At 42.7% G+C, this 115,343-nt stretch carries 89 protein-coding genes (2 of these 89 only partly in view); 51 read left to right on the top strand and 38 right to left on the bottom strand.

Going from position 1 to position 115,343, the window contains the following annotated elements; all coding sequences use genetic code 11:
- The 3 genes from A2W93_03045 to A2W93_03055 form a co-directional block, all read right to left on the bottom strand.
- A protein-coding gene (locus A2W93_03045) for a hydrogenase accessory protein HypB (GenBank protein OFY53640.1) crosses the window boundary here: on the bottom strand, positions 1 to 14 show its 5' end (the start). It extends 892 nt beyond the left edge of the window; only the first 14 of its 906 coding nucleotides appear in the window; the start codon lies at positions 12 to 14; its stop codon lies beyond the left edge, outside the window.
- A 200-nt stretch (positions 15 to 214) separates the two neighbouring features.
- Positions 215 to 562, bottom strand: a complete 348-nt coding sequence (locus A2W93_03050; GenBank protein OFY53641.1) for a four helix bundle protein — start codon at positions 560 to 562, stop codon at positions 215 to 217.
- A gap of 95 nt (positions 563 to 657) precedes the next feature.
- A complete protein-coding gene (locus tag A2W93_03055) occupies positions 658 to 999 on the bottom strand; it encodes a hydrogenase maturation nickel metallochaperone HypA (GenBank protein OFY53642.1) in 342 nt (113 codons plus the stop codon).
- Positions 1,000 to 1,389: 390 nt separating this feature from the next.
- Here A2W93_03055 and A2W93_03060 point away from each other — a divergent pair, with 390 nt between their 5' ends.
- The 7 genes from A2W93_03060 to A2W93_03090 all read left to right on the top strand — a co-directional run bounded on the left by A2W93_03060 (position 1,390) and on the right by A2W93_03090 (position 7,181).
- Positions 1,390 to 2,688 carry a hypothetical protein gene (locus A2W93_03060; GenBank protein OFY53643.1) on the top strand — a complete coding sequence of 433 codons (1,299 nt, stop codon included), beginning with the start codon at positions 1,390 to 1,392 and terminating at the stop codon, positions 2,686 to 2,688.
- 5 nt (positions 2,689 to 2,693) lie between these two features.
- On the top strand, positions 2,694 to 3,332 hold the full coding sequence (locus A2W93_03065; protein ID OFY53644.1) for a hypothetical protein: 639 nt from the start codon (positions 2,694 to 2,696) through the stop codon (positions 3,330 to 3,332).
- Positions 3,333 to 3,366: 34 nt separating this feature from the next.
- Positions 3,367 to 4,392, top strand: coding sequence for a hypothetical protein (locus tag A2W93_03070; protein ID OFY53645.1), 1,026 nt, complete (start codon positions 3,367 to 3,369; stop codon positions 4,390 to 4,392).
- Between the two features lie 15 nt (positions 4,393 to 4,407).
- Positions 4,408 to 4,893: a hypothetical protein gene (locus A2W93_03075; protein OFY53646.1), complete on the top strand. Its 486-nt coding sequence runs from the start codon at positions 4,408 to 4,410 to the stop codon at positions 4,891 to 4,893.
- 18 nt (positions 4,894 to 4,911) lie between these two features.
- Positions 4,912 to 5,334 (top strand): hypothetical protein, encoded by a 423-nt coding sequence (locus A2W93_03080; protein OFY53647.1) that lies wholly within the window; start codon positions 4,912 to 4,914, stop codon positions 5,332 to 5,334.
- A gap of 333 nt (positions 5,335 to 5,667) precedes the next feature.
- On the top strand, positions 5,668 to 6,636 hold the full coding sequence (locus A2W93_03085) for a hypothetical protein (GenBank protein ID OFY53648.1): 969 nt from the start codon (positions 5,668 to 5,670) through the stop codon (positions 6,634 to 6,636).
- On the top strand, positions 6,633 to 7,181 hold the full coding sequence (locus tag A2W93_03090) for a hypothetical protein (protein OFY53649.1): 549 nt from the start codon (positions 6,633 to 6,635) through the stop codon (positions 7,179 to 7,181). The genes A2W93_03085 and A2W93_03090 overlap by 4 nt, the downstream gene beginning before the upstream one ends.
- A gap of 70 nt (positions 7,182 to 7,251) precedes the next feature.
- Here A2W93_03090 and A2W93_03095 read toward each other — a convergent pair whose 3' ends face one another.
- A complete protein-coding gene (locus A2W93_03095; GenBank protein OFY53650.1) occupies positions 7,252 to 7,464 on the bottom strand; it encodes a hypothetical protein in 213 nt (70 codons plus the stop codon).
- A gap of 40 nt (positions 7,465 to 7,504) precedes the next feature.
- Between A2W93_03095 and A2W93_03100 the strand changes: the two genes are divergently transcribed.
- Together A2W93_03100 and A2W93_03105 are read left to right on the top strand one after the other, a co-directional pair.
- Positions 7,505 to 7,777 (top strand): hypothetical protein, encoded by a 273-nt coding sequence (locus A2W93_03100; protein ID OFY53651.1) that lies wholly within the window; start codon positions 7,505 to 7,507, stop codon positions 7,775 to 7,777.
- Positions 7,778 to 7,779: 2 nt separating this feature from the next.
- The gene (locus tag A2W93_03105) at positions 7,780 to 8,733 is read left to right on the top strand and encodes a death-on-curing protein (GenBank protein ID OFY53652.1); all 954 of its coding nucleotides are present in this window, start codon (positions 7,780 to 7,782) and stop codon (positions 8,731 to 8,733) included.
- On the opposite strand, the gene A2W93_03110 is transcribed toward A2W93_03105, so the two are convergent.
- Positions 8,708 to 8,953, bottom strand: a complete 246-nt coding sequence (locus A2W93_03110; GenBank protein OFY53653.1) for a hypothetical protein — start codon at positions 8,951 to 8,953, stop codon at positions 8,708 to 8,710. The two genes, A2W93_03105 and A2W93_03110, sit on opposite strands and share 26 nt — an antisense overlap.
- Before the next feature lie 408 nt (positions 8,954 to 9,361).
- Here A2W93_03110 and A2W93_03115 point away from each other — a divergent pair, with 408 nt between their 5' ends.
- The 11 genes from A2W93_03115 to A2W93_03165 all read left to right on the top strand — a co-directional run bounded on the left by A2W93_03115 (position 9,362) and on the right by A2W93_03165 (position 21,763).
- The gene (locus tag A2W93_03115) at positions 9,362 to 9,754 is read left to right on the top strand and encodes a hypothetical protein (protein ID OFY53654.1); all 393 of its coding nucleotides are present in this window, start codon (positions 9,362 to 9,364) and stop codon (positions 9,752 to 9,754) included.
- 21 nt (positions 9,755 to 9,775) lie between these two features.
- Entirely contained in the window at positions 9,776 to 10,270 is a 495-nt protein-coding gene (locus A2W93_03120) for a hypothetical protein (protein OFY53655.1), read from the top strand.
- Between the two features lie 36 nt (positions 10,271 to 10,306).
- On the top strand, positions 10,307 to 10,768 hold the full coding sequence (locus tag A2W93_03125) for an NADH dehydrogenase (GenBank protein ID OFY53656.1): 462 nt from the start codon (positions 10,307 to 10,309) through the stop codon (positions 10,766 to 10,768).
- Positions 10,769 to 10,836: 68 nt separating this feature from the next.
- Positions 10,837 to 12,693 carry an NADH dehydrogenase gene (locus A2W93_03130; protein ID OFY53736.1) on the top strand — a complete coding sequence of 619 codons (1,857 nt, stop codon included), beginning with the start codon at positions 10,837 to 10,839 and terminating at the stop codon, positions 12,691 to 12,693.
- A gap of 12 nt (positions 12,694 to 12,705) precedes the next feature.
- On the top strand, positions 12,706 to 14,430 hold the full coding sequence (locus tag A2W93_03135) for a ferredoxin (GenBank protein OFY53657.1): 1,725 nt from the start codon (positions 12,706 to 12,708) through the stop codon (positions 14,428 to 14,430).
- Positions 14,431 to 14,466: 36 nt separating this feature from the next.
- A complete protein-coding gene (locus A2W93_03140; protein OFY53737.1) occupies positions 14,467 to 16,455 on the top strand; it encodes a hypothetical protein in 1,989 nt (662 codons plus the stop codon).
- Positions 16,456 to 16,468: 13 nt separating this feature from the next.
- Positions 16,469 to 16,864 (top strand): hypothetical protein, encoded by a 396-nt coding sequence (locus A2W93_03145; GenBank protein OFY53658.1) that lies wholly within the window; start codon positions 16,469 to 16,471, stop codon positions 16,862 to 16,864.
- An 11-nt stretch (positions 16,865 to 16,875) separates the two neighbouring features.
- The gene (locus A2W93_03150) at positions 16,876 to 18,006 is read left to right on the top strand and encodes a hypothetical protein (GenBank protein ID OFY53659.1); all 1,131 of its coding nucleotides are present in this window, start codon (positions 16,876 to 16,878) and stop codon (positions 18,004 to 18,006) included.
- A 21-nt stretch (positions 18,007 to 18,027) separates the two neighbouring features.
- Complete coding sequence (locus tag A2W93_03155) at positions 18,028 to 19,446, top strand: [FeFe] hydrogenase H-cluster radical SAM maturase HydG (protein ID OFY53660.1); 1,419 nt, start codon at positions 18,028 to 18,030, stop codon at positions 19,444 to 19,446.
- Positions 19,447 to 19,463: 17 nt separating this feature from the next.
- Positions 19,464 to 20,684 carry a [FeFe] hydrogenase H-cluster maturation GTPase HydF gene (locus tag A2W93_03160; GenBank protein ID OFY53738.1) on the top strand — a complete coding sequence of 407 codons (1,221 nt, stop codon included), beginning with the start codon at positions 19,464 to 19,466 and terminating at the stop codon, positions 20,682 to 20,684.
- 11 nt (positions 20,685 to 20,695) lie between these two features.
- Positions 20,696 to 21,763, top strand: a complete 1,068-nt coding sequence (locus A2W93_03165; GenBank protein OFY53661.1) for a [FeFe] hydrogenase H-cluster radical SAM maturase HydE — start codon at positions 20,696 to 20,698, stop codon at positions 21,761 to 21,763.
- An 81-nt stretch (positions 21,764 to 21,844) separates the two neighbouring features.
- Here the strand turns inward: A2W93_03165 and A2W93_03170 are convergent, their stop codons facing one another.
- From A2W93_03170 to A2W93_03195, 6 genes are all read right to left on the bottom strand, one after another.
- Positions 21,845 to 22,858, bottom strand: a complete 1,014-nt coding sequence (locus A2W93_03170) for a hydrogenase expression/formation protein HypE (GenBank protein OFY53662.1) — start codon at positions 22,856 to 22,858, stop codon at positions 21,845 to 21,847.
- Positions 22,858 to 23,937, bottom strand: coding sequence for a hydrogenase formation protein HypD (locus tag A2W93_03175; GenBank protein ID OFY53663.1), 1,080 nt, complete (start codon positions 23,935 to 23,937; stop codon positions 22,858 to 22,860). Before A2W93_03175 ends, A2W93_03170 begins: the two co-directional genes overlap by 1 nt.
- Positions 23,938 to 24,074: 137 nt before the next feature.
- Complete coding sequence (locus tag A2W93_03180) at positions 24,075 to 24,320, bottom strand: hypothetical protein (protein OFY53664.1); 246 nt, start codon at positions 24,318 to 24,320, stop codon at positions 24,075 to 24,077.
- A gap of 258 nt (positions 24,321 to 24,578) precedes the next feature.
- Positions 24,579 to 25,163: a hypothetical protein gene (locus A2W93_03185; protein ID OFY53665.1), complete on the bottom strand. Its 585-nt coding sequence runs from the start codon at positions 25,161 to 25,163 to the stop codon at positions 24,579 to 24,581.
- Positions 25,164 to 27,410: a carbamoyltransferase HypF gene (locus A2W93_03190; protein ID OFY53666.1), complete on the bottom strand. Its 2,247-nt coding sequence runs from the start codon at positions 27,408 to 27,410 to the stop codon at positions 25,164 to 25,166.
- Between the two features lie 55 nt (positions 27,411 to 27,465).
- Entirely contained in the window at positions 27,466 to 29,013 is a 1,548-nt protein-coding gene (locus A2W93_03195) for a hypothetical protein (GenBank protein OFY53667.1), read from the bottom strand.
- 110 nt (positions 29,014 to 29,123) lie between these two features.
- Here A2W93_03195 and A2W93_03200 point away from each other — a divergent pair, with 110 nt between their 5' ends.
- Positions 29,124 to 29,837, top strand: coding sequence for a hypothetical protein (locus tag A2W93_03200; protein ID OFY53739.1), 714 nt, complete (start codon positions 29,124 to 29,126; stop codon positions 29,835 to 29,837).
- A gap of 20 nt (positions 29,838 to 29,857) precedes the next feature.
- Here the strand turns inward: A2W93_03200 and A2W93_03205 are convergent, their stop codons facing one another.
- Positions 29,858 to 30,670, bottom strand: coding sequence for a hypothetical protein (locus A2W93_03205; GenBank protein ID OFY53668.1), 813 nt, complete (start codon positions 30,668 to 30,670; stop codon positions 29,858 to 29,860).
- A gap of 93 nt (positions 30,671 to 30,763) precedes the next feature.
- Positions 30,764 to 34,093: a hypothetical protein gene (locus A2W93_03210; GenBank protein ID OFY53669.1), complete on the bottom strand. Its 3,330-nt coding sequence runs from the start codon at positions 34,091 to 34,093 to the stop codon at positions 30,764 to 30,766.
- 149 nt (positions 34,094 to 34,242) lie between these two features.
- Here A2W93_03210 and A2W93_03215 point away from each other — a divergent pair, with 149 nt between their 5' ends.
- The 4 genes from A2W93_03215 (at position 34,243) to A2W93_03230 (ending at position 38,891) form a co-directional block, all read left to right on the top strand.
- Positions 34,243 to 35,106, top strand: a complete 864-nt coding sequence (locus A2W93_03215; GenBank protein OFY53670.1) for a hypothetical protein — start codon at positions 34,243 to 34,245, stop codon at positions 35,104 to 35,106.
- Positions 35,107 to 35,155: 49 nt separating this feature from the next.
- Entirely contained in the window at positions 35,156 to 35,500 is a 345-nt protein-coding gene (locus A2W93_03220; GenBank protein ID OFY53671.1) for a hypothetical protein, read from the top strand.
- A gap of 170 nt (positions 35,501 to 35,670) precedes the next feature.
- Positions 35,671 to 37,053 carry a fumarate hydratase, class II gene (locus A2W93_03225; GenBank protein ID OFY53672.1) on the top strand — a complete coding sequence of 461 codons (1,383 nt, stop codon included), beginning with the start codon at positions 35,671 to 35,673 and terminating at the stop codon, positions 37,051 to 37,053.
- 11 nt (positions 37,054 to 37,064) lie between these two features.
- Positions 37,065 to 38,891: a hypothetical protein gene (locus A2W93_03230; protein OFY53673.1), complete on the top strand. Its 1,827-nt coding sequence runs from the start codon at positions 37,065 to 37,067 to the stop codon at positions 38,889 to 38,891.
- Positions 38,892 to 39,019: 128 nt separating this feature from the next.
- Here the strand turns inward: A2W93_03230 and A2W93_03235 are convergent, their stop codons facing one another.
- From A2W93_03235 to A2W93_03265, 7 genes are all read right to left on the bottom strand, one after another.
- Positions 39,020 to 40,111, bottom strand: coding sequence for a hypothetical protein (locus tag A2W93_03235; GenBank protein OFY53674.1), 1,092 nt, complete (start codon positions 40,109 to 40,111; stop codon positions 39,020 to 39,022).
- 59 nt (positions 40,112 to 40,170) lie between these two features.
- Positions 40,171 to 42,069, bottom strand: coding sequence for a hypothetical protein (locus tag A2W93_03240; protein OFY53675.1), 1,899 nt, complete (start codon positions 42,067 to 42,069; stop codon positions 40,171 to 40,173).
- A 95-nt stretch (positions 42,070 to 42,164) separates the two neighbouring features.
- Positions 42,165 to 42,803 carry a hypothetical protein gene (locus A2W93_03245; GenBank protein ID OFY53676.1) on the bottom strand — a complete coding sequence of 213 codons (639 nt, stop codon included), beginning with the start codon at positions 42,801 to 42,803 and terminating at the stop codon, positions 42,165 to 42,167.
- Between the two features lie 24 nt (positions 42,804 to 42,827).
- On the bottom strand, positions 42,828 to 45,341 hold the full coding sequence (locus A2W93_03250) for a hypothetical protein (GenBank protein ID OFY53740.1): 2,514 nt from the start codon (positions 45,339 to 45,341) through the stop codon (positions 42,828 to 42,830).
- A 175-nt stretch (positions 45,342 to 45,516) separates the two neighbouring features.
- Positions 45,517 to 46,305: a hypothetical protein gene (locus tag A2W93_03255; protein OFY53677.1), complete on the bottom strand. Its 789-nt coding sequence runs from the start codon at positions 46,303 to 46,305 to the stop codon at positions 45,517 to 45,519.
- Positions 46,306 to 46,761: 456 nt separating this feature from the next.
- Positions 46,762 to 48,156 carry an arginine decarboxylase gene (locus A2W93_03260; GenBank protein OFY53678.1) on the bottom strand — a complete coding sequence of 465 codons (1,395 nt, stop codon included), beginning with the start codon at positions 48,154 to 48,156 and terminating at the stop codon, positions 46,762 to 46,764.
- A 120-nt stretch (positions 48,157 to 48,276) separates the two neighbouring features.
- Positions 48,277 to 48,801: a hypothetical protein gene (locus A2W93_03265; protein OFY53679.1), complete on the bottom strand. Its 525-nt coding sequence runs from the start codon at positions 48,799 to 48,801 to the stop codon at positions 48,277 to 48,279.
- A 201-nt stretch (positions 48,802 to 49,002) separates the two neighbouring features.
- Here A2W93_03265 and A2W93_03270 point away from each other — a divergent pair, with 201 nt between their 5' ends.
- Positions 49,003 to 52,068, top strand: coding sequence for a hypothetical protein (locus tag A2W93_03270; protein OFY53680.1), 3,066 nt, complete (start codon positions 49,003 to 49,005; stop codon positions 52,066 to 52,068).
- Between the two features lie 4 nt (positions 52,069 to 52,072).
- Positions 52,073 to 53,806: a hypothetical protein gene (locus A2W93_03275; protein OFY53681.1), complete on the top strand. Its 1,734-nt coding sequence runs from the start codon at positions 52,073 to 52,075 to the stop codon at positions 53,804 to 53,806.
- 458 nt (positions 53,807 to 54,264) lie between these two features.
- Here the strand turns inward: A2W93_03275 and A2W93_03280 are convergent, their stop codons facing one another.
- Complete coding sequence (locus A2W93_03280; GenBank protein OFY53682.1) at positions 54,265 to 65,400, bottom strand: hypothetical protein; 11,136 nt, start codon at positions 65,398 to 65,400, stop codon at positions 54,265 to 54,267.
- 474 nt (positions 65,401 to 65,874) lie between these two features.
- On the opposite strand from A2W93_03280, the gene A2W93_03285 reads away from it, so the two are divergent.
- The gene (locus A2W93_03285; GenBank protein ID OFY53683.1) at positions 65,875 to 67,761 is read left to right on the top strand and encodes a hypothetical protein; all 1,887 of its coding nucleotides are present in this window, start codon (positions 65,875 to 65,877) and stop codon (positions 67,759 to 67,761) included.
- Positions 67,762 to 67,806: 45 nt separating this feature from the next.
- Here the strand turns inward: A2W93_03285 and A2W93_03290 are convergent, their stop codons facing one another.
- Together A2W93_03290 and A2W93_03295 are read right to left on the bottom strand one after the other, a co-directional pair.
- Positions 67,807 to 69,891, bottom strand: coding sequence for a hypothetical protein (locus A2W93_03290; GenBank protein OFY53684.1), 2,085 nt, complete (start codon positions 69,889 to 69,891; stop codon positions 67,807 to 67,809).
- Positions 69,881 to 70,357, bottom strand: a complete 477-nt coding sequence (locus A2W93_03295) for a hypothetical protein (protein OFY53685.1) — start codon at positions 70,355 to 70,357, stop codon at positions 69,881 to 69,883. The genes A2W93_03290 and A2W93_03295 overlap by 11 nt, the downstream gene beginning before the upstream one ends.
- 649 nt (positions 70,358 to 71,006) lie before the next feature.
- Between A2W93_03295 and A2W93_03300 the strand changes: the two genes are divergently transcribed.
- Both A2W93_03300 and A2W93_03305 read left to right on the top strand, forming a co-directional pair.
- Complete coding sequence (locus A2W93_03300) at positions 71,007 to 74,057, top strand: hypothetical protein (protein ID OFY53686.1); 3,051 nt, start codon at positions 71,007 to 71,009, stop codon at positions 74,055 to 74,057.
- 5 nt (positions 74,058 to 74,062) lie between these two features.
- Positions 74,063 to 74,476 (top strand): hypothetical protein, encoded by a 414-nt coding sequence (locus tag A2W93_03305; GenBank protein ID OFY53687.1) that lies wholly within the window; start codon positions 74,063 to 74,065, stop codon positions 74,474 to 74,476.
- A 173-nt stretch (positions 74,477 to 74,649) separates the two neighbouring features.
- Here the strand turns inward: A2W93_03305 and A2W93_03310 are convergent, their stop codons facing one another.
- The 8 genes from A2W93_03310 to A2W93_03345 form a co-directional block, all read right to left on the bottom strand.
- Positions 74,650 to 77,073, bottom strand: a complete 2,424-nt coding sequence (locus A2W93_03310; protein ID OFY53688.1) for an endopeptidase La — start codon at positions 77,071 to 77,073, stop codon at positions 74,650 to 74,652.
- Between the two features lie 80 nt (positions 77,074 to 77,153).
- Positions 77,154 to 78,362 carry a glucose-1-phosphate thymidylyltransferase gene (locus tag A2W93_03315; protein OFY53689.1) on the bottom strand — a complete coding sequence of 403 codons (1,209 nt, stop codon included), beginning with the start codon at positions 78,360 to 78,362 and terminating at the stop codon, positions 77,154 to 77,156.
- A gap of 63 nt (positions 78,363 to 78,425) precedes the next feature.
- Positions 78,426 to 78,698, bottom strand: a complete 273-nt coding sequence (locus A2W93_03320; GenBank protein ID OFY53690.1) for a 50S ribosomal protein L31 — start codon at positions 78,696 to 78,698, stop codon at positions 78,426 to 78,428.
- A 217-nt stretch (positions 78,699 to 78,915) separates the two neighbouring features.
- Positions 78,916 to 80,064 carry an AAA family ATPase gene (locus A2W93_03325; protein ID OFY53691.1) on the bottom strand — a complete coding sequence of 383 codons (1,149 nt, stop codon included), beginning with the start codon at positions 80,062 to 80,064 and terminating at the stop codon, positions 78,916 to 78,918.
- Between the two features lie 387 nt (positions 80,065 to 80,451).
- Entirely contained in the window at positions 80,452 to 81,180 is a 729-nt protein-coding gene (locus A2W93_03330; protein ID OFY53692.1) for a hypothetical protein, read from the bottom strand.
- A 46-nt stretch (positions 81,181 to 81,226) separates the two neighbouring features.
- On the bottom strand, positions 81,227 to 82,153 hold the full coding sequence (locus A2W93_03335) for a hypothetical protein (protein ID OFY53693.1): 927 nt from the start codon (positions 82,151 to 82,153) through the stop codon (positions 81,227 to 81,229).
- Between the two features lies 1 nt (position 82,154).
- Positions 82,155 to 82,445, bottom strand: coding sequence for a hypothetical protein (locus A2W93_03340; protein ID OFY53741.1), 291 nt, complete (start codon positions 82,443 to 82,445; stop codon positions 82,155 to 82,157).
- Between the two features lie 100 nt (positions 82,446 to 82,545).
- On the bottom strand, positions 82,546 to 82,827 hold the full coding sequence (locus A2W93_03345; protein OFY53694.1) for a hypothetical protein: 282 nt from the start codon (positions 82,825 to 82,827) through the stop codon (positions 82,546 to 82,548).
- A 770-nt stretch (positions 82,828 to 83,597) separates the two neighbouring features.
- On the opposite strand from A2W93_03345, the gene A2W93_03350 reads away from it, so the two are divergent.
- Complete coding sequence (locus A2W93_03350) at positions 83,598 to 84,434, top strand: hypothetical protein (GenBank protein OFY53695.1); 837 nt, start codon at positions 83,598 to 83,600, stop codon at positions 84,432 to 84,434.
- A gap of 422 nt (positions 84,435 to 84,856) precedes the next feature.
- On the top strand, positions 84,857 to 88,546 hold the full coding sequence (locus A2W93_03355) for a hypothetical protein (protein ID OFY53696.1): 3,690 nt from the start codon (positions 84,857 to 84,859) through the stop codon (positions 88,544 to 88,546).
- Between the two features lie 440 nt (positions 88,547 to 88,986).
- Here the strand turns inward: A2W93_03355 and A2W93_03360 are convergent, their stop codons facing one another.
- On the bottom strand, positions 88,987 to 90,276 hold the full coding sequence (locus A2W93_03360; GenBank protein OFY53697.1) for a hypothetical protein: 1,290 nt from the start codon (positions 90,274 to 90,276) through the stop codon (positions 88,987 to 88,989).
- Positions 90,277 to 90,382: 106 nt separating this feature from the next.
- On the opposite strand from A2W93_03360, the gene A2W93_03365 reads away from it, so the two are divergent.
- Complete coding sequence (locus A2W93_03365) at positions 90,383 to 90,580, top strand: hypothetical protein (protein OFY53742.1); 198 nt, start codon at positions 90,383 to 90,385, stop codon at positions 90,578 to 90,580.
- A gap of 569 nt (positions 90,581 to 91,149) precedes the next feature.
- On the opposite strand, the gene A2W93_03370 is transcribed toward A2W93_03365, so the two are convergent.
- The 5 genes from A2W93_03370 to A2W93_03390 all read right to left on the bottom strand — a co-directional run bounded on the left by A2W93_03370 (position 91,150) and on the right by A2W93_03390 (position 95,160).
- Complete coding sequence (locus A2W93_03370; GenBank protein OFY53698.1) at positions 91,150 to 92,118, bottom strand: hypothetical protein; 969 nt, start codon at positions 92,116 to 92,118, stop codon at positions 91,150 to 91,152.
- Entirely contained in the window at positions 92,111 to 93,028 is a 918-nt protein-coding gene (locus A2W93_03375; protein OFY53699.1) for a hypothetical protein, read from the bottom strand. The genes A2W93_03370 and A2W93_03375 overlap by 8 nt, the downstream gene beginning before the upstream one ends.
- A gap of 54 nt (positions 93,029 to 93,082) precedes the next feature.
- Positions 93,083 to 93,793, bottom strand: coding sequence for a bifunctional demethylmenaquinone methyltransferase/2-methoxy-6-polyprenyl-1,4-benzoquinol methylase (locus tag A2W93_03380; GenBank protein ID OFY53700.1), 711 nt, complete (start codon positions 93,791 to 93,793; stop codon positions 93,083 to 93,085).
- Between the two features lie 4 nt (positions 93,794 to 93,797).
- Positions 93,798 to 94,787: a hypothetical protein gene (locus A2W93_03385; GenBank protein ID OFY53743.1), complete on the bottom strand. Its 990-nt coding sequence runs from the start codon at positions 94,785 to 94,787 to the stop codon at positions 93,798 to 93,800.
- A gap of 118 nt (positions 94,788 to 94,905) precedes the next feature.
- Complete coding sequence (locus A2W93_03390) at positions 94,906 to 95,160, bottom strand: hypothetical protein (GenBank protein ID OFY53701.1); 255 nt, start codon at positions 95,158 to 95,160, stop codon at positions 94,906 to 94,908.
- A 158-nt stretch (positions 95,161 to 95,318) separates the two neighbouring features.
- Here A2W93_03390 and A2W93_03395 point away from each other — a divergent pair, with 158 nt between their 5' ends.
- The 13 genes from A2W93_03395 to A2W93_03455 all read left to right on the top strand — a co-directional run bounded on the left by A2W93_03395 (position 95,319) and on the right by A2W93_03455 (position 109,867).
- Complete coding sequence (locus A2W93_03395) at positions 95,319 to 96,773, top strand: hypothetical protein (GenBank protein OFY53702.1); 1,455 nt, start codon at positions 95,319 to 95,321, stop codon at positions 96,771 to 96,773.
- Positions 96,770 to 97,957 (top strand): hypothetical protein, encoded by a 1,188-nt coding sequence (locus A2W93_03400; GenBank protein ID OFY53703.1) that lies wholly within the window; start codon positions 96,770 to 96,772, stop codon positions 97,955 to 97,957. Before A2W93_03395 ends, A2W93_03400 begins: the two co-directional genes overlap by 4 nt.
- On the top strand, positions 97,954 to 99,120 hold the full coding sequence (locus A2W93_03405; protein ID OFY53704.1) for a hypothetical protein: 1,167 nt from the start codon (positions 97,954 to 97,956) through the stop codon (positions 99,118 to 99,120). The genes A2W93_03400 and A2W93_03405 overlap by 4 nt, the downstream gene beginning before the upstream one ends.
- Complete coding sequence (locus A2W93_03410) at positions 99,117 to 99,851, top strand: hypothetical protein (GenBank protein OFY53705.1); 735 nt, start codon at positions 99,117 to 99,119, stop codon at positions 99,849 to 99,851. The genes A2W93_03405 and A2W93_03410 overlap by 4 nt, the downstream gene beginning before the upstream one ends.
- 15 nt (positions 99,852 to 99,866) lie before the next feature.
- The gene (locus A2W93_03415) at positions 99,867 to 102,212 is read left to right on the top strand and encodes a TonB-dependent receptor (protein ID OFY53706.1); all 2,346 of its coding nucleotides are present in this window, start codon (positions 99,867 to 99,869) and stop codon (positions 102,210 to 102,212) included.
- Between the two features lie 2 nt (positions 102,213 to 102,214).
- On the top strand, positions 102,215 to 103,054 hold the full coding sequence (locus A2W93_03420; protein ID OFY53707.1) for a hypothetical protein: 840 nt from the start codon (positions 102,215 to 102,217) through the stop codon (positions 103,052 to 103,054).
- A 108-nt stretch (positions 103,055 to 103,162) separates the two neighbouring features.
- The gene (locus tag A2W93_03425; protein ID OFY53708.1) at positions 103,163 to 104,518 is read left to right on the top strand and encodes a hypothetical protein; all 1,356 of its coding nucleotides are present in this window, start codon (positions 103,163 to 103,165) and stop codon (positions 104,516 to 104,518) included.
- 45 nt (positions 104,519 to 104,563) lie between these two features.
- Entirely contained in the window at positions 104,564 to 105,121 is a 558-nt protein-coding gene (locus A2W93_03430) for a hypothetical protein (GenBank protein ID OFY53709.1), read from the top strand.
- A 174-nt stretch (positions 105,122 to 105,295) separates the two neighbouring features.
- Entirely contained in the window at positions 105,296 to 106,429 is a 1,134-nt protein-coding gene (locus A2W93_03435) for a hypothetical protein (GenBank protein OFY53710.1), read from the top strand.
- A gap of 85 nt (positions 106,430 to 106,514) precedes the next feature.
- Positions 106,515 to 106,697, top strand: coding sequence for a hypothetical protein (locus A2W93_03440; GenBank protein ID OFY53711.1), 183 nt, complete (start codon positions 106,515 to 106,517; stop codon positions 106,695 to 106,697).
- 157 nt (positions 106,698 to 106,854) lie between these two features.
- On the top strand, positions 106,855 to 108,072 hold the full coding sequence (locus tag A2W93_03445; GenBank protein ID OFY53712.1) for a hypothetical protein: 1,218 nt from the start codon (positions 106,855 to 106,857) through the stop codon (positions 108,070 to 108,072).
- On the top strand, positions 108,056 to 108,856 hold the full coding sequence (locus tag A2W93_03450; GenBank protein ID OFY53744.1) for a radical SAM protein: 801 nt from the start codon (positions 108,056 to 108,058) through the stop codon (positions 108,854 to 108,856). Before A2W93_03445 ends, A2W93_03450 begins: the two co-directional genes overlap by 17 nt.
- A gap of 282 nt (positions 108,857 to 109,138) precedes the next feature.
- Positions 109,139 to 109,867: a hypothetical protein gene (locus A2W93_03455; GenBank protein OFY53713.1), complete on the top strand. Its 729-nt coding sequence runs from the start codon at positions 109,139 to 109,141 to the stop codon at positions 109,865 to 109,867.
- Between the two features lie 15 nt (positions 109,868 to 109,882).
- On the opposite strand, the gene A2W93_03460 is transcribed toward A2W93_03455, so the two are convergent.
- Entirely contained in the window at positions 109,883 to 110,116 is a 234-nt protein-coding gene (locus A2W93_03460) for a hypothetical protein (protein ID OFY53714.1), read from the bottom strand.
- Between A2W93_03460 and A2W93_03465 the strand changes: the two genes are divergently transcribed.
- From A2W93_03465 to A2W93_03485, 5 genes are all read left to right on the top strand, one after another.
- Positions 110,115 to 110,375: a hypothetical protein gene (locus A2W93_03465; protein ID OFY53715.1), complete on the top strand. Its 261-nt coding sequence runs from the start codon at positions 110,115 to 110,117 to the stop codon at positions 110,373 to 110,375. The genes A2W93_03460 and A2W93_03465 overlap by 2 nt on opposite strands.
- Before the next feature lie 17 nt (positions 110,376 to 110,392).
- Complete coding sequence (locus tag A2W93_03470) at positions 110,393 to 111,280, top strand: hypothetical protein (GenBank protein ID OFY53716.1); 888 nt, start codon at positions 110,393 to 110,395, stop codon at positions 111,278 to 111,280.
- Positions 111,280 to 113,562, top strand: a complete 2,283-nt coding sequence (locus tag A2W93_03475) for a hypothetical protein (protein ID OFY53717.1) — start codon at positions 111,280 to 111,282, stop codon at positions 113,560 to 113,562. Before A2W93_03470 ends, A2W93_03475 begins: the two co-directional genes overlap by 1 nt.
- A gap of 84 nt (positions 113,563 to 113,646) precedes the next feature.
- Positions 113,647 to 114,543: a hypothetical protein gene (locus tag A2W93_03480; protein ID OFY53718.1), complete on the top strand. Its 897-nt coding sequence runs from the start codon at positions 113,647 to 113,649 to the stop codon at positions 114,541 to 114,543.
- 14 nt (positions 114,544 to 114,557) lie between these two features.
- Positions 114,558 to 115,343: the 5' portion of a hypothetical protein gene (locus A2W93_03485; protein ID OFY53719.1), read on the top strand. The gene runs 72 nt beyond the window's last position; 786 of the gene's 858 nt are visible here — the first part of the coding sequence; it begins with the start codon at positions 114,558 to 114,560; its stop codon lies beyond the right edge, outside the window.

A 115,343-nucleotide genomic window follows, 5' to 3' on the forward strand; every position in this document is an offset into this window, starting at 1 on the left:
CATGTATCACACATATCGTTTCGTTTTAATTCGGGTACAAAAATACAAAAAACTGAGGGAAGACAAAAGATAAAAGGACAAAGACAAAAGTTGGATACAAAGACAAAAGATAAAAACACTTAAGAGACAAGTCTCTTAAGTGTTTTAAGGTTATAAGTATAAAAACTCACATTTAAAGAGATAAGTGCACTTATATAATCTGAGAACAAAGTAGTTATTTGCGGGTTTTTTGAACGATGCTACCCAGAATAAGTTTTAATTCGAGTGATTCCTGTATAAGTTGTTTTATTTCGTTAGTTTTCAAATCAGTTTCAGAAACAGCAATAATCAATCTGAGCCAATAGTTTGATTCACGCATCTCGCGCAGAGAAATTCTTGTTTTGTTATTAAAATCAGCTTTTGAAGAGCCTGCCTGAGCTTCTTCATAATTTGCTCCACTTGAAGTTGCGCTTTTAACAAGTTGACCACACATTACTTTGTATTCAATTGTCTGTGGTAAAGTTCTGACAAGTTTTATCGTTCGAACTGCAAATTCGAAAAGTCTTTTTTCTAAATCATTCATGTTATTTAGGTTTAACTGTGTACTGATTCAGCTTTTTATCTTTGAACCTTCGCCCTTTTTTATCTTTTGCCTTTTATCTTTTGTCTTTTATCTTTTCACCCAATAACAACGGATCGAATCAACAACTCTTTTCCTCCAATTATTTCGGAATCTATGGCCTGGCAATTGGGGCAGGGCGTGTACCAGTCTGAATTGTCGAATTGGGTGTGGCACTGTTTACATTCGGAGCGGCCGGCAATTTCGATGATTACAACTTCAGCTTTTTCAAGCACAGAGCCCTTGACGGCTTCTTCCATCGCAAATTCAAGACTATCGGTGATGACTCCGGACAATTGACCTACTTCGAGTTCAATGCGGGAAATGCTTTCTGCCTGATGTTCGCGGGCGAAATCGGTGGCATAATCAACAATACTGGCGGCAATGGATAGTTCATGCATAATGGGTGCAAAATTAGAGCATTATATTGAATCACAAAAACATCAGGAACCTTAGTTCACAAAGTTCCTCAAAGTTTTCACAAAGTTCCACAAAGTAATTGGTAAACAAAAGCCGTTTCACAAAACACAACGTAGTTGTGTCCATCAATTACAGCATATTGAATTCTGAAAGCGAGATTTCAGATTCACATTGCTGTAATTGATAACGGCTTTTGCCTTAGAAAATCCACTTCGTGATACTTAGTGTGTACGTCGGGTAACTTTGTGCTACTGAAGATTAAATGCAAAAACTTTGTGCAATTGAAGATTGCACAGAATGCAGAAATATGAAATATTTACGGGCATTTTATCATTTTCCGGATATCACTATCTTTGCGTCAGAAGAATGCCATGATTTATCAACTTTTCATCATTGCCACTGCACTTGTTTTTATTCTGAATATCATATTCATTTTAAACATGTTGTCGGTTACACGCAGCCGCAGATCGTGGGTGCTTATTGGCATTGCTATGTTGTTTCTGATTGCCCTGCAGATGATTGAACTGTATGGTCAGTACTTTCAAACAGAAAATTCATTTATTCAGACAATTTATTACATTTTGGATTTCCTGGTGGCGATACTTATTGCCGTTGGCGTGCTTCAAATCGGTAAATTACTGAAGAGTTTAAAAAATGCCGAGGTTGAGCGCAGGGTATCGGATCGCCGCTTTCAGATTTTGTTTGACAATTCAGGCGATGAAATATTTCTGGCCGATTTCGAAGGGAAATTTCTGGAAGTGAACGAAGAAGCGCTGAAAAAGCTGGGCTATACGCGCGAGGAGTTGATGGAGAAAAACTTCAAGGACATTAAAACCGAGAAGTATGTGTCAAATGTGGATAAGAATATCGCCATTATTCTCAAAAACGGCCATCATGTCTATGAAACCGAGCATCAATCAAAAGACGGCTCGGTGATTTTTCTCGAAATGAGCGATCGAGTGATCGATTATATGGGGCGCAAAGCCATTCTGAGCATGGCCCGCGACATTACCGAGCGCAAAGAAATTGAACGCAAAATCGCCGCCGCCATTATCGAAACCGAAGAACGAGAGCGCAAGCGCTTTGCTGCAGACCTGCATGATGGGCTGGCTCCGCTGCTTTCGACCATTAAACTATATACCGATTTATTGAAAAAAGGAAATTTCAATAAAATCAGCCCGGCCGAAACACTGCAATCGGTGGATGAGCTTATTGATAAAGCCATTGTGTCGGCTCGCGAGATATCGAACAACATCATGCCGAGCATTCTTCAGGACTTTGGATTGCCAGCTGCCGCCAGGGATTTCTGTAATTATATCAACAACACCAATTCCGTAAAAATTCAGCTCGACACCTCGCAGTATAAACTCTCCGGAACGCGTATTGAAGAAACTGTTTTGTTTCAGGCCATCAAAGAGCTGGTGAATAATTCGCTCAAACATTCACAGGCGTCAAATATTGAAATATTTCTCGAAAGTCACGACAATCAGGTGAATCTGTTTTTCAAAGACGATGGTGTTGGATTTGATGTTGACGAAAAGCTGAAACAGCCAACAGGACTTGGCTTGAACAACATCATCAATAAGGTGAAAACAATAAACGGCCTGTGTCTGATAAAGAGCGCTCCCGACGAGGGAATGAATGTTCTGATTACGGTAAATGTAAAATAGCCACCATGGATATTATCCGCTTAATTATCGCCGACGACCATGAAATTTTCCGTAAGGGATTGCGGATAATTCTCAACGAGCTTGACGAAGTAAAAGTTATTGCTGAAGCGCAAAATGGCAACGAAGTTTTCGAAATACTGAAACATCAGAAAGCCGATCTGATTCTGATGGACATTCGTATGCCTGTGATGGATGGAATTGAAGCTACGCGAAAAATGACGGAGAAATATCCGGAAATAAAAGTGATTGCGTTGACTATGTTCGAAGAAATCAGCTATTTCAATCAGATGATCGAGGCCGGCGCGCAGGGATTTCTGCTCAAGAAAACCAACAAGGATGAGCTGCAGCGCGCCATCAATCAGGTTATAGAAGGCGAAAATTATTTTTCGGAAGAATTCATCAGCAATGTGAACCGCACACAGCGCCCCGCTTCAAGAATAGCCGGCATAGAACTTACCGATCGCGAACAGGAAGTGCTGGAGCTCATTTGCAAAGGCATGTCGAATGCCGAAATCTCCAAATTTCTGGGCGTGAGTGCCCGCACGGTAGATGGACATCGTGCGCACCTGCTCGAAAAAACCGGTGCCAAAAATTCGCCGCATCTGGTGATGTTTGCCATTAAGAATGGGTTGATTAAGGCGTAGGAAGCAGAATTTTTAAAGTAACAGCATACTTTCAATGACCTCTAATAGCAGTCAAACCAGCGCCCAGGACTATTATCCGTTTGGTTCACTGGAACCGGGTAGAACTTATTCTTCGGAGAACTACCGTTTCGGATTCAATGGTCAGGAGATGGATAACGAGATTTCGGGCTTAACCGGAACGCATACAACGGCTGAATTCTGGGAGTATGATAGCAGGTTGGGAAGACGGTGGAATCGTGACCCGATAACCTATACAAATCACTCAAGTTATTTGTGTTTTAATGGGAATCCGATTAAGTTTGCTGATCCTTTAGGCCTGGAAGGTGACCCGCCATCTGGTGGCTCATCAGCTGGCAGTGCTGCAGCTGCGAAGTTGAAAACTTTAAAAACGTTACCAACTGTCGACATTTATGGTGACAGGATTTATTTGCCCCAAAAACAAAAATGGTACGAAAAAGCATGGAGTGCGGTTACTCAAATTGCAGAAATTTCAAGGGTTTTTGGCGAAGGATTTTTAAATGCTTTATCCTCGGATAACACTTTAGGCTTCAACCGGCAAAATCCATATGAAAGAAACGATTTAACATATACCAAACAAGACATCTATGCAACTGGCCAAAAAGTTGGGGATGCGGTGGCGCTTTTGGGTGGACTTGTCGAAATGGTGGGGGGCTGTACCGGTGAACTTGTAGGAATTGTGACGACTCCTATTGGTGTAGGTGTACCTGTACAGGCTGTCTCAATAACCGTAATTACTCACTCAGCTTCAGTTATTGTAGTCTCTGCCAAAAACCTTTTCAGCAAAGTTGAACGAACCAGTGATAATGCGCATGGGAATCCGGATGCAGAATCTCAATCATTGAATAACAATGCTGGTAAAAAATTTAAAGGGGGGACCAAAAAAGAGAGAGACGGAAATTATTTGTATACAAAAGAGAGAGATTTTGTCAAATGGTTCCATCGATACTATGAAGATCCTTCTGCCCCAAATGTTTCAAACAAGGAAATAGATGAGGCTTATAAAGAATGGATTAGAAGAGGAAAACCTAATGTTAAATAACAAAATTTGTTAATAATGAACATTGTTGAGCAAAATAAAATTGACACCTTGCTAAAAGAAAAAGCTGCAATTGTCGAAAAGCTTATTTCTGTATTAAACAAAACTTCTGATACAGAAATAAGAAACAGAACAGCATTACTATTAGTCGATAACTTCAAGGATGAAAGAATTGTTCCGGCACTAAAAAATCTCATCCAGATGCCTGAGCTGAAAAACACTAATGCAAAATTAGTTTTTGCACTGGGCGAGTATTATGACTGTAAAGATCAGCTTGATTTTTTGACAGATTTGATTCTTGAGTTTGATTTTCATGTTGCTTGGGTTGCAACCAGCATCATTATAGACATGCAACCACCTTTTGAAAAAGTTGTTGTAGAAAATAATTTGAAAAAAGTTTTAGCTAAAAAAAATATATCTGATGAGAAAATGGAATTTGTCAACACCCTGATTGATTACTTTGAAAACATTATTGAAAGACAATCCGAGTCAAGAATTGATTAGCTCTTCAAAACATGCATTATGGCAAATGTAACTATTCGGTTTTCTGTTTATTCAAAAACTGAGAAAACAGACAAACTTTTATCAAAAATGGCGAAAACTCCCGACGAAATTACAATATTGGGTTATCCAATTTTGTTAACTAATGGGTTACATTCCGGTAAAAAATTTCAGGAGACCGCATATACTTATGTTTATGAGTTAAAGAATATTTTTGATATTGAGCAATGTAATAAAAACTGGATGGATGAATGGAAAAAGGAGATAGAACAAATCAAAAAGTTGCATATCGATTTCGGGTTTATTCTTGATCTGAACTATGAAGTAACAGTATTTGACAATGACTATCCGGCTCTTTATTTTCAGCCAGATTTCCTTTATGTGTTAGGAATGATGGGAGTACAATTCAGCATGTATTTTTATAATGATGAGAAACAACAATAAGTAAGATTTAGAGTGATATTCAAAACTTAAAGGAATTACAAAACTTTAATAAATGAGCACTGCAGCATCCACGATAATTCCTTTAGAAACATCATGAAATTGCAAAAGCCGCTCAACTGAGTGGCTTTTTTGCATCGGTTCGGTGCTTCGCCCGCCGTGCACGCAATTACAAGTAATTATGCAAACTCGCGCTCAACAATAATTTCAACAAATCTGGGTCATAAATGGGACGCCACGATCCGCACCCACACTACCCAAACCCCCTGGCGACCCATTTTTAACATTATGCACACATTCGAATAATTTTCTATCTTTACTCAACGTTAATTTTTCATGGGCGAAATATCTTTCCATACAACATATTCAGACAATCAGTATTTGTTTTCGCGAGCGAAGAATGGCTCCCAGAGCGGTCTGCAGAGGCGCGGGCGTCACCGTTTCGGATTCAATGGCAAAGAGAATGACAATGAGGTGAAAGGGACTGGAAACCAGCAGGATTATGGGATGAGAATTTATGACCCGAGGCTTGGGAGGTTTTTGAGTGCTGACCCGTTGATTGTACAACAACAGAAATATCCTGAATTATCGCCATATCAGTTTGCTTCAAATATGCCGATAATAGCTATAGACTTGGATGGGTTAGAGGCGAAAATAACAATCTCTGGCAAGGGACAAACTGATCATTCTACTGAATATACAAAGTCTCATATAAATGCTTTTCAAGCTAGAGCAATGAGGTATGAAAAATATGGATTCACCTATTCTCAAGTAAGTAGTGGGAAAGAGTTAGTTCAAACCCTTATTGATGCTACAGCTTTAGAGGGATCAATTAAAAGTGTTATAATTTTTGCGCATGGAGGGCCAAATCAGATTTATTTAAATTGGAATTCCGGCTTATATAAGACTGCTTCTGATATTGATGCGCCTGAACCTGATGCTAGAACGCTAACGCAAGCCTTAACACAAGGAAACATTGTTTTTGAAAAAAATGCTCGAATTATTTTTGGCTCATGTAATGCGGGAAGAGAAGATGGATTGGCTGAAAATATAACAATGGCTACGGGTGTAACAACAATAGGTGCTTCAGGGGCTGTTGCTCCAGAAATCGTAAATGGAAAAGAAACGGGACGGCTTGTGACGTTCAAACATGATGAAAATGACCCAGCGGCAAGATTTTACAAAATTGAAAAAAAAGAAGTAGAGAAGTCTTTTAATTTTTTTGGCAAAGAGATAAAGTACAAAACTCAAAAAATTGTAAGAACCGATTTGGGGACAACAATAGATCCAAAAGATTATCGATGATGAAATATTTTGCAATTGCAATAGCTCTTTTTGTTTTTTTTGGATGTAATAACACATCCAAAAACCAGAATTCTCAAAACGAGAGATTTAATACTAATGGATGCATTAGCGATTATTCTTATAACTTATTAGATTCTGTAGCTTTAGAAATAGCTGTTAATAATCCGTCTTTTTTTTATCGACTATCTCCACCGGATGCAAACATGGAAATTGTAAACAAAGTAAAAGATATTGGAGAATTGATTAGCCATCAGCTTGTCTATAACGAAAAACATGAACTTTTTTCTGTCGTGTTTATTCTTAATTGCTATTTAATTGATTTACAGTGCTGTCATCAGAGCTATGATTTACTTACAGAACCGATTCCTTATAGAAATTTCATTTATTATGTAATGTTAGTGAACAATATAATTAAAAATGAAGCATTTTTTAGTGATAGTATTTTTGAGACAGAATCATATCAAAAGTTCAAGAATGAAAGGATCGTTGAATTACTTGTTTCGAAAATAGAAAATGAAGTGTTAATAATAAGTAAGAGTATTTAATAATACTATCATATTTCTTACACCTTCCAAAACAAATACTTGATAAACACCCCAATATTAAAAAAGCCGCTCAACCGAGTGGCTTTTTTGCTTGGGTGGTTTTCGGTGCTATGAGCGCAGCGCCCTGCACCAATTTCAACAATTTTGGTACACCAAATGGGACGCCACATCCCGCTCCCACACAACTCAAACCCTCTGGCGTCCCATTTTTAACATTTTGCACATTTTCGGAAAATATTCTATCTTTACTTGACGTTGGATTTTCATGGCCGACATGTTCCAAAATGGAACAGCTTCGGATTTTATTAAAAAATTTGTGACGTATGGATTCTAAAATTGAAATATTTAAAACAACTAATGGAGCTGAAGTTGCAGTGCAGTTGGAAAAAGATACGGTGTGGCTTAATCGTCAACAGTTGACAGTCTTGTTTAATCGCGATGTAAAGACCATTGGGAAGCACATAAATAATATTTTTAACGAAGAAGAGTTGGATCCGATTTCAACTGTCGCAAAATTTGCGACAGTTCAAAAAGAAGGTTGTTTTATTACTGAAGAGCAATTGAAAAAGTGCGGTGTTTACGTCTCTAAAAATTGAGCATGAGTAACGAAATAGAAATATTCAAAAGCAGTGACAATAAAATCGAATTGAAAGTTAAGTTTGATTCCGACACAGTTTGGCTTTCTCAGGAACAGCTTATAGTGTTGTTTGAAAGAGATCAATCCGTGATTTCCCGCCACATCAATAATATTTTCAAAGAAAAAGAACTCGACAAAGAAAGCAATATGCAAAGAATGCATATTGCTTTTTCAGATAAGCCGGTTTCTTTTTATAATCTTGATGTTGTCATTTCGGTTGGTTACCGTGTGAAATCGCTTAGAGGCACGCAGTTCCGCCAGTGGGCTACTGCCCGGTTAAAGGATTATCTGGTGCAGGGCTATGCCATAAACGAAAAACGACTGCAACAGAAGCAACAGGAAGTGGAATATCTGAAAACCGGTTTGCGCATTGTGAGCCGCGCCATTGAACATGCCGCCGATGAGCAGGAACAGGAGGTTTTCCGCCAATTTGCCAGAGGGCTGGCCCTGCTCGACGACTATGATCACGAAGCGCTGGATAAAAAAGGTCATACCCTGAAAGAAACTGTTTATCCCGGATTTGAGGATTATATGAAACTCATCCGGCTCATGTACTCCGATTTTGAATCTTCAGTATTTGCAAAGCCCAAAGATGAAAGTTTTCATAGTTCAATCAATCAGATAAAGCAAAGTTTCAGCGGAACGGATTTATACCCAAGCATCGAGGAAAAAGCAGCAAACCTGCTATACCTGATTACAAAAAACCACTCATTTGTTGACGGCAACAAACGCATTGCCGCCGCATGTTTTCTGCATTTTCTGAAACGAAATCAGGCATTGTTCAATAGTAAAGGTGAACCAATAATTTCCAACGAAACGCTGGCAACACTCACTCTTTATATTGCCAACAGCCGGTCTGAAGAAGACGACGTAGTAAAACGGTTAATCATTAGTGTCCTGAACAGAAATCAATAAGCAAAACAAATTTTGTTGCCATTTGTGACTTGAATTCAGCAATTTTATACTTTAGCAGGACGTTAATTTTCCATGCCCGAAACATCTTTCCATACAACATATTCAGACAGGAAGTATTTGTTCGCGCGCGCGGAGATGCACGATCCGGATATCTTGTTTGAGGAGCGAAGCGACGAGTTATATCCGGTTGAAGCTGACCGTTTATTTTCCCGGAAACCATATCTGGCGACTAGCTTTTCTGGAGTTTATGCCGCTGAAAAGCGGTAGTACTTTTCTTGGAGTTTATCCTGAGCGGAGTCGAAGGACAATAAAAAAGAAAAGTACGTTCATGGGCGCCAAATCTCCGCAAATCAGTCGTTTTCTCACCCCGTAAAAATACCTGTACCGAAAAAATAATTCAGTTTATTTCTCCGAAATATGGCCGTTTGTGGCTCTTTTTTCAATCATTATTGAATCAGCCTGATTTCTTATTGAGTTGATAAATTATTTAATTTGTCGAAGAAGTTTATCATTTAAGATGCATCGATTGCTTCGGGTCAGGTGTTTTTACCTGATTGTACCGATGCGGGTTTTACTCTTTTTCAACCCATGCACTCGCCTTACTTTTGTTTCGTCAATACAAACAAAAATGACACGAGTAATAATAGTCGATAACGAAGCAACATTCCGCAAAGGGTTGAAAACAATCCTTCAGAATATCGGAGATGTGGATGTTGTGGCCGAAGCTTCAAACGGAGAAGAGTTCCTGAAGCTCATCGACGAAATTACCGCCGATCTTGTTTTCATGGATGTAAAAATGCCGGTGCTCGATGGAGTGGAGGCTACACGCAAAGCCATATTGTCGCACCCCGGGCTGCACATTATCGGATTTTCATCGTACGAAAACGAAGATTACATTAATAGAATGGTTGAAGCCGGTGCATGTGGATATCTGACCAAGTCGGGCGACAACTACGATTTGCTTTCACAAATAATAAATAACCCCGATGCCGGAATTTTTCCCGGCGCCAAAAAGTTTTAACTAACCTCAAAAAAAACAGTTATGGAAACCAAGAAAATTTTAATCGTAGACGACGACATCGATGTAATCACCATCATCGAAACCATTCTTAAAAAAGAAGGTTACACCGTCATTTCAGCCAATGACAAAAAAGAAGGCATGAAAAAAATCAGGGAAGAAAAACCCGATCTCGCCATTCTCGATGTCATGATGACCACCCATTACGAAGGCTTTGAGCTGGCCAAGGAAATAAACGATGACGCTGAACTGAGCAAAATGCCGGTTCTTATGCAGACTTCGATTGACATCCTGACCACCACGAAACCCGACGTACAGGCCATGGCCCGCGAATTCCGCAAAAACCCCGGTTTCAAGGATCTGCATGTGATTCTTGTAAAAGACATCAATTCAGGAAAAGCTGGTGTTGATTATTTGTCCGAAGACGGAAGATCAATCTGGTTCCCGGTTGACGGCTTTGTAAGAAAACCAGTTGATGCGAAAAAAGTTCTCCCTGAAATCAAACGAATTCTCGGCTAATCACGAAACTCAAATAATGTAGCAACACACATGGATATGGAAACGACAATTGATAAAATTCTGGCAAACTACGCAAACAGCGGACGCGACTCTCTCATCCCGCTGTTACAGGAAATTCAGGAAAAAGAAGGATATCTATCCGAAGCAGCAATAGTTAAGACGGGAAATACACTAAAAATCCCAACGAGTAAAATCTATGGTGTTGCTACATTTTATAATCAGTTCAGGTTTGAACCGGTTGGAAAATATCACGTAATGGTGTGCCGCGGCACTGCCTGTCACGTGTTGGGATCAGCCACCGTTTTGAATGAGCTGGAATCAAATCTGAAAATCAAAGCAGGACAAACATCGCGCGACGGACTCTTCAGTATTGAAGTTGTTGCGTGCATTGGCGCATGCGGCCTGGCTCCCGTAATTAACATCAACGGCGAATTCTTTGCCAAGGTGACAACGGAAAAGATTAAGGAAATCATTGAAACTTACCGCGCAAAAGAATAACAGACATGAATAATTCAATCAAGAAATATCTGGAGAACCTTGCCGAGAGCAATGCAAAGGGAATTTCGATGGCACTGCCTGAAAAATCCGTTGACAGTAAAAAGACCATTGTATTCATTGGCGCTGGCACTTGTGGACTTGGGGCTGGTGCAGCAAAAACAAAAGTTGCTGTTGAAGAATATTTGAAAAGCAACAAAATTGACGGCGAAATTATAGAAGTTGGTTGTATCGGCTTCTGTGCTGTAGAGCCGATTCTAGACATTAAACTTCCTGGCAAAAACAGAGTCTCTTTTTCGAAAGTCACTGCTGACAAAGTCAATAATATTTTCGACCAGTTGTTGGCCGGAAAAGTTGACCAGGAGAGTGTTTTGGGTCAATTCTCAACTGAAGACCTGACTGCCTGGAGTAATGTAAAAGACATTAATGAGCATCCGTTTTTTGTAAAACAGAAACGTTTGGTGCTTCGCAATTGCGGTGTGATCAATCCTGTCAGCATGGATGAATACATCCAAAACGGTGGTTATGCCGGCCTTATCAAGGCATTGAAAACCATGAAAGGCGAAGACGTAATCGAAACCATTGAAAAAAGTGGTCTTCGTGGACGCGGCGGCGGAGGATTCCCCACCGGTACCAAATGGAGACTGGCTTTCAATACTCCTTCGGATCAGAAATACATGATTTGCAACGCCGATGAAGGTGACCCGGGCGCATTTATGGACCGCGCTGTTATCGAAGGTGATCCTCATCGACTGCTCGAAGGTTTGGCTATTGGTTCCTATGCTGTAGGTGCTTCTGTTGCGTACATTTATATCCGCGCTGAGTATCCGCTGGCAATCGAACGTTTGAAAATAGCCATCAAACAAGCTGAAGAATATGGTCTGCTCGGACACAACATTATGGGTTCGGGTTTCGACCTCAAAATAAAAATTAAAATGGGTGCCGGTGCTTTTGTTTGCGGCGAAGAAACCGCTCTGATGCACAGCATCGAAGGTTTCCGCGGCATGCCCAGTCCGCGTCCGCCGTTCCCCGCTGAAAGCGGTTTGTTCGGAAAACCAAGTTGTATCAACAACGTTGAAACATATGCCAACGTTTCCGAAATTCTTTTGAAAGGTGCCGACTGGTTTAGTTCAACCGGTACTGAGAAGAGTAAAGGAACAAAAGTATTTGCCCTTTCCGGAAATGTAAAAAATACGGGACTTGTCGAAATACCGATGGGAACCACTGTTCGTGAAATCATCTTCGATATTGCCGGTGGAATAGCTTTCGATAAAAAATTCAAATCCGTACAGATTGGTGGACCTTCAGGTGGTTGTATAACCGAAGAAAATCTCGACATTCAGATTGATTACCAGAATTTGATTGCTGCCGGTGCTATGATGGGATCAGGTGGTCTGGTTGTCATGGACGAAGATACCTGTATGGTTGATATCGCGAAATTCTTTATGGATTTCATTCAGCGCGAAAGCTGCGGAAAATGTATTCCATGTCGTGAAGGGACCAAGCGCATGCTCGAAATTCTGCAAAGCATTACCTCGAAACCGACACCCGGTGATAACAACCAGGCGCTTGAAAGATTCCAGGGCGTTTTACAACTTGAAAAACTGGCCAAAGTCATTAAAGAAACTTCACTTTGCGGACTTGGACAAACAGCTCCAAATCCGGTGTTGAGCACATTGCGTTTTTTCCGTGATGAGTATGAAGCACATATTTTCGAACGTGTTTGTCCAGCTGGTGTTTGCAAAGATCTGCGCAAATTCAGAATTATCGTTGACAAATGTACCGGATGTACGGTATGTACGAAGAAATGCCCTACCGGTGCCATTATCGGAACGAAAAAGAATCCGCATTTCATTCAGGAAGACAAATGTATCGGATGCGGTGCATGTCACGAAACCTGCAAATTCGAAGCAATTGAAATGTATTAAAATCACTGAACTATGAGCCTGACAATAGAAATAAACGGAAATAAATACGAGGCCGCTCAGGGCGAAACCATTCTGACAGTCCTCAACCGCAATGGCATCAAGGTGCCAACGCTGTGTCACATGAAAGATTTTGTTCCAACTGGTGCCTGCCGCATGTGTGTGGTAGAGCTCGAAGGAAACGGAAAATTAGTAAGTTCATGTTCATTCCCGATTTCTGACGGAATGAAAATCAGAACACATTCGCCAAAAGTTGTTGAAGCACGTAAAACCATTGTTGAATTGCTGCTTTCCAACCACCCGGATGACTGTCTGTATTGCATCCGCAACAGCAATTGCGAACTGCAGAGTCTTTCAAAAGAATATCATGTGGTCGATCGTCGCATTCGCGGCGTAAAGAACAACCATAAAATGGATCATTCCAGTTTGAGCATTACACGCGATCCGGACAAATGTATTTTGTGCGGCCGTTGTGTTCGTGTTTGCGAAGAAACCATGGGTGTTTCCTGTATTGAATACATCAACCGCGGCAGCAAAACAGTGATTGGTGCAACAATGAACAAAGGTCTCAACACATCGAGCTGTGTCAATTGCGGCCGTTGTGTGATGGTTTGCCCGACCGGTGCTTTATCGGAACGCAACCAAACAGCAGAGGTTCAGAATATGCTCTATCAAACTGAGAAAACTGTTGTAGTACAATATGCTCCATCTATTTCTGTGTCATTAGCAGAAGAATTCGGAATGAAACCCGGACAGGATATCAATGGTATTCTCAATGCTGCTTTACGAAAAATGGGTTTCAAATATGTGTTTGATACAACCTATGGCGCAGACCTCACCATCATGGAAGAGTCAGCTGAGCTGATTGACCGGATTGTCAAAGGCAAAACATTGCCAATGTTCACCAGTTGCTGCCCGGCCTGGGTCAAATATGCCGAAGAATTTGCACCCGATTTTATTAAAAATCTTTCCAGTTGCAAATCACCACAGCAAATGACAGGTGCTATTATCAAGAACTATTTTGCACAGCAGGTAAATCTGAAACCTCAGGATATTATTTCAGTATCCATCATGCCTTGTACTGCAAAAAAATTCGAAGCACAGCGCGATACCATGGGACGTGAAGGTTACAACGATGTTGATGTTGTACTCACCACCCGTGAACTTATTGAACTGATAAAACTGTACGGCATTGATATGCATCAGATTGAACCCCAACTGACCGATTCTCCAATGGGCGTGCGCAGTACAGCCGGTAAAATTTTCGGTGCTTCGGGGGGTGTGATGGAAGCTGCTTTGCGTACTGCATACAAGACACTGACAGGCAATGAACTCACCAATTTCAAGATAACAGCCGTTCGTGGTTTGAAAGGACGTAAAGAAGCAAAGATCAAAATAAATGACCTAGAATTGGGGGTCGCTGTTGTTAGCGGTCTTGCCAATGCAGGCGAACTGGTAGAAGAAATCAGAAATGGCCGCACTGACATTCATTTCATTGAAGTGATGACATGCCCCGGTGGATGTATTGCCGGTGGTGGTCAGCGCATCGGTATTGATGAATCAGTCATCGAAGCCCGCATGAAATCATTATACGAAATCGATGATAAAGAGTCTTTGAAAGTGTCGCATAAAAATCCTGAGATCATTGAATTGTACGATAAATTTTTGGGAGAGCCTCTGGGTCACAAGAGCCATGAACTTCTCCATACTCATTATATCAAACGCGAGGTACTATTGTAATCGGTGGACAGTGCAGCAAATTTAAAAGTAAAGAAAATGGGCAATCTGATAAATAACGAACTTGTATACACGGTCAAAGACCGGTGCAGGGTCTGTTATACCTGCGTCAGAGAGTGCCCTGTGAAAGCGATTAAAATTATAAACGGACAGGCCGAAGTAATTTCGTCGCGTTGCATTGGATGTGGAAACTGCACAAAAGTTTGTAGTCAGGGAGCAAAAGCTTTTATCGATACAACAAAAGGTGTATATGAATTGCTGAAAAGCGATCAGAAAACAATAGCACTTGTAGCGCCGAGCTTTGCTGCTGAATTTTCAGAATTACCGGATTATAAAATACTCATAGGTATGCTACGTAAGTCTGGCTTCCACCATGTAGTGGAAGTCGGCTTCGGAGCAGATCTGGTTGCTGTGGAATATAAAAATGTGATGGATGATCCCGACGGTGAAAAAACCATTTCTTCCGATTGTCCGGCCATTGCTTACTACGTGCGCCATTACCACCCGGAGTTGACCGATGCCTTAGCCAAAATTGTTTCACCAATGGTAGCAATGGTTAGAATCGTCAAGAAAAAATACGGCGAAAATGTCCGCACAGTTTTCATAGGACCATGCATTGCCAAAAAAGCTGAATCATCTGAAGTTGATCATGTGATCACATTCAAAGAATTACGTCAGATGTTTTCAGCATTGGATGTCAAAGCTGAAAGCAGCACTCCATCCGATTTCGATCCTCCGAAAGCCGGTCGCGCAGCCATTTTTCCTGTAACACGCGGAAAACTGCATTCGATCAATAAATCGGATAACATCTGCAATGAGAATATTATTGTTGCCTCAGGAAGAGTTCATTTCCGCGAAGCCATCAAGGAATTCGAGGAAGACCTGAACCGCTCACAACATTTGGAATTGCTGTGTTGCGAAGGTTGTATCATGGGGCCGGGAATGACCAGCAGCAATAAGATTTTCACGAAAACCACCAACATCCGCAATTATGTTCGTGAGAAGCTTCAGAATTTCGACAAGGATGAATGGAAGAAAGAATTTGATGAAGCTCAAAGCATAGATTTTTCTGCAAGCTTCACTCCAGCCGATCGGCGCATTCCAATACCATCTACAGAGGCCATTGCCGCAGTTTTACAAAACATAGGCAAGACCAAACCGGAAGATCATTTGAATTGTGGTGCTTGTGGCTATGATACCTGTGTTGAACACGCAATTGCCATAGTAGAAGGATTGGCAGAAACTGAAATGTGCCTGCCATACACCATCGAAAAGCTGCACCATTCAATTACAGATTTGAATTCATCCAACGAACAACTTGCCAGCGCTCAGCAATCGCTTAAGCAATCGGAAAAACTTGCCAATATGGGACAGCTTTCAGCCGGTATTGCTCATGAATTGAACAATCCGCTGGGAATTATTACCATGTATTCCAGCATTCTGATGGAGGAAGCATCGGCAGACAGCCCAGTGCGTAAAGATCTTGAGCTTATAGTGGAACAGGCCGATCGTTGTAAAAAAATTGTGGGCGGGTTGCTGAATTTTGCAAGAAAAAACCAGGTGAATCTTGTTGAAACGAATATAGTTACATTTACACATCACAGCATCGATTCAATCATCATTCCCGATAATATCAAAATCGAGTTCCAGTCAAATCTCACAAATCCATATGCATGGATCGACAACGATCAGTGGATGCAGGTGCTCACCAATATTGAGAAAAATGCCATCGAAGCCATGCCGGAAGGAGGCATTCTGAAGATTGATATTTGTGAATTGGATGACGAAATTGAATTCAGTATTTCGGATACAGGCGTTGGAATTTCAAAAGAAAATCTGGATAAAATATTCACACCATTTTTTACAACCAAACCAATAGGCAAGGGAACTGGTCTCGGATTGCCGTTGATATATGGAATTGTGAAAATGCACAACGGACAAGTTAATATTGAGACCAACGATGACCCTGCACAGGGCCAGACAGGAACGTGTTTTAAAATCAAAATCCCAAGACGAAAAAATTTGTAAAAACAAGATAGTTATGGAAACCAAAAAGAAAACAGTGTTGATTGTAGATGACGATGTTGACAGCTTAACTCAGCTGACCATGCACATGACAAAGATGGGTTTCACCGTTATTTCGGCCGACAATCAGAAAGAAGGCGAAGCGCTTATCAATGCAAACAAGCCCGACCTTGCAATTTTCGACCTGATGATGGACAACAAAGACAGTGGGTTTATCCTCAGCTACAAAATTAAAAAGAAGTATCCCGATGTACCTGTCATTATTGCTACAGCTGTAACTTCTGAAACAGGCATGTTGTTCGGACTCAACACCGAAGAGGAAAAGAAATGGATTAAAGCTGATCTTTATCTTGAAAAAGGATTACGTTACGACCAGCTTGAAATCGAAATTGGCAAGCTCCTTAAACTTTAAAACATACAATCATGGCAACGCTTAAAGTATTGATTGTGGACGATGAACCGGGCATCCGCTCCGGAATTTCGAGGATTCTTAAAAATTTCTCGGTGGACTTCCCTTTCATTGACGAAGCGTTCACATTTGAATCCATCGAGGCCGGAACAGGAGAAGAGGCACTTGAAATTCTCAACAGCACACCGGTTGACATTGTTCTTCTGGACAACAAATTGCCCGGCATTCATGGCATTGAAGTCCTTGAGCATATTAATCAAAAGCAGATTGATACCACGGTGATGATGATCACTTCGTATGCCTCGCTCGATCTGGCCATCAAAGCCACCAACAACGGCGCATACAATTTTGTTCCGAAACCGTTTACTCCTCAAGAGCTGAAAACTGCAATGGAAGGGATCTCCAAACATGTGTATCTGTCGCGAATGACCAAGCAGCTCAATACGCAAGGCAAACAGATCCGATTTCAGTTTCTTTCGGTTTTGTCGCATGAGCTCAAATCGCCCATCAATGCAGTGGAAGGATATTTACGCATTATGCAGGACAAACAGGTCGGAAATAATCTCGAAGATTATGAAACTATGATTGACCGCTCACTTGAACGAATCAGAGGCATGCGGTCACTGATTATGGATATGCTCGATCTGACAAAACTTGAAAACGGAAAGAAAAAACGTGAAGTCACAAAGGTAGATCTGGTGCAGATTGCACGTATTTCTATTGACACGATGACCCCAATGGCCATTCAGAAAAACATTAAAGTTTTTCTCGACAGCGATGAACCCAGTGTCTACGTAAATGCAGACAGCGCTGAAATTGAAATCATTTTCAATAATTTAGTTTCAAATGCAGTCAAATACAATGTTCAGGATGGCTCAGTATCAATTCTGATAAAATCTGAAGGAAACAAAATTAAAATTTCGGTCTCTGACACTGGCATTGGAATGAGTGAAGAGGATATGACAAAACTATTTCAGGACTTCAGCCGTATTAAGAATGAGAAAACAAAAGGGATCAGTGGCAGCGGTCTTGGATTGTCTATCATGAAGAAAATGGTTGAAGAATATTATCATGGCAATGTTGCGGTCAGCAGCGAGCCGGATAAGGGAAGTACATTTTTCGTAGAAATGCCTCAGAATGTCTGATGGCAGAGGAAGGAGCACAAAATGAAATTTACACCAGAAAAATACAATATCCCGGATGTGCCTATGCAGCCCTTTTTGGATGCACAGGAAATTCAGAATTATCTTGACAAAACCATCTCCACGCCGGAGAGAGTCAGGGAAATTATTGCAAAATCGCTGTCAAAACTGCGTCTGAATCTTGAAGAAACCGCCGTGCTTGTCAATACTACCGATCCGGCTCTGATTGAGGAAATCAAAGAAGGAGCACGGGAGCTGAAAAAACGGATTTACGGAAACCGCATTGTTCTTTTTGCGCCCCTTTATATTGGTAATAAATGCGAGAACAACTGCCTCTACTGTGGCTTTCGTGCTTCGAACAAAGCGGCCGAACGCGTCACTCTTTCCGACGAGGAAATCGTACAGGAAGTTGAATCGCTCGAAGACAATGGACAAAAGCGGCTTATTCTTGTGTATGGCGAACATGCACAATACAATCCTGAATTCATTGCTCATACAGTTCGCATTGCCTATTCCGTAAAAAAGAATAATGGCGAAATTCGTCGTCTCAATATTAATGCAGCTCCGCTTGACATTGAAGGATTCAAAGTAGTGAAGGCAGCTAATATAGGAACATACCAGATTTTTCAGGAAACCTATCATCCCGAAGCGTATAAAACGTATCATCTTCGTGGCAAAAAAGCCGATTACAGTTATCGTCTAACATCGCTCGACCGCGCTCAGGAAGCCGGAATTGACGATGTTGGCATAGGCGCTTTATTCGGCCTGTACGACTGGCGCTTCGAAGTCTTAGGTTTGGTGCGACATACAAATCATCTCGAGGCTTGCTACAATGTAGGGCCTCATACGATTTCGTTTCCCCGTATCAAGGATGCATCTATGCTTGAGCTTGGCGACAAGTATTTTGTAAATGATCAGGATTTTGCCAGACTTGTTGCGATTCTCCGACTGGCAGTGCCTTATACCGGAATGATTCTGACGGCACGCGAACCAGTTGAAGTGAGAAACGAGCTTTTACAATATGGCGTGTCGCAGATTGATGGCGGAACCAAGCTTGAACTTGGCAGCTATGCAACTCACGACGACCATGAGCAAAACCTGAATAAAGGTCAGTTCAGAATTAATGATAACCGTACGCTTAGCGAAGTGATTTCAGAATTGCTCGATCAGAATATGATTCCTTCTTTCTGCACGGCATGTTATCGCTTAGGCAGAACCGGAGAGCATTTCATGGAGTTTTCGGTTCCCGGTTTTATCAAGCGCTTTTGTACACCTAATGCTATTTTGACATTGGCTGAATACCTGGTGGATTACGGTAACGAAATAAATAAAGAAAAAGGCTGGGCTTTGATTGAAAAAGAGCTGGCTGCACTATCAAACGCTGATGAAGTGCGTAAACGCATCGAAGAAATCAAAAACGGTAAACGCGATTTGTATTTCTAAAATAACTCATGGAAACAATGAATAAAGGAAAAGACCTTAAGCCGCACATCGGCATATTTGGCCGCCGTAACAACGGTAAAAGTTCGTTCATCAATGTGATGACCGGACAAGATGTGGCTATTGTTTCCGAACACCCTGGCACTACTACCGATCCTGTGAAAAAATCGGTCGAGATTTTCGGTATCGGTCCGGTGATTATGATTGATACAGCTGGCATTGATGACACCGGAGATCTGGGCGAAAAGCGCATCAACAAATCGTTACAGGCACTCAAGACCGTCGATTGCGGCGTGTTGCTGATTGCAGGAAACAGATTCGGATCGCATGAAATAAAACTGATTAATGAATTCAAAAAAAGCGATATTCCTTTTATTGTTGTTCACAATAAATGTGATGTAGAGCCACTTTCAGCTGAAACAAGAAAAGAGATATCTGGTCAGACCGATGCTTTAATTATTGAATTCAGTGCCAGAACAAAAAAAGGTTTTGATGATGTCGTGGATGCCTTAAAGCAAAGCATTCCAGACAAATCGTACATGTTTAAGTCGCTTATTGGCGATATCATTAGTGAAGGCGATTATGTATTGTTGGTAACGCCTATCGATTCTGAAGCTCCGGAAGGACGCATGATATTGCCGCAGCAAATGGCAATTCGCGATATACTTGACAACAACGCGATTTGTATTGTGCTACGCGAGACAGAACTGGAGCGCTTTTTCAAAACAAGCTGCATCAGGCCGGCATTGGTAGTGACCGATAGTCAGGCTTTTGGATTTGTGAAAAGCATTGTACCCGAAGACATCCCGCTGACTAGCTTCAGCATTGTGTTTTCGCGTTTGAAAGGTGATTTTGAAAACTTTGTAAAAGGCACGCGAACGATTGGTGAACTTGAGGACGGAGATAAAATTCTGATTCTCGAATCGTGCACACATCATGTAAGTTGCGATGACATCGGACGAGTAAAGATTCCGATGTGGCTTTCGAAATTCACAGGAAAGAAATTATATTTCACCATTATTTCCGGCCTTGGTGATTTGCCGGAGAATTGTAAGGACTACAAACTGGTGATACAATGCGGAGGCTGCATGGTGACCCGCAAGCAGGTGCTGAACAGACTAAAACCATTTTCGGAAAATGAGGTTTCCATAACTAACTACGGGATGGCGATAGCTTATCTGAACGGTATCTTCGAGCGGGCACTGCAGCCCTTCTGCAATAATGACTGCGAAAAACAGTAAAACTGAAAAAGATGATTGACGGGATTTTCAGCGGTAATCTTGATTTTGAAAAAATCAAACATCTGCTTTCTCTTGAAGACGGGAAAGAGATTCAAAAGCTGATGGACAAAGCCCGTGCAACCAGAGACAACACGATTGGCAACAAAGTATATCTGCGCGGCTTGATTGAGTATTCCAATCGATGTGCGAAAAACTGCTTCTACTGCGGTATTCGTGCTGGCAATACAAATGCTGTCCGCTATCAGGTGAGCGATGAAGAAGTTCTGGAGGCTGCAAAATACGCGCTCGATCATCGCTATGGATCTATTGTTTTGCAATCGGGTGAGCGCAGTGATAAGGAATTTACTTCGCATATTTCTTCGCTGATTCAGAAAATTCATCACCATACCGGAAACAATTTACGAATTACTCTTTCATGCGGCGAACAAAGCGAAGAAGTGTATCGTGAATGGTACCGACTGGGAGCCCAGCGGTATTTGCTACGAATCGAAGCGTCAAATTCCGAATTGTATTCAAAACTTCATCCGTCGGATCATAGTTTTTCTGACCGCATGAAGAGTCTGAAAACGCTCATGGATATTGGCTTTCAGACGGGCACCGGTGTGATGATCGGATTGCCGTTTCAAACCATTGATGACCTTGCAAAGGACTTGCTTTTTATCCGCGATTCCGGGGTTGTGATGGTGGGCATGGGACCTTACATTGCTCATGAAGACACGCCGTTATATCAATATAAAGATGCACTCATTTCTGTTGAAAAACGAATGGAGCTTGCGCTTAAAATGATTGCAGTTCTGCGCCTGATGCGGCCTACAATAAATATTGCTTCAACAACCGCGTTGCAGACTCTTGATGAACATGGTCGCGAACTGGGACTCAGAGCGGGCGCCAATGTTATCATGCCGAATATTACACCGGTTTCTTTTAAAAAGGAATATAATCTGTACGAAGGCAAACCCGGGCTGCACGACGAGCCCGATGAAGTAGGGGAGACCATCGAAAGACTCATTATCAGCGCTGGCTGCGAAGTCGGCTGGAGCGAGTGGGGCGATTCGAAATTTTATTCCAGCAAAAGATAAAAGACAAAAGTAAAAAGATAAAAGTAGCGTTTTGAATGAGTTATTGTGTTTTCTTTTGTCTTTATCCTTTTATCTTTTGTCTTAGCAGATTCTCGGCAGCTGTTCACCAGCCAGCATATCAATAATGCGCGTACCGCCAATGCTGGTTTTCAACACTGCTTTGCCTTTGTGTTCTTCGGTGATTTCTCCGATAATGGAAGCTTCTTTTCCGAATTCATTGTTCTTTATTATTTGCAATGCTTTGTCCGCATCTGTATCATCAACTACCATCACGATTTTTCCTTCATTGGCCACATAGAACGGATCGAATCCAAGCAGTTCGCACATACCACGCACGTTTTCGTTTATTACTACTGCTTCTTCGTGAACAAGTACACCAATATTGTTGTGCTCAGCCATTTCGCAAAGCACCGTAGCAATACCGCCCCGCGTGGCATCGCGCATGAATTTCACTTTGCAGCCAGCATCAAGAATGGCTTTGATCATTTGATTCAGCGAGGCGCAATCTGATTTTATATTGGTATTGAAATTTCCAAAATTGCGTGCCGCCATAATGGTCATGCCGTGATCGGCAATGCTGCCATTGATCAGAATTTTATCGCCAACCTGAATCAGTTTACCTGTGCCGATTTCTTTATACTTCGGTTCCATAAATCCGATACCGGCAGTGTTTATAAAAACTTTGTCGCACTGACCTTTATTCACCACTTTGGTATCGCCTGTAGCGATTATAACGCCTGCTTTCCGGGCTTCTTCGGCCATAGTGGCAACAATGGTTTCAAGTTCTTCAGCGGACAGACCTTCTTCGATAATAAATGCCGAACTGATGTATTTCGGTGTTGCACCGGATACCGCCAGATCGTTCACTGTGCCGCATACGGCCAGCTTTCCGATGTTGCCGCCATTGAAAAATACCGGAGTAACCACATACGAATCCGTAGTAAACGACAGCATTTCCCCTTCGCAAGGAACAACTGCAGAATCGCTCTGTTGGCCGAGTACAGGGTTGCTGAAATGTTTGTAAAAAATCTTTTCGATTAGTTCGTGCGACAAACGGCCGCCGCTTCCGTGTCCGAGTAAAATATTTTTTTCCATTATTTGTTGAATCTGAAGTAAGCATTGCAGGCGCCTTCGTGCGAAACCATGCAGGCACCTACCGGGTTTGATGTTGTACAGGCCGTTCCGAACAATTTGCAGTCGTTCGGTTTTTTAAGTCCTTTCAGAATTTCGCCGCAGATGCAGCCTTTGTCTTCGCGCGTGGGCTCTATTTCCACAGGAATCATGCGCTCAGCATCGAATGCAGCATATTTTTCGTTGATGCCCAGGCCGCTCTTGGGTAAGGTTCCCAGACCGCGCCACCATTCGTCGCGCAATTCAAAAACCTCTTTAATGGCTTCCTGCGCCTTTACATTTCCTTCTTTCGTAACAGCCCGACTATATTGGATTTCGACCTTGTAGTCATTGTTCTCATGCTGTTTCACAAGCATGTAAATGGTCTGCAGAATATCGACCGGCTCGAAGCCAGCAACAACACATCCCACCTTATAGTTGACAGGTAGTGGCTCGTAAATGGAAGTACCGGTAATAACACTCACATGGCCCGGAGCAATGTAACCATTGATGGCAACCCCTTCGTCAATCAGCGCTCCCATAGCGGGCGGCATGATTTTGTGCGAGCTCAGCAGAAAGAAGTTTTTGAGATTTTCTTTTTTTGCATTGATGAGGCCGGCGGCACTGGGAGGCGTTGTGGTCTCGAAACCGACACCCAGAAACACTATTTTTTTTGACGGATTTTCTTTCGCTATTTTCAATGCATCGAGAATGGAATAGACAATGCGGACATCGGCGCCTTTGCTTTTTTCTTCAGCAAGTGTAGAGCTGGAGCCGGGTACACGAATCAGATCGCCGTACGTTGTAATGATAACATCCGGAATGCGGCTCAGTGCCACGGCATGATCGAGAAAGCGGCGGTCGGTGACACACACCGGGCAGCCGGGACCTGAGATCAGACGTATATTTTCGGGCATCAGCGATGGAATGCCGTATTTCTGAATGGCCCATGTATGGCCGCCGCAGACCTCCATCAGCACAATGTCTTTTTTACTGATGGTCCTGATTTGATGTACCAGTTTGTCCACCAGTTCTTTGTCGCGGTATTCGTCGATGTATTTCATTTTTATAATTTACTAACTTTTTCCGAGTCTTTACTTAGCTTGATGAGCCTGTTACAGGTGTCGGGTAGAAATTTTCCCGAGCTGAAATATAACAATTTCATTATTCACAGCAGGCAGCATCAGCGGGGCCGGAGAAATCAGATATCCAGTTCAGGCTTGATCTGCTCATTGAGATCATCGAATTCCTCAAAAACTTTAAGGGTTTCAATCGCTTCCTCTTCGCTGATTTTCTGAATGGCAAAGCCGGTATGTAGCAGAATGTAGTCGCCGACTTTCACGTCGTCGAGCAGCTGCAGCGAAGCTTCATATTCGGTGCCACCAACCGAAACAATGGCCATGTCGCCATTGATTGAAATCACTTTGGAGGGAATGCTCAGACACATATAAATCTCGTTTTAATTCGAAATACAAAGGTACTAAGAAAATGACAATGCTAATGTGTGCTGTTTATTAATGACTTATGAGTTGGAAACAGGGTGATGCAAATGCTGAATAGTCTCTCATAAGTTAGTGGGCTGGGTGCAGTCTCCAGATAACATCCAACGAACGAGGAAAATATAAATACAAGCATGCCGACTGGTGTAGATGCGAATTTAATTCACATCTCTGTATCACTGGCATATAGTGTTTCGAGTAAATTTTTATATGCATTGGCCCTTATCAGAATTGTGCTTCAATAGCACTTTAACAACACAGTCAGTTATCCATGTAAGAAAGAAATTATAAAGTATCGGAACTAATATAATTAGTAAATAAAATCTTTCAAGGTTGTCTGGCCAGAATATTCCACCGTCAAACAATCCCTTTATGGGAAAAAAATATCCCAGAGTATATGAGATGTTTGTTCCACTATAGTTAATGAAATTTAGCGGGATTCCTGACATGTCAGTAATAAAGCTCAAAACTCCTTCTTCGGTTTTCAAGCAATAGAAAAAACCCAAGTGTAATGCAACAAACTGTACGATTGAATATGCGTATAATACAGTGAATTTTTTTCGCGAAATGCAAGCTGATACTGTTAAAATCAGCCCAAAATAACACGACTGAAAAGTGATGTATGAAAAGAAACTATTGAAATAAAATGCCATGTGCGACAAACCATCATTAAGATACACAGAAAGGAATAGCGTGGTTGCATTAAAGAATACATTAATAATTGTCCAAACAACAAAAAACAGCAGTATATCTCTGACTGAGAAATTTTTTATTGCCATTGGATTCATCATTTACTTTGATTTTTGTGCTGCCGCAATCACCAGCTGTCCCAGCGCAATGCCACCGTCGTTGGTGGGGATTCGGTGGTGCGAAATTACGTCAAACCCTTTGCTGGCAAGTTTTCTTTCAAGATTTCCCAGCAGATATTTATTCTGAAAAGTCCCACCTGATAAAACAACTTTATTGGAGCCGCATTCTTTTTTCATCCGGATGGCCATTTCAATTACAGCTGCAATCAGCATGTTGTGGAATTTTGCAGAAATCACCGAAACAGAAACCTCTTTTTCCATATCGTGAAGAATGGCTCTGAATGTTGGTTCGAAGCTGATTTCGTTTTTAATATCAAATGGGTAAAACGCTTCAACACTTTTATCAATCACTGATTCGAGACGCATAGGAGCTTCGGCGTGAAACTGACTCACCGGACAAAGATTGATCAGCGCAGCAACTGCATCAAACAGCCGTCCGGAGCTGGATGTGAGCGGTGTGTTTATTTTTTTATCGATGGCCTGACAGAGCATTCCGATTGTATCGGGTTTAATATTGCTCAGGAAAGGCAGATTTTTATTTCTGAAATCATCGCCAAAAAAACGATAAAGATAAGAGACCGCCATACGCCATGGTTCATCTGTAACCTTGTCTCCGCCTGGCATTGGAATATACCCGAAATGGCTGAATCTTTTGTATTTATTTAAATCGCAGATCAGAAATTCGCCGCCCCATATATTGTTGTCGTCGCCAAGACCAGTACCGTCGAAGCTAATGCCAATCACGGTTTCATTCAGCCCATTTTCCGCCATGCATGAGGCAATGTGTGCATGATGATGCTGCACTTTTACATGCGGGAGTCTGCTTTCAGCGGCATAGCGCGTCGAAAGATAATCGGGATGCAGATCGCTAACAACCATCTGTGGCTCGAAACGGAAAAGTTGTTTGTAGCGTTCTAGGCTTTCGCAATAAAACGCGTAAGTTTCCATGTTTTTCAAATCACCGATATGCTGACTCAGTATGGCCTGATCGTGTTTGCCAATCGCAAAGCAATTCACCAGTTCGGCTCCTGTGGCCAGAATGCCATCGACATTCAGTTTCAGATTTACCGGTGATGGTGCATACCCGCGCGAACGGCGGCTTACACGCTCTTTCTCATTGACAACTGTAACCACCGAATCGTCGGCGCGGTTGTAAATATCGCGGTTATAGGTCACTACAGCATCAGCCACTTTTGTGAGAATATTCAGCGCGTCGGAATTATCAGTAATAATCGGCTCGTCGGAAATATTGCCGCTGGTGAGTACAATGGCTTCGAGATTTGTTTTTTCGAACAATAAATAATGCAAGGGCATGTAAGGCAGCATGGATCCTACCGTTCCGAATCCCACACAGACCGAAGGAGCCAGTTCCTTTTTACTGGTTAGTAGTACAATCGGGCGTTTGAGCGATGTCAGCGACTTTTCTTCCTCTGCATCTACATGCGCGTATTCCTTTAGTTTTTGCAGCGACGAAAACATTACGGCAAATGGTTTTCCTTCTCTGTTTTTCAGCTTTCGCAGTCGCTGTACAGCTTCTTCGTCGAGCGCATCGCAAGCCAGGAAGAAGCCGCCAATTCCTTTTATAGCTATTATTTTTTTTTCGTGAAAAAGTTTTCCCAACTCATTCAGAATTTCTGAAATTCCTTTTATTGTTTTGCCATCGTAATGCAGTGTGTATTCAGGTCCGCACACCGAGCAAGCCACGGGCTGTGCGTGAAACCGACGGTCGCGCACATCGGTGTATTCTTTGCGGCAGTCGTCGCACATAATGAATTCACGCATCGTGGTTTTGTCGCGATCGTACGGAAGGTCTTGGATGATGGTGAAGCGCGGCCCGCAGTTGGTGCAGTTAATGAAAGGATAGTTAATTCGATTCGGCTGTGTTTTCATGTCTCGCAGACAATTGTCACACACAGCAATATCAGGACTGACTTCAGTTACACGATTTGAAACCGTATTGCTTTTTACAATCTGAAAATCAGAAAAATTAATAAATTCAGTCTGAACGAATTCAATAGATTCGATGGAAGAGGCCGGGGGCGCGGTATTTCGGACAGTCTGAATAAAATTATTCAAGGAGTTTTCATCGCAGTTGATTTTGATAAAAACGCCGTCGTTACGGTTTTCGACTTCGCCATTCAAATTAAATTCTGATGCAACACGAAATATGAAGGGCCGGAAACCGACGCCCTGCACCAGGCCTTTGATATGGATGAGAAAGGTATTCAATTTTGCAGCTTATTCAAGATGCAAAGTTATTAAAAATAGGAGAGAAACAGTGTTTCTATTCCTTCACAAACGATATTACTCCTGCAGCATCATTACTTCGGTAGCGCAGAAAATAAGTGCCTTTCTCCAATGCAGAAATATCGACTATTGTTGTATTGCTTTCAGGATTCATAGAAGTTGACCAGACCATTTTTCCATCAACGCTGACAATTTCGAGATGGTTGATACTGTTGTCATGTATGATGTAAACAGCATCTGCAGCCGGATTCGGATAAATACTAACGGATAAATCCTGCGTTTCCGGGAAGCCTGTATCACAATTGTAAATATATACAGAATCAGTGGCGGTATTGTAGCAACCGTGCGAATCGGTGAATGTATAATTCACAACACTGTAATGATTCCCCATCACAATATCACCGATCAGGTTTGTCCCTGAAACATTGCTGCCGCTGTAGATGCCGCCCTGAGGCAGTCCGCCCGACAAAGGATAAGTGGGGAAAACGGGCATTGTATAGCCGCAGACGGAGTCGTAGGGCAAATTTAAAATTACAGATGGCTGTGAATTCACAACAATGCTTACTGCGGAATCGCTCTGGCAGCCGTTTGCATCGATACCAATCACAATGAATGACTGCGTGGCGGGAATAAACGTAATGCCATTCTGAATGCCGTTGCTCCATTGAATGGTCTGAGCGCCGCTTGCAGTCAGCGTTAAAGGAGTACCTGAGCATAAAGTATCATTGGGTGCAACAGTGATGTTCAGCACCGGAACGGGATGCACCGTGATATTGAAATAGCAGCTGTCTGTGGTCATTCCATCGGTGGCTTTGTATTTTATGCTGTGTGTTCCTGCACCTGCCAAGGCAGGATTGAAAACACCACCGGATACGCCATTGCCGCTGTAAGTGCCGCCAGCCGGTGTACAGCCGTTTAATGTCCATGCGGGATGGTCGATGCACATGGAGGAATCTGTATGACAGTTTACAGAGAATGGCGTTGTACCTGCGTTTGCAACTGCAATATTATCGAAGTAAACATAGAATGTATTGCTGTTGTCGTAGCCGCAACTTGGTTCAAGATAAATAAGTATTGACGATTTATCGACAATTGTACTTAAATCAAAAATCACTTCAGTTGCTGCGCAGGAGCGGGTTTCAGTGAATTTGAATCCTTTACCATTTGCGCCCGAATCATATAATACGTTGCTGCCATTGATTCTTACTGCTGAAACAATTTTCTTATAGGCACCGTCGGCCCAGACATAAAACCGGCACCAGTCTGCAGTGTGTGCGGCAAAGTAAGAATGCGATACGTCAAAGGTTAGTTTGATACTATCGAGCCCGGAGGCATTGATTTGTGGCATTCGCACAAAGTTTCCCCAGAAACTATTCCACGACCCGGCGTATCCGATGCGACCGCCCGGGCAACCGCCGGTCGAAGAGAATGCTATCGGTGGATTATAATCTGGTGCAAACCAAACGGTGTTAGCAGCCGATGTTCCATGAACCAAAATATCGCCGTTAAATGGCTCCGGACCAAGTATCTGGGCTTGTCCTAACATGTATATCAATACAAAAAATGAAAGTAGAATTGTTTTCATCTTTTCAATGTTTGTTCAAATATACCTATTTCATGAATATATCAACTAATATTTTAAATCACCAATATCAGCAGCTCAAAGAAATCGTATTTTTGCAAAAATCTTTTCCAATGGAAATCTTCCTCACTCCTGAAGCATGGATATCATTGCTGACACTAACGCTGCTTGAAATTGTGCTGGGCGTCGACAATATTCTTTTCATTTCAATTGTCAGCAACTCGCTTCCTGCTGACAAGCAGCGGCCTGCACAGCGTATTGGCTTGATAGTCGCCATGTTATTTCGTGTTGCATTATTGGTAGCGTTGGTCTATCTCATGCGCCAAATGACCGAACCTTTATTTTTCGTTGCGGATATGGGATTCAGTTTCCGTGAAATTATTCTGGCTGCCGGCGGTCTTTTCCTTGTAGCAAAAAGTGTTTCCGAAATTCACGGCAGGATGGAAAATGAGCATTCAGAATCAAAAAAGAAAATTGGAAAAAAGTTTTTCAACGTGGTGTTGCAGATTGTCCTGCTGAATATTGTTTTTTCATTTGACTCAATTCTTACTGCCATCGGATTGTCAAACCAGCTATTGATTATGATTGCTGCCATTGTAATTTCGATGTTTGTCATGATTGCATTTGCAGGTTCAATATCGCGTTTTATTGCAACACATCCTACCCTCGAAATTCTTGCTTTATCTTTCCTGATTCTGATTGGTTTCATGCTGATGCTCGAGGGCGTCCACATTGAGGTCCCGAAGGGTTATATTTATTTTGCTGTATTCTTTTCGTTGATCGTAGAATTGGTCAATATGCGGATTCGAAAGAAAAGTAGGCGATAGCAAAATGAAATAAATTTACATCAAAACATCATTGGGGAAGACGTTTTTTTCTTTGGTCCGCGGATTTTCCCAATCAGCATGAGTTCGTGCGATGTTTGAGAATATGCCGAGGCTGGCCCGGTGATCCAGTCGCCAGCATACCCGATCCCAAGATATTCCGTAATGCGGACTCCAGCCAGTAATATGGCCGATTCATCCCATCGATAGCTGAGTCCGAACCATACCTTATTGTCATACGTTGCTCTTGCATGCAGATCGTATTGTGTGATGAATTCAGAACTTCGTGCAAAAAATGCCGGGGTCAGCGTCCAGTCATTTCCGAGGTCGAATCGGTACGACATACTTAAATAGTAATGCCGAGGAACTTTGTAGAAGTCGCTTTTGCTCATCGATTGCGTAATATGTGTGGACGATGCCTGCAACGTAAAACCATGAGTCCGAAAAACGAGACCCACGCCAAAGTCGCCTTTGGTCTTGTTTTCGAGATCTTCCGGAGCGATGACTTCTGCCGAATTTTCAAAAGTAAGCTCGTCAGCGTCCACACTTCTGGAGGCAATGCCACCTGAAATTCCCAGACAGAAAGATGTTGTATCTCCCAATTTGAAATTTCTTGCATACGAAAAACGTGCATTCAGATTGTGTTCGTATCCGAGTTGATCATTCAAAATATTCAGGCCAAAACCACCGATTTTATCAAAGTTGCAATGTGCATTGAATGATTGTGTTGAAGGTGCTCCGCCAAATCCGATCCATTGCTGACGTCCGAGCAGACTCAGGTTGATGTCGTTGGAAGTGGCTGCTACAGCTGGATTATAACACAACTCGTTGAACATGAATTGCGAAAATTGAAAATCGTTTTGAGCATGCAGTTGAGTAGACACCGCAGAAATACTTATTAAAAGGATGATATATATTTTTTTCATGGCTTAGCGGATTAAAGTTACTGAACCTTTAACTTCTGATTCAATTCCGTTTTCATCAAGAAGTTTCACAATAAAGAAATAGGTTCCCTGTGAAACAGAATCGTCGCCGAAAGAGCCGTCCCATCCTTCGTTTCCGTGATAGAGCTCCTGTCCCCAGCGATTGACAATGGTGAGATCGACTCCTTGCAAAAACACATCATTGAGCCCGTCGCGGTTTGGCGTGAATGAATTATAAAACTCAATCACATTCGGATTTATATCTCTGTCGTCTGCAGGACAGCCCCCGGTTTCAACGCTTACAGTAACAACATCTCCGGGTAGCAGGTCGTTGGTTGTCCACATATTTGATGATGACGATTGTGCAAGGCCACCATTGATATAAAAATTATAATGCTGCAGTGAATCCGGAGTTGCCATAAATGTGGCGAGCTGCCCGGTCAGAATAGTTCCGGAAGGATTTGATGTAACAAAAATTTCAATGGGTTCCAAAACAATAACCTGTGTTGATGTTACCGCAGAACAGCCGTTGGCATTTGTAACCGTTACTGAATAGATAGTTGTTGAAGTTGGCTCTGCAACAATGCTTGCTGTTGATGCGCCTGTATCCCAACTATAAGTGCTTCCGCCCGATGCTGTGAGCGTGGCCTGCTCTTCAGGACAAATACTAGTATCGGGTGATGCAATGGCGACAGGCAAAGTATTAACGGTTACTATGGCAGTGTCGGTATCTGTGCAACCATTGACGCCAGCCACAGTGAGCACGAGCGTATCAGTCGCTGTTGCTGTGAAAGTAATGGAAGCTGTTGTCTGACTTGTTGACCACGAATACATACTTCCGCCTGAACCGTTGAGTGTCACAGCGGAACTTTCACAGATGGTCACGTCGTTTCCTGCATTGGCCGCAGGCGAGGGTAGAACTGTTACGATTATACTCTGACAGGTCGAAACGCCGCAACCGTTTTCCCATGCGGCATAGAAGGTGGTTGTTGATGAAGGCGCTGCGATTGTAAGATTATTTCCAGCCATCGGAGAGCCGCTTCCACAGCTACTTGTGTACCAGTTCAATGTAGTTCCGCTACCGTTTGCCGCAGATAATGTTATGCTATCGACATTCTCTGAACAGAAATTATTCTGATCAACCAATGCGGCAGTAGGAGCTACTGGCAGAGGATCAATGCTTATGATTACCTGAGCAGAATTTGTACATCCGGTGGCAGTAATGTTTTGTGTGAGATAATAGGTTGTTGTTGCAGCTGGTGAAACAGTCGGATTTGAAGATGCTGATGTAAATCCGACAGGATTCGATGTCCAGCTGTAGGTGTTTCCGGCCACCGATGCGCCTCCGAGGGCAATACTGTTACCCGCACAGACTCCGGTGTTTGCAATGACCGACGTTGTCGGAAGGGCATTTACTGTTACTGTTAATGGTGTTCTGTGCGTTTCGCAACCAGTGAAAGCATTGGCAATTGTTGCATAAAATGTAGTGTTGGCTGTCAATGCGGTTGTGGTGTAATTGGTTCCCGAGTATAATAATGTGCCTCCCGAAGCCGCATCGTACCAACGAATAGTGCCCGATCCGCCCGACCAGGTTGTGCTGAGCGATGCTGTATTTCCGGAACAAATGGTGGCGGCATTGGTTGTCAGAATGGGCTCTCCGATGATGTATGCAAATGGTGCATACACGCCTGGACAAGCTGTTGTGATTGATCCTGACGATGCGCCTGTTGTTGTTGCCAGTGGAGTTACCCACGCGGCTGGCGGCGGCACTGCACCACGGATAAGCGACATAGAACATTCAATGGTGCCTGCAGGAAAATCAGTGGCAAGATTGTACAAGTTTGTAATTGTGCCAGTCGGATTTCCGCCTGTAGGCTGCATGTAGAGCCACCAATTGGCTTTGTAGTTTGCAGCCGTAATGGTATCTTCGTACAATAAAACATCTGTCGCTCCGCCGGATGCTGTCTGATTCAGTGTTACCGGGCGATAGGCATTGCTGACCATATGTACTGGTCCGATCGGAAAAACATAGGTTCCCGCACCTGCGGTAAGCGCGCGGCGGAATTTCCCCTGAATAAAATTCGTTGATGTGTAGCCCGCCAGCAGCGCCGAAGGCGAGTTGTTCGATAAATATAATTCGTAAAAGTTTGTACCATTCAATGTTTTAACCATGCCGGTTACAAGCTGCAGCGTATTAGAAATAGTGGCATTGCTTCCAAGAATAATTCCGGCTCCGGAATTTGTGATCTGCAGATTATACAATGTACTGGTGCCAGGTGATAAGATTTGCAGCGATCCGCCGGTGAGGTAAACATTTCCTGTCGATGCTGAAAAAACGCCACCACCGCTGCTGTTTACAACAAAGTCACCCAAAACTGTCAGGTTCTTCGTTCCGTTTACATTCCATGTGCCATTGTTCACAGTGAAATCATTATTGACTGTAAGATTTCCGGTTGCATTGCCAGCGTAAATTCCAGGCTGAATGCTGCCGGTAGATTTACTTATGTACAGATTATAAAACGGTTGCGTCATCGGCTGATTGACGTACTGCGCATTTGGCTGTGCCGATGAATAAGTATCCTGAGATATGCGCAGGGTGCCTGTTCCACATAGGAATGTTCCATTGTTGGTCCAGTTTCCGTACAGGTAAATTGTTTTGGAACCCGCATTCAGTGTGGCTCCGGCATTTATGATGACATGATTGAGAAAATAGCTATAAGCACCGGACAATGTCGTATTCCCATCGAAAATGACGGTGGCATCAGGGTTTCCGTTGCTGTTGCGATGGAATTGTCCGTTCTGAATAAAATTCCCTTTGATAGTAACTGACACCGGATGGCTTGAGATACCGTTGGTTCCGGTGGTATTCGGATTGTTGTTATGCAGATTAAAAAATGTGGACACACTGGATCCTTCAATGGCTTGTTCAAATCCGCCATCAAAATTCACAGTGCCGCTGCCACAATTAAATGTGCCGCTGTTGTTCCAGATGCCAGTCAGATTGATGATTCCGGTGTTGAGATTCAGCGTTCCGTACAGCGAAACATTGCCAATACTGTCGTTGACACCTGTCAGCGTGAGTGTTTGCGAGCCAATGTTCAGTGTACCACCGGTGTTTATCAGGATTGCTTTTACCGTTGCCACCTGATCAAGCGTAATGTTGGCGCCATTTACGATATAAACGGTATCGTCTGCCACCGGCAGAATTCCGCCCGACCAACTCGCTGAGCTGCTCCAGCTACCCGTTACAGCAAGGCTGCTGCGTGTAGTTGCAGATACATGTGTGGTCAGAAGCAGAAAAAATGCAAAACAAAAAAGTCCCCCAATGTTTTTCATGCCTTAAATAAATTAATTTATCGGGCAAAAGTATGAATAAATTCTTTAAAAGCGTAGTGTTTGCTGACAGATTGATGATATTAAAGTTTATGCAAGTATTTTCTCTGGTTTTGAGTTAATATATTTTTATATTTGCCAAAACTCTGGTCATGAAATATGTATGTATTGTAATACTTGCATGTTTGTTTGCGTCCTGCTCACCATTGGTGCAGAAGGCTTACTTTGTCGAAAGCCCAAATGTGGGCGCTTTTGATTCAGCAAAAGTTACATCAGTTGACTTGTCTGGCAATTATTACTCAAATACAGAATTGCAGTACTCACACTCTTTTTCAGAACATATTGGCATTTCTGGCGGAGCACTATTGGGTTATCAGGGATGGACTTCAAACAAATCCCAGCATGAGTTTGATGATAAGCCAGGACCTCTGGGCACGTATGGGCTCAATGCCGGATTGATATGGTTTCGAAACAGCGAACCAAGATATTTTGAACTGACTATTGGCTACGGTTATCAATACAACAACAGCAGAATTATTTCGAAATGGCTAACTCCTGCTGGAATGATGATGGGACCCTATTTGTCTCACGATGTTCATTCAAAATTCCATAGAATTCTTATTCAACCAGCACTTTTGTGGAAGCATAACAACGGAGATAAAATTGGGTTGGTCATTCGCATGGAACTTGTGAATACACCCAGCTTCTATTACAATTACAAATTGAATAGCTATTACGACAGCTTCAATCCGCATGTTCAGGACTATCGCGATCAGATCTCATTTTATAAAAAATCCTTCATGGTTTTTTCTCCATTTTTCTTTATTCGGAATTCAGGAGAGAAGTTCAACATTGGAATGCATGTGGGATTATCGCTTCACACCAATGTAATGAGTCAATATAAAATCATTGACAACCTCGATTCTTCTCTGGAAAGAAATATTATCAGAGGTCATCCTGCAATGGCCGCCGTTGTCTTCGGTTTTGATATTGGATTGAATTGGAAAAAGAAGTAATTTTTCAATCAATTTCTTTTTGTACTTTCACTTTTTAAAAGTTTTCCACATGAAAGTTTCCGTCTATCATAATCCACGTTGCCGTAAAAGCAGAGCAGGACTCGATTTGGTGAAAACGAAAACCAATGAAATTGAAATTATTGATTATCTGAATACCGGAATTAGTGCAACGGGCATCAAAAAACTCTCGCAGCAGCTGAACATAAGCGTAAAAGACATGATACGCACGCAGGAAGATTTCTATAAAAAAGAATTGAAAGGAAAAAACTTTTCCGAAGCTGAATGGTTGCAGATTATTTCCGAAAATCTAAAACTTTTAAAACGACCTATCGTGGTGAAAGGCAATAAGGCCGTGATTGTTGAGTCTGCTGATGATCTGGAGCGACTGTTTTAGCTCAACGCTCAAGGCTCAATGCGCAACGGCGAAGCTCCTTCTTCAATCTCTCTGCGTCGTGAAACGACCTGAGTGCATTGAAGAATATATGTCTCAGCATTGCTAACCAATCAGCTGATTTCTATTTGTATCTTTGTAACGATTGTAACTTTGTAACGCGTAACGAAAAAATGGAATACAGAAAAGAAAAAGACAGCATGGGCCTTGTTGATGTACCCGCAGATAAATACTGGGGCGCACAAACTCAACGCTCGAAAGACAATTTCAAAATTGGCGAAACCCTGATGCCAACTGAGATTATTGAAGCATTCGCTATATTGAAAAAAGCAGCGGCTTTAGTAAACAATGATCTTGGAAAATTGTCAGCTGATAAAGCAAAACTTATAGCAGAGGTCTGCGATGAAATTTCCATGGGTAAGCTGGACGATCAGTTCCCACTTGTGGTTTGGCAGACCGGATCGGGCACACAAAGCAACATGAATGTCAACGAAGTCATTGCCAATCGCGGACATGTGATTGCAGGCGGAAAGCTGACTGATGAAAAGAAAACACTGCATCCAAACGACGATGTTAACAAGTCGCAGAGCAGCAATGACACCTTCCCGACGGCCATGCATATTGCAGCTTATTCCATGTTGGTGTGGCATACTATACCGGCGCTTGAAAAGCTGCGCGACGCTCTGAAAGCCAAAAGCGACGCATGGACAACCATTGTGAAAACCGGCCGAACACACTTGATGGACGCTACGCCACTTACACTCGGACAGGAATTTTCGGGTTATGTGTCGCAGCTTGATCATGGAATCCGCGCCATCAAAAATTCGTTGCTGCATCTGAGTGAACTGCCTTTGGGCGGCACCGCTGTAGGAACGGGTCTCAATGCGCCTGTCGGCTATGATGTGAAGGTGGCGGCAAAAATTGCAGAGCTCACAAAACTTCCGTTTATCACTGCGGAAAATAAATTTGAATCACTCTCGGCGCACGATGCCATTGTTGAAGCCAGTGGAGCTCTGAAGTCCGTTGCGGTGAGTCTGATGCACATTGCCAACAACATCCGGCTGCTGGCCAGCGGCCCCCGATGCGGGATCGGAGAAATATTGCTTCCGGAAAACGAACCCGGCTCATCCATCATGCCCGGCAAAGTCAATCCTACACAGCCCGAAGCAGTGACCATGGTGTGCGCACAGGTGATCGGCTGTGATGCGGCTATTACTGCAGGCGGCATGGGTGGCCACTTTCAGCTCAACGTTTTTATGCCGGTGATGATTTATAATTTCTTGTTTGCTGCCCGGCTCATCGGTGATGCGTGTCATTCATTTACCGACAATTGTGTGGTTGGTATTGAACCAAATTATGCAGCGATTCAAAAGAACATGGAAAGTTCATTGATGCTGGTGACAGCACTGAACTCGCATATCGGCTATGATAATGCGGCCATCATTGCAAAGAAAGCACACAAGGAAGGACTATCACTGCGCGAAGCCGCGATAGAATCGGGGCTTGTGACTCCCGAACAATTCGATGAATGGGTTGACCCGTCGAAGATGATATAAATTTTATTGACATGAAAATCAATTTTAGAATCAATGAAACGGGCGAAAAATATCTGTTTTTTCTTTTGTTTTTGCTGGTTTGGGTCTATGTGATATTCCGGGCTGCCTGGTCGCCCATTACGCATGATGAGGCCGAGACTTTTTTTATATATATTCAGCCCGGAAAATTTATTCCTCCGGACGCCTATCCCGATGCAAACAATCACTTACTGAATTCGCTGCTTACAAATATTTCATATAAGCTTTTCGGGAATTCGCTCCTGGCCTTGCGTTTGCCCAACGTGTTGCTTTCTGTCCTTTATTTTTTCTTTGTTTTCAAGTTATCCGGATTGCTGAAAAACCGCTTCAACAGATGGGGTTTTGTGTTATCAATGATTTTCTGTCATTTTATAATTGAATTTTTTGGGTACGCCCGGGGATACGGATTGTCAATGGCTTTTCTTGCAGGCGCATTATACCATCTGATTCAGTTTTACCGAAATGCTTCTTTGCGCAATTCAGCGCTGGTTGTTGTTTTTTTGATACCGGCGCTTGCAGCTAATCTGACTTTAATACACACCTATCTGCTGATTCATTTGCTGCTTGTACTATTTATTATTTTTAATTTTCGGCAAATAAAACGCTCTGTGATTGTGGCTACATTTGCAATTCAGATTTTTGCAGGAGCTCCGGTTTTGTATATTCTCGCCAAATATTCGATGGTGCTTCGGAGTGGGGGAGCCTTGTACTATGGAGGAACCAGCAATTTTTGGGATGCCACACTTGGTTCTCTGTCTGCAGTTCTGTTCCGGCCATTGCCTCAATTATTAAGTTATTTGTTTGTAGCCGTTTTCGCAGCCGCACTCATTATTTTTATTTTCCTGGTCATTAAAAAATTTATTTTCAAAAAGGAAAATCTATTCTATTTCATTTTTCCATTTTTGCTGGGCGGCAATGTCGTGATGACTTTTGTGTTATCGCGTTTTTTCGGTGTCAATTTTCCCGAAGACAGAGTTGCCATGTATTTTATAATTCTGTTCGCCGGAACGATATTTTTTCTTTGCGATACAGCCCTGATTTCTTCGAAGCGCTGGCGAATTCTGCTATTCACTCCGTTTGTATTCATCATCGTGCAGTTCTTCTTGTCGCTAAGCATCAGATTCACGAGCTATACTCCCGAGTACCGGGTTCCGGATGAATTCTATAATTACCTCGTTGATGAATCAGCAAAGCGTGATTTTCCGCCTGTGATAGAAGCATATCGTCTTCATAGCACAGAGTGGTATTATATTAATTCCGGCAAGGGCAACAAGCTCAGTCCAATTACCTATGAAATATTTCCTTCGGCATCGGCCGAATTTGTCATTGCTGATAATAAGGAATTTCCTGACTGGAACAAGTATTACAACGAGTTGATGTTTGATTCTCAATCGGGTATGTATCTTTTGAAACGCAAAGCCGCAATCGTCCCTCAGCTATTGTTTGCAACGGACACCCTGATGAATCAATCAGATTCTATGGAGTACTTCAACTTGATTATTTCTGATACCGATACATTAGTTGGCAGAAACATTCTGTTTACAATTGATATGCAGGTGAGGGCCGAGGCTGTGCCGTTTCAGACAGCCATCATCGCTGCGGCTTCCGGAGCTGACGGAAGCACATTACGAACACAGGCGCTGGAGTTTGAACGCATGCAGCCCGACTGGTCGGCCAATGATGGAGAAGTGATTCGAATGAGCATGTTGTTGCCGCAAATTCCAGAAGGAACCAATCGTATTCTGATTTTTGTCTTCAATAAAAACAAAGTACCGTTCAGAATTATTCGCTCCGAAACGCGCATGTATTCGTATTTTTGAGAATCACTGATATCTTTGCCAAACATTGAACTTTAATTTTGAATAATTAAAGTTCGAAAATAATAAAAGCAGCAGCTCCGGAATCTGGCCAGAGCTGCTGCTTTGCAGAGATTACGATAATACTGAAATCAGAAATATGTGTAAGAAAAATTTGTTTCCCGCGACAATTTATCCTTGCGATAAATACTCTTTTTTGTCAGCAGTCCCTCAGCATTTTCTTCGGAAACAGCATTTAAAGTACATTGAAGTCCGTGTTTTTTTGAGTACGTCCAGTTTTCGTATTTCAACTGATTGCCGTTTTCACTCAGCAGTCTGAAGTATTTGAAAGTAATATTATTCTTATCGTCCATATAGATTCTCTCCGTGCGCCTTCCGTCATCACTGAAGCGCGTTATCATAGTATGCGGGTGTTTCCCTTCGGTCACCACTTTCGCCGAGTCCGTCATTCTTTCGTTGCGATACCAGACAGTTGTGGTGGTCAGTTCTCCTTTTTCATTCACCGATTTTAAATAGTTTACAAAACCGCCATCGGCCCTCTCTTCATGCATCTTGCAAATAGTGGTTGTATCCGTGCGTGCTGCCAGCAGTTCACCTTCCGGCAAACAATCGTGATTCCATGTATGTATTAATTTCCCATTGCCATCATACAAATGCGTTGTTTGCAGTTTCATGTCACTGTTGAATGAATATGCAAAACGTTTTGAAACACTCAGGCCGTCTTTTTTATACACAACCTGCTCTGTAAGATTCTTTCCTGTATAGACCTTAGTGTATTTTGATTTTAGTTTGTCGTTTTTTCGGTACTCGTATGAAATGATATTTCCTGTTTCAGGATCGTATTTTTTATCATATTGATACATCACTTTTCCTTTACCATCTGCTATTTTCTTTTGTTCCACCCAGCCGCTGTCGTTGAGGCCAAAGCTCTGTTTTCGTATCAATAGCCCTTTTGCGTCATATTCTTCTTTCAAAATGGTCTCCCCTTTCTCATTCAGGGTGGACACTTTTTTGAGCGTGGCTTTCTCCGGATTTCCTTTTTTGAAGGTTGTTGTGGTTTCCGTGATGGATTTTATTTTGTGGGCAATTTTTGTTTGCATCAAATTGTCAGTCAAATAGTAGCCATCATATTCAAAAGGGTTGGAGGTGAAATAGTACTCGCCTGTTTGCGCATCAACGGTGCAGGCCAGCAATAACAGGAAAATAAAGATGGTGCTTTTCATAAAAAAATAATTTGTTAATACAAACGTCGCAATTTTATCGCTTATTGCACAAGATTACATTATTTTTTGAAAAAAGTAACAGCAAAACTGTGAACATCGCATTGCAACTGAATTGTATAAAGTCCAACCGCCAGCGATGCTGTATTAATTTTCACAACATTTCCAGTGAAGCCCGGTTTTGCACTGATTTTTTTACCTGAGGCATCAATAATTAAAACCGTAAGCGTCCTGTATTTAATTTCATTTGGAATTGTTATAAAAAGCTCATTGGAACACGGATTTGGATAAACAGAGAGTTCAGGAATAATTGATTTTTCAACGCCAACATCTATAATATCCACGGGTAAAATCAGCATTGAAGGCGATATGCCATTGCATAAAACCCGGTTGTGTGCTACTGTTGTATCACCTGCTACATACATTGGGCCGCCATCATTCATATTATTATTAAAGCGAGGGTAGTTCGAAGATGTGATGTCGAGCCGGATCCGATGTCCTGCCAAAAATGTGTGCGACGTCGGATTGAGTTCAATTTCTATTTGATAAACGGCTGTACTGTCGGATATAAATGTTGTGTCATTTGTTGTATATCCTTGCCTGAAACGGGCGCGGCGTATGCCATCCACAAGCAGCATCGAGCGGCCATCAGGATAAACATCTGTGAGTCGTGCGGCAAAATCAACATCTTTACAATCGGATTTTATTTGCAGAATGACTTTCGGATATCCCTGCACCGTTGCATCAGTCTCAAGTACGGGTGATGTAAATACGAGAATATCTCCCCGACTTTCCACTACCGGAACCTGATCATATGGTCCCTGAACCAAGTCGGCCCGTAGTGTTGGACCGCCCACAGTTGGCGATGGATCGCGCGGATCATAGGTGATTTGCTTGTATTCATTTACTCCTGTCGGCAGAAAATTCAGCAATGACATATTCTCGTGCAGATACAGATTGGTTTCAGTAAAACCGTTCTGTGGCCAGTTTTCTATGTATTGCCAATTGTTTACTCCCATCTGAAAATTGATGATGGTGCTGAGTGTATCATATCCATTGACCTCGCTAAGTAAATAATATTTCAGAAAGCGCATTGCGAGCGAATCCGACATACCAGCTGCCATCGGGTAGGAGAGTTGTCCGGCCGAATCGGTGCCAACATAAGCGGCGCCATGGCCACCATGAACCCATGGTCCCATCAGCAGTTTGTGCTTGTCGCGAACAGTGGCCGGTGATGAAGTCCGAACTGCATCAAAGAAATCGAGCATCACAACAGAATTGTGATCAAACCAGCCGCCAATCATAAGCAATGGGATCTGAATGGAATCGGGATAAAAATTGGTGGCTTCGGAATAGCTCCAAAGCAGGTTGTAATGCGGATTTGCGTAAAGAATACCAGACATGCCAAAACCAAGGCCGTCAAGCTGATCGATGTATTCGTCACGCGCTACGCCTCCGGGAAAATATTCCTGATAACTGTATTGCGGTCCGGCAACAAGTGGTACTGCGCAAACCAGATGCGGCGGATTTTTTTTCGCGGTCATGTACTGCACGCGTCCCAGTGCCGATGGTCCCCAGGTTGCCACTTGACCATCGCTCCAGCTTTGTGAAGCAATCCATTCGACCGCGTCGTAACCATCGGCACCGCGATCGGGTGTGGTAACACAGGCCGCTGCTGATCCGTAAAAGCAACGCCAGTCGAGAATAACAAAAGCAAACGGGCTGGTATCTATTTCTGTTCCGATGAGTGGAAGCCCGAAGCGGTACCACAAGCGATTGTAGGGCGTTTGTACCAGTATGGTTGGGAATGTTTGCCCACCGGACGTGTCGGGCAGATAAATGTCGGCAGCCAGTTTTTTTCCATCACTTGTTGCGATGCTGTCCACAACAGGTGAGAGTACCTGAGACCTGGCAAAAGTTGTAATAAACAAAAACAAGGTCAGCAGCAAAGTTTTTTTCATCGGGAATTTTTATTAAAGATACAAATTCAGGCTAATTTCTGATGCAGCATAAAAAAAGCTCCCAATGGAGCTTTTCAGTATTTTTCAAGTAATTATTATCGCATGTCATTGATTGAATAACCAGCGTATTCAGTTTTGTCAAAGGTGAAGCGGGAATCGAACACTTTTGGATTTTCAACAAAGTTGGTTACAAGGTAAGTGTAGGTTGTACCATTTTTATCATACACAGTGGATGAATACACCATGTTCGAACTTTTGTTTATTTCGAGACGCACTTTGTAAAACGACTGGGTTGTTGTAGGAGTCAAATCAAGTGTCTGCATTACTATACCAGCTTTAGGCGCTTCTTTGATAAATTTAGCTTTGTAATTTTTATTGTAGGAAGTCAGCATTTTGTTTGGTGTATTCTGATTGGTGGGATCTACACTGTTTATCTGAACTTCTTTATCTTCTTTCAATACGGTCCAAATGGTGATGCCGTCGCAAATGATGAGTTGATCAGCAATATACAGACGATATTTATCTCCTTTAAGGTAAATGCTGCCCGTTTTGGTTTCATTAATATTTTCGGTTGTGTTGGCCATGGTATATGAAAATTCAAATTTCATTGTTTCCAGGGCGTCAAGTTTTGCACTGAGTGCATCGAGGATAGCTTTTGCTTTTGTATCGGTTTGTGCTGAAACATTAAAAGCAGTGCACACAAAAACAAACGCAATCAATAAGATCTTTTTCATAAATGTGAAATTAGGGGTTCAAAGTTACTCCGAATTTTTCAAAAACTGTTCCAAAACTTGAGTATCCTTTACCAAAACATCTCGGGGCTTGCTTCCCTGCGGTGGTCCAACGATACCGGCTTGTTCCAGTTGCTCGATGATTCTGCGGGCCCGGGCGAAACCAATCGTTAGTTTTGTCTGTAAAAGTGAAGTTGATCCTTGCTGTAAAGCAACAACAATATGGGCTGCATCTTCGAACAATTTATCTTTATTTTTTAAATCAGCGTCGCCTTTTATGCTGTCTTTTTCAACAATGGGCTCAGGCAACTCATAGGTGACCGGATAGCCCTGCTGATCGCCGATAAAATCAGTCAATGCTTCAATTTCAGGGGTGTCAACAAAAGCGCATTGCAGACGCAAATTGGTGCTGCCATGACAATAAAGCATATCGCCCATGCCAATGAGCTGGTCGGCGCCATTCATATCAAGAATGGTACGACTGTCTACTTTTGAAGAAACTTTAAAAGCGATGCGGGCAGGGAAGTTTGCTTTGATTTTACCAGTGATTACATCAACCGACGGACGCTGTGTGGCAACAATCAGATGAATTCCTACTGCGCGGGCCAGCTGCGCGATTCGTGCAACAGGCAATTCCACTTCTTTCCCTGCGGTCATTATAAGATCTGCAAATTCATCAATAACAAGAACAATGTAGGGCATGTACATGTGGCCATCGTTGGGATTGAGTCTGCGTTCGAGGAATTTGTGGTTGTATTCGATAATGTTTTTACAGCCGGCATTTTTCAGCAAATCGTATCGGCTGTCCATGAGCTGCGTGAGCGATGTGAGAGTCGCAATTACTTTTGTTACATCGGTAATAATTGCATCATCGGAATCGGGTAGTTTGGCCAGAAAATGTTTTTCAATTTTTGCGTAGAGTGCCAATTCTACTTTTTTTGGATCGACGAAGACAAACTTGAGCTGGCTTGGATGCTTTTTGTAGAGCAGGCTGCAGATGATGGCGTTGAGTCCCACCGATTTTCCCTGCCCGGTTGCACCGGCAATCAGCAAGTGTGGCAGTTTGGCCAGATCGGCAACAAATGGTTCGTTGGTAATAGTTTTGCCCATGGCAAACGGCAGCTCCATTTTCGATCCAATGAATTTTTCGCTTTCGAGCAATGACCGGAGCGACACTGTTTCGCGGGTAATATTCGGAACTTCGATACCAATGGTTCCTTTGCCCGGAATGGGCGCAATAATGCGGATTCCCAGTGCAGCAAGACTCAGGGCAATATCATCTTCAAGGTTTTTGATGCGGCTGATACGTACACCAGGGGCTGGTACAATTTCGTACATGGTAACAGTTGGACCAATGGTGGCTTTGATCTGACTGATTTTAATATCGTAATTATTGAGTGTTTGAACAATCCGGTTTTTGTTGCTCTCAAGTTCTTCGCGACCAACCTTGCTTTCACCTTCGCCCCGGTCTATCATTAAACTTGTTGGTGGCATCACATATTGACTCAGATCTTTCAATGGATCGTACTGAGTGTCGAGTCCAAAATGTTCAGGTTCATCATTGAGTGCCGGAGTCAATTCTGCAGGATTTGTTTCAATCACAAATTGAACATCATCACCTTTTTTCTCGTCCTGCTTTTTGATCATATCCGGGACTGTCAGATCGATTCCGTTGTTTTCATTGTTCTCATCACCATCATTATAAACAGTAACCTTTTCTATTATTTCAAAATCCGTGATCTCTTTATTTTCAGTTTCAATTATTATTTCCGCAGAATTTTTTTCAATAACCGTCATTTCATCATCAGCGAATTCATCAACGTCGGATTCGTGAATATCAGAAATGGTGCTGTTTATATTGGCAGTCTGAATTGCGTCAGATGATTCAACAGTAGAATTTTTGCGCAGTCGGATTTCGTGTAGTTTTATACCGAACAATGCCGCAATATAAATTACAAAAACGACAAGGAGCAACACGATGAGCCCGAAGTTGCCAATGGCTCCGCTTATCCAGTCGCGGATCTGCCATCCAAACAATCCGCCCCAGATCATGGCATCGGGCCTGATGAAAATAGCCGACATGAATACCGAAAGCCAAAGAGTTGTACCCAGCAAATAAAGAACACTTTCGAAGAAGTTTATCAGTTTTACGCGAAGAAGCAGAAGACCGCTGTTTATAAAAAATATGAGCAGAAGAAATGATCCGATTCCAAACCATTCTTTGATAAAAACAAATCCTAACCAGGCGCCCATCTTACCCATGCTGTTTTCAACCGTAACACCCGAGTCGAACAGCATTCCAAGGCCTGATTGTACTACGTTGTCGTCGCTGTGCCAGTTTTTGAGATACGATATAAATGAGAAAAGCAGAAAGATGCTGAAAATAAGCAGGAATAATCCAAATGCGAAATGTGTTTCTTTTGATTTGAAAAAATCAAGAAATGATTTTCCTTCGGCGCTTGATTTCTTTTTTGTTGTTTCAGATTTGGCTTTATTCTTTGGCGGGGTTTCTTTTTTATTATTGTTTTTATTCCTGTGAATTTCCTTAATAGTATTACGGGCCGAATTTTTTGGTTCTTTGCGGGTATTTGAAAGTGAATTTTCTTTACTACTCTTTTTCATGATAATGCAAAAATACTGAAAGCAACCCATTGAAAAACAAAAACCTTCCCTGAAAAGAGAAGGTTTTTTTGAACAATTTATTGTGTAAATCTTTTTATTCGCCCTGGACTTTTTTCATGAAGTCTTCTTCTGAAATTTCTTCATAGTCAGTTGGGATCAGGAAATCGGTGTCTTTCAGTTTCACTTTTTTAGTTTGCACACTCGACACAGAATAGATGATTGTCATATCATCAGATTTGATTGTATATTCCATTGGGAAACCCTTGAGTCCCGGGAAATTTCCTACATAATTGAGTTCAGGTCCACCGAGAACGGTGCTGTAGAAAATGATAATGGATATTTTATCTCCATATTCATCTTCGACTACATAATCGGCTTTGCTGCATGTATATCCGGAGACTTCCTTTGTTTCATCAATATATGAAATATCAGCGGGTTTGCCTTCTTCAAGAGATGCCATGATTTGTGCTTTGGTTGTTCTGACACAGTATTTGCCCAAACCGGGAATATCGTAAAGGACAGTTCTGGTAGAATCATAACCATTGCTGATCATTTCAATGGTTGCCCCGGGAACAAGTGTTTCGACTTTGAGATATTTGCCGAGGACTTCGGAACTCTGGGTGGAAGGAAGATTGGCCAGGGTTGCAGCATCAATGTCTCCTTCATATTTGATATCGTACGTAACGATGCCTTTAAAAGGTTTTTGCTTTTTCTGGGCACTTACATTTCCGATTACTCCGGCAACAAGCGAAACAACAATGAATAATGCTATCTTTTTCATACTTTTAGTTTGAGGCAAAAATACATAAAAAATTACACCCAGCTCAGTTTTCGAGAATTGTTTATCGGTTAATACGGGCTGTTTGTATAATTTGAGGCGCAACGCACAACGCGCAACGCTCAATGCACAAAGCATGGCAGCTCATTCTTCAACCTCTCTGCGTCGCGACCGTGTCATCGCGTGAAACGTGACAAGCTGTTTCACGTGAAGCGACCTGTCACGATTGCTATCGTGAGCGTTGAAGAAGTATAACGAATTATGCGCAAAGGTTCTATAACATTAATAATTACGATATTCCATCGTTCCGGCCGTATCGAAATATTATTCGGCCGGAATATGGAATCGTCGTAGCAGCTTCAAAAACAACGATTCCATATCCTTTCGCTCCTCCGTCGCTTTAGGACGATGGAATATTGTTTTTGACGAAAGCTTTGCGTTTTGAGATATCCTCATCTGGTGGAGCTTCGCGTAAAACGCGACAAGTCGCAGCTTTTTTTATAACTCCGCCCTCTCAACCTTGACCTTAATCTTAAACTCAAGCAGTCACGCTGCAGGTTTTCAGTAGCCCAAAATTTTAAGCATGGATTTATAGCTTTGCTCTTTGGCAAATAGTTTTGGATAAATTTCGCCTGTTTCAGGGTCTTCGAGAATAAGAATATGTTTAGGCGCGGGAATCAGACAGTGCTGAAGGCCTCCAAAACCACCCAATGACTCCTGATAGGCGCCGGTGTGAAAAAAGCCAATGTATTGCGGATCGTTGTTTTCAATTTTAGGAAGGAAGATGGCATTGGCATGTGCTTCGGCGTTGTAATAGTCGTGGCTGTCGCAGGTGAGTCCGCCAAGAAATATTCGCTGATAATCATAATCCCAGTGATTGATGGCCAGCAGAATAAAGCGCTGATTGAGCGCCCAGGTATCGGGCAATGTTGTCATGAAGCTACTGTCGATCATATTCCACATCTCACGGTCGTTCTGCTGCTTCTGTCCAAGAATGGAGTAGAGTACTGCGCCGCTTTCTCCGACAGTGTAGGAGCCGAATTCAGTAAAAATATTTGGTTCAGGAACTTTGTTCTGATTGCAGATGTTTTTAATCTGCGCAATAATTTCCTCAGCCATGTATTCATAGTCATAGTCGAACACCAGCGAATTTTTGATGGGAAATCCGCCGCCAATATTCAGTGTGTCGAGTGTGGGTGCAAGGCGTTTGAGTTCTACATACACATTCACACACTTGGTAAGTTCACTCCAATAATAGGCTGAATCCTTTATTCCCGTATTAATAAAGAAGTGCAGCATCTTGAGATTGAAATTCGGATGATTGCGAATATAAAGATTATAGAAGGGCAGGATGTCGTTGTAGCGCACACCCAGCCTTGAAGTGTAAAACTCAAACATCGGTTCTTCTTCGGCCGCAATGCGTAGTCCCAGATTGGCTTTAATGCCCCGTTTGATTTTATATTCGAGCAGTTCTTCTTTATTATCAATTACTGGAATACAGTTGGTAAAGCCTGCATTGATAAGGCGGGAAATATTCTCAATGTATTGCTGGCGTTTGAATCCGTTACAAATTATAAAAGTATCCTGCGATATTTTTTTCTCTTCAAACAGTTGTTCAATAATATGAATATCGAAGGCACTTGAGGTCTCAAGATGCACATTGTTTTTCAGCGCTTCCTCAAGTACATGGGCAAAATGGCTGCTCTTGGTGCAATAGGCATAAAAATACTCTCCCTGATAATCCACTTTCGCCATAGCAACATTGAACATTCGCTTGGCTTTCTGAATTTGCCGGCTGATGCTGGGTACAAAGGAAATACGCAACGGAGTGCCGTATTGTTCTATAATCTGCATCAGGTTAATTTCGTTCCAATACAACTCATTATCAACAACTTTAAACTCTTCCTGTGGAAATTCAAATGTTTGTTCGATAAGGTCAATGTACTTTGTTCTCATTAAATGCTGTTTTCTAAAATCCGGGTGAGTTACTTTTGCTAGTTTTTGCAAATGTAAGACAATTACTTTTTCCTTTGAAAAAAAGTTAGCCAGTTTTAAAAAGAAAAACAGCCAAGTAAATTAATAACGTCTGTCGCAGGTTGCTTGGGACAAATTACTGGCCTGATCCATCCTGATTTTCCAGGAATCAACAAGCTCAAGGCCTGATTGGGCGCAAAAGTCTTCGAGTGCTTTACGTGCAGAATGATAGTCGGGAATTTCGGTGATAATTATTTTTTGCATCCCCGGACCACCAACCACAATTTCAAAAGTTTTTGCAATGTAAGTTCCGGAAATGCTTTCACAGCCCATTGAGTGACATGAGTAGTAATTGCGGAGTTCGGCATAAGTAAAGTTATTATAAGAAATTCTTTTGCCGATTTTAAAACCATAATACCAGATCCATTTACGGATTGTTTTGTCGGAATAATTTACTTCAGCTCCCCGGATTGAGAGTAGAACCGGCACCAATAAAACCACCAGCGGAAGGCCGATGAAAAATGTTTTCGGGAATGTCATTAAAACGATGCCGCCAACGATAAAAATGAAACTCACAAAGTTCCATTCTCCCTGAAGCGTTATTCCTTGTCTGAATGTCTGTTTCAAATTTAAAAAGTAATAATGGGCTCTTGAAATCGTTTGTAAAAATAAGAATTAAAGTGAAATGATGCCGGGAAAGATGAATACAAATGCTTTTGCGAACAATCGTTGCAGAATATTAAAAAACTGTTGTTGATAAGTTTGCACCTAATTAAAATAAGCAATTTGTTATCGAAGTAATTTTATCGTTCAAAATCTTCCACAGATATGAGAAAAACAAGATTTATACTTATGAGCGGACTGTTGTTGCTGCAGTTGGCAGCGATTGGACAGCTGACTCAGGAGTATCGTGACCCCAATGCTATTTATTATTCAGCGAGTGATTTGATGATGAAAGAAAAGTTTGGCGCTGCTCGCGAAGCGTATCAGCAAGTGATTGACTGCATTTCGGATGAGGAAGATCCGATGCGCATTGAGGCTGAATTTCAGGTTGCGCGTTGTTCGTACGAACTACTGAACAATGATGCCAAAGGCAAGCTCCACGCTTTTGTCTCAAGACATCCGGAGAGCAGTTTTGCGCCTGAAGCCGGGTTTTATCTGGGCAGTATTTATTATCGCGACAAGAACTGGAGCAAGGCGGTGAAATCATATGATGCCATCAGCCCGCAAAAATTGTCTGCAGATCAGCAGGCAGAGTATTTTTTCAAAAAGGGATATTCTCATTTCATGAACGACGAAATGCTTCAGGCACGCAGTTGTTTTTTGCAGGTGAAAGATGGTGAAACGCATTGGGCGCCGCCGGCATCGTACTATTATGGCCATTTGAGCTACGTGGAAGGACAGTACGAAGTTGCACTGGCATCATTTAATAAACTGGTGAATGATGAGACATTCGGTGGTGTTGTGCCTTATTATATTGCTCAGATTTATTATCTGCAAAACAAGCACGATGAACTGATTGACTTTGTTCCGCCCATGCTAGAAAATCCGAATGTAAAACGACAGGCCGAAATGGCACGCATGGTTGGTGATGCTTACATCGCCAAGAAAAATCACAAAGCTGCATTGCCTTTTCTTGAGCAGTATGCAGCCAAAACCACAACTCCATTAACCCGCGAAGATCAGTATTTGCTAGGATACACATATTATGTGAACACTGATTATCAGAAAGCGGCCGGTTATTTTTCAAATGTCACTTCCATGGAAGATTCGCTCAATCAGAATGCGAGCTATCATCTTGCTGATTGTTATCTGAAAATGGGAAATAAAAAATATGCGCTCAATTGTTTCAACGATGCCTATCGTCTGAAATTCAATCCAGCTATAACAGAAGATGCTTTATTCAATTTTGCAAGACTGTCGTATGAGCTTGATTTTCATCCATACAATGGAGCCATAAAAGCATTGCAGCAATATCTGAATGATTTCCCAAAATCGCTGCGTGCCGAAGAAGCCCGCGAATTGCTGGTTGAGCTGCTGATGTCAACCGGAAACTACAAGGATGCCATCGTTGTGATTGAAGGAATTAAAATTAAAAATGAGCGCATCTGGTCGGCTTATCAGAAAGTGAATTATTATCATGGCATTGAATTGTTCAATTCCGGAAATTATTCAGGTGCGATTGCACTTTTCAATAAAGCAATCACCTACACATATGACAGGAAAATCCGCGCGGAAGCTTTATTCTGGAAAGGGGAGTCGCACTATCGCAAACAGCAATATGACTCAGCTGCAGTCAGCTATGATATGTTTGTAAAGTACCCGGTATCGCCCGAAATCAATTATTATGCACGCGGATATTACGGGCTGGGATATTCGCAAATGCAGCGAAAAAATTACAAAAATGCAGCATCGAGTCTCGAGTCATATTTCAAATACGGCGAGAAGGATGACAAGGTTTTCAGAAACGACGCAAGTCTTCGTCTGGCCGATTGTTACTATATTCTGAGAGAATACAACCAATCAATCGAGTGGTATGAAAAGTCACTCGCGATGAATGTCGAGAACATGGATTATGCCTTGTTGCAGAAGTCAAAATGCGAAGGAGTGAAAGGCAATTTTTCGGCCAAGCAAAACACATTATCATTGTTGTTTACAAAATATCCAACGTCGCGTTTTTCGGATGATGCCTATTTTGAATCCGGTATTACTTATGAAATACAAAATCAGAATTCACAGGCATTGACATCGTTTGAAAAACTTATTGCTGAATATCCTGAAAGCTCATTGAGGGCCAAGGCCATGCTCAAGAAAGGAAGCCTTTACAGAATTCTTGGACAAAATGATAAAGCCATTGATGCATTTAAGTTGCTTGTGACCGAATACAAAGGCTCTGAGGAATCGAAGCAGGGATGGATGAATCTGAAAGCCATTTATACCGACATGGATCAGATTAACGAATTTGTTGAGCTGGTAAGTTCACAGGGAAGCTCCATATCGCAGATGGAAAAAGACAGCATGATGTATATGGCTGCTGAGAACAAATATCTGGATGGTGATTGTGAAACTTCAGCTGTCGCATTTGGAAAATATATTTCGGAATTTCCGGCAGGTGCTTTTATTCAGAATGCACATTTTTATCGCGCTGAATGTCTGTATGGACAAAAAGATTTTCAGAATGCGCAGACAGGCTATGAGTTTGTAATTTCTCAACCTTTCTCCGCGTTTACTGAAACATCGTTGCTGAAATCTGCCCGCATTTATTTCAATGCAAAGGATTATCCGAAAGCCATCGAAAGATATACCGAGCTTGAAAGAATTACGCAGTCGGTTTCGAACAAACAGGAGGCCCAGCGCAATATAATGTATTCGCAATTCAACAGCGAGTTGTATTACGAGGCCATTGTTTCCGCACAGAAAGTAATTGATGATGCAGCGGTGGCGCCCAAGGATAAAAACGAATCATCGGCCATCATTGCCCGTTCTGCCTATCACCTGAATGATATGCCAAAGGCGCAGTCAGAATTCAGCAAGCTCGTCAAACTGAAATCATCGGAACTTGGTGCCGAGGCCAATTATTATCTTGCATCGATCGAGTATCAGAACGGACGTTATACGGAATCGGAGAAGCTTATTTTTGACCTGATCAACGAATTTGCATCGTTCGAATACTGGGTGGCCAAATCGTTTATTCTGCTCAGCGATGTGTATGTTGGAACCGGAAATTACTATCAGGCAAAATACACATTACAGAGTGTTATCGACAATTATAAAGGCGAGGATCTGGTGAATGAGGCAAGGGCAAAACTCGACGCCATTATAGCGCTTGAAAAACAGAACGAGCAGCAGCTCGACGGAGAAGGTGAACAAATCATTGACGGAAATAATGAATAGTACAATGAAAACAAAAGCATTGATTATCGGAACGGTAGTGTTTATTGGACTGACCGGGAACATTTCGGCACAGAAAGACACATCGAATAGCTATACCGAAAATGTAATGGTGGTTGGCTCCTACGATCCACGCCTCATGGATTTTCCGAAGAAAGAATTCAATCCCGTATTCACCGCTGAAGAAGTGAAAAAGACCGACATGAAATATTCGGTTTTCGCACAACCGATGAAGATTTCTTTTCTGGCAGCGCCCATCAAAGCGGCTAAAATGAGCGGAGAGCCATTTACTGAGTTGTACGGAAATTATATTCGGGTTGGCTTTGGCACTGGTCGTACGCCGTATGGCGAGCTGTTTGTAAACACAAAGCGAAATAAAACAAAGAGTTTCGGGCTGCACATGAAGCACTTTTCAACCAATGGAAAGATTCCTGACTATGGCTTTTCCGGAATGAGCAATAATGAAGTTGATTTATTCGGATCGCGCATTAAATCTAAGAATACGATTTACAGCAAGTTGTTTTTTCATAGCGACATAGTGCATTATTATGGGTTCATGCCCGATTCGCTCATTTCGCCAACGGATCCGAATGTTGTTCTTCTCACAGGTAAAAAAGACATCAAACAGCGCTACAACGACGCGGGGGCAATGATTTCGTTTTACAGCACCCATGCCGACTCGACGCACGTGAATTATAAAACCGACCTGAATTATCATTGCTTCTGGAATATTCACAACGCGACGGAGAATAGCATTGCACTTGATGGCTATCTCGACAAAAGAGTTGGTTGGTTGAAAAAAGTGAGTAAACATCAGGTTGTTGGATTACGGTACGATGTTGAACATTATTTCCAGAATCGTGGATTCATGGCATGGAATGAAGGCCTGGTGAATATTGCTCCATATATAAACACGAATTTCGGACCTGTATTTATTGAGTTTGCTCCGAAGCTGGCCATGGAAACAGACTCCACAGCCGAGGCTTATTTTTTTCCGGAAATCAAGCTTGAACTAAATTTGCTTCCTGGCACACTGAGTGCTTTTGGCGGACTCGATGGCGACCTAAAGTATCATTCTTTCCGATTGCTTGCAAATGAAAATCCATTCATTCATCATTTTGTCAGAAGCGATTATTCCAGAACTACTCAAATGCTATATGGCGGAATCCGTGGTAATATTGCGCATGCTTTTAGTTATTCCATTCAGGCCATAAATCGCAAAATAGAGAACTGTCCTATGTTTGCCATAGACGATTCCATTTCTTATTTAGAGAATCAGATGACGGTTGTTTATGACGAGAAGGTGAACTGGTTCCGCGGCGAATTCAATGGGGCTTTGAATATTGGGAACAAATGGAAAGGATTGCTTATGGTGGCCTATAATCAGGCTGATGCAGTGACCAATGAGAAAGCATATAATATCCCGGATTTCGAGGGAATGATTGGGCTGAGTTATAATCTGGCTGACAAAATTCTGGCCAGCGCCCGTGTGTTTTATATTGGCCAGCGCTATGCAAAGATATCCTATGGTGATATTATGACACTTGGAAGTTTTGCTGCTATTGAACCAGTAAAATTGAATCCTGCCATTGATGCCAATCTCACACTTGAGTATCGTTACTCGAAAGTTTTATCGGCCTATCTTGAATTCAGTAATATTGCTTCGCAGCGCTATATGTTGTGGAATCATTATCCTTCATACCGCTTTCGTTTTATGGGTGGTGTGACGTATTCGTTTTAGTGCATGCGGCGCAAGGTACAAGGCGCAAAGCATAATGCACAACGTATAACGCTCAGGGTGCAATGCATAACGCATTGAGAGATGTTGATTCACTGTCAATACTTCCACAGAGTTTATATTGCAGTATCCTTCGATACTTTTTTTCTTCGTTCCACTTCGAAAAAACACTCAGGATGACTGCGGGTTTAGTATGGACGATGGAATGTCGCGAAGTACCAAACATTCTGTCGGGAGTTTATCCCGCTGCAGGCGGTACACAACAATGATTTGAGACAAGGCGCGGAAACGGAATCGTTGTGGTGCTTTGGTTCTTGCACTTCCCGACTATTCCAGGTCAGCAATACTGCAATGTTGACCAATTCTTGCTGACACTAGAATGTCGGGGCGAATCGCAGCAATTTGCACAAAAAAAAGGACAGCCCTTTCGGACAGCCCTTTCGGTATATACGGATTCTGATTTAGCGGTTAATTATCAGCTTGCCATTTCCGTTGCTGTTATTGCTTCGGAGCGTCCAGTGGTAGAGTCCTGAAGCAAGATCAGCTGTTTCAATCCTGATATTATTTATGCCTGCGGATATGCTCACAGTTGTTTCGCGGACATGTTTTCCGTCGGCGGTAGTAATAGTGAGTACAGCATGTTCAGAAGTGCCTGCCTCGAATTCCAGTCTGGTGAAATCATCAGCGGGGTTGGGGCTGAGTGAAATCTCTGTCAGATTGTTATCGGCAAAACCAACATTTGTGAACAGTGTTACACAACTAGTGTCATTGTAAGCAATGTAGTCATTCGATATGTCGGTATAAGCACACAACTCGAAATCAGGCACTGATACTGGGGTGTAGTTAGCCGGGAAAGTAAATGTAGTTGTATCACCAGATGCAAGTGAACCTGTCCATGTGCCGTTGATTGGCGGCTGACCGGTATTTGCTTTGGCAACAACCGGAATTGAAGTCAGGGTATTTATTCCATAATTGGTGATTTTCACAGTAATCGCTTCCTGTACGCCGGGGGTAAGTGTTCCGGAAGGAGTAACGATTTCAACAACACCAGCATCGATATCGGCCTGTGGAATGATTATTTCAACATTATCGATAGCCCAGCCATCGCCGTTTGTTCCAACCATATTTGAGTAGAAGATAAAGCGGAACTGAGTTTCGAAAGGATTGAAGTTGAGGAATGATAAATCGATGGATGATTGTACCCAACCGCCTGAGTGACCACTCCAGCCAAATCCGGTATAAACAGGCGACGGTGCCCAGTTGGTTCCTGAAGGATCATTGAGTACACCCAGATTATTCCATGTTGTTCCACCATTGGCTGTGTATTGGATATATCCGCCGTCAGCGGCATCGGTATCGTACCAGTGCCAGAAACTCAACTGCGCATTGTAAGCATGGAGGAACGAGAAAACAGGTGAATACAGAACGATGTTCTGGCTATTACCATGAATCCCGTCGATGTTGGTTTTCCATGCCATATCAGGACTGTATGCGCTGTCGATAACCGTTCCGGCAGGAATTCCGAATTCCCATCCGTTGTAAGTAATATTGGCACCCCAATAATCATTGGCCTCGAAATCTTCAGCATATGGAATGTTGAGTGTTGGTATGCCTTTATACATAGTAGAAACAGTATCATTGGAAAGATTACCGTCAGCGGCAATACTTACAAATGCTTCCAGTGTATTCCATCCTGTTTGAGGAGCAAAGAGCGTTGTAAATTCAACATCGGTAGATGTACCTGAAGTCAGCGAGCCTGTCCATGGCTGTGTTTGAATAATCACGCCATTCAGTTTGTAAGTTATGTTGAAAGATGATGCAGTATTGGCTCCGAAATTAAATATGCGGACTTTCACTGTATCGCTCTCTGAGGTGAGACCGAAGTCGTTGGTTGGCTTTAGGAGGTGAGTAATACCAAGGTTGACATTCAAAGGAACAAACTCATCAGCACCAATATCCGGAGATGAAGCGTGGCGCGCATCTCCATCAATGTCGGTTGTTATTCCGGCAATTGGTAATGCTGCAGCATTCAGCGATGCAAGGAACACATGGAGATCAGAGTTGCTGAAGAAAAGCGGATTGAAGCTGACCGAGTGTGCATCAAGCGACGAAGCGGTCTTCCATGCAGCAAGGTCGGTGCGGTTAGCCGAATAATACCCCAGCACCGAACCTCCTGTGTAAAGCAGGTTGTTATCGCTGGCCGTAACCGCAGTTGTGGAACTGAAATACATTGCAAAACCAGATCCTGTATTTGCGATTATATTATTGAACAATGAATTGTTCGCACCACCTGAAACATAGAATGCCCGCGATGTCCCAAAATTATCGTACACGTTAATGCTGTTGAAAACAAAGTTCTGATAGTTGCAGGACGACATGTAAACACCATATGATATTGAGCTATTATTTCCGCGAATTGAAACAAAATTGTTTACAACAGATCCCGGATTTGATGTTGTTCCATCGTTGTAATACAAATACAGGCCGTATCCGTCCATGTTTGCCGGAAGGATGATTTTGTTTTTCTCAATCAGCATTGCATTGTCTAAGTAACCAGTGTACAAGCCATAAATGGCAGAATATGTCAATGTGTCGGTGTAAATGTAGTTTTGCGAGATTACAGGTGCATTCATATAATAAATACGCATGCCGTAGTTTGCGAAACCTGTAACGGTGTTTCCACTGATGAGTGTTCCATTTTGCAGCGCTGTAGATGTACCGTAAATATACATTCCGTAAGAACCATTATGAATGGTGTTGTTTACGACAGTCAATGAGTCGTCGTTTCCGGCCGCATCGTAAATACCAACAATATTAGTTGTACTGGTACTCACATCGGGCATGTGAATGACGTTGCCGCTCAGTGTCAGGTTATTATTTTCGTTAATCAAGGTTATTCCTCTGACGAAAGGATGAGCAGTTCCATTGATTGTCATGTTCTGCCAGGTAACATAGTCTGTATTGTTGAACTGAACAATTGACAGATCGCTATTGAGGATTGTCGGGAGCAAAACCACATCTGTGGCAAGACCAGTCTGAGAGCGGAAAGTAACCGTATTGACCGCACTAGCTCCGGGGATAAAACCAACAACCACATTTTCTTCGTAGGTACCCGGAAGCACATCAAAGATTACAAGGCTGTCAATGCCGCAGGATTCAATAATGAGGATGGCCTCGTTGAAACTGGCATAGTCACCAGTTGAGCCAATGGTATAATTTCCGGCTAGTGGTCCTTCGCAAGCAACAACTGTGAATTCAGTTGTATCATTGAAATAGTTCAAGTCCGTTGTGTTGTTTGGCATGCTGGTCCAGGCCTTAAAGGTAGAAATACCGGGTGAGAGCATCAGATTGGCAAGCAGCACTGAGTCTTCGCTTTGTGCGAAAGCAAGTGAGCCAGACCATGGGTTTGTCGTTTGAGGCAGGTTGTTCCATGTCCACTCTATTTGAGCTGTATCGAGAACAGCGCTACCATAATTTGTGATGGTGACACTGATGTCGTTCAGTCCGGCACTGGTAATAATTGTAGGCTGATCGAATGCCGAAATTCCGGCATCGGTTAGCAATGGTGAATATTCATCGGCTCCGATATCTGGAGTTGAAGCATCTCTGGCGTCTCCATCAATATCTGTTGTAATTGAAGCTACAGGCGTTGCCAGACCCATGAGTGAGAAATCTACAATATGCAGATTTTGTTCACTGTAGAAATTTGGCATAAGCGATACTGAATGAGCATCCATAGCGGAAGCGGCTTGCCATGCTGCGAGGTTTGTTCTGGCTGCCGTGAAATAGCCGAGAGTTGCACCGTTGGTGTAGAGGTTGTTGTAGTCGGAACTGCTTAAAACAGATGTTCCAGCGTAAATAGCACGGCCTTCGCCGTTGTTTACAAGGTTATTATTCAACAACCTGAAATTGCTGCCTGAACTCATGTATAACGCGTTGCTGCTTGTTGAAGCATTGCGTACATAAATAGTGTTATAGTTCAAATCGAGGTAGCTGGCTGTACTGAAATACATTCCATGGAAAGTAGAGGATGAAGAAACCGATGAAGCAACACTTATCATATTGTTATACACTGGTGCTCTTGACGTGGCTGAGTTTACAACATAAGGCATGTAAACACCATAGGCACTCGACACGGGTGTTAATGTTATCATGTTGTCCGAAAGTGTTCTGAGTGAATCGGAATAGTAGGCATAGATACCATAAAGCGAAGTATAAGTTCCTGACTCAGGCGCACTGGTGATTAGGTTTCCGTCAATATACAGATCAGTCGAATAGTAGGAGTAGATTCCGTAGTATGAGAAATTGTTTATGCTGTTGTTTATGACTTTCACACCCATTTCACGGTCGGCTGTTCCAACTCCCCTGACATAAATGCCACTCGTTCCATTGTTTATGGTATTTCCATCGAATATTGTATTGTGGTTCAGATTACCGCCCGAATATACAACAGAATAAGATGTAGAAGTGGATGAATTTATCACACCATTCAGCACATTGTTTCGAATAATTACAGAATCACTATTCCCGGTGAATTCAATCACGTGACCCAGCGCAGTCCCAGAGTTGGTCAGCGTCATGTCTTCGAAAGTCAGATACTCGATGCCATTCACATTCAAAACGTAGTTTGCTGTAGAAACTACCGGCGCAAAAGTGATGACGACATCGGCAGGATTTCCGGTGGCCGAAGTAAATGTAATTCTGCTTCCCGGGCCGGTTCCCTCGACAGGGCCGAGCGAAATTTGCTCGTTGTAAAAACCACTTGCTACTTCGAAAGTTACATTGCTGCTAATTCCGCCGCAATAGAGTGCTTCGATGACAGACGTAAATGAGGTGAAGTTTGATGTTGAAACCGGCAATGCTGGATTGATTGAATATGTTCCAGCCAGCACTGAGCACAGTGTGCTTGTTTCAGTGGCATCATTCAACTGCAGGTCATCAGTAACGCTGTTTACCGAATTAATATATGCAAACAACGTTGTGTAGGTCGAGAAGGCAAACTGCGTGGTGAATGTAATTGTATCCGATTCGTTGCTCAACAGATTAAGACCTGTAAAGCTTTCGGTGACCGGAGTAATACCATCTGTGTAGGTGATGGAGAGTTCTGTAATAGGCGTTGTTTTAGTATTTGTTACAATCACCTCAACAGGATAACTGCCGGGAGTCACAGGCTTCAGCGGACCCAGCCAGACAATAGCTGCGTCTAAACCTGTCGGTGTGAACTCATCAGCGCCGATGTCGGAAGAAATACTACGGACTTCGTTGTCGATATCAACATTTACGGAAGCCATAGGAGCAGCAGTACCGTTAAGCATTGGGTTTGCGATGTGCAAATCCATCCAGCCCGCGTACTGCGGATTGGTACTGATACTATTCGGCTCGAAGCCGGCAGCCTGCCATGCAGCCATTGTAGCATATGTTGTAGTGTTGGCATAACCGTAAGTACCGGTTGTATAGATGGCGTTGTAATCAAAAACTGTTGGATTGGCAAGCAGATAATATACCTGTGCATTTCCAGAAGCATAAAAGATATTGTTCATTACAGTGTCGGCCTTAAAGGCTGCTGCGGTATAAAACAATCTGGAAGTTGTTCCGCCGGTGACCATGTGGTGTATGCTGTTGTGAGCAATATTGATGTTGGTTCCCGAGCTGCCGTAGATTCCATACATAGTCCCGGTGCCACGCGCAATGGTAATGAAGTTGTTCGTAATCAGAACCGGGTTGCCTGTGTTGCCTGTAATGCTGGTCAGGTAAATTCCATACGACGTAGCTGTTCCGCCTGAAGCCACATTATTTCCGGTTATGCTTGATGATCCGGTTATATAGCCCATATACAAACCGTAGTTGGTAGTGTACGCATAGGTGGAATCAAACTCGACTTTATTGCCTGAAAAAGTGAGATCGCGCTGGTAGTAACTATACACACCATAATAACTGTAACCGTCAAAATTGTTATTCTGAAGAATATTGCCGGTTTCAGGTGCGGTCGAAGAAGGTCCGTAGAGTCGGATACCATAGGATCCGCCAGTGATCAGGTTATTTGAAATCTCATTATAGCTGTCATCCGAAGCTGCACTATAAATAACAGCATAATTGACTGAAGAACTATTTATTTGTGCACCAATCAACTCGCAGTTTTTAATATCAACATGATTGGTTCCGGCAAAATTAATTACAGTTGCGTAGGTAGCTCCTGTAGCCGACATTGTGAGATTCTGAAAAGTTGTGTACGATACATTCGTCAACTTCACAACATAGTTGTCTGCGCTGGTTGAAGATGCGTAGTGGATAACTACATCGGAGCTGTCACCAGTCGAAGACTGGAAAGTAATCGTGTTAACAGCAGTTGCTCCGAAAACATTTTCAAGCGAAATCTGTTCATTATAGGTGCCTGGAAGTACGTTAAATACTACAGGACCACAAACTCCTTTTGTATTCAGGTCGGTTGCTGCTGCCTGCAGGGTAGTATAATCACCGGTCACGCCAATGGTGAAAGTTCCAGCCAGTGCAGCTGAAAACGATGTTTGTATGGTGTCATTTTCCGGATGGTCGTCGGATGTTCCATTTACCGATGTTACCCAGGCAACAATATTTTGGGTTGTTGCATTAACTGTCACCGTTCCAATGTTCACAATGGTGTCCTCATTCGAAATCAGGGTGCCTCCGAAGGTGAACGGTGTTTGTGGAACGCCGTCAAGAGTCCAGTTGAAAACAGAGGCTGTAATTGGATTTAAACCATTGTTGTAGAAATGAACCAAAACATTACTTGTTCCTGCACATTCAAAATACGGAGAAGTAAATGCAAGCATTTCAATCTCGTTGTATAAAGGCGAATATTCGTCTGCTCCAATATCCGGAGTAGCTCCATCGCGCATCTGACCATCGATATCGTCGGTCACTAATGCAATGGGCGTTCCCAGATTATTGAATGGAGCATCAAAAGTATGAAGGTCAAATGTGGAGAGATAGTTAGGATCCATTGAAACAGAGTTCGCATCAAACCCGCTGGCAGCCTGCCAGTCGGCAAGAGTGGCACGGGCAGCTGAATTGAAGTAACCAACGTTAATCCCGTTGGTAAACAAGTTATTGTAATCACTGGCGATGATGCCCGCTACCGGGGTGGAATAGATTGCGTAGCCGGTTGCTTCATTAACAAAACTGTTGTTGGCGAGAATAATATTACCACCGTAATACTGATCAAAAGCTCTTCCTCCGGAACTGTTTACCAGCACTGAGTTGTGATAGTACTGTGTGTAGTTATTGTAATAAGCTCTGATCCCGTAAACCGTTCCGGTTGCTGAAACCGAAGTTGCAGTGATCATGTTGTTGGCAATCAGGTTCTGACTGCCGGCAAATCCGTCGTTGTAATAGGAATACAATCCATACACAGTTGAGGTTCCACGCAGTTTCGCAGTGTTTTTTGTAAAGGTGAGCGTATCGGAATATCCAATATAATAACCATATAATGTGGAATAGGTTGTACCACTTGTTTGATTCAATGTATTGTCCGAAATAACACTTGAGCCTGTGTAATAAACATACATTCCATAATAACCGAAATCGTTGAGTGTATTGCCGGTTATAACGCTTCCGTTTTCAAGAAAAGTAGAACTGGAGCCATACCAGTAAATACCACGCGAGCCGTTGTTGATAATGTTGTTTGAAAGCGTATTGTAATGATCAAGACCAGTTTTATTATTTACAACATACGTGTTGGTTGAAGAAGTAATGTCTGTTATTCCTGTCAGTACGCAATGGTCAACGGTGTTGTAGTTGGCACCACCTGAAATGACCACAACACCAGCATAGGTAGAACCGGTGTTGGTGAGACTCAGGTTTTTCAGACTGACGTAATCAGCTCCGTTGAACCAGAAAACAAAATTGTCATTTGCATTGACAGAAGCATAGGTAACACTTACATCAGCCGCGTTTCCGGATGCAGACTGGAATGTAATGGTGTTTGTTGCAGAGCAGCCACTAATTTCCGTCAGCGAAATGCTTTCATTATAGATTCCCGATTGAATATTGAAAACTACGGAAGAACAGATTCCACGGCTCATCAGATCGTTTGCTGCCGCTGAAATAGTCCCATAATCACCCGTTGCACCAATGGTGTAGGTTCCCCCAAGCGAGGTTCTGAATCCAACAACCGAAAGTGTGTCGTTGCTGGTATTCTGATCAGGTACACCGTTGATGGTGTTAACCATAAATTCCAGATCGTAGGTCACTGCGGGCAGAAAGGTATATGTGCCTAAAGTTACCTGAGCAAATGAGCCCTGGGCAAGTGGTCCGCTGAATGAGAAAGGAGTCTGTGAAACACCGTTTACTTTCCATGCAATTTCAGAAGAGGTAAGTGTGGCTGAACCGATATTTTTTATTTGAATCGTTACATTTTCTGCAGCTCCACCACAAGTGGATGCAGGTGCTGTCATTTGAACAATGGCCATGTCGTTTGTCATCAGATCAAATTCATCAGCACCAATATCGGGTGTTGTTGCATTGCGTGCCTGTCCATCAATATCTGTTGTGATGACTGCGATGGGTGTTCCCGCATTGCTCAGTCCGGCTGCGTAGGTGTGCAGGTCGGTTGGTGAATTAAATGAAGGATCAACTGAGACTGAATTGAGGTCTTTGCCGCTGGAAGCCTGAAGTGCCGCCAGATCAGCCCGGGCAGCTGTCCAATATGCCAGCGTTGCCCCGGTGGTATACAAATCGTTGTAATTACTGGTCAATACAGCAGCGATGGTACCGATATAATAGGCATGGCCGCCGCCCTGATTGGCAAAAATATTATCTATAATATTGTAATTTGTACCACCTGTAAGATAAAACGCCCGCGAGGTAGTTGCATTATTGATTACGTTTACTGAGTTGGCATATACATTAAGGAAAGTGTTGGTCCCCATATACATTCCATACGTCGTGCCGGTGTTTCCGGCGCGTCCGGCAACAAAAAAGTTATTGGCAACAATTCCTTCCGATCCTGCAGCTGCATCCATATAGTACGCATACAATGCATAGTTGGCGGCAGAACCACTGGCAATAACTTTATTTCCTGTTAGTGTTCCGAAATCGAAATAGTAGGGTCTGAGGCTGTATACGGATGAGTATGCTACGGTCCCATCGGCGGAAATAATAGTATTGTTTCGTATGATGCCATGTGTGTGATAATATGCATTGATTCCGTAATATGAGAAGCCGGAAACAGTGCAGTTTTCAACCAGCAAATTGGTATCGATGGTTGTACTTGAATTGTAGAGGTACATACCATATGAACCATTCAACACATCGCAATTACGGAAAGTCATATTGCTGTCCAGACTACTGGCATTGTAAACAACAGCGTTATTAGTCGAACTACCGGCTGCTGTTACAGGGCTCTCAAAGGTCATTCCGTCGAAAGTAAGACGATTGGTGCTTCCGGTAATATCAAGAACGCGGGAGTAGGTTCCGCCTGTTGACTGCATGGTGAAATCGCTGAAAATCATATTATCAGCACCAATAATTCTTGTCACGTAGTTATTTCCAGTTGCATCAGCCGTGTACTTCATTACAACATCGGCGGCATTGCCGGTCGAAGAAGTAAAGGTTATCGTATTTACGGCTGAAGATCCGTTGACTGAATAAATTTCAATTTGTTCTTCATATTCACCCGGTGCAATTTCGAAAACCACCGGAGCTGAAATACCGCAGAGCTGTAGCACTTCGCTTGCCTGGGAAATGCTCAAAAAATCATTTCCTGGAGCACCCACAGTAAAGGTTCCCGCAAGTCCGGTACCGCAAACAAACACTGGCGCATCTAAGGTATCGTTGCCGTTGAGTGTATCTGCAACACCATTGGGATTGGATGTAAATACACGAATATTGGTAACGCCAACGGAGAAATCATAGCTGCCAAGTGTTATAGCTGCTGAAGTGTCAAGACTGAGTGTTGGTATAGAGTACAGCAATGGAGTTTGAGTAACACCATCGATGCTCCAGTTAATAGTTACATTATTTAATACTGAAGCACCCATATTTGCAATCCGGACTTTTACATCCTGAAGGCCTGTTGATGCAGGGCTGGTTGGTTCGGAAAGTTCAACGGCTGCAGCATCAATTGGAGCAAGATCATAAATCTGAATATCATCGAGTGCCATATCGCCGTTACCGCCTGATCCGCGGATGGCTCTGAATCTAATTTGAGTTACACTCTTATAAGGTGCCAGGTCAACAAGCACATAAGAATACGGATCGGTGTTGTCAGTCTGTTGCTGGCCTATAAAAGCCGGAACAATATCCGTATACCATTGATTTCCGTACCAGATATCGACATGCAATTCGCCCATGGCGCTGCCATAGCGATGGTACCAAAACGACATTACAGGATGGGTGAGGTCTGTGATATCAATACAGGGACTGAAGAGAAAAGCTGAGTCACCTGCAGTTCCACTCGTTGCTTCGGTGAACAAATATATTCCGGATGCAGTTCCCAATGTGTGATCAACTGCAGGACCGGTTGTAGACGTTGTTGGTGTACCTCCGGCATCGACAACCCACATATAGCCCGATGAAGGAGATGCTGCCCATCCATTGTCAAATACGCCGGGAACACCGACGGTGAAAGATTCCATCGTTTCCAGATATGGGAATGCCGTTAATGGAGTTGTACAGCCGGCAGGAGGAGGAGATTCTTTAACAATGAACTGAATATCATCGATGGCTGGATATACGGCAGAATTTGAAGTCAGCGCTGAGTCTGTGGCATAAATGTAATAATTGATACTGTCAGACAGGTTTGCAGCAGGAATGACTGCCTGAAACTGGTTTGAACCGGCTGCAAGCATGGTGAGTGTGTCGGGAAAGCCATCGTTGACCGTATAAATAAGAAGGGCCGTATCAACACCGCTGGCATCAGCAATGATGGCATTAACGGTAAATGGTCCGGTATGATAAACGGTGTCAACCGGGTAGGGAGGAATCATGGTAATAACCGGAGCATCCATTTCATCGATAGCCATGTTGACAGAAATATTGTCGAGTGCCCAGCCATAATTTAAGTTGGGTCCATTGTTATTAAGATCCGACAATTTAAAACGGATCATAACACTGGCCTGATTTCCGACCAATGCGCTGATATCAAATTTTTCGTGTTTCCACCACGTATTGGTGGGCACTGCTGAAGGGCTTGCAGGCATCCATGTTGAAACATAAGAGTTTGCTGTGAATTTATTGCTGACCATGACGCCACTGCCCTGATAATAGGCGCTTGAAACAACAGTCCATGTGGCGCCATTGTTGGTCGAATACTCAACAAATCCGCCATCAAAGAATTCGATTTTACAAATCTGGTCAAATTCAAGAGTTACCATGAAGTTTCCCAGCGTGCTGAAGGCGGGGGTAGTGAGATAGGTGGATGATGCCATAGTAACAATGGCAGTGTCGGAATATGCGCCGTCAGCATGAAGATATGTCGATCGGGCCCAGTTGCCAGCACCTGAACTTGTTACTGAAAGGGGCAGTGTCTCAAAGTTTTCGGAGAAAACAATCGTTTGAGATTGAGCCGATAAAAAGCTCAAAAGCATCCCCAAAATCAAAATTGTAATTTTAGCTTTCATGTTTATGTTGTTTAGCCTTTTCCATAAGAATTTGATTTACGAATTTACGATTTTTAACACCCGTTTTTTTCAACATTATAAGTGTATTTAGGAAATTAACAACTTTGAAGCTTATTGGATGCTTAACGCACTGTGTTAAGTAACGGAATATCAGGTGTTAAAGAGCGAATTGTTTGAAAAACCGATTTTTTATTATATCTGAAAAAAACACTTATTTACATAAATAAATGGCATGTACGGCCGGAAAAACACATCTTTTGTTAGAGATGTGGTTTCATATGCGACAAAATGGATCAATGTTTAGCTTAAGCGACATAAATTGCGAATGCATGGTTTACAGAAATTCGAAATTTTTATTGAATTAATTAATTTAAGTAATCATTGTTGTTATTGTGTAATGAAAATTGGCAGAGATTATTCATGCAGTATGTCATTTTTACGAAAAACAGCAAATAAATATTTCTAAATTTGCGTATGATATTTCAGCAAAAAATCAAGATAATAATTCTTCTATTTCTGGCTGTTCTCAATTGGCCGGGAATTTCACACGCACAGCATCAAAACTCCAAATTGCCTGAATCGCTGAAAAGTGTTAGCGATCTGCTGGACTCTGCTGCTTTGTATGCAGAAAATAATCCTAAAAAAGCTGAGCCTTTTGCCATTGAAGCATACAAGCTTTCTGAAATTGAAAATGATACGGTTGGAATGTCCGAAGCATTGCGGCTCTTTGGAGTTGGAAGTCAGTTTCTGCATGATGAAGACACCACGACAAATGCGTTTTTAAGATCGATTGAGTTGGCTGGGAATACATTTCCTTGCCAGCGAGCAAAAAGCATACTTGCCTATGCTGATTTTCTCCGAAAAGGTGAAGGTGCCGAAAAGGCTTTGAAACTACTTACTCCAAATGCGGGCAAACTCTTTTCGTGTGGCCAGGTGAAAGATTTCATGTATAATGTTTATGTAATTGGGTTGACCTATGAAAAGCTGGGGCAGGATACAAATGCTGTATTTGCTTTCAATACATTACTGAATATAGCTGTAAATCAACAAGACTATTTTTTCCAGTTTAAGGCATACAACAGCCTACTCATTGTGTTTCTAAAGCTCAACAAAAATCCGGAATATCTTTTTCAGGCCATGATGATTGCGGCTGATAAGAGCAAAAATCCGGACTTTCAGGCGGTTGGCTGGAACAATATGGCAAAATTCTATATAAAGAGTGGTGACACAACGAGAGCCGAATATTGTTTTGATAAATCGATTATTAAATCGCTGGAGACCAGAAATGACGAGAATATTGCACATATTAGTCTGAACATCAGCATGCATTATATCCGGCGCGGCAATTACCAGAAAGCCATCCCCTTATTTCGGATGGCGGAGGAGCGAAAACAATACATAATCCAGGATAACTGGCTTGGGGTTTTCGATGGAATAAAAGCGAAAATTCAGATGCATCAGGGCAATTATGCGGAAGCGGAGGAAAATATTCTGAGTTCACTTTCCCATTTTGAAACAGTGAACAACTATCAAATGCTCATTGAATTCAACAGCTTTGCCGCAGAGATTTTCAGCGCACTGGGGAAATACGACCGTGCCTATTTTTATCAGTCACAAGTATTGAAATACAGGGATTTGTTCAGGTCGAAAGCCGGAGATTCTGTTGAAAACAATTTGTATTATAAGGTTTTACTTGATCTTGAACAAACGAAGGCAAAAACCATTGTTCTGGAAAATGAAAATCTTGTAAAACAGCGACGTATTTTCTTTTTGTTGATTTCTGTTGCGATCATAGTTCTATTGTTGGCAATACTGTTTATCTATTTTTCTTCGAATCGCTATCGCCGGCGCATTCTGCATTCGGAGCAGCAAAAAGAAACTTTGCTTGCCGCCCGTATCAGGCTAACAGCTGAATTGAATACAAAAAACAAGGAAATCGCCAGTTTCGTTCTTAATCAGGCCATGGTGAACGAAACGGCTGGAGATGTTATAACTCAGATGCGCCAACTTGGGAGTAAGAGTCCGCGTGAGACGCAGAAGAAACTGTATGAGCTTGCTTCGCAATTGTCAACTTCGCAGAATAAAAACATCTGGAAAGAATTCGACCATTATTTTTCGCTTGTGAATCCCGATTTCTTTTCAAAGCTTACGCAAGCTCACACAGGACTCACATCGCGCGATTTGCGCTATTGTGCGCTCATCAGCCTGCAGTTGAGCTCTAAGGAAATGGCGTTGATTACCGGAATGACACTTCAAAGCATTCATGTGCTTCGTTCGAGATTACGTCAAAAACTTGCCGTTGACCGCGACGAAGATCTTGGAGTCTATTTGTCACAATACTCCGATGCGCAGGTGAAATAAGCAAAAAAAAGGCTGTCGTATCCGACAGCCCTCTAAACAACCAAATTATTTCACCAGGGTAACTCTACCCCAGAATTTTCTCCAAAGCTTATCGGCATATTGTACTTCAATGAAGTAGGTATAAACACCAGGGTGAGCAAAATCTCCATTGTATTTGCCATCCCAGCCTGTATAAAAATCACTGGATTCGAACATAATCTTGCCCCAACGATCGTAGATACGCATAGTAAAAGTATTGTCGCCCATTCCGGCGCCAATGCCTGATGGCACGAAAATATCGTTTAACCCATCTTCGTTATAGGGCGAAAACGCATTGGGTACGTAAAACGCGATATCCTGAAAAACACTGATGATTGTATATGCAGAATCAGCGCAAAAACCATTGTCCACAACCATCCAGACAATGTATTCACCAGTGGCTCCATATGAGTGAGAAGGATTAGGCAGGTTAGAATAATTGGTGTAAGAGCTTGGTTCACCGAAGTCCCAGTACCAATTCGAAGCACCAGTTGACATATCTGTAAATCCGACCATGGGATTCATGAGATTCAGTGTTGTGGAGTCCGGCTTAAATGCTGCAAGGGGCACATCGTAGGCGGTAATTAAACCGGGAAAAACAATGGAGCCCGGACAACCGTGAACTGAAACAACATTGAGAGAAATATCGTACTGGCCGGAATTCGAAAATACATGAATGGGCGAGTCAGCGTTGCTGGTGTTTTGCGCACCTGATGCAGGATCGCCGAAATTCCATTCATAAGCATTTGCATTTGGTGTGATGCTGGGGTTGAAATCCACAACAAGCGGAATGCAGCCTTTTTCAGGAACAGGAGATACCGTGATTGCAGGCGTAGGGAAAATATCGATGGTAACAGAAGAAGAACCAGTACATCCAAGCGTGCTTGTCCCTGTTACAACATAGGTAGTTGTTGTTTCAGGTGTTGCAATAACAGAAGCAGTGCTGTCGGAGTTGAGTGTTGGATCGCTGGCCCAGGCATAGGTCGCTCCGCCCGACGCTGTGAGTGTTACACTGCTGTCGGGGCATACCGATGCATTGGGTGATGAAACCGTAACAATTATATTCGAATTTACAGTAACAGTTTGAGTCTCTGTATTGGTACAGAATCCATCAGTGCTGGTCAACGTTATTGTATAGGTGCCGGCAGTAGGCCATGTAACTTCGTAAGGACCTGAGCCCGAGCCGGAAACAACAGTGCCGCCATTGAAGTTGTATGCATATGTTACAGTTGCGCTGTTGGTGCCTGTAAAATTAATTGTTGAAGGATAGTTAATACAAACCGGGGATTCAGCCACAAAATCAGCTGAAGGAGTTGGGATCACATTAACGTTTAAAGTATCAGTAAAATAATTACCCAACGAATCGAAAATAAATATGATGTATTCAGTGGTATCGGTTGGGGTAACTGTTTGTGTAAGTGTGTTGGTGGGGCCGTTCGACCAGAAAATATTCTGGGATTGGGGGCAAACGATTTGTACTTCATCAACTCCCCAATGGTCGTAATAATTTGTTGAAGTTGTATCCTGATACCATCTGATTTTAGTTGCAGAGCTAAATGCAACAGAAGGAACAGCCATTTGATATTGGTTCCATGTGTACAACGGACCTGAAGCAGAACTACTTGGTGTCCAGTATTGTATGTCATTCCATGATGAATAAGGTGGAAGCGAATACTGTAGATGCACTCCTTCCAGTGGTAAATCGGGGTCTTCGCAATCGGTTGTGTTTTCATCAGCGGCATACCTCATTTGCCATGACAAATTACATCCATTAAAAAGTTGAAATGGAACAGTTTCAAGAGATCGGGGCATACTTACAAAGTGGCCTATCCAGCAGTGAATTCCAGAACCAGGCAACCCTGGCCCACAAGGATTTGTGAACATTGGGTTCGCATTCGAACTCCAGCCGGAACCAATAGTCCCTGTATTGAATGAATTATTCATCAGGTAGCTGCATGTAGCGAAAGCCTCAAGGTTTACAGATTGCCCTAAGCAAATTGTTGTATCTGCGGAGGGAGATGTAAACTCGGCAAAGCATTGGGATTTTGCCTCATGAGAACTGAAAACCATCAGCAAAATCGATAGTAGCGCAAAAAGAATATTATTTTTCATATCGACTGATGTTAATGTTGATTAGCTCAAACTTTGTCATTTCTGGTTTGTCATCATAGTTTAAAAAACGGCTGAAAAACATTAAAGCAGAATAATATCCGGATTTGTTGTCACAAGATCCTTCGAGCAATTCGCCTCCCATTAGCACAATCTGGTGATTATTTTCGGGGCGAACCGGTAAGCGTGTCCATAATTCAGCATTATACCATAATAGCAAATCCCACGAAATTGTCAAATCGTATTGCGTTGTGTTGATGATTTTCAGGAGAATCATTTCCTGAAAAATACCATCCTGTGGCCGGTTGCAATCAGATTTTTTAACGTATATAAGTATTCCGTTCTGGTCATGCATCTGCTGCCATTCAGTAGTCAGTTTTTCGTAGTTCGCGGACAAAGAATTGGTAGAAGCATTCTGGCTATAACTCAAGAGAGGAACTAGGAAAAATGCAAGCAATAACGTTCTCATATTTAAGCTTTTTGCAAATTTAATCATTTTTTGACCTTTTTCCTATAGCCACTGATTATTATCACTTAATATAACATAACAACAGCAGCTATTTATCACGGAAACAGAACTTTGACTGCCTAAGTGAGTGAAAAGTCAAAACAGGTACGTGCAATAAGTTATTTCAGCGGATTGTATTTTTGACAAGAGGGTTTGCATTCTTTTCACTACATAATGAGGAGACAGATATAGTTTTAGAAATTTGCTACATAATGTCAAGCTATTTAATATCTGTCAAAAAAAACACTGAAGACAAAAACAACATTCTATTCCCGCCGCGGCGGGATAAACTCCCGTAAGCGACGCAAGAGCTGTCGGTCATGGAACTCTGCCAGCGGGCGGACAAGCTGTTGTTTTTGTAGTTGTTACGACGGTTCCATGTTTCGGCCTGTTTAGAAAACCCTCAAAGAGTTCGGAATTCTTCAAGGGTTAATTGTGGCCGAAACGGTGGAATGTCGTAACAATGAACTATTTTTAGACAATCACTTATAAAACAGCGTAATTTTTTTTGTACTTTTACGTTTGGAATACGTGTCCGGATTTTGATGTCATGAAAAAGTTTTTCTCATCATTACTTTTGCTTACTCTGTTTTGCAGCTCAGCGTTTTCAATGAATGTGAAATCGCTGGAATTGTCTTATGAAAACATCTCACAGCTAACTTACAGGGGCAACATTATCTTTTATCTGTACGATCCCAGTCCGGTAGATTCCATAGTTGAGATTTTCTGGGGCGACAGCACTTATTCTTTTCTGACTCCTTCGTCGGTAACTGATTTGCCGGGTGAGCTGAAAAAAGTTGTTTACTCCGGGACGCACACCTATTCCGGTCCTGCTACATTTACTATGTTTGTTTCCTACAAGGTAAGGAGCCTTAATGTGATTAATGTACCAATGTCGATAATCACCGATATTTATGTCGAAGCTCAACTGGTGGTCAGTCCATTCCTTGCAGGTCAGAAATCACCCGTTTTTCTTGAAAAACCAAAATTGAATGTTTGCAGAGCTACCTCCAATGTTATTGATTTTTCAACATATGATGCCGATGGCGACCATCTTGTTTATTCTTTGATTCCATGTCGTGGCGAATTTGGCGACCCCATTACCGGATACTATTATCCGACTTCATCATCGCAATTCTCAGTTGACCCGCAAACGGGCTGGCTTACCTGGAATTCTCCGACCGTAAAAGGTTTTTTCAATTACGCCGTCAAAGTTTCGAAATACCGCAATGGCGTTTTTCTGGGCTCCGTCATGCGTGATGTATTGGCAAATGTGATTGATTGTCAGATGGATTCCCCGGTTTTGACAGCTCCTTCCGACACATGTCTTATAGCCGGTACTTCTTATCATAATACAGTTACAGCCACTTACACCGGCATTGACACCATTTCGCTCACAGCCACAGGTTCGCCGCTTTTACAGGCTTCAAATCCAGCCACATTTCCACAGCCGGTGCGCGATCGCGACACCGTTACTTCTGATTTCGACTGGCAGGTTTCGTGCGAGCATGTGCGACCTCAGCCTTACAGCATGATTTTTCGTGCAGAACTCGAAGATAGCTTAAGCAACTGTGATTGCTCTTATGATTTTAATTCCGGGCAATTAACGCCATTCTATTCCAACGTATCGGTCATGTTCAATAATCCCTGTGGAAACGGATGGGATGGTTCGACTTATCTCTGGTTTGGGCCGGATTCTACTGCGCCGCGCTATCTCGCAACGCCCTCATTGGATATTAGTGCCGGTAATTACATGATCGTTTTTGATATGCGTTTCAGCGACCATACCGGAAATCCAGGAACAAACTGCGAAGGTCCCGACGAACCTGATGAAGGAATCTATCTGCAATATAGTTTGAGTGGTCTGGGCGGTCCGTGGGTAACAATGGCTTACTGGGATCCAAGCTTGTCGCCGGGCGAGGGTGGACATGTAGCGAATCTGATTGACTGGAATAATTATTCGGTTGTGGCTCCTGATGCTTCGTTGTCGCCAAATACACGATTTCGCTGGAGACAAGAGTCAGCCACCGGAAAAGATTATGATCACTGGGGTCTTGATAATATTTCAGTGTATAAAATATCGGACAAATTGACTGCTCAGGCCGAAACTGAGTTCACTATAATTGCACCGGCTCCTGAAAACCTGACTGTTTCTGCATTTGGAGATAATGCTGCTCTTCAGTGGAATAAAGAACTTTGTACAAATGCCGACGGATATAAGATTTACCGGAAGTCTGGCGCAAGCGGGTACGTGCCTTCAGGCTGTGAAACCGGGGTGCCATCGTGGACCGGATACAGTCTCATTGCCACAACAAATGATATTAACGATACAACATATACAGACGATTTTCTTGGCTTCGGATTACCGCATGGAAACGAGTATTGCTATATTGTTACGGCATGGTTTGCCAACGGAGCCGAAAGTCAGGCGTCGAATGAAGCTTGTCTGATTCTGTCGGATAATTCACCGGTAATAACCCATGTGAGCGTTACTGCGACTTCTGCAACAGCGGGAAGCATGTTTGTCGACTGGTCAAAACCCGATGATCTGGACACGCTCACTTATCCGGGACCATACAGATATGATATTTACAGAGCAAATGATTTTACCGGTATTTCCTATACTTTTCTGGAATCAAATTTTGGGCTGGATGACACAACTTTTAATGATGCAGGACTGAATACAAGCGGGATTCCGTATCATTACCGGATCGATCTGCTTTATGCTTCTGGAACTTCGGTTTACACATACTATTCATCTTCATATCCGGCTTCGTCAGTATTTCTGACCATTATTCCTTTTGATCAGAGACTTCTGCTGAAATGGGCCTTTTCAGTTCCATGGAACAACGATAGCACCGTTGTTTACAGATATAACGATCTGACATCGGTGTTTGATTCCATCGGGGTTTCGCATTCCGACCAGTATCTCGACACCGGCCTGGTGAATGGTCAGACTTATTGTTATAAAGTTGAAACCGTCGGATCGTATTCGCTTCCCGGATTTGTGAATCCGATTCGCAATTTTTCGCAGGAAACCTGTGAAGCACCAATGGACGTTGAACCTCCCTGTGCCGTTGAACTTGATGTATCGGTCAATTGCGACGAAGTGGCCAATTATCTTGTCTGGACAAACCCTCAAATTGCCTGCGGTGATGGTGATGTCGGTGGATATGAAATATATTTTTCACCAATGACCGATGGAGAATTTGTGCTGGTTGATACTATTGCTGATCCATTGATTACTACTTACATTCACACCGGGGTTACATCGGTTGCTGGTTGCTATGCCGTTGTTGCAGTCGATACATCGGGCAACAGCAGCGAATTTTCGAATATTGTTTGTGTCGACATAGATGAGTGCGATTTGTACACACTTCCAAATGTATTTACGCCGAATGGCGATGGTTTCAATGATTTCTTCATTCCATTTCCCTATGATTTCGTTGAAAAAATCGACATTAAAATATTTGACCGCTGGGGTCTGATTATGTTTACCACACAAGATCCTGATATAAACTGGGATGGAAAAAATAAGTCAACAAGCCTCGATTGCAGCGAAGGCGTCTATTATTACATTTGCGATGTATATGAAATGCGTCTGGCCGGAATCCGAAAGCGCACACTCACCGGAACGGTACATTTGTATCGAAGTAATTGATAAAAATGAAATACCTCTGCGTTCCGAAAGCTGACATCAACGAAGGGTTCAAAACTGCAACCATCAGCAGGTCAGCCATAATATGTTTCCCGGATGTGTTTTTTACTATTCCGGTGAAAGTGACCAATATTCTTGATGCATCTGAAATGCGCTTTAATGGCCAGGAAATTTACAATGAAGCGTGTAGCCTGCTGATTTCGGGCCAGCATGCGGAAGCCTATGATTATCTTGCCTCGATACTTTCAGAAGACCACACTTATTATGTGAAGATGCTGGATAAATTCAGCATTAAAGTCGGTTGGTGGATTTTCGGCAGCATTCAGTTCCGGAAAACCGGCGGCATGCGAAAGACTGCATCGGTGTTGAGCCGCGCCAAGCGCGAAGAAATGCACGAGATGTACCGGTATTATGTGCAGTAATATTTAGTTGCCAGTTGTGAGTAGTCAGTTGCCAGTAAGGCGATAGGCGTAAGGCGTAAGAAATTAGGAGTAACCTCTCAATCGCGCGGATTTGCAATCCGTGCGCCGTATTCACTGTCACGGATAACATATCCGCGCCAGTGATTGCGCCAGTGATTGTTGAACGCTAACTGCTAAAATACAATTGGCAGCACTTCCTTCATTTCTTTCACGAAATGGAATTTGATGTCGGCCAGATAGCGGTCTTCGATTTCGCTCAGGTCTTTGCGGTTTTCTTCGGAAATGATAATGGTTTTGATTCCACTGCGTCGGGCAGCAAGAATTTTTTCCTTGATTCCGCCAACTGGTAGCACTTTGCCTCGCAGTGTAATTTCACCGGTCATGGCAATATCATTTTTCACCGGTTTGTTCTGCAGCACGCTTGTCAGGGCTGTAAAAATTGTTATTCCGGCCGAAGGCCCGTCTTTGGGTGTCGCGCCTTCAGGAACGTGGATATGAACATTGTAATTATCGAGCTTCTCCGCATCAATCTTCAGTTCTTTGGCATGCGATTTCAAATACTCAAAGGCCAGGGTAGCTGATTCTTTCATCACATCGCCCAGATTTCCGGTCATGGTGAGCATCCCTTTTCCTTTGCTCAGCGTTGCTTCGACATACAGAATTTCGCCGCCAAAAACAGTCCAGGCAAGACCTGTAACAAGTCCTATTGCGGGTTTTAGCTGTGCCTTATTGCGCTGGAACGAAGGAATACCCAGAATTTTTTCAAGATGCTCCACTTTCAATGGCTCAATTTTTCTGCCCATTGCAAAGTCTGTGGCGTAGTGCCTGATTACCTTTGCAATTGTTTTTTCAAGTGCCCGCACACCAGATTCACGGGTATAATCCGAAATAATGGTGTTGATGACTTTGTCGGCAAACTTCAGTTTTGACTTTGCCATTCCGTTTTCGCCGAGTTGTTTCGGGATCAGGTGCCTTTTTGCAATCTCCAGTTTTTCCTCCTGTGTGTAACCGCTCAGGTCAATAATCTCCATGCGGTCGCGCAGTGCAGGATGAATGGTTGAAAGGTTGTTGGCCGTTGCAATGAAAAGTATTCTTGACAGGTCGTAATCGACTTCAAGGTAATTGTCGTAAAAAGTGTTGTTCTGTTCAGGGTCTAGTACTTCGAGCAAGGCTGCCTGCGGGTCGCCCTGCATGGTGTTGCCCGACACCTTGTCAATTTCGTCCAGCACAAAAACCGGATTCGACGATTTCACTTTTTTCAGACTCTGAATGATTCGTCCGGGCATGGCGCCGATATAGGTTTTGCGATGGCCGCGTAATTCAGATTCGTCGCGGAGGCCGCCGAGCGACATGCGGATGTATTTGCGTTCAAGTGAGCGGGCAACACTGCGTCCCAACGACGTTTTGCCAACCCCGGGAGGGCCAAGCAGGCACAGGATCGGCGATTTCATGTCGCCTTTCAGCTGCAGCACAGCCAGATATTCGATTATCCGCTCTTTCACTTTTTCAAGCCCGTAATGGTCTTCGTCGAGAATGACGCGGGCATGATCCAGATTCATATTGTCTTCGGTGTAATCATTCCATGGCAATTCAACCAGAAACTCCAGATAATTGAGTTGTATCGAAAACTCAGCTGCCGAAGGATTCATGCGCTTTAGCTTGGCCATTTCCTTGTCGAAAACTTCGGCAACAGTTTCTGACCATTTTTTACCGGCGGCTTTTTCCTGCAGCTCTTTGATTTCCTGCTCATGCGGAGCGCCACCCAGTTCTTCCTGAATGGTTTTGAGCTGCATATTCAGAAAATAATCGCGCTGCTGTTTATCAATATCTGTTTTTACCTTTTCGTGAATCTGTTCTTTGATTTCGAGCATTTTCAGCTCGTTGGTCAAATGACGCAGCAAATCATTTCCAAGCTGCTCCAGATCTGTCAATTCAAGCAATTTCTGCTTCTCGGTGTGCTGGATTTTCAGATTAGACGAAATCATATGCATCAGCAACCACGGGCTTTCGATGTTTTCAATCGCAATGCGTGCTTCGGCCGGAACTTCAGAACCTTCTTTCAGAATCTGCATGGCTGTTTCCTTTACCGTCGACATGAGGGTAGGGAAGAGTTTCGAATAACCTGTAAGCCGCTGCGGACGGCCGTAAGTATGCACTTTAGCAATAAAATACGGATCCGATTTCACAAAATCATCAATCTGAAAACGACTGCGGCCCTGAATAATAATGGTGACGGTGTCGTCGGGCATCTGCAACAATTTGATGATATAGGCCACTGTACCTACATTATACAAATCCATTGGTTCCGGATCTTCTACCTGGGCATCTTTCTGAGCAACAACACCGATTATGCGCTTTGCTTTGTAAACACTGCGAACCAGCTGTATCGATTTTTCACGGCCAACTGTAATTGGAATGATTACGCCCGGGAAAAGCACCGTGTTGCGCAATGGCAAAATGGGCAGTTCATCCGGAATATCTTCCTGTTGAATTGATTTTTCATCTTCCATCGACATAAGTGGAATAAAATCACCATCTGAAGATAAAGCATCACTAAACAGAATTTCTCTGAGAATATCTTTTTTATTTTTTTTCATGCTGTCAAAATGTCAATAAGCCGCCTGTTTTTTGCGGAGTGTTCCCCCTTGCCAATATAAATGCCAAAAGGAAAAATAGTTTATTTATTATGCCATTCTTCAGTGTGACTGAAAATATGGTTAAGCATATTGCGCACTGAATCAGTTAGTTGCAGACCTCTTCGAGCCATTACCCGTTCCGCCACTACCATTGCTTTTTCAAATTGAAAATCTGTCAGTTTGGCGGTACTTCCCCACGAAAACGAAGGGACGAAGTTGCGGTGGAAACCATCTCCATATAAATTACACGAGACGCCGGTAACGGTTCCCGTGTTAAACATCGTATTGATGCTGCATTTGGTATGGTCGCCCATGATAAGTCCGCAAAACTGCAGGCCTGTCGAAGCAAACCCTTTCTTCACATAGCTCCAGAGTTTGACTTCTTCGTAGGTGTTTTTCAGATTGCTGTTGTTGGTATCGGCTCCAAGGTTGCACCATTCTCCGATGACCGAATTGCCGAGAAATCCATCATGGGCTTTGTTCGAATAGCCCAGAAAAACTGAGTTGTTCACTTCGCCGCCGACTTTGCAATGCGGTCCGATGATGGTTGGTCCGTAGATTTTCGAACTCATTTTCAGCGTCGAGTGTTCGCCAAGCGCGAAAGGTCCGCGGATGACACAATTTTCCATCACTTCGGTGTCTTTGCCAATGTAAATTGGGCCTGAGGAGGCGTTCAGAATAGAGAATTCGACAACAGCACCTTCTTCAATAAATATATTTTCCGGATTCACATAGCGGTTCGAGGCGTGCAGGGGAGCGCTTTTCCGATCTTTTGTCAGAAATAAAAAATCATCTTTCAACAGATCTCCGGCCATTGAAAACAAATCCCAGGGATTCGTAATGGCAGTATGCGTACGGATTGTTTCGATTGACTGAGGCCTCAGTTGGGAGAGATCGAGATATTCCGAAAATAACAATAACCCCTGAACCTGTGATTCCGACAGGCGTGCCGCCAGAATATTATTGTCAGCATCAGTCAAAACGCTGTTTTCTTTCAGCTGCAGAATAGCGCTGACCATTTGCTGATCGGGGATGATGGATCCGTCGATCAAAATATTATCGGCTGATACTGTAACCGGGAACACCGGTTTGATGTAATCAGGAGCCAGACACGAAACGGAGTTCGGGAACCAGCGTTGCCATTTTTCGAAAACAGTGGTAATACCAGCTCGCAGTTCTGCCACCGGGCGGGTGAAAGTCAGCGGCAACAGATGCATACGGGTGAAACTGTCGAACAGGATGATATTCATGCCGTAAAAATAATAAAAAAAGCCCTGTTGAGAGGGCTTTTACAGTATTTTGAAACAGACAAATTATTTGCTTTCGCCTTTTTGTTCGTAATGTTTCTGGTAGCGGCTTTTAAATTTATCAACACGGCCGGCAGTGTCAACCAGTTTCATTTTTCCGGTGAAGAACGGATGAGAAGTGTGTGAGATTTCGAGTTTCACGAGCGGATATTCTTTTCCGTCTTCCCAAACGATGGTATCTTTTGTATTAACCGTTGAACGGGTCATGAAAGAATAATCGTTTGATGTATCTTTGAATACAACGAATCTGTAGCTCTCGGGATGAATACCTTTTTTCATATCCTTATTTATTTGGGAGTGCAAAATTAGAAAAAATTTCTGAATAAACAAAATTGTCGGAAAATATTTTTCAAATCAGTCCTTAGGGCATGCGGCATGCGGCACAACGCAGAAAGGTCGGGCGCACGTCTTCCCGACGATTCCACGTCAGCAATGCAGTGTTGTCAACCCCTTCAAGCTGACGGTAGAATGTCGGGGAGCACCCCAGATACCTTCTTCATTCATCAATTTCATTCATTTTCTGAAACGGTATGGCTGTAATACCATTGCTGCGTTTCTGTATTGTATCTCCACCATAAACGATGTAGCCGCTTTCCGTATTTGAAAGTTTGTTCCAGAACTGGATTCCTTTGAAAAAATCACCTGATATTGTTTGTGATGATTTGATTTCAACAGGTGTTTTCTTGTCACTATTAACCAATAACAAATCTATTTCGTTTCCGGTATTGTCGCGCCAGAAATACAAATTACTTTCCTTGCCAGCATTATATCTACGTTTCAGGAAGTCTATTATGACAGCGTTTTCGAACAGACTGCCCCGTAGCGGGTGAGTTTTCAACTGCGTTTCGTTTTCGATCCCCAGCAGGCTGCAGACAAGTCCGGTGTCGTAAAAATAGAGTTTTGGCATTTTTACAACACGTTTGTTGAAATTCTCGTGATAGGGTCTGAGTCTGAAAACAATAAAACTTGTTTCAAGCACACTTATCCACGCTCCGATTGTTTTAACATCCACGCCGACATCGTTTGAGACGCTGCTCATGTTCAGCAATTGTCCTGTCCGGCCGGCCAGCAGGTGCAGAAATTTTTCAAACGTATATAAATCGGAAATGTTTCTGATTAGTCTTACATCCCGTTCAACGTAGGTACGGATATAATTCTGATAGAATTTGAGGTGGTCCGTATCAGAGCTGTAGATGGCTGGATAACAACCTTTCAGCAAAAGACCGTTGACGTTGGAATAGTCTCCGATTTCACCATAACTCAATGGCAGCAAAAACAAATAAGCCACCCTGCCGGCCAGGCTCTGTGATATATTCTCCTGCAAAAGAAAATTGTTCGATCCGGTGAGAATAAACCTTCCATTCTGTTTGCTGTCGTCAAGTATTTGTTGCAGGTACGAGAAAATTTCCGGTACACGCTGAACCTCATCCAGTATTGCACCCTCGGGATAGCTATTCAAAAAGCCCCTGGGATCTTCAATGGCGAAGCGGCGCGTGTCTGGGTTTTCAAGGTTTACATAAGGCTTATCGGCAAACACTTTTTTCACCAGCGTTGTTTTACCCGATTGCCGCGGGCCAGTCACTGCAACAGCCTTGAATTGTTTCGATAAGGCAATGAGTTCTTTTTCAGAATGACGGATTATCATGATACAAATTTACAAATATGGAATTGAATTCCAAAATTGTAAAGACAATTAATTTCAGTAATAAATGTTAAATTTGGGTCGCCTTTATCCGAAATGGCTTCATGCCCAAAAAAAAACATGAAACCGCGTCGGAAGGGGGGGGGGAGTAGTATGGGTGCGTAATCTAGCGTCCCATTTGGTGTTCCAAAATAGAAAACTCATGTTCAGCACACATCAAATTTATTACACAGCACACTACTCAAATTTCCCAACCATCAAAAATTCAAAAATTTCAAAACTTTCCCATGTATTATAACAAAACCCCGCTGGTGGGCGGGGCGATGTTGTATTGAGCTATTAGGATTTATCGGGGATGGTGCAAGGCAGCATTGCAAGCCATTGCAATGACTACCAATTATTCTCATCTTCAATAATAAACTCGTGATAATAAGTCCAATTTGTGTCGATAAATACTCCTTGCGTAGAATCAAATTTATTACTCGAATACACAAACCATTCATATTGAAAATTATATCTGGGTTTCAGCAAGTATTTGATAATAATATTTCCATTTGCTATTTCAACATCAATAAAATCTACTTTATTTGAAAGCAAATAATTTTTATTAGCTACAGCACTATCTTGGATTGGTCGATAAAATTGATACATTGCATCATCATAAATAATTGATTGAAGTTTCAGATTTTGATTTTTATCACATGATGATTCTTGAAGTTTTTTTACCAATAAATAATTTATTAATACGATACTGTCATTTTTTAAATTTTCCCAACGTTTTAAAATATAAGACAAATGATATGGGTTTTCTTTTATGAGTTTTGTACGTACAATTGAGTCAACTTCGGAGAGTGTCAACCCACAATGATTTTCAGAATACCATTTTTCCCATCGGTCAATATCGGCATTCATCTCTTTTTTGCTTTTCCAGTAAGCTTCTCCTGTTGTCCATTCAATATCAATATTTGGAGGTATTCCTGTCAAACAGTCAAGATATGTTAGAGACTTTACATAACGGGAAAGAAAATTTCTGTCATCTGATTTTACAGATTTTATACAAAACTCAAATCTGTCTTTAAGTTTCTTGTCTTCTTCACAATTTCGGTTACAGGCTGTCATCGAAAACACAAGAAGAATTCCGATTATTACAAATGGTTTCATATTTTCACTTGCCTTTCACTTCAGTTATTACTGGGGTAGATACCCGACTTTGCTTAACAGAAAAATTCTCTCCTGTTGTATACTCGATATCTGTTACTGTCCCATCATCCTTTTCTGTTTGGAATAATGGATTATCCCAGTTCCCACCCTTATCTGTTCTTGTATTATTGTTAACATTATTTTCTGCATCAACGCCCCAGCCAATATGAGCCTGCTGTTGTGTGTTGTCTTCAAGTTGCATTGCAAATTGCTCAACTAACTCATGAGCCAACTTCCCAATTTGTGTAAAACCTTCAGATATAAAATATCCCTTAAACACTTTCTCATTATAAGAAAATTCGAATGGACCAGTGGGATTAAAGCACTTAATATCATACATATCTATTTCTGCAGTTGTAGCTTTCCCAACATCGACATTTTCTTTGTCGTATACAATTCTCGCTTTCATAACCCTCGTATCGGTAACCAATTTATTCATTTCCTCATAGAAAGCTTTGCCATTTGGAGTCATATCATCGACATTTCCTGGGAAATCTTTGTTGGTTCCAATTACCACCTCATATTGCCCATTTCCAACTGCTTTTAACCCAACGGCAAATTGACCTTCCAAGCCCATATTCATTACTTCTAAATAGGAATCAATAGCCTTTTGGCTATCAAAAGACACATAAATCTTTTTACCATCCCTATCGACAAACAAAATTGGAGAATTTGCTGCGAAGCAATATGGTGATAAATCAGGATAATCTTTAAATAACGGATCCACACTCATCCACCTGCCTAACCTCGAATCATAAATCCGCGCACCAAAATCAACACTATTTCCAGTTCCTTTCACCTCATTGTCGTTCTCTTTGCCGTTGAATCCGAAACTGTAGTTGTCCGATGAGTATTTAATATCCGCTTTATCAGAAGCAAGGCTCAGTCTCATTTTACAGCTTTTTGCCCTTCAACGTGCGCTTGAACGAAACAATGTATTGTTCAAAGGCCGGCTCGAGTTTTTCGATCAGATTGTAATAGGCATGCATCAATGCTTCGCCGTCTGGCGATAGGGTGGTGATGCCACCGTCTTTGCCGCCGCGGGTTTTTACAAATAGTTGAAAACCCAGCGCTGTCTCGCAATTGCGGATCATATCCCAGGCCTTGCGATAGCTGATTTTCATCTCTTTGGCTGCACTGCTGATCGACCGGTTTTTTTCGATCGAAAGCAACAATGCCCACATTTCCGGAGAAACAATGTTTCCGTGCTCTTTGTCGGCCAGCCAGAAGGAAAAGCCGACATAAATATTATCGTATTTCATTGAACCGGTCGTATTGCTACGATCAAATATACTGACAGCGGTAGGAACATGGGGCGCTTACACGCATTTTGAACTTGTTGTCTTTTTCAATGCGGAATGATTCAAATGGTTTGTACATTTTGAATTCGGTTTCACCGGGAAGCATGGCTTCGATTTCGCCGCATACAACGGTCATTATTTCAATAGAGGCTGTGCCAAACTCATAGTTGCCGGGCTCAATAACTCCAACAGTGAAGTTGCCATCTTTGTTTTCAACGGCCATCGATTTCACTGCCCCGTCGTAATATTCATTTACCTTAATCATAGTAAGTAGTGTTTGCTGCAAATATCGGAATTGTTTCTTTAATGGCAAAAAAATGCAAATATAAATCCGCGCAAAGCTTGCAAGTATTTACTTGAATCCCAGTTACACAGAGTTTCCCGGAGTTTTACACAGAGGCGCACGGAGTTTGATTATCTTAAAAAGCCGTTTGCTGTGCACAAACACAACTCTGTTGTGTTTGATCAATTACAGCCAGATGAATTTGCAAGCGAGCTTGCAAATTCATCTGGCTGTAATTTACAACGGCTTTTGCGTTGCCCTGATATAGAAACATTTAGACTTCATGAAGCATATTAATAAATAAAGTACATCCATTTCCAACAAAAATTACTTTCAGAAATATCATAAAGAAAATGCACAAAAGCCATTTGCACCGCGCAAACACAACACTGTTGTGTTTGATTATTTGCTGTGGGTTGATTTTGCAAACCTGTTTGCGAAATTCAATCTGCAGCAAATGATAATGGCTTTTGTATAGCAGGATCTAAACTCTGTGCGCCTCTGTGTGCCCTCTGCGCAACTCTGTGTAATAAAAGTACCGGAATATTTTATGTTTTTTGACACATTCGGAGCTTACCCTGATCTTTTTTTAAAAAATTTTCAGATTGCAAGTGGCTGAATATCAGTCAAAAGCAAAACAATTCAATTTATTTTCATCCGGGCGTAAGGGTAAGGGTACCGGGTTGGTGTAATACCAGTGAAAACCGAAACAAACAAACAAAACAACAATAACAACTTAAAAACTTAAAGCCATGAAAACTCCAAAATTCCTCCTCGCCGCCCTGATGATCTTCTCCGTAGTTGCAACAAGCTGCCAGAAAGACGAAGACATCGAAAAACCAAATGAAGTCAACCGTACAGCTGTTGACAATGCCAAAGCCGAAAATTCTTTTGCTGATTTGTTCAAACAAGCAAGCGACGGAATGATGCAGGCCAGCGAAACAGTAACCGGAAACCACGCCATGTATTCTTCCTTAAGCGGAACCGCTACACTCACCATTGATCCTTATGATATGACAACTTTCCCTAAAACAGTAACCCTTGATTTCGGCTCAGCCAATGTGCTTTGCAACGACGGCAACTACCGCAGAGGCAAAATAGTAATGGTGGCCACCGGATGGTATCACGACAGCCTCTCAGTTATTACGGTAACTCCCGACAGCTACTATGTAAACGACAATCTGGTTGAAGGAATCGAATCGTTCACCTGCAACGGACACAATGCAGCCGGCCACATGAATCACGATGTTTATATTGACGGAACGGTGACAGGCATTGACGGAAGCATGATCAGCTATCATTCAGAGCGCAATTACGAATGGATCGAAGGCGAACTCACCACTTTAAATCCCTGGGACGATGTGTATCTGATTCATGGCACAGCAAACGGAACCAATATCTACGGCGAAGATTACACAATGACCATCACTTCTCCGTTGCGAGTTCAGGCCGGATGCCGCTGGATCACCGAAGGAATACTTGTTATCGAAAGCAATGGAAACCAGATGACTGTTGACTATGGAGATGGAAATTGCGATGGAACGGTGACTGTGACTGTCAATGGGAATTACTACCTTATCAACGTATAGATTAATTCTAAAAAAATCCTCCGAAGACCACCCCTATGGGTGGTTTTTTTATGGATGTAATTGCTTTTGTAAAGACATCCAGCAAAACGCATTTTGCAACCTAAATAAAAAATGACACAAAAGCTGCTGTCACGCTGAGCCCCGCCGCTGTCATGCTGAGCCCTGCTACTGTCACTCTGAGCGGAGTCGAAGAGTCGACAGCAGGATAAACTCCGTAGCACGAACAGCAGGATAAACTCCGTCGAAAACGAATGCGAAAAGTTTTTTTGCAACAAAAATCAACTTTAGACAGCGTCTAAATCACTGTGTTTTTCGGACAAGCAGACATTGTTTTACACATTACTTATCAATTTTGTATTGCTAAAAATGCTTTTTTAAAGAAACAATCCTTATTTTTGCAGCAATAACTTAAAATCGAATTTATGAACAAATTTTTCCTATGCTTATTGCTGGTCGGATTCATGATTCCGGCGATCGGGCAAACCGGTACAAAGCAGAAAGTGCAAGCGTCGTTGACGGGAATCGAGAAGCCCGTTAAAAGCTTACAATCAACCTCTGCCAACAAAGACATTACTTGTATGGATACTTTGTATTATCCATATTTGAAAGAATCTCTGTTACCGGCAGTTGATACATTTTACAACCTGCCTACTGCACAGAATGAAATGGAAGCGCAGGCGTATCTTAATCCGGGAACCATCACGGTCAGTGGTGTTGTGTTTTTTGCCTCGAAAGCAACAACCGATGTAACTGTTGAAGTTTCTCTCTACAATGTTGATGCATCTTTAATGCCTACAACCCTAATCGCCGGAACAACAGGAACAGTTGCTGTTACCTTAACCACTGCGGCCGAATATGCGGTAAACTTCACAACTCCGGTTTCCGTTACCGGAAATTATGCGGTTGTTTTGAAAAATACGACCAATAAGACCTTGAATATTTTTGCAAATAATGCTTATTCAACCACCTATGGCGAAGGACTTGGCTATTGTTACTGGGATGCCGGTACTGGCATGGCATGGATGGATCATGAAAACACCTGGGGACAGGATATGGAAATTCTTGCACATCCAATTGTTTCATATCCAATAACTACAGATTACCTTGCTTCAGATTATACTGTCTGCCCCGGAACATCTGTTTCATTCACCATGGATGTAACACCTCTTGCGCTGATTCAGCACCGGATGTACACCTGGGACGCTTTCAGCCGTTTCTGGAGCATCACTGTGCCTGATTCAACCTTTGCATGGGATATGGGCGATGGTTCAAATCTTCTCTGGACCGGAAACCACAATTATACTTTTAATGTTTCAGGTCCTGACACAGTAGTTCTGTACACGCTCGGTGGTTTGTGGAACAGCTGTCTGGACTATGCCGGATACATTTTCACCGTCTATAATAATCCGACCGTAACTGCTACAGCAAACCCAACTGCTATTTGTCCTGGAGGCACATCTTCACTGACCGCAGGTGGCGCCAGTACCTATAGCTGGAGCACAGGTTCAGCATTGAACCCATTAACAGTGACTCCCTCCGGAACTACTACTTATTCTGTAACAGGAACCGATGTTAATTTATGCACCAACTCTGCTACTGTAACGGTTACACAGAATCTGGCGCCAACAATCGGCATCAATGCAAGTGCAACAACAATCTGCAACGGCGGTTCAGTAACACTGACCGGAACGGGCGGGGTTGCCTATGCTTGGAGTACCGGTGCTATGACCACGGCTATTACGGTTTCTCCAACAGCAACAACCGTTTATACAGTTGGAGGACAAGATATTAATGGATGTACCGGTAGTACATCAATAACCATTACGGTTAATCCAAAACCCACTATTGGTGCGACTGCAACTCCGGCATCTGTTTGTCCGGGCGTTCAGTCAAGTCTGTCTGCAACCGGTGGTGTAACATATGCATGGAATCCAGGTGGGTTATCAGGTACTCCGGTCAATGTCACCCCAACTTCAACAACAATTTATTCTGTAACCGGAACCGATGCAAACAACTGTACAAACACCGCTTCCGTTACATTGAACGTGTTCACCGCACCGACAGTAGGACTTGTTGCAGCGTTGTCTCCAATTTGTGAAGGAACGAGCACAACATTGACAGCTTCAGGAGCGATCAATTATTCATGGAGCAATGGTTTACCTGCAGGAGTTTCAAACTTAGTTTCACCGGTTAGTACAACAACTTATTCTGTAACCGGAACCGATGTAAACAACTGCAGCGCTTTTGCAACAGCAACAGTAAACGTTAATCCTAAACCGACAGTTTTAGCTACAGCTACTCCATCAACTCTTTGCACAGGTCAAAGTACAACGCTGAGTGCAAGTGGTGCTGCGACTTACAGCTGGGATAACGGACTTGGAACAGGAAACAATTTCAATGCTACACCCCTTGTTAATACTACATACGGAGTAACCGGAACCGATGGAAACAATTGTACCAATACAGCTTCTGTTGTAGTTAATGTTGCTCCTTGTTCTGTACCTACAGCTTCTATCACTTTTAGCGACAATGATATCTGCATTGGTCAGTCAATCACTTATACTGACAACAGCTCGGGCGTCAATGTTGATACATGGGCATGGACATTCGCTGGTGGAAGCATTGCTGCAGCAGGAACACAAGGTCCTCACACGGTAACATACAACACTGCCGGTTCATACAATGTTACTTTGACAGTAACAGATGACAATGGCACTGATGATACAACCATCGCAATTAATGTTCATAGTTTGCCTGTTGTATCAGCTTCTGCATCTATCAATCCTGTATGTTCAGGAACAGCAACCAGTCTCACAGCCAGTGGTGCTGCGACCTACAGCTGGAATGGTGGTTCAACTGCCAATCCGTATGCTGTCAGTCCCACTACAATGACAACATATTCTGTAACCGGAACCGATATTTACGGATGTCAGAATTCAACTTCTGTTACAGTTAACGTCAATGCGCTACCGACCATCACACTTACCCCGTCGAACACGACGATTTGCCCCGGTGCCAGCTCAACACTTACCGCTGGAGGCGGCGTTTCATACATATGGAACCAAGGTCTGAGCGGAACAGTCAATACTGTTTCTCCTTTAGTAAACACAACCTATGCAATCACCGGAACGGATGTCAATAATTGTCAGAACACCGCTTCTGTAACCATTGTCATCAATGCTGCTCCAACCGTTAATGCTACTGCAAATCCGACTACCATTTGTGCCGGCCAGCCATCTGTACTTACTGGATCAGGAACTGCTCTTGCTTACTCATGGGATGGTTCGACAACGACTAATCCAATCACTGTTAATCCAACTACAACTACTACTTACGTTGTTGGTGGCGCCAATATTTCTGGTTGTACAGCAACGGCTTCGGTCACAGTTACTGTTAATCCTGCGCCAACAATTACAGCTTCTGCAACTCCTGCAGCCGTTTGTTTGGGTGGCTCTGCCGTACTCACAGCCGGTGGTGCAACTAACTATGAGTGGACAGGATCAATCACCAACAATCCATACACGGTTACCCCAACAACTACAACAACCTACAATGTTACCGGAACCGACGGATCGGGATGCTCAAGCACAGCTTCGACCCAGGTTACTGTAAATTCGCTGCCAACAGTTACTGTTGTATTCCCAAGTGACGTTGCAACCGTTTGCCAGGACAGTCTCGTTGCACTTTCAGGTGGTTCACCTGCAGGTGGTGTCTGGAGCGGAACCGGTGTGACCGGAAGTAATTTCCTTGCCAACACCATTGGTGCCTTTACAGTCACATACACATACACCGATGGCAACACTTGTTCAAACAGTGCAACCGGAACCATCAATGTTGAGAATTGTACTTCAATAAGTGAATTCAGCAACAACGAAATGGTTGTTTATCCAAATCCTGCCAGCGATGTAATCACTATTTCATTCGGCAAAGTGGACGCATCACTGGTTGAAATCTCAATGTTTGATCTTTCAGGTCGTCTCGTAAGCAACGAGGTTCTGAATCTGAATGGTTCAACTGTTGAAGTCAGCGTAAATCAGCTCCCTGCTGGTGTTTACACACTGAAAGTAAAAGCTGGATCCGATGTATTTATTACAAAGATTACCAGACTCTAATAGAATTTATAATTCTGAAAAGGGCTGCCTTCGGGTGGCCTTTTTTTGTAAATGCGAAACACGAACTTCAATGTGGAGATGTGCGCCTTCACGTGAGACGTGACACGGTCGGCGATGTGTGCGCTTCACACATGTGGGAATGTGAGGCGCCGCATACACGTGAAAACGACATAATACTTTTGTCTTTGTCGAATTGGCGCGGATTTATAATCTGTGACAGTGCTAATCCTCAGCATCTTCTTCAACCTCTCTGCGTCGCGCAGCGACCTGAGTGCGTTGAAGAAAACGTTTCACTGGATTTGTAATTCGTGACAGTTAATGCCTGGCACGGATTGCAAATCCGCGCCAGTGAAAGTTTATAATCCGCGCCAGTGAAAGTTGTAACGTGTAACGCCTCCCGCTTTCAGCGTGATAAATTCCACGATCTGTAACGAAAGTTTCTACTTAATATCCACAGACAGCCATTCTTCGAGCGACGAAATAATTTTATTTCTTACATCATCAGGCATATCGGAAATGCGCACATTGTGGCAGTTGTCTTTATCCATGGCAAAAACAACTTTCTGATTATCGCCGCAAACCGCTGCTGTTGCGCTCCACGGATCATCTTCTCCGTAAATGAAAATAATATTCTCAGCATCCGACTTAATGTAATTCCGCACCATCTCGAGCATTTCAGGCTTATATTGAATTGCGACGTCTTTTGGTACCAGAATGCGATTGCTGATATAATTTGATTTGATTGAAAGAAGATCACCAAGACCAATTGTATCGTAGCCATAGTATCCAACTTCGTTGTAGGCCTGGACAAAAAACGCTCCCGTGCCCTGCTGATCGTGAATTCCGTAGGTCGTAGGTGGAATTACTTTCTTCAACTGTTTGTAGAGTGTAGTGGGCTTTGAATCAGGAGAGGGAATAGATGCCGGGTTTCCGCAATACTGAAAAAACGCGAATGGATATTCAACTACCATATAATCTAATGTGCTGTCAATGCTCATGATCAAAGTATCTTCGGCGTTTTTCATGTCGATGGCAATATACTTTTTCATGTCTTCTCTGTTTTTCAAAACTGCACGTTGAAAAGCATGAATTTTTGTGCGTATTGAATCTTCACTCACATCCTTCAGAAAGGTGATGCAGCGCGGATCTTCATCAGCTACTGTGAATGGCGCCACATACGAAACGGTTGCTTCCACATCGTTCGGATACAACGCGCGGTGATACACACAGGTGCTGCCACCTTTACTGGCGCCCGTTGTAACCCACTTGCCCTTATAAAATGGTTTCAACATTGAAATGATCTGATGATGATCGGCCGCAGCCTGCCTTACGTTCAGATATTTCCATGGAATGCCTTCGGGAATGCTTTTTCCGAAAAAACGATGTTCAATTACAATCTGATTGGCATTGAGGAGCGAAGTGAGTTCTTCGAGGTACCATGAATATTTGGCATGCTCAGCCGAATATCCTTCGGTTACAAGCACAGTCGGTGCATCGAAACTGCGGTGGGTTATAAACACTCTTTGCGTGAAATAACCTTTGCTGTCATCATTGTGATCGACCGGCATTTTGACATTTAAAATGTATGATTCGCTGTATCCTTCAACTGCAGCTTTTTCGAGTACTTCCACGCCTTGAAGCTTATCAAGAAACGGCTTCAGTTCCTGTGCACGGACTTGCAGAAATGAAACAAATACAAATAAAAAGCTGAACACAAATAAGTTTCGCATAATATTATTTTTTGCAATGATACGAAATCCCTTTGTTTTGAATGAGCTACAATCGATAAAAATCCCTTATGTTTGTACAACCAATTTCAGAAATCCGATGAAAATCATGCTCAATAACACGCTGGAAATCCTTGATGACAGCAAATCCTGGACTGTCAGAGATATTCTGGAACTGAAGAAATTTTCATTCAAACTTCTTGTCGTGAAAATCAACGGCAAGCTCATTCCCAAAACAGATTATGATATTGCATCAGTCAATGATGGAGACGATGTGATGATACTGCATCTGATGTCGGGTGGGTGAGATGTGCAGCGCGTTGCGCTCAAGTTGCAAGTTATAAAGTGATAAAGGCGTGTACTGACCACTGCTGTCACATTGAGCCCCGCAGTCATGCTGAGCCTAGTCCGCTGTCATTCAGAGTGTCCGCCAGCTGGCGGATGTATCGAAGAACGTCAGCGGGTTTTCAATATGTCGCACATCGATACGATGAAGACCTCTGAAGCGTAATGCTAAGCGCATCATCACTCAGTGTGACAGTTTTATTTGCCCCCGCTGTCATCCTGAGCCATCCAGCGATGCGTGCCTCGCAACCTAAATAAAAAATGACACAAAAGCTTTTGTCACGCTAAGCCCCGCCGCTTTCATCCTGAGTGTTTGAATTGACGGCCAAAAAATATAAACAAGCTTCAAACGTATCGAAGGAGGCAGCGGGATAAACTCTGTCGAAGCGTCGGCAGCGAAAATCAACAGAAGAAGTCCGCCGCATAGGAGATCCCGGTTGAATCAGTATAGCTGAAACTCAGTCCTCGACCGGGAACTCAAATAGGTATTCTGTTGATTTTCAATTGACGAATCGTTGCAGCAATCAAAGATTATTCTTCTTCACTTTCAATCATAGTCTGATAGAACAATCCGTTATCAGTTGTAAATATATTTTCCACTAACCCATCACCGTTGATATCTGCAAAAATGTTGTCTCCGAATGAGATAAACATATTCCCATAAACATATTTCGGATCAGAAAACTCGGCATCGGTTGAATTACCTTCATTCCACTGAATAAAAATGGCTTTCCCTGTTTCTTTGGTAAAAGCAGTATAGTAAGCATCAAGATCGCCATCGTTATCAATGTCAGCGAAACTGATGTAAGCAGTTGAATTATCTATGAGGCCGAGCGGTGCAAATTCTACTTGTGCAAATTCAGGTGTCTTTGCTGTACCAACATTTTCCTGCATGGCAACTCTTGATTCCTTAACACTTTGACCGGTCCTATACAGGCCAATCATATCAAGATCACGATCGCCGTCAATATCAACAAAATTCTTGTAAAAGAAATTTTCAGACAGCCCGAATCCGCAGGGCACTGCTTTATCAAAGACAGGAGCTGCTTTAGTCCCTGTATTCTCACTCCAAAGGTTTAGACTTTTAAAAGTTCCAATTCCGTTGAATTTCATTCCGAAGGCATCCAAATCTCCGTCATTGTCAATGTCAGCATAAGTGGCATTCATCAGTCCTTTCAACCCATACGGGCGCTGTTTGGATGACTCAAATGATGGCATTTCTGATGTTCCGCAATTTTCCAGAATTACCTGGCCAAAATCGTTAGCACCCAACAAATCCAAGTCACCGTCATTGTTAATGTCAACAACACACATCGGATATGTGTTAATCGATGAATTGAAAAGGCCTTTTGTCTCAATCCGCGTTTTCTCAGGATTAAATTGCTGAGCCAATGCCTGATTGCAAATACATGCAAAAAGGACTGACAAAGGCACCAGATAATTTTTCATCAATTGTGTTATCATGGCAGAAAGATTGAAATTTTCAATTCCCCTATTCAATTCTTGTATTTTCCTGATAGAAAAGTTTGTATTTAACTGTACCCACAGCATCCAGGTCTCCGTCGCCATCAATATCAACGAACTGAACATGTTCCAGCGACTCATCAACTCCTATTGTTGTAGCAGGAGTAAGTTCAGAAAAGGCTGGATTTTCTTTATCGCCATTATTCAATTGAATGTATTGTTTCGCATCCTTTTCGCCATCCAATTTACCAAAACAATATGCGTCTAAATCGCTGTCATTGTCAATATCGGCAAAGTCAATAATAACACCAGAGGTCTCCGGCAGCCCAAACGATTCTGATTGACTCGTTGAAAATTCCGGCGTTTCATTATTGCCTTTATTTTCCTGAAAAATTAATCCTGATTTTTTTACACCCAGGATGTCGAGATCATTATCGCCATCTATATCAACGAATCTGAACTTTTCAAATTCTTTATCCAGGCCAAACTCAAAAGCAACCGGTTCAGAAAACTGTGGTTTTTCAGGTGTTCCTGTATTCGTATACATTTGCCATACTCTTTTGCCTACTTTCATTTTTTTATACGAAATGCCGATGGCATCCAGATCTCCATCCCCGTCAATGTCCATAAAAGTTGAAAACATAATGTCTTTAAGTTCAAAAGGCATACTTAGAGGTTTTTCAAATGACGGCGATTCAGAGCTGCCTATGTTTGAATACAATAATGGAAAGTTCATCATAGTAAACATGAAATCACGGTCGCCATCATTATCAATATCCATGTATTGACAACTGTTGCCATTGATTTTTCCCGAATGGGGAATGCTTTTCAATTCAGAACTGAAACTTTGCGCAAATGATGAAATTGGGGTAAGCATTGCGAGTAATAAAATAGCTACTAATACATTGCGCTGCATTTGTAAAAAGCATTTTTGTAAACTTTTCATGAGTTGAATTTTTGCAAAAATAAGGATTATATTGTAAAATAGAACTAATGAAATCTATATTTTCCTACCCACATACATCCACGCAATTCCGCCCGACAATTTTATTGTACGGACTGTTTCAAACCCGCAACTGGTCAGTATTTTCACCATATCCTTCCCGTAGGGAAATTGCTGCACGGTTTGGTTCAGATACGTGTAGGCGCTGTTGTGGCGCGACAGACGGCGGCCACGCAGTGGAAGAATATTGTTAAAATAAAACTTATAAACGTTGCGCCAGAAAAAACTGGTTGGCATACCAAATTCAAGAATCACGAAATGCCCGCCGGGCGCGAGAATGCGATGCATTTCCTTCAGCCCTTTTTCAAGTGAGGCAAAATTCCGCACGCCGAATGAGCAGGTGATCAGATCGAACCGGCTTGATGCAAAGGGCGTTGCTTCGGCGCTGCATTTTACAAATTCCGCCATAATACCGGCTTTGCTGAGTTTTACTTCAGCAATCTCAAGCATTTTTTCCGACGGGTCCGCTGCAACAAGTTGTTTTGGATTCAGCTTCGAAAGTTCAATGGTGAGATCTCCGGTGCCGGCCGACATATCAAGGATTTGCTGCGGATTGAATTTTCGCACGGCCTTCCGCAGCTTTCTGCGCCAGATCACATCGATGCTGAAAGAAAGACGTCGGTTGATTTTATCGTAGGTTGGCGCAATGTCGTTAAACATTTCAACCACTTCGCGCGATTTATTTTCTTCGGAGGAGAAATTGTTCATGTGCTTACTCGCGGCTCCCGGACAGTGATTTCAAAAATCTTTCCTGGTCGACCGGCACAACTCCCACGTATTCGCAAACAATGCCGGCCGCGATATTCGACCACTCCGCCATTTCCTGTGCAGTAGCTCCTGCAGCCAAAGCCAGCGCGGCTACTGCAATTACGGTATCACCCGCACCCGACACATCGGCTACTTTGCGAACGCGCGTGGGCATATGAATGTAGCCCGGCTTTCCGTTTTCGTGGTGACAGAGCAGCATTCCACGCTCTCCGAGTGTGAGCAGCAGATAGCGGATATTTTGTTTTTGCCGGAACTCTTCGCAGAATGCGGCCAGATCATCCATTTCGTCCGGAATTTCCTTGTTCAGTGCATCGCGGAGTTCCTTCAGATTGGGTTTAAAAACCGTGACGTTTTTGTATTGCAGAAAATTTCTTTTTTTCGGATCAACCAGCACTGGAATATTATGTTTTGATGCGGTTGAAACAACAGATTCTATCAGTGCTGCATCAATCACACCCTTGTCATAATCTTCAAAAATAATGGCATCGAATCCATTCGAGTCAATGAGCGACTGCACATGCAATGTAAACTCTTTTTGAAGATCGGCGGGCAGGGGCGAATCAATTTCTTCGTCAACACGCAGCATCTGTACATTGTTTCCGATAACACGGAACTTTGTAGTTGTAATGCGGTCTGTGCTTTTGAGCAGGCCGTTTTTCGGCATTCCTTTTTCGGAAAGCAAATTTTCAAATTGCGAAGCTTTATCATCGTCGCCCAGCACGGCGGCCAGTACAGCGGTACTTCCAAGAGCGCTCACGTTGAGTGCCACGTTGGCGGCGCCACCCATGCGGCTTTCACGCTTTTCGACTGAAACTACCGGCACCGGTGCCTCAGGGCTGATGCGATCCACTTTGCCCCAGATATATGCATCGAGCATCACATCGCCGATGATGAGAATTTTCTTTTTCTGAAAAGGATTGTCCCTTAAATTCATAAGAATGGTTTTTGCCGTGTGCATGAATTAACTGCAAAAATAAGAATTTATTGAGGATCGTGATTTTTGCTTCCGGATGCTTGCCTGTCGAACGGTGCTTTTTATTTTTTCATGGCCCCTAATCCGTCTCCGCCCTGTACTCCGCGCGCGCGGGTTGTCTGTCAGTCGACGCACTCAGATCGCTTCGCGATGCAGAGAGGTCGCCTGTCCGCGCTGCTTGCGGGGTGTCGGGCTCCGCCGGGGTGCAGTGCCGGATTGCAATGTCGGGCTGCTGCTTTTTTTTGTATTCCCGGGATTTCATCCCGGGCCAATATCTGTCGCGCATTCTGCGCTTTTTGTGCTCCGCAGCTTTCTTGACGGCTTCGTCGCTCATCCTCAATCTGGGCGCGCGTCTCCTGCCTGCAACGTTTTACGTTGACGCGTGACTCAATCTCAACGCCCGTAACGTCTGTAACTTTGTAACGCTTGTAACGTCTGTAACGCATAACGCTGAATGCTGAAATTTAATTACATTTGTTTGCTTATTTGATTATGAAAAAACTGCATAAGCTCGTTTTGCGCTCCTACATTGGGCCGCTGATTCTTACGTTCTGCATTGCGGAATTCGTTTTGCTGATGCAATTTCTGTGGAAATACATCGACGACCTTGTTGGAAAGGGCCTCGATTTTCCGATTATCGGTCAATTACTTTTTTATGCCTCAGCCACTTTCGTTCCGATGGCTTTGCCTCTGGCAATCCTCCTGGCCTCGCTTATGACACTCGGAAATCTCGGCGAGCATTACGAACTGGTTGCTGCCAAAGCCTCCGGGATTTCGTTTCGTAAAATCATGATGCCGCTGGTTGTATTATCGCTCCTCATCAGTGGTGTCGCATTTTTCTTCAGCAATCAGGTGTTGCCGGTTGCAAATCTTAAAATGTTTTCTTTGCTTTATGATGTCAAAGAGCAGAAGCCGGCACTGAATATTCAGGAAGGTGTTTTCTACCGCGACATTGACGGATATGTAATTAAAGTTGGAGAGAAAGACAAAGACGGTCAGACCATTCGAAGAGTATTGGTGTATGACCACACAAAACCGGGCGGCAACTTATCGGTCACTGTATCCGAAAGTGGCTCCATGATTACAACTGAAGATAAGCGCACGCTTATTTTTACATTGTTCAATGGAACGAATTACACAGAAACCAGAAACAATAAGCAAAGTCTGACCAGGAGACCGATGCAGCGTGTTCATTTCCGGGAAGAGCAGATAAGATTTGATCTTTCATCATTTTCTATGAGTCGTACCAGCGAAGAATTGTTCAAGGAGCATTATCAGATGATGAATCTTGATCAGCTCACAGTTTCTATTGACACGCTGGAGACAGAAAGAATAAGCAGGCAGGATCAGTTTTCGTTCCAGTTGCTTCGTGGCTCTGGATATTACTACAATTTTTATCTTCTTCAGAAACGTAGACCACTGGCTGGAAATGATTCGCTGGCCGGTGATTTTTCTAAAATAAAGAATGATCTTTCGCCAACGCAATACAAAACAGCTGTTGGTGAAGCCATAGGGATGGCGCGTGCCAACTCCATGATGGTGGACAATTATACCAGGGAAATGGAAGCCAAGAAAAAAATTCTTATCAAGCACGAGGTTGAAATTCAGCGCAAGTTCACGCTTTCAATTGCTTGTCTGCTTTTATTTTTCATCGGAGCACCACTGGGTGCAATTATTCGCAAAGGTGGACTGGGAATGCCGCTGGTGGTATCGGTTATTGTTTTTCTTATGTATTATATCATTTCGATTACTGGTGAAAAAAGTGTAAAAGAAGGCGTATTGTCACCTGCATTCGGCATGTGGCTTTCCTCCATGATCCTGCTACCTTTCGGCATCTGGCTTACAATCAAAACAACCTCCGACAGCCCATTGATGGAGACCGATTCTTGGGTCAAGCTTGCAGAAAAATTCAATCGATTTTTTCGAATTAAAAAGAAAGCAGAATGAGAATCCTGCAGGTTTGTCATAAATCACCCTTTCCGCCTTCCGAAGGTGGGCCGATGGCCATGAAAGCCATCAGGGATGGATTATTGACTACCGGACATCAGGTGCATACATTCACACTCAGTACGCCTAAGTTCACTGTAAATGAGTCAATGGCAACCCAGATCAGCCATTTCTCGCATTCATTTCTCGACACTTCTGTTTATATCTGGCCGGCATTTCGAGACTTATGTCTGAACCGTTCGCACCATATTTCGCGTTTCTACAACAGCAAAATCGCATTACAGCTTCAGCAATTATTACAGAAATCATCCTTTGATGCAGTTCTGATTGAAAGTATTTTCATGATGCCTTATTTCGGAATGATCAGAAAATATTTTTCCGGACCGGTCATTCTGCGTGCTCATAATGTTGAGCATTTAATCTGGGAACGAATTGCAGCCAATGAAGGAAACATGCTGAAAAGGAGATATCTCAGAATTCTGGCCAAACAGCTGAAAAGATTCGAAACCAACTGTTTTCTTCAGGCGGATGCCATAGCAGCTATAAGCAACATTGATGCTGCTGCAATTCAAAAATTGGCTCCTGAAGCTGATGTTGAAACAATCGCCTTTGCCATAGAATCAAAACAATCGCCTCGTCCGGAAAAGCCTTTCGAAGCTCGTTTCGGACATATCGGCTCGATGGACTGGACGCCAAATTCAGAAGGAATAGACTGGTTTCTGAGCCACGTATGGCCGCAGGTTTCGATGCAATTTCCTGCTGCGGAATTTCATCTGGCCGGCCGCAACATGCCTTCGCGTTTTACAAGCAATAAAGCCATCAACCTCTTTGTTGACGGTGAAGTTGAAAGTGCAGAGAATTTTATGTTGTCGCTCGAGGCTATGATTGTTCCTTTGTTTTCTGGCAGTGGTGTGCGTATAAAAATTGCCGAAGCCATGTCGCTTGGAATTCCTGTAATTACAACACCTGTGGGTAGCGAAGGGCTCCATGTGACTCACAGGAAAGACATTATAGTTTGCAGCGATGCAACTCAAATGATAAGCGAAATTTGTCAGGTTATTTCTGACCCTGCAAAAATACATGGCATTGCTTCAGAAGGCATGAATACTATCAAACAGCATCATTCTCCTGAATTAATTACTCAAAAACTCATTTCACTTTTTGAGCGAAAAATGAAATCATGACTCGTCCTAAAATATTTGTGATATTACCACGCATCCCATGGCCACTTGAAAAAGGTGACAAGTTGCGATCGTATTATTTTTTAAAAGGACTTAGCGAATACTACGACATCACATTGTTTGCCTTGTATGATGAGCGCTATGACAACGATGTAATCGAAAAAATAAAGTCCGTTACGGGTGAATATCATTTTTTCCGGATTCATTTATTTTCTGTTTTTCTTCATGCAGTGATGGCTTTGTTCACCGGAAAACCATTCCAGGTAGCGTATTTCACCAGTAACCGGCTCAAACGGGCAGTTCGGAAAGCCGCACGGAATCAGCATCCGAAGGCCGTTTTCTGCCAGCTTGTCCGAACGGCGCAATATGCGCGCGGACTTGATTGTGTGAAAATTCTTGACTATCAGGACACCTTGTCATTGGGTATGAAACGCAGGGCTGCATCTGCTTCCGGAGTATCAAAAATGTTTTTCAAAAACGAGGGCAATCGCCTGATGCGCTATGAAGCAATGGTTGCTGGCTGGTTTGATCACACGCTGATTATTACAGATCAGGATCTGGCGGAATTGCCTGTGAGTGATGCCAAGGTGCATGTGATTCCAAATGGAGTCGACACACAACATTATACACCCGCTGAAGGCAAAATCAAGCATGCAATGTTGTTTGTAGGAAATATGTCGTATCCGCCCAACATCAATGCCATGGAGTATTTTGTGGAGTATGTTTTGCCTGGCGTTGTTGATCGCATACCCGATGCAGAGCTGGTTATAGCAGGTGCCAAACCACACAGTCGTGTGAAAATGCTGGCATCGGATCATGTAATAGTAACTGGCTGGGTCGATGATCCGCGTGAGTATTACAAATGTTCATCTTTGTTTATTGCTCCGATGCAAATCGGAACCGGTCTGCAGAATAAATTGCTCGAAGCTATGGCTATGCAAAGGCCTTGTATTACAACTGATTTAGCAAACAATGCGCTGGGAGCCAGACATGGAGATGAAATCCTTGTTGCCGAAGACGCACATGAATGGATAGAACTTATTGTTGCATTATTAAAAAATGAAGACGAACAAAAACGCATCGCAATAAATGGGCGAAAATTCGTTATTGATAAATATTCCTGGCCAGCACAAATTGACAAAATCCACCAAATCATCGAATCATGAAAGAAAAATCACTCATCAGCACAATCATCATCGCTGTCGCTATCATTACTACCGGCTATCTGCTCGGGACAAACTACAAAAATCGCAGTCAGAAACCGCATACTGTCGAAGTTACGGGACTGTCTGAAAAGAATTTCTCTTCCGATCTGATTGTTTGGAATGGATCATTTTCAAAATTTAATAAAGACATGAAAGTGGCTTCCAATGAACTTAAAAAGGACGTTGAAAAAGTCAGGGCATTTCTTAAAGAGCTCAATGTTCCGGAAAACGAGATTCTGTTTTCAGCGGTGCAAATCAATCGCGAATACGAGACCACTTACGACAACGACGGAAACAGCAAAAGCACATTCACCGGCTACCAGCTTACGCAGAATGTAAAAATCGAATCCAAGAATATTAAGCTTATTGAAAAAGTGTCGCGCGACGTTTCAGGACTGATTGACGATGGAGTTGAGTTTTACAGCGAGTCTCCAATGTTTTATTATACCAAGTTGTCCGATTTGAAACTTCAGCTGATTGAAGAAGCTACGAAAGATGCGCGTTTGAGAGCCGATAAAATTGCCGAAAACAGTGGTGGAAGCATTAAGCGTTTACTCGAAGGAGACATGGGCGTTTTTCAGATTACAGCCCGCAACAGCAACGAGGATTACAGCTGGGGTGGTGCATTTAATACCACTTCGCAGGAAAAAACCGCATCCATCACCGTGCATCTCGTTTTCGAAGTCCGATAATTCAAAACAGTCTGTATGATTAATTTTTCCCGGGAGAAAATACTCTTTTTTCTTTTGCTCCTTGTGCCTGCATTTGCTGTGGCACAGCAGAAAACCACAATAAGCGGCCGTATTACAGAAAAAGGATCGGGCGAAACACTCATCGGTGTCAATGTCTATATTCCTTCTTTGAAAACCGGCACAGTGAGTAATGCTTATGGCTTTTATAGCATCACATTCAGCAGCGATAGAGAAGTCGAAATGGTTTTTTCATATGTTGGATTTTCCGCCGTAAGCATTCGGGTGAAGCCGGGCGAAAATGCAGAAAAAGACATTACATTGTCGCCCAATGTTGAATTGAAAGAAGTCGTTATTACCGACTCGGTGCTCAATAAAGTAAGCGATAACGCGCAAATGAGTAATTTCCAGCTCCCGGTTGAATATGTAAAGGAAATTCCAGCGCTGCTTGGCGAAAAGGATGTGTTCAAAGCTTTGCAATTATTGCCGGGTGTTCAGAAAGGAAATGAAGGCAGCAGTGGTCTGTATGTGCGTGGCGGTGGACCCGATCAGAACCTGATTATACTTGATGATGCTACGGTATATAATGCAAATCATCTTTTCGGATTTTTCAGTCTTTTCAATGGCGATGCACTAAAAAGCATCGAACTCATCAAAGGTGGCTTCCCAGCTCGCTATGGTGGTCGCTTATCATCGGTGGTTGACATGAATATGAAAGATGGAAACCGCGAAAAAATCAGTGGAGAAGGTGGCATCGGAATTATTTCTTCGCGACTGACACTCGAAGGTCCGATTATTAAAAACAAATCATCCTTTCTGATATCCGGCCGCAGGACTTATATCGACGCACTTATGCGACCGTTCATGAATAAAGAAAACGGCACTTTTGGATATTATTTTTACGATTTGAATGCAAAAATAAATTACGAGTTTGATAAAAAAAACCGGCTTTATCTGAGTGGATATTTTGGTCGCGATAAATTTCATTTTGCCGAAGCCAACAATCTTACATCCAACAGTTCGCGGTTTAAGGCAGGCATGTTCTGGGAAAATGCAACAGCTACGCTGCGATGGAATCACGTCTTTTCAAACAAAGTCTTTTCCAACGCTTCGTTGATTTTCAGCAATTACGGTTTGAATATTTATCAAGAAGAAGAATACGACGACTCCCGGTTCAGTCTCGATTATTCGAGCGGAATTCGTGATCTGGGGCTGAAATACGACTTTACATATTACCCCAATACTTATCACACTATTCGCTACGGAATGCAATCAACATGGCACCGTTTCAAGCCTTCTGCCGTTGTTCTCGAAATGACCAGCACTGATGATTTTGTTTCGGAGATCAGTTCCATTCATACGCTTGAGAATTCAATCTACATCGAAGACGAATGGAAATGGAACCGCTGGCGTGGCAATTTGGGTATGAGAGCATTTGATTTTATTACAGACTCATGCCATTATATTAGCCCGGAACCGCGCGTTGCTGTTGGTTTTATGCTCACTGAACTTTCCAGCATGAAGGCTTCATGGACAATGATGAACCAGAGTGTCCACCTGCTGAGCAGCACCGGAATGGGCCTGCCGACTGATCTCTGGGTCCCTTCAACTAAAAACATAAAACCGCAGAAGGCCTGGCAGGCTGCACTGGGATATGCCCGCGATCTTCCAAAAGGTCTTGCTCTTACAATAGAAGGTTATTACAAAAAAAGCGATAATGTGATTGGGTATCGCGAAGGCGCAAGCTTTATGATGATTAATGATCCGTCCGATGCCAATCAATTCAGCTGGGAAGAAAACATCACTGCAGGTCAGGGCTGGTCGTATGGGGCTGAAATTCTGCTACAGAAAAAAACAGGCAAGTGGACCGGGTGGGTAGGATATACGCTCAGCTGGACTCAGCTTCAGTTTGACGAGCTCAACAGTGGTGAAAAATACTATGCAAAATACGACCGTCGTCATGATATTTCAATTGTGAATATGCATAAAATCAATGATGTATTTACGGTTAGCTGTGTTTGGGTATTCAGTTCCGGCAACGCTTTAAATCTGCCTGTTGAAACCTATGATGCTATTTCTCATGATGCTGGCAGCAATGCTTATCCGTATTACAACACATCGTTTTATGGACCGAAAAACAGTTTTCGCCTTAATCCTTATCATCGCCTGGACGTTGGTCTGCAACACCATCAGAAGCGCGAAAAGACTGTTCACACCTGGGAAATTGGCATGTACAACATGTATAACCGGCACAATCCCTATTTCTACTATGTCGAAAACAACTACATAACTGGTGACAATCAGTTAAAGCAGGTTTCTCTGTTTCCAATGATTCCGTCATTTTCATATAGCATAAAATTCTGACCATGAAAAAGACACACATTTTTTTAATTGCATTGCTGGCTTTGTTTTCATCCTGCGAGGACATGGTAACAAATGTTGATGTTCCTGCATCGGAGTCACATTATGTAATCCATTCATATTTGTCGCCTGAAGACACCGCGGTTATTGTCTATGTTGACCGCTCAGAACCTGTGTTTGGCGATAGTGATAACGACACTTCGTGGATTTCGCAGGCACACGTTTTTGTCAATGGAATCGAGCTCTCACGTGTCAGCGACTATAATATTAAGTTTTTAATACCGGCTGACTCGCTGCCCATTGTAGCTGGTGAAACTTATACTGTGTCGCTTCAGATCGGGACGGAGAATGTTTGCTCTGGATCATGTACAGTGCCTCTCATCAGAAATGAATCATTGTTGTATAAAGGAATTGACTCGGTTGAAAATCAGGGTTATGACGGATTTACCTACTATGACTATTACATTCTTTATTCATTCACCGACATTGCGACCGTTGAAAACTTCTATCGCATTGCTGCGGAATTCAATTATGTAGACCCGTATTCAAGCGATACTGCGGTTTATACGATTTATCCGGAGAGTGTTCAATTTATTAAAGATGTTTTGTTCAGCGGCAGCGAATATTCTGACCGGATTTTAGTGGGCGGAAGTGAAACCCTTTCTGGTATTACTGGCCTAAAGCTGTTTTTGTACACATCCGATAATAATTATTATCATTATCATCGGGCCATTTTGTCGCAAACGGATGACCCGTTTTCGGAACCCGTGATTGTACCTACAAACATTGATAACGGACTTGGTTGTGTTGCCGGCTACAGAAAATATGTGCTTAATGTTTTTTGAGTCGCTTTGATTTGTTACCGAATAACCCCATTTTTTCGTACTGATGAAAAAATATTGCTGATTATTCAGATTTCTTAATATATTTACGTCACATTAAGGGGCGTTGGTATGAAAAAAATCTTTATCATTTTGGCTGCATTTTTTTTATTGCAGGCTACTTCAGTCAGTGTTCAGGCGCAGAATCCAAACAAGACTGCGGAGCGTGAGTGGAAAATTCTGTTCGATGAATCACTCGAATGGTATAATTTCGGCTATTTTGAAAATGCCGTGCGTGGTTTCAAGCGCCTGCTGGTGAAGGATCGTGAGAATTGCAATATCAATTTTTATATTGCCATGAGCTATTACTATCTGCGCCGCCCGGCCGATGTGGTACTGCCATACATGGAAAAAGCTTCGAAGAAAGTCAACCCCTATTACAGTTACACTTACAAGGAAACTTCGTCTCCGGTGTTCTCGTTGCTATATCTCGGACAGCTTTATATGAATGTGTATGAATTTGATAAAGCTGATTCAGCATTGATGCGTTTCGGGATGTATCTGACTGAGAAAAATCGAGATGCAGCTTATATTTGGGAACTTTCGCTATCGATGAATTATGTCAATAATGCGCGCGTTAATTATGACAATCAGCTGAAAAATGTTTCTGTCGAGAATCTTAAGCTGATAAATTCCAGTTACAACGAAGGTCAACCGTTTCTATCGCCTGACGGAAAATCACTGTTTATGACGTCGGACCGAAAAGGATCCACCGGTGGACAATGGCTTAATGATACCTATAAGTCCGATGTGTACATGGTCACCATAAAAAGCAATAATTTTTCCAAACCCAAGAAGATGGGACAGCGCATGAATACTGCATCTGCAGACATGTGCAACAGCATGGGCGAGGGTGGAAAATATCTGCTCATCAGCCGCGAAGATAAAAACAACAAGGATTATAATATTTACTCGTCTGAAATAAGCGGAAAGCGATTTAAAGAACCGGAAAAGCTGAATCCAAATATCAACAGCAAAGACAACGAAGTCCACGCTTATGTTTCGCTCAATGGAAATGTCATGTATTTCTCCAGCGACCGGTTGGGTGGATATGGCGGCCTTGATATTTATATGTCTGAAAAAATGCCCAATGGCGAATGGGGCCCGGCCTATAATCTGGGACCTACGGTCAACACATGGTTTGATGAGGACTATCCGTTTATTCTGGATGATGGTGTCACTCTTTTCTTCAGCTCAAATTGCACAAAAAGCATGGGCGGCTTTGATATTTTTGTTTCGACACTTTCAGAAGAAGGTATGTGGTCGGATCCTGAAAACATTGGATATCCCATCAACACTACATCTGACGATACCGGTTTTTCAATGTCCCGCGATGGCTTAACCGGATTTTATGCTACTGCCCGTGAGGCGCAGACCAATGGGCATATCGGAAATCAGGATATTTACAGAATTCATTTCGGAAAATAAAACATGAAATATTTCGCATCTGTTCTTATTTTCATACTGCTATGGATGGGTTCAGTTGCGCAGCAGAAATATGAACTGGCAGAAGAAAATGTCTATGCCTCATGCGTCGATTACAAGCTGGTTGACAGTTCCGGCGCCACTTTAACAGTTCCGAAATCAGTGAAGGAAGGACTTCTCTGTCCCTCACTGCTGTCGCTTGATGGCGATACACTTTGTTACCGCTCCGGTAATTCAATCCGTATCTTTCATATTTCGTCCGGACTGGATTACAAGCTGTTTGATGTTTTTGATGATGTTGATGGTGTGTCTGGTCCTGTCTGGTCTCCATCGCATCGGAGGATTGGTTTTATCATCATTAATCAGCAGCGCTCACATGGCTATAATGATTTCTGCAGAATTATAATTCTTGACCTGAATTCAGATTTCAAAGTTATTGGCAAACATAAATTTGATCGTCCGGTTAATTTCAGTTGTGGCAGCATTTGCTCATCTGATGCTGGAACTGACTTTCGTTTTCTCGATGAAAACAATTTTGAATATACCCGCAACATTAATATTGATGAGCGTCCGGGAGAAAAGGGATTTGTTTTCATTGAAAACTAAAATCAATCTATTGTTGCAGCAGTCAATGATTCAGTGATATTTTGATTGCCTGATATTCATAAAGGCAATTTCTGAAAAATCTTTGTTTGAAAATAATCAAACAAAATGTTTCAAACAAAATGTTTCAAACAAAATGTTTCAAAAATGTTGTATATTTGTTGAAAATTTGGGACAATGAATACCGATTTTAATCCTTTTCCTGTTTCTGGCTATTATGGGGCTGAGTATTTTTGTGATCGTGAAAACGAAACAAATCTTATTCGCAGGAATATCCGAAACAATATCAACACAACAATGTTTTCTGTCCGACGCCTCGGAAAAACCGGACTTATTCATCATATTATTGAATCCTATTCAAAAGACAGGCAGGTTGTTTGTCTCTATATCGATATTTTCAGCAGTACCTGTCTGATGGATTTCACCAACATGCTGGCAACGGTAATTTACAACCGTTTTCCAGAAACAAATACAATTGGGAAAAAGGTCATGAAAGCCATCGCCTCGTTGCGCCCTGTTATTAGCTACGATACGCTTTCTGGTGACCCCGAAGTCAGGTTTGAATACAATGCCGCTTCACAGTATGAAAAAACCTTGCAGCAGCTTTTTTCGTTTCTTGATGGTCAGGGAAAGAAAATTGTATTCGCTATAGATGAATTTCAGCAGATACTTGAATTCCCGGAGAAAAACACCGAAGCGTTGTTACGTACTCACATCCAACGATTAAAGAATACTTTTTTTGTTTTTTCCGGCAGCAATCAGAAAATGATGCACGAAATTTTCAACAATGCCAAACGCCCGTTTTATGCGAGTTGCAGCAATGTCAATCTTGGTTTTATTGACGAAAGCAGGTATGCTGCCTTTATACGCGAAAAGTTTGCTGAACATAAGCGCAGTATAAGTGATGAATGCATCCGGTTTATTCTCGAGTTCACACACCTGCATACTTTTTACACACAATATTTCTGCAATCATTTGTTTGCATGTGGGATTAAGCGTATTACAAAAGACGATGGGTATGCTGCAGCGATAGAAATTCTGAAGTTGAATGAAAGTACCCACTTTCAATACCGGAGTCTGCTCACCAAGGCACAGTGGCAACTCCTGACAGCGCTCGCCAAGGAAGAAAGGCTGCAAAAGGCTCATTCGGCTTCGTTTTTGAAAAAATATTTATTGGGTACATCAGCGCATGTTACGCGGGGAATGGCAGCTTTGATTGAAAAGGATCTGGTTTATCACAACACATCTATAGAGCAGCCCTATTACACAATCTACGATAAATTCCTGATGCGCTGGCTTCAACGGTTGTAAACACTTTCATATTTCCAGAATATAATTGGTTCAACTAGTTTTTGTGTGGCAACTTTTCCTCTTTGACAACACCCGGCAATAATTTTTGTACTCTGACAAATTTATTGCAAAATCTGAAGCAAGTATCATCGCAGATGATGCCCGCTTCGAATTTGTGTCAATATGTTGTGCTTGCGGCTATAAATCGTTTAGCGAAAATTCGCTTAATTCGCGGAGAAAAAGTGGGGCTGTCTTGATTGTTTTCCTGGTGATTGCGGTTGTGTCTTAATAGCTGTTTCTTGTTCGAAGACTGTGTATATGTGCGCCCTTATTTAAGTTTTCAGTGGCACAGTATTGTGAAAATAGCTTCTGATATTTTGTCTGGTATCACACAAAACATTGTTGTCCGATAAAATTGAAGACTGATAATCATCATTTATTTCAATTTGCAAAATTCTGCAAATCGCTGTACTTTTGTCAAAATTTTCCAGATGATTTCCTTCGAAGAAGCTTTTGATATTGTCAGCTCTCAACCCGTTGTTGTTGATACGGAATTGATACCGTTTGATGAATCGGCCGGACGTATTCTTGCTGAAGACGTCTGTTCAGATATGGACATGCCGCCGTTCGACAAATCGGCGGTGGATGGCTTTGCATGCCGGGTTTCTGACATTATGCTGCCGATGAAAGTCATTGAAACTGTTCCCGCAGGGAAAATGCCAGAAAACACGGTGACCGAAGGAACCTGTATTCGCATCATGACAGGAGCTCCGGTTCCGGCTGGCGCTGATATGGTGCTGATGGTCGAAGATTGTGAAGTAAATAATGAAATTGTCGTTTACAAAGGTGCCTCAAAGAATAGCAATATTGCCCATCGCGGTGAAGATATGAAATCTGGCGCGCTGCTAATTACCGCATCAACGCTCATTAAACCGCAGCACATTGCCGTGCTGGCTGCCGTCGGTAAAACTGAAATTTCGGTATTCAGACAGATCAAGGTTGGTGTGATGAGTACGGGAAGCGAGCTTGTGGAGCCGGATGCAACACCATCGCCTTCACAGATCCGGAACAGCAATTCATGGCAACTGATGGCTCAAGTCGTTTCTCATGGCGGATTTCCGACCTATTACGGCATTGTTCCGGATGATTTTGAAACAACAGTTGCGGCCCTTCAGAATGCTGTAAGCGAGAATGACATTGTGTTTCTGAGCGGCGGTGTTTCAGCGGGCGATTTCGATTTTGTGCCGAAGGCCATGCAGCAAATCGGATTTGAAATAATTTTTGACAGCATCGCAGTTCAACCCGGACGTCCGACAACGCTTGCAAAAATGGGCAATAAATATATTGTTGGCTTGCCCGGAAATCCGGTGTCATCTTTTGTTCAGTTTGAATTGCTTGGATCAGTACTGATAAACCGTCTGGGTGGAAACAACCCTGAAATGAAAGTGATGAAAGGGATTACGGGTCAAACATTTCATCGTAAGAAAGCGGTGCGGAAATCTTTTTATCCTGTATCGGTCAATGAATCCGGAAGACTTGTTCAGGTTGAATATCACGGATCGGCACACATCAATTCGTTGCTGAAGGCGGTGGGTGTGATTGCGATGGAGATGGGCGTAAATGAAATTGCAGAAGGGACTGAAATTGATGTTAGACTGTTTTAACCGCGAAATAAATTACCTGCGTGTATCGGTCACTGACCGCTGCAACCTGCGCTGCACCTACTGTATGCCTGCAGACGGAGTTCCGATGCTTACGCATACCGATATTTTATCTTTCGATGAAATTGCTGATGTTGTTCGCTATGGAGCAGGGCAGGGAATAACGAAAGTGCGCATTACAGGCGGAGAACCATTGGTGCGAAAAGGCATTGTAAATCTTGTTTCTATTCTTTCTAAAATCAATGGAATAAAGGAACTCACTATGACCTCGAATGGGATTCTGCTTCCGGTTTTTGCGAAAGAACTGAAAGCAGCCGGTCTGCATCGAATCAACATCAGTCTCGACACCATGAATGCAGAACGGTTTGCCGCAACTACGCGTGGCGGAAATCTGAATGATGTTATTGCCGGAGTCGATGCGGCTATTGAAGCGGATCTTACTCCTGTGAAACTGAATTGTGTGATTAAAAATTCTCCTGAAGATCCGGATGCAATATCTGTAAAAGAATTTGCTGTTAGCCGCGGAATTGAGGTACGTTATATTCATCTGATGGATTTACACCTCGGCGAATTCAGCAAAGTGATTGGAGGCGATGGTGGAAATTGCGCATCGTGCAATCGCTTACGCCTGACTGCCAATGGAAATCTGATCCCATGTCTGTTCAGTAATCTTGAATACAATGTTCGAAAACTCGGATTAGAAAAGGCATTTGAGATGGCACTCGGAAACAAACCGGTTTCAGGAACTACTTCAAACACGCATGGATTCTATAATACCGGAGGATGATATGCAAATGTGAAAATGTGCGACTCACGTAAAACGTGACAAGTGCGTCGATGTGGAAATGTGAAAATACGAGATGAGAAAGAATTTGAAAATTCGGTAATTTGAAAATTTATTCACATATTATATTGCATTCAAAGGAGTTCATGAGCTCACGATTTCATCGTTCGGTTGAAAGTGTGATGATTTGAAAATGAACATTGTCACCTTGTCACCTTGTCACCTTGTCACTTTGTAACGACTGTAACGCGTAACGACTGTAACTTTTGTAAAGAAAATGAACAAATGAAATATCTAATAGGAATCGACGACACCGATAACCTCACCAGCCGCGGCACGGGCTTTATTGTGCGCGATCTTGCCCGCCAACTGCAAGAAGCCGGAATTGCCGAGCCGCATTGCGTTTCGCGGCATCAGTTGTTTTTTCATCCGGATATTCCATACACATCGCACAACAGCTCTGCCTGTCTTGAGGCTGATTCGGATCGGCCAGATGACCTGAAAAAATTCTGCCTTAGTTATTTGTTGGATGTCGCTGCAGAGGGTTCCGATGCTGGCTTATGTATTGTGGTTTTTGATGCGGTTTCGGAAGAGCAAATTCAATGGGGCCTCCGAGCGAAAAAGGAAATTCTCACGCAGGATGCAGCCCGAGAGCTGGCACAGCGCCACAATATTTTTCTGGAAGGTTTGACGGGTACCCGCGATGGAATTATTGGGTCCTTAGCTGCCTGCGGGTTGCGCAAATATGGCAACGATGGACGGATTCTGATGCTTGCTGCTGACTTCAGATCCTTTAAAGGAGCAATAAGTGCATCCTTGATATGCAGAAATTTTCATATTCAAAATATTTTTGATAATTTTGGCGTCCCGATTCCCCCCGATGCTGAAATATATCTTGACGAAGGGTGGAAACCGGTGATGAAAGATGGCAAATACACTTTAATTGTGGAGAAAGATGGCGAACACACTTGGAAATCAATCAGTAAGGAGTATCTCAGGTCCATTTCGAGCTGACATTACACTTGCATTTCAAATATTAATTCTGTTTGCAGCTGGCTTTGGCGCGGTCGTTTTACATGCACGTTTCAGAAATCCGATCGGAATTCCTGGCCACCACGGGTTGGAATTTATGGCATTGGCTGTTGCAACTGCGTTGTCATTTCGTTTTCGCTTGCGTGGTGTCATTTTCGCACTTGGCGCAGGATCAGCTTTATTTCTGCCATTTATTGGTTTTACCGATCCTTTTGCAGAAATTGTCTTCATGCTCCCAGCCATAATTTTGTGCCTTCTTGCTGATGCATTCCGCGTTGGAGGAAAAGCTGGTGCGCTTCTTTTGTTTGCTTTTGGAGGACTTGCCTATATGGCCATTCCTCTTTCTCGCCTTGCCATTCATGCAACAACCGGATTTCCATATAAATCTCTTTTGATGAACCCGTTCTACACTACTTTTATGCATTTCGCATTTGGTGTGGCTGGAACGATACTCGGTTATTCCATTTATCAAGGGCTTAAACGCCTTTGATTTTTTTGTATATCGATATGAAAATATTTACAAGACCACTTGCTTATATTTCTCTCTGTTTATTGTTTGCGGCTGTGGTGACAACATCGTGTACGCCTGATGAAACCGCAGGATTGCCTCCATTGCTGAAAGTGACATTTGCCGATAGCTCCGCAATTGCTGATACCAGCATTGAAGCAGGGCAGAGTATTGAACTTATTATTGAAGGCATTGGTAACGAAAAAAATATTACCTATTTTGCATTGCTGCGCAACGGCCAGCATGTGCTCGACAGCGGCCTTAATGCACCTTCGTTTGTTTCACACCGAAGCATTATCAGAGGAACTGACAGCATTGAAAATTATACCGTGCTGATTCGTGATCGGGATTTCAATGAAACAAAGTTTACGTTTTCCATTGGATTGAAACCCACATTGGTATATGGCGAAATATTTACGCTGGATCATGTAATACTCGGAGCGCAGAATAATGCAGCCATTGGGGGTTTTCTCAATCTGTTTTCTGCGCAGATTTATAATTTGTCGCAAGCCTTTTTGAATCAGGATTCCGTGCAAATGCTTTATTTCTATGATGCCACAGATTTAAACACCATCGCCTCGCCAAATGCGAACATAGATACTTCGTATTTTGGCGGCAGCAGCGGGCTTGCTAACTGGACAACAAAAAATGAGATTCGCTATGAACAGCTGTATTGCACCGAACAGGAATTTCTCGACATGCAGCACGACTCGCTTATAATAGCAAATATTTTTCCGTACGAAACCGGCAAGCGAAAGGCGAAACTGTTGCAGGCGGGACACATATATGAGTTTTGTTTTGCAGGAATGTATGGCATTTTCTATGTCAACAGTGTTTCGGGAACCGATGCTGGATTCATTGATATCAGTATAAAAATGCAGCTGTGATGAAAAATATTCCCATCTTACTTTTTGGATTATTTTTATCGCTGCAGCTTTTTTCGCAACAGACATTCAAAGGCGTAGTGCGCGATGCAGGTACAGGCCGCGTCATTGAAAGTGTTACTGTGACTGTTGATGGAATCAGACTGGGAGCCATCAGCGACGCAACGGGAATTTTTACATTTCAGCTTCCTGGCAAGGGTCCGTGGGTACTCAGATTAAGACACATCGCCTATGAAAGTGTGGCCTGGAATGTCAGAAAGCAAAATGACAGCGTTGCAATTTCAGAAATAATTTACTTGCAGCCCGCTCCCCATCAGATAAATCCGGTGGTTATCACATCCGACCGTGTCGAGAAAAACACAGAAGATGTGCCGGCGCGAATGAATATAATTAATTCCACAACCATCCAAAGTTCGCCGTCAACCAATATTGATGAGGTCCTGAGATCGGTACCCGGTATGTATGTAAACCGCAGCTGGGGCATGTATTCACGAAACGCAAGTGTAACCATGCGCGGCATGGGAAGTGCTTCGCGTGTTCTGGTAATGCTTGACGGAATTCCTCTGAATAAATCCGGAGGCGGGGGAGTCAACTGGAACCTGCTTCCCAACGGGGCTTTCGAAAAAATTGAAGTAGTGAAAGGCCCTGGATCCAGCATGTATGGCAACAATGCAATGACCGGTACCATCAACCTGATTACTGGCTCTGCGTCGGATAAGGAAAGTGCTGAAGCTGATTTTTTTATTTCTCAGTTTAATACGCAGGGAATAAGTTTCAGATTAACAACGCCGGCGAAAGTAAAGAAACCTTATGCATGGCTCAGTCTTTCAACAATGCAAGGCGATGGATATTATCTCGATCCGGAGGAAGTACGAAATGATTACTCTTCGAAGTGTTTTTTAAATCAGTATAATGCATATCTGAAAACCGGATATTTAATCAGCGATAGTGCCCGAATCGAGCTCTCAGCGCTTGGTTCAGGATTCCGGTCTGGTTTAGGTACCAGCATTTTTGAAGTGAATGGAAACTACGATGATTTTCAGACATGGATGGGCAGTTTGCGTTATCATGTCGTCAAAAAGAAAAGCACCTGGAATGCAGTTGCGTTTGTCAATCACGAAAATTATTTCAATCAGAGCGAAAGCATTAATAGTTACAGCGAATACAAACTCTCCGAAAATCCGACAAAGAAAATTGATGCAGGAATTTGGACAACCGTTGAAAACCGCATCAAAAGCGGGCTTGAAATAGTAAGTGGATTTGATTATAAATTTTCTGTTGAAGATGGTGCGAATCTGTATCTGACAGCAACCGATGAAATTTATTTTTTCGGGATGCATAATTTTGCAGCGATTTTCACACAAGCATCAAAGAAAATCGGAAAGCGTTCATTGCTGCAAGCCGGACTGAGATACGATTTCGGGCAATACAGCCAGGGTGAAATTCTGATTGAAAATCCAACAGCACTCAGCGATTTTCTCATCCCATATTCCGGGCAGCATCCAAAAAGTACATGGCATAGTTTAAGCCCAAAAGTAGCATACAAAATCAATTTTTCCAATAAGTTGAATGCCTATGCTTCAGTATCCAAGGGCTTCATGCCGCCTACGATTGATGACATGACGCGCTCCGGAAAAATTCGCAAAGGAATAAAAGTTGCCAATCCGTTTCTTGAGCCGGAAGTACTATATAATGTTGAAACCGGCATTCAGTACCAGTTCTCCGAAAAAATTAATATTGAACCAACAGTATTTTATTCCATTGCAGACAATATGATTTATCAGGTTTGGACAGGCGACTCCGTTGAAATACTGAGTGATGGCCCAAAGCCGATGATTCAGAAAAGAAATGTTTCGCAGGGAACGGTTGCCGGATTTGAATTGGCATTGACGTACGATCCGCTGAAATGGCTTTCAGCACAGGCTGCATATTCGTTCAACGAATCAAAAATTACGAAATACAAAGCGCTTGAGGGAGATGCAGACTTATCCGGACTTTATATGGCTGAAGTTCCGAAACACCTGTTGTCGGTTGACGTGCGTATGAAATACAAAATTCTCACTTTGTCAACTGAATATCGTTATACCGGTGAAACTTTTCTGGATGATGAAAATTCAGGCATTACTGACGACTATCATGTTGTCAATGTCACATTGGGAGCGCGAATCAAGAACTACAACATTGGCTTGTCAGTCAATGATCTTTTCGACACGCAGTTCATCGACAAGAAAGGTTACCTCAGTCCGGGACGATTTGTGTCGGCGAGAATTAATGTCAAACTTTGAAGACTCGAACAAAATTGCTTCAGCTAATTGAATTTTACTACTTTTGCAATCGATATGCATATATATGCATAACTCGTTGAATATATGAAAACAAGTGTATTTATATCGGTTTTGGTATTGTTTGCGGCGTTCACTTCATGCCGTAAGGACGACGATACGACGACACCTCCAATTCTGCAACTGCAATTGGGCGGCGCTTATGTGTCGGACAGCGCCGTGCTGGCTATTAACGACACTATTTGTTTTGCAGTTCATGCTGAAGGGATTTCGTCAAATCTGACTTACTTCAAAGTAGATGTGGTGAGTGATGAAGGCTCTTCGACCATCTATGACGAAGGCATGAACAGTAAGACATTCGATGCTACAAAAATATTTTTCAAAGGCATCGCTGACGAAGAGACATTTGTAATCACCGTGATGGATTACAACAGGAATACAACCACAGCTTCATTTACCGTTTTTCGTGACACGCTGAGCGGTTTTGGCTCGATATATCATTTTTCGAATCTGGTGCTGGGATACCAGAACAACGCATCAGCAGGGCATTACCTTGATCCCGTCACCGGAAATATTTACAATGAGGCTACCGTTTCCGGGCAGGAGAGCGATGTTGATATAATAGTATATTTTTATTTAAGCAGCGGAACTCCGTCACCAACACTTGTCTGTCCTGCACAAGCCGATGCGCAGGCACAATATCCGTCAATAGCGGACTGGCCTGTTCAGAATGCAACCTTGTATGATTATCACACTTCGGATTACGATCTTATTTCAGCAGCGCAATTCGATGCATGCACCAACGACAGTCTGCTCCTGGCCGCATATAATCCGACTTTTGTGAATCAGAAATGCAAATTTGCGCTGGCCGGAAAAATTATTCCGTTCATGACTGCCGATGGCAAAAAGGGCCTGATAAAAGTGATTTCCGCCGACCAGGCCGACACGGGCACAATGTCGATTGAAATTAAAATCCAACAATAACAAAAAACAAGAACATGAAAAAAGTTTTACTTCTCTTTGTCGCAGTGCTGAGTTTCAGCACAATTAGTTTTGCTCAGATGGATACCGTAATCGGATTCACATTTCCGGTTGAGGTTGGCCTTGACAGTCTGGATGCAACCATTGGAGACACACTGAACATTGGCTACGACATTCGTTTTGAATCAGAATCAGCCGGAACATCCGACTCAGTTTTTCTTACAAATGGTGCAACGACCTATGCTGCTACCGCAAACAGCTGGGAAAACGGAATGAATGACAAATATTTCTCCATCAAATTCAAAACGGGCTACTACAACAACCTTGTTTTGTATGCAAAAATGCGCAGTGGCGGCACCAATGCCGGCCCGAAATATTTCAAGGTGCAATACAAAATCAGCAGTTCCGGAACATGGACTGATGTAAGTACGGACACCGTAACCGTTGCCAATGACTGGACAACCGGTGCAATCAACGGATGGAATCTTCCTTCTGAAACATGGAATGCATCGCAATCGGTGTATGTTCGTTTTCTGAGCATCACCAATACAAATACAGCTGGAAATCCTGTCGATTCCTTGGGTGTGGTAAAGATCGATGACATTTTTATTCTTGGTCAGAACAACACAGCTGTTGGTGAAAACAGTCTGACACATACCCGCGTATTTCCGAATCCTGCCACTGATGTTTTGAATATTGAAAACAATGAAAATGTTTCTGTTCTTTATATTTACAGCAACGATGGCCGTGTTGTTTCACAGATCAGCAATCCTGCACAGTGCATCGACATCAGCAATCTGGCT

The sequence above is a fragment of the Bacteroidetes bacterium GWF2_43_63 genome, from assembly GCA_001769275.1.
In the GTDB taxonomy this organism is placed as follows: Bacteria; Bacteroidota; Bacteroidia; order Bacteroidales; family DTU049; genus GWF2-43-63.

What these genes read in the sequence shown, in the direction of transcription:
- A2W93_03050 (OFY53641.1), bottom strand. Translation starts at nt 562, where the DNA reads ATGAATGATTTAGAAAAAAGACTTTTCGAATTTGCAGTTCGAACGATA.
- A2W93_03055 (OFY53642.1), bottom strand. Translation starts at nt 999, where the DNA reads ATGCATGAACTATCCATTGCCGCCAGTATTGTTGATTATGCCACCGAT.
- A2W93_03060 (OFY53643.1), top strand. Translation starts at nt 1,390, where the DNA reads ATGATTTATCAACTTTTCATCATTGCCACTGCACTTGTTTTTATTCTG.
- A2W93_03065 (OFY53644.1), top strand. Translation starts at nt 2,694, where the DNA reads ATGGATATTATCCGCTTAATTATCGCCGACGACCATGAAATTTTCCGT.
- A2W93_03070 (OFY53645.1), top strand. Translation starts at nt 3,367, where the DNA reads ATGACCTCTAATAGCAGTCAAACCAGCGCCCAGGACTATTATCCGTTT.
- A2W93_03075 (OFY53646.1), top strand. Translation starts at nt 4,408, where the DNA reads ATGAACATTGTTGAGCAAAATAAAATTGACACCTTGCTAAAAGAAAAA.
- A2W93_03080 (OFY53647.1), top strand. Translation starts at nt 4,912, where the DNA reads ATGGCAAATGTAACTATTCGGTTTTCTGTTTATTCAAAAACTGAGAAA.
- A2W93_03085 (OFY53648.1), top strand. Translation starts at nt 5,668, where the DNA reads ATGGGCGAAATATCTTTCCATACAACATATTCAGACAATCAGTATTTG.
- A2W93_03090 (OFY53649.1), top strand. Translation starts at nt 6,633, where the DNA reads ATGATGAAATATTTTGCAATTGCAATAGCTCTTTTTGTTTTTTTTGGA.
- A2W93_03100 (OFY53651.1), top strand. Translation starts at nt 7,505, where the DNA reads ATGGATTCTAAAATTGAAATATTTAAAACAACTAATGGAGCTGAAGTT.
- A2W93_03105 (OFY53652.1), top strand. Translation starts at nt 7,780, where the DNA reads ATGAGTAACGAAATAGAAATATTCAAAAGCAGTGACAATAAAATCGAA.
- A2W93_03110 (OFY53653.1), bottom strand. Translation starts at nt 8,953, where the DNA reads ATGGTTTCCGGGAAAATAAACGGTCAGCTTCAACCGGATATAACTCGT.
- A2W93_03115 (OFY53654.1), top strand. Translation starts at nt 9,362, where the DNA reads ATGACACGAGTAATAATAGTCGATAACGAAGCAACATTCCGCAAAGGG.
- A2W93_03120 (OFY53655.1), top strand. Translation starts at nt 9,776, where the DNA reads ATGGAAACCAAGAAAATTTTAATCGTAGACGACGACATCGATGTAATC.
- A2W93_03125 (OFY53656.1), top strand. Translation starts at nt 10,307, where the DNA reads ATGGAAACGACAATTGATAAAATTCTGGCAAACTACGCAAACAGCGGA.
- A2W93_03130 (OFY53736.1), top strand. Translation starts at nt 10,837, where the DNA reads ATGGCACTGCCTGAAAAATCCGTTGACAGTAAAAAGACCATTGTATTC.
- A2W93_03135 (OFY53657.1), top strand. Translation starts at nt 12,706, where the DNA reads ATGAGCCTGACAATAGAAATAAACGGAAATAAATACGAGGCCGCTCAG.
- A2W93_03140 (OFY53737.1), top strand. Translation starts at nt 14,467, where the DNA reads ATGGGCAATCTGATAAATAACGAACTTGTATACACGGTCAAAGACCGG.
- A2W93_03145 (OFY53658.1), top strand. Translation starts at nt 16,469, where the DNA reads ATGGAAACCAAAAAGAAAACAGTGTTGATTGTAGATGACGATGTTGAC.
- A2W93_03150 (OFY53659.1), top strand. Translation starts at nt 16,876, where the DNA reads ATGGCAACGCTTAAAGTATTGATTGTGGACGATGAACCGGGCATCCGC.
- A2W93_03155 (OFY53660.1), top strand. Translation starts at nt 18,028, where the DNA reads ATGAAATTTACACCAGAAAAATACAATATCCCGGATGTGCCTATGCAG.
- A2W93_03160 (OFY53738.1), top strand. Translation starts at nt 19,464, where the DNA reads ATGAATAAAGGAAAAGACCTTAAGCCGCACATCGGCATATTTGGCCGC.
- A2W93_03165 (OFY53661.1), top strand. Translation starts at nt 20,696, where the DNA reads ATGATTGACGGGATTTTCAGCGGTAATCTTGATTTTGAAAAAATCAAA.
- A2W93_03170 (OFY53662.1), bottom strand. Translation starts at nt 22,858, where the DNA reads ATGGAAAAAAATATTTTACTCGGACACGGAAGCGGCGGCCGTTTGTCG.
- A2W93_03175 (OFY53663.1), bottom strand. Translation starts at nt 23,937, where the DNA reads ATGAAATACATCGACGAATACCGCGACAAAGAACTGGTGGACAAACTG.
- A2W93_03180 (OFY53664.1), bottom strand. Translation starts at nt 24,320, where the DNA reads ATGTGTCTGAGCATTCCCTCCAAAGTGATTTCAATCAATGGCGACATG.
- A2W93_03185 (OFY53665.1), bottom strand. Translation starts at nt 25,163, where the DNA reads ATGATGAATCCAATGGCAATAAAAAATTTCTCAGTCAGAGATATACTG.
- A2W93_03195 (OFY53667.1), bottom strand. Translation starts at nt 29,013, where the DNA reads ATGAAAACAATTCTACTTTCATTTTTTGTATTGATATACATGTTAGGA.
- A2W93_03200 (OFY53739.1), top strand. Translation starts at nt 29,124, where the DNA reads ATGGAAATCTTCCTCACTCCTGAAGCATGGATATCATTGCTGACACTA.
- A2W93_03205 (OFY53668.1), bottom strand. Translation starts at nt 30,670, where the DNA reads ATGTTCAACGAGTTGTGTTATAATCCAGCTGTAGCAGCCACTTCCAAC.
- A2W93_03210 (OFY53669.1), bottom strand. Translation starts at nt 34,093, where the DNA reads ATGAAAAACATTGGGGGACTTTTTTGTTTTGCATTTTTTCTGCTTCTG.
- A2W93_03215 (OFY53670.1), top strand. Translation starts at nt 34,243, where the DNA reads ATGAAATATGTATGTATTGTAATACTTGCATGTTTGTTTGCGTCCTGC.
- A2W93_03220 (OFY53671.1), top strand. Translation starts at nt 35,156, where the DNA reads ATGAAAGTTTCCGTCTATCATAATCCACGTTGCCGTAAAAGCAGAGCA.
- A2W93_03225 (OFY53672.1), top strand. Translation starts at nt 35,671, where the DNA reads ATGGAATACAGAAAAGAAAAAGACAGCATGGGCCTTGTTGATGTACCC.
- A2W93_03230 (OFY53673.1), top strand. Translation starts at nt 37,065, where the DNA reads ATGAAAATCAATTTTAGAATCAATGAAACGGGCGAAAAATATCTGTTT.
- A2W93_03235 (OFY53674.1), bottom strand. Translation starts at nt 40,111, where the DNA reads ATGAAAAGCACCATCTTTATTTTCCTGTTATTGCTGGCCTGCACCGTT.
- A2W93_03240 (OFY53675.1), bottom strand. Translation starts at nt 42,069, where the DNA reads ATGAAAAAAACTTTGCTGCTGACCTTGTTTTTGTTTATTACAACTTTT.
- A2W93_03245 (OFY53676.1), bottom strand. Translation starts at nt 42,803, where the DNA reads ATGAAAAAGATCTTATTGATTGCGTTTGTTTTTGTGTGCACTGCTTTT.
- A2W93_03260 (OFY53678.1), bottom strand. Translation starts at nt 48,156, where the DNA reads ATGAGAACAAAGTACATTGACCTTATCGAACAAACATTTGAATTTCCA.
- A2W93_03270 (OFY53680.1), top strand. Translation starts at nt 49,003, where the DNA reads ATGAGAAAAACAAGATTTATACTTATGAGCGGACTGTTGTTGCTGCAG.
- A2W93_03275 (OFY53681.1), top strand. Translation starts at nt 52,073, where the DNA reads ATGAAAACAAAAGCATTGATTATCGGAACGGTAGTGTTTATTGGACTG.
- A2W93_03280 (OFY53682.1), bottom strand. Translation starts at nt 65,400, where the DNA reads ATGAAAGCTAAAATTACAATTTTGATTTTGGGGATGCTTTTGAGCTTT.
- A2W93_03285 (OFY53683.1), top strand. Translation starts at nt 65,875, where the DNA reads ATGATATTTCAGCAAAAAATCAAGATAATAATTCTTCTATTTCTGGCT.
- A2W93_03290 (OFY53684.1), bottom strand. Translation starts at nt 69,891, where the DNA reads ATGAAAAATAATATTCTTTTTGCGCTACTATCGATTTTGCTGATGGTT.
- A2W93_03295 (OFY53685.1), bottom strand. Translation starts at nt 70,357, where the DNA reads ATGAGAACGTTATTGCTTGCATTTTTCCTAGTTCCTCTCTTGAGTTAT.
- A2W93_03300 (OFY53686.1), top strand. Translation starts at nt 71,007, where the DNA reads ATGAATGTGAAATCGCTGGAATTGTCTTATGAAAACATCTCACAGCTA.
- A2W93_03305 (OFY53687.1), top strand. Translation starts at nt 74,063, where the DNA reads ATGAAATACCTCTGCGTTCCGAAAGCTGACATCAACGAAGGGTTCAAA.
- A2W93_03310 (OFY53688.1), bottom strand. Translation starts at nt 77,073, where the DNA reads ATGAAAAAAAATAAAAAAGATATTCTCAGAGAAATTCTGTTTAGTGAT.
- A2W93_03315 (OFY53689.1), bottom strand. Translation starts at nt 78,362, where the DNA reads ATGAATATCATCCTGTTCGACAGTTTCACCCGTATGCATCTGTTGCCG.
- A2W93_03320 (OFY53690.1), bottom strand. Translation starts at nt 78,698, where the DNA reads ATGAAAAAAGGTATTCATCCCGAGAGCTACAGATTCGTTGTATTCAAA.
- A2W93_03325 (OFY53691.1), bottom strand. Translation starts at nt 80,064, where the DNA reads ATGATAATCCGTCATTCTGAAAAAGAACTCATTGCCTTATCGAAACAA.
- A2W93_03330 (OFY53692.1), bottom strand. Translation starts at nt 81,180, where the DNA reads ATGACAGCCTGTAACCGAAATTGTGAAGAAGACAAGAAACTTAAAGAC.
- A2W93_03335 (OFY53693.1), bottom strand. Translation starts at nt 82,153, where the DNA reads ATGAGACTGAGCCTTGCTTCTGATAAAGCGGATATTAAATACTCATCG.
- A2W93_03340 (OFY53741.1), bottom strand. Translation starts at nt 82,445, where the DNA reads ATGTGGGCATTGTTGCTTTCGATCGAAAAAAACCGGTCGATCAGCAGT.
- A2W93_03345 (OFY53694.1), bottom strand. Translation starts at nt 82,827, where the DNA reads ATGATTAAGGTAAATGAATATTACGACGGGGCAGTGAAATCGATGGCC.
- A2W93_03350 (OFY53695.1), top strand. Translation starts at nt 83,598, where the DNA reads ATGAAAACTCCAAAATTCCTCCTCGCCGCCCTGATGATCTTCTCCGTA.
- A2W93_03355 (OFY53696.1), top strand. Translation starts at nt 84,857, where the DNA reads ATGAACAAATTTTTCCTATGCTTATTGCTGGTCGGATTCATGATTCCG.
- A2W93_03360 (OFY53697.1), bottom strand. Translation starts at nt 90,276, where the DNA reads ATGCGAAACTTATTTGTGTTCAGCTTTTTATTTGTATTTGTTTCATTT.
- A2W93_03365 (OFY53742.1), top strand. Translation starts at nt 90,383, where the DNA reads ATGCTCAATAACACGCTGGAAATCCTTGATGACAGCAAATCCTGGACT.
- A2W93_03375 (OFY53699.1), bottom strand. Translation starts at nt 93,028, where the DNA reads ATGAAAAGTTTACAAAAATGCTTTTTACAAATGCAGCGCAATGTATTA.
- A2W93_03380 (OFY53700.1), bottom strand. Translation starts at nt 93,793, where the DNA reads ATGAACAATTTCTCCTCCGAAGAAAATAAATCGCGCGAAGTGGTTGAA.
- A2W93_03385 (OFY53743.1), bottom strand. Translation starts at nt 94,787, where the DNA reads ATGAATTTAAGGGACAATCCTTTTCAGAAAAAGAAAATTCTCATCATC.
- A2W93_03390 (OFY53701.1), bottom strand. Translation starts at nt 95,160, where the DNA reads ATGAGCGACGAAGCCGTCAAGAAAGCTGCGGAGCACAAAAAGCGCAGA.
- A2W93_03395 (OFY53702.1), top strand. Translation starts at nt 95,319, where the DNA reads ATGAAAAAACTGCATAAGCTCGTTTTGCGCTCCTACATTGGGCCGCTG.
- A2W93_03400 (OFY53703.1), top strand. Translation starts at nt 96,770, where the DNA reads ATGAGAATCCTGCAGGTTTGTCATAAATCACCCTTTCCGCCTTCCGAA.
- A2W93_03405 (OFY53704.1), top strand. Translation starts at nt 97,954, where the DNA reads ATGACTCGTCCTAAAATATTTGTGATATTACCACGCATCCCATGGCCA.
- A2W93_03410 (OFY53705.1), top strand. Translation starts at nt 99,117, where the DNA reads ATGAAAGAAAAATCACTCATCAGCACAATCATCATCGCTGTCGCTATC.
- A2W93_03415 (OFY53706.1), top strand. Translation starts at nt 99,867, where the DNA reads ATGATTAATTTTTCCCGGGAGAAAATACTCTTTTTTCTTTTGCTCCTT.
- A2W93_03420 (OFY53707.1), top strand. Translation starts at nt 102,215, where the DNA reads ATGAAAAAGACACACATTTTTTTAATTGCATTGCTGGCTTTGTTTTCA.
- A2W93_03425 (OFY53708.1), top strand. Translation starts at nt 103,163, where the DNA reads ATGAAAAAAATCTTTATCATTTTGGCTGCATTTTTTTTATTGCAGGCT.
- A2W93_03430 (OFY53709.1), top strand. Translation starts at nt 104,564, where the DNA reads ATGGGTTCAGTTGCGCAGCAGAAATATGAACTGGCAGAAGAAAATGTC.
- A2W93_03435 (OFY53710.1), top strand. Translation starts at nt 105,296, where the DNA reads ATGAATACCGATTTTAATCCTTTTCCTGTTTCTGGCTATTATGGGGCT.
- A2W93_03450 (OFY53744.1), top strand. Translation starts at nt 108,056, where the DNA reads ATGTTAGACTGTTTTAACCGCGAAATAAATTACCTGCGTGTATCGGTC.
- A2W93_03455 (OFY53713.1), top strand. Translation starts at nt 109,139, where the DNA reads ATGAAATATCTAATAGGAATCGACGACACCGATAACCTCACCAGCCGC.
- A2W93_03465 (OFY53715.1), top strand. Translation starts at nt 110,115, where the DNA reads ATGCTCCCAGCCATAATTTTGTGCCTTCTTGCTGATGCATTCCGCGTT.
- A2W93_03460 (OFY53714.1), bottom strand. Translation starts at nt 110,116, where the DNA reads ATGAAGACAATTTCTGCAAAAGGATCGGTAAAACCAATAAATGGCAGA.
- A2W93_03470 (OFY53716.1), top strand. Translation starts at nt 110,393, where the DNA reads ATGAAAATATTTACAAGACCACTTGCTTATATTTCTCTCTGTTTATTG.
- A2W93_03475 (OFY53717.1), top strand. Translation starts at nt 111,280, where the DNA reads ATGAAAAATATTCCCATCTTACTTTTTGGATTATTTTTATCGCTGCAG.
- A2W93_03480 (OFY53718.1), top strand. Translation starts at nt 113,647, where the DNA reads ATGAAAACAAGTGTATTTATATCGGTTTTGGTATTGTTTGCGGCGTTC.